The organism is Herbaspirillum robiniae (genome assembly GCF_002213415.1).
Classification (GTDB): domain Bacteria; phylum Pseudomonadota; class Gammaproteobacteria; order Burkholderiales; family Burkholderiaceae_D; genus Herbaspirillum; species Herbaspirillum robiniae.
The window spans coordinates 1-113,145 of sequence record NZ_NJGU01000010.1; the positions used below are offsets into that span (position 1 = coordinate 1).

104 protein-coding genes (1 of these 104 only partly in view) are annotated in these 113,145 nt (G+C 65.1%); 62 read left to right on the forward strand and 42 right to left on the reverse strand.

Annotation, left to right across the window (positions count from 1 at the left end; genetic code table 11):
• Positions 1-779 precede the first annotated feature (779 nt).
• The 12 genes from CEJ42_RS17960 to araD1 all read right to left on the reverse strand — a co-directional run bounded on the left by CEJ42_RS17960 (position 780) and on the right by araD1 (position 13,205).
• Entirely contained in the window at positions 780-1,547 is a 768-nt protein-coding gene (locus tag CEJ42_RS17960) for a hypothetical protein (protein ID WP_088752031.1), read from the reverse strand.
• Between the two features lie 293 nt (positions 1,548-1,840).
• On the reverse strand, positions 1,841-2,395 hold the full coding sequence (locus CEJ42_RS17965) for an acyloxyacyl hydrolase (protein ID WP_079218258.1): 555 nt from the start codon (positions 2,393-2,395) through the stop codon (positions 1,841-1,843).
• 213 nt (positions 2,396-2,608) lie between these two features.
• On the reverse strand, positions 2,609-4,117 hold the full coding sequence (gene glpK, locus CEJ42_RS17970) for a glycerol kinase GlpK (RefSeq protein WP_088752032.1): 1,509 nt from the start codon (positions 4,115-4,117) through the stop codon (positions 2,609-2,611).
• 45 nt (positions 4,118-4,162) lie between these two features.
• On the reverse strand, positions 4,163-5,071 hold the full coding sequence (locus CEJ42_RS17975; RefSeq protein WP_207760457.1) for an SMP-30/gluconolactonase/LRE family protein: 909 nt from the start codon (positions 5,069-5,071) through the stop codon (positions 4,163-4,165).
• Positions 5,072-5,215: 144 nt separating this feature from the next.
• Positions 5,216-5,980 carry an SDR family oxidoreductase gene (locus tag CEJ42_RS17980; RefSeq protein WP_079218261.1) on the reverse strand — a complete coding sequence of 255 codons (765 nt, stop codon included), beginning with the start codon at positions 5,978-5,980 and terminating at the stop codon, positions 5,216-5,218.
• Between the two features lie 16 nt (positions 5,981-5,996).
• Positions 5,997-7,172 carry a fumarylacetoacetate hydrolase family protein gene (locus tag CEJ42_RS17985; protein ID WP_088752034.1) on the reverse strand — a complete coding sequence of 392 codons (1,176 nt, stop codon included), beginning with the start codon at positions 7,170-7,172 and terminating at the stop codon, positions 5,997-5,999.
• A 210-nt stretch (positions 7,173-7,382) separates the two neighbouring features.
• Entirely contained in the window at positions 7,383-8,918 is a 1,536-nt protein-coding gene (locus CEJ42_RS17990; protein WP_079218263.1) for a UxaA family hydrolase, read from the reverse strand.
• Between the two features lie 98 nt (positions 8,919-9,016).
• The gene (locus CEJ42_RS17995) at positions 9,017-9,823 is read right to left on the reverse strand and encodes a transporter substrate-binding domain-containing protein (RefSeq protein WP_079218264.1); all 807 of its coding nucleotides are present in this window, start codon (positions 9,821-9,823) and stop codon (positions 9,017-9,019) included.
• Between the two features lie 64 nt (positions 9,824-9,887).
• On the reverse strand, positions 9,888-10,622 hold the full coding sequence (locus tag CEJ42_RS18000; RefSeq protein ID WP_079218265.1) for an amino acid ABC transporter ATP-binding protein: 735 nt from the start codon (positions 10,620-10,622) through the stop codon (positions 9,888-9,890).
• Positions 10,606-11,256 (reverse strand): amino acid ABC transporter permease, encoded by a 651-nt coding sequence (locus CEJ42_RS18005; RefSeq protein WP_088752035.1) that lies wholly within the window; start codon positions 11,254-11,256, stop codon positions 10,606-10,608. The genes CEJ42_RS18000 and CEJ42_RS18005 overlap by 17 nt, the downstream gene beginning before the upstream one ends.
• A 9-nt stretch (positions 11,257-11,265) precedes the next feature.
• Positions 11,266-11,949, reverse strand: coding sequence for an amino acid ABC transporter permease (locus tag CEJ42_RS18010; protein WP_079218267.1), 684 nt, complete (start codon positions 11,947-11,949; stop codon positions 11,266-11,268).
• Between the two features lie 260 nt (positions 11,950-12,209).
• Positions 12,210-13,205, reverse strand: coding sequence for an AraD1 family protein (araD1, locus tag CEJ42_RS18015; protein WP_088752036.1), 996 nt, complete (start codon positions 13,203-13,205; stop codon positions 12,210-12,212).
• Between the two features lie 298 nt (positions 13,206-13,503).
• On the opposite strand from araD1, the gene CEJ42_RS18020 reads away from it, so the two are divergent.
• Together CEJ42_RS18020 and CEJ42_RS18025 are read left to right on the forward strand one after the other, a co-directional pair.
• On the forward strand, positions 13,504-14,490 hold the full coding sequence (locus CEJ42_RS18020) for a LysR family transcriptional regulator (protein ID WP_079218269.1): 987 nt from the start codon (positions 13,504-13,506) through the stop codon (positions 14,488-14,490).
• 166 nt (positions 14,491-14,656) lie between these two features.
• Entirely contained in the window at positions 14,657-15,475 is an 819-nt protein-coding gene (locus tag CEJ42_RS18025) for a DUF3047 domain-containing protein (RefSeq protein ID WP_088752171.1), read from the forward strand.
• 82 nt (positions 15,476-15,557) lie between these two features.
• Here the strand turns inward: CEJ42_RS18025 and CEJ42_RS18030 are convergent, their stop codons facing one another.
• The 3 genes from CEJ42_RS18030 to CEJ42_RS18040 form a co-directional block, all read right to left on the reverse strand.
• Positions 15,558-16,277, reverse strand: a complete 720-nt coding sequence (locus tag CEJ42_RS18030) for a DUF4088 family protein (RefSeq protein WP_079218270.1) — start codon at positions 16,275-16,277, stop codon at positions 15,558-15,560.
• Between the two features lie 211 nt (positions 16,278-16,488).
• Positions 16,489-17,025 (reverse strand): DUF695 domain-containing protein, encoded by a 537-nt coding sequence (locus CEJ42_RS18035; RefSeq protein WP_088752037.1) that lies wholly within the window; start codon positions 17,023-17,025, stop codon positions 16,489-16,491.
• Positions 17,026-17,036: 11 nt separating this feature from the next.
• A complete protein-coding gene (locus tag CEJ42_RS18040) occupies positions 17,037-17,390 on the reverse strand; it encodes a DUF1304 domain-containing protein (RefSeq protein WP_079218272.1) in 354 nt (117 codons plus the stop codon).
• A gap of 297 nt (positions 17,391-17,687) precedes the next feature.
• Between CEJ42_RS18040 and CEJ42_RS18045 the strand changes: the two genes are divergently transcribed.
• Positions 17,688-18,155, forward strand: coding sequence for a hypothetical protein (locus CEJ42_RS18045; RefSeq protein ID WP_165774461.1), 468 nt, complete (start codon positions 17,688-17,690; stop codon positions 18,153-18,155).
• Between the two features lie 94 nt (positions 18,156-18,249).
• Here CEJ42_RS18045 and CEJ42_RS18050 read toward each other — a convergent pair whose 3' ends face one another.
• Both CEJ42_RS18050 and CEJ42_RS18055 read right to left on the reverse strand, forming a co-directional pair.
• On the reverse strand, positions 18,250-19,443 hold the full coding sequence (locus CEJ42_RS18050) for a M20 aminoacylase family protein (RefSeq protein ID WP_088752038.1): 1,194 nt from the start codon (positions 19,441-19,443) through the stop codon (positions 18,250-18,252).
• A gap of 116 nt (positions 19,444-19,559) precedes the next feature.
• Positions 19,560-21,014, reverse strand: coding sequence for a M20/M25/M40 family metallo-hydrolase (locus CEJ42_RS18055; RefSeq protein ID WP_088752039.1), 1,455 nt, complete (start codon positions 21,012-21,014; stop codon positions 19,560-19,562).
• Between the two features lie 191 nt (positions 21,015-21,205).
• Here CEJ42_RS18055 and CEJ42_RS18060 point away from each other — a divergent pair, with 191 nt between their 5' ends.
• Positions 21,206-21,835, forward strand: coding sequence for a LysE family translocator (locus CEJ42_RS18060; RefSeq protein ID WP_088752040.1), 630 nt, complete (start codon positions 21,206-21,208; stop codon positions 21,833-21,835).
• 6 nt (positions 21,836-21,841) lie between these two features.
• Here the strand turns inward: CEJ42_RS18060 and CEJ42_RS18065 are convergent, their stop codons facing one another.
• A complete protein-coding gene (locus CEJ42_RS18065) occupies positions 21,842-22,663 on the reverse strand; it encodes an AraC family transcriptional regulator (RefSeq protein WP_088752041.1) in 822 nt (273 codons plus the stop codon).
• A gap of 121 nt (positions 22,664-22,784) precedes the next feature.
• On the opposite strand from CEJ42_RS18065, the gene CEJ42_RS18070 reads away from it, so the two are divergent.
• From CEJ42_RS18070 to CEJ42_RS18080, 4 genes are all read left to right on the forward strand, one after another.
• Positions 22,785-24,923: a molybdopterin-containing oxidoreductase family protein gene (locus tag CEJ42_RS18070; protein WP_088752042.1), complete on the forward strand. Its 2,139-nt coding sequence runs from the start codon at positions 22,785-22,787 to the stop codon at positions 24,921-24,923.
• 77 nt (positions 24,924-25,000) lie between these two features.
• Positions 25,001-26,140: an aminopeptidase gene (locus CEJ42_RS18075; RefSeq protein ID WP_088752043.1), complete on the forward strand. Its 1,140-nt coding sequence runs from the start codon at positions 25,001-25,003 to the stop codon at positions 26,138-26,140.
• The gene (locus CEJ42_RS24735; protein WP_129587773.1) at positions 26,137-26,340 is read left to right on the forward strand and encodes a hypothetical protein; all 204 of its coding nucleotides are present in this window, start codon (positions 26,137-26,139) and stop codon (positions 26,338-26,340) included. Before CEJ42_RS18075 ends, CEJ42_RS24735 begins: the two co-directional genes overlap by 4 nt.
• Before the next feature lie 115 nt (positions 26,341-26,455).
• On the forward strand, positions 26,456-28,159 hold the full coding sequence (locus CEJ42_RS18080; RefSeq protein ID WP_079218280.1) for a long-chain fatty acid--CoA ligase: 1,704 nt from the start codon (positions 26,456-26,458) through the stop codon (positions 28,157-28,159).
• Between the two features lie 80 nt (positions 28,160-28,239).
• Here CEJ42_RS18080 and CEJ42_RS18085 read toward each other — a convergent pair whose 3' ends face one another.
• From CEJ42_RS18085 to CEJ42_RS18100, 4 genes are all read right to left on the reverse strand, one after another.
• Positions 28,240-28,875: a 2-dehydro-3-deoxy-6-phosphogalactonate aldolase gene (locus CEJ42_RS18085; RefSeq protein ID WP_079218281.1), complete on the reverse strand. Its 636-nt coding sequence runs from the start codon at positions 28,873-28,875 to the stop codon at positions 28,240-28,242.
• A gap of 18 nt (positions 28,876-28,893) precedes the next feature.
• Positions 28,894-29,859, reverse strand: coding sequence for a 2-dehydro-3-deoxygalactonokinase (locus tag CEJ42_RS18090; RefSeq protein WP_088752044.1), 966 nt, complete (start codon positions 29,857-29,859; stop codon positions 28,894-28,896).
• A gap of 12 nt (positions 29,860-29,871) precedes the next feature.
• The gene (locus tag CEJ42_RS18095) at positions 29,872-30,819 is read right to left on the reverse strand and encodes a 2-hydroxyacid dehydrogenase (protein ID WP_088752045.1); all 948 of its coding nucleotides are present in this window, start codon (positions 30,817-30,819) and stop codon (positions 29,872-29,874) included.
• A 113-nt stretch (positions 30,820-30,932) separates the two neighbouring features.
• Positions 30,933-31,400 carry an acyl-CoA thioesterase gene (locus CEJ42_RS18100; protein ID WP_079218284.1) on the reverse strand — a complete coding sequence of 156 codons (468 nt, stop codon included), beginning with the start codon at positions 31,398-31,400 and terminating at the stop codon, positions 30,933-30,935.
• 263 nt (positions 31,401-31,663) lie between these two features.
• On the opposite strand from CEJ42_RS18100, the gene CEJ42_RS18105 reads away from it, so the two are divergent.
• From CEJ42_RS18105 to coq7, 10 genes are all read left to right on the forward strand, one after another.
• The gene (locus tag CEJ42_RS18105) at positions 31,664-33,568 is read left to right on the forward strand and encodes an ABCB family ABC transporter ATP-binding protein/permease (RefSeq protein ID WP_088752046.1); all 1,905 of its coding nucleotides are present in this window, start codon (positions 31,664-31,666) and stop codon (positions 33,566-33,568) included.
• A gap of 108 nt (positions 33,569-33,676) precedes the next feature.
• The gene (locus CEJ42_RS18110; protein ID WP_079218286.1) at positions 33,677-34,678 is read left to right on the forward strand and encodes a LysR family transcriptional regulator; all 1,002 of its coding nucleotides are present in this window, start codon (positions 33,677-33,679) and stop codon (positions 34,676-34,678) included.
• 318 nt (positions 34,679-34,996) lie between these two features.
• Positions 34,997-36,289, forward strand: a complete 1,293-nt coding sequence (locus tag CEJ42_RS18115) for a Glu/Leu/Phe/Val family dehydrogenase (RefSeq protein WP_079218287.1) — start codon at positions 34,997-34,999, stop codon at positions 36,287-36,289.
• A gap of 91 nt (positions 36,290-36,380) precedes the next feature.
• Entirely contained in the window at positions 36,381-37,301 is a 921-nt protein-coding gene (locus CEJ42_RS18120) for an amino acid ABC transporter substrate-binding protein (protein WP_129587774.1), read from the forward strand.
• A gap of 469 nt (positions 37,302-37,770) precedes the next feature.
• Complete coding sequence (locus CEJ42_RS18125) at positions 37,771-38,718, forward strand: amino acid ABC transporter substrate-binding protein (RefSeq protein ID WP_079218289.1); 948 nt, start codon at positions 37,771-37,773, stop codon at positions 38,716-38,718.
• A gap of 194 nt (positions 38,719-38,912) precedes the next feature.
• Entirely contained in the window at positions 38,913-39,662 is a 750-nt protein-coding gene (locus CEJ42_RS18130) for an amino acid ABC transporter permease (protein WP_079218290.1), read from the forward strand.
• Between the two features lie 3 nt (positions 39,663-39,665).
• Positions 39,666-40,361: an amino acid ABC transporter permease gene (locus tag CEJ42_RS18135; protein WP_079218291.1), complete on the forward strand. Its 696-nt coding sequence runs from the start codon at positions 39,666-39,668 to the stop codon at positions 40,359-40,361.
• Positions 40,362-40,428: 67 nt separating this feature from the next.
• On the forward strand, positions 40,429-41,157 hold the full coding sequence (locus CEJ42_RS18140; protein WP_008331909.1) for an amino acid ABC transporter ATP-binding protein: 729 nt from the start codon (positions 40,429-40,431) through the stop codon (positions 41,155-41,157).
• Positions 41,158-41,376: 219 nt separating this feature from the next.
• Positions 41,377-42,411: a dihydroorotase gene (gene pyrC, locus CEJ42_RS18145; protein WP_088752047.1), complete on the forward strand. Its 1,035-nt coding sequence runs from the start codon at positions 41,377-41,379 to the stop codon at positions 42,409-42,411.
• Positions 42,412-42,483: 72 nt separating this feature from the next.
• Positions 42,484-43,110, forward strand: a complete 627-nt coding sequence (gene coq7 / locus CEJ42_RS18150) for a 2-polyprenyl-3-methyl-6-methoxy-1,4-benzoquinone monooxygenase (RefSeq protein ID WP_079218293.1) — start codon at positions 42,484-42,486, stop codon at positions 43,108-43,110.
• A 97-nt stretch (positions 43,111-43,207) separates the two neighbouring features.
• Here the strand turns inward: coq7 and CEJ42_RS18155 are convergent, their stop codons facing one another.
• Entirely contained in the window at positions 43,208-43,675 is a 468-nt protein-coding gene (locus CEJ42_RS18155) for an OsmC family protein (protein WP_088752173.1), read from the reverse strand.
• A 633-nt stretch (positions 43,676-44,308) separates the two neighbouring features.
• On the opposite strand from CEJ42_RS18155, the gene rplM reads away from it, so the two are divergent.
• From rplM to erpA, 6 genes are all read left to right on the forward strand, one after another.
• On the forward strand, positions 44,309-44,737 hold the full coding sequence (rplM, locus tag CEJ42_RS18160; protein WP_006461967.1) for a 50S ribosomal protein L13: 429 nt from the start codon (positions 44,309-44,311) through the stop codon (positions 44,735-44,737).
• Between the two features lie 9 nt (positions 44,738-44,746).
• Entirely contained in the window at positions 44,747-45,139 is a 393-nt protein-coding gene (rpsI, locus tag CEJ42_RS18165) for a 30S ribosomal protein S9 (protein WP_079218294.1), read from the forward strand.
• Between the two features lie 311 nt (positions 45,140-45,450).
• The gene (gene argC / locus CEJ42_RS18170) at positions 45,451-46,488 is read left to right on the forward strand and encodes an N-acetyl-gamma-glutamyl-phosphate reductase (protein ID WP_088752048.1); all 1,038 of its coding nucleotides are present in this window, start codon (positions 45,451-45,453) and stop codon (positions 46,486-46,488) included.
• 23 nt (positions 46,489-46,511) lie between these two features.
• Complete coding sequence (locus CEJ42_RS18175; protein WP_079218296.1) at positions 46,512-47,216, forward strand: DUF6776 family protein; 705 nt, start codon at positions 46,512-46,514, stop codon at positions 47,214-47,216.
• Between the two features lie 9 nt (positions 47,217-47,225).
• A complete protein-coding gene (locus CEJ42_RS18180) occupies positions 47,226-47,624 on the forward strand; it encodes a bactofilin family protein (protein WP_088752049.1) in 399 nt (132 codons plus the stop codon).
• 73 nt (positions 47,625-47,697) lie between these two features.
• Positions 47,698-48,063, forward strand: a complete 366-nt coding sequence (gene erpA / locus CEJ42_RS18185) for an iron-sulfur cluster insertion protein ErpA (RefSeq protein ID WP_079218298.1) — start codon at positions 47,698-47,700, stop codon at positions 48,061-48,063.
• Between the two features lie 102 nt (positions 48,064-48,165).
• On the opposite strand, the gene hemL is transcribed toward erpA, so the two are convergent.
• Both hemL and thiD read right to left on the reverse strand, forming a co-directional pair.
• Positions 48,166-49,449, reverse strand: a complete 1,284-nt coding sequence (gene hemL / locus CEJ42_RS18190) for a glutamate-1-semialdehyde 2,1-aminomutase (protein WP_088752174.1) — start codon at positions 49,447-49,449, stop codon at positions 48,166-48,168.
• Between the two features lie 20 nt (positions 49,450-49,469).
• Positions 49,470-50,309 (reverse strand): bifunctional hydroxymethylpyrimidine kinase/phosphomethylpyrimidine kinase, encoded by an 840-nt coding sequence (thiD, locus tag CEJ42_RS18195; RefSeq protein WP_079218299.1) that lies wholly within the window; start codon positions 50,307-50,309, stop codon positions 49,470-49,472.
• A 125-nt stretch (positions 50,310-50,434) separates the two neighbouring features.
• Here thiD and CEJ42_RS18200 point away from each other — a divergent pair, with 125 nt between their 5' ends.
• From CEJ42_RS18200 to CEJ42_RS18240, 8 genes are all read left to right on the forward strand, one after another.
• On the forward strand, positions 50,435-50,587 hold the full coding sequence (locus tag CEJ42_RS18200; protein WP_006461975.1) for a rubredoxin: 153 nt from the start codon (positions 50,435-50,437) through the stop codon (positions 50,585-50,587).
• Positions 50,588-50,943: 356 nt separating this feature from the next.
• Complete coding sequence (locus CEJ42_RS18205) at positions 50,944-51,342, forward strand: response regulator (protein WP_088752050.1); 399 nt, start codon at positions 50,944-50,946, stop codon at positions 51,340-51,342.
• A gap of 30 nt (positions 51,343-51,372) precedes the next feature.
• Positions 51,373-51,738 carry a response regulator transcription factor gene (locus tag CEJ42_RS18210; RefSeq protein ID WP_079218301.1) on the forward strand — a complete coding sequence of 122 codons (366 nt, stop codon included), beginning with the start codon at positions 51,373-51,375 and terminating at the stop codon, positions 51,736-51,738.
• Positions 51,739-51,766: 28 nt separating this feature from the next.
• Positions 51,767-52,369 carry a chemotaxis protein CheW gene (locus CEJ42_RS18215; protein WP_243397898.1) on the forward strand — a complete coding sequence of 201 codons (603 nt, stop codon included), beginning with the start codon at positions 51,767-51,769 and terminating at the stop codon, positions 52,367-52,369.
• Between the two features lie 84 nt (positions 52,370-52,453).
• Complete coding sequence (locus CEJ42_RS18220) at positions 52,454-54,631, forward strand: methyl-accepting chemotaxis protein (RefSeq protein WP_088752051.1); 2,178 nt, start codon at positions 52,454-52,456, stop codon at positions 54,629-54,631.
• 67 nt (positions 54,632-54,698) lie between these two features.
• Positions 54,699-59,744 carry a hybrid sensor histidine kinase/response regulator gene (locus CEJ42_RS18225; protein WP_129587775.1) on the forward strand — a complete coding sequence of 1,682 codons (5,046 nt, stop codon included), beginning with the start codon at positions 54,699-54,701 and terminating at the stop codon, positions 59,742-59,744.
• Between the two features lie 134 nt (positions 59,745-59,878).
• Positions 59,879-60,637 carry a ZIP family metal transporter gene (locus CEJ42_RS18230; protein WP_088752176.1) on the forward strand — a complete coding sequence of 253 codons (759 nt, stop codon included), beginning with the start codon at positions 59,879-59,881 and terminating at the stop codon, positions 60,635-60,637.
• A 249-nt stretch (positions 60,638-60,886) separates the two neighbouring features.
• Positions 60,887-61,810 carry a LysR family transcriptional regulator gene (locus tag CEJ42_RS18240; protein ID WP_079218305.1) on the forward strand — a complete coding sequence of 308 codons (924 nt, stop codon included), beginning with the start codon at positions 60,887-60,889 and terminating at the stop codon, positions 61,808-61,810.
• A gap of 26 nt (positions 61,811-61,836) precedes the next feature.
• On the opposite strand, the gene CEJ42_RS18245 is transcribed toward CEJ42_RS18240, so the two are convergent.
• The 3 genes from CEJ42_RS18245 to CEJ42_RS18255 form a co-directional block, all read right to left on the reverse strand.
• Entirely contained in the window at positions 61,837-62,694 is an 858-nt protein-coding gene (locus tag CEJ42_RS18245; RefSeq protein WP_088752054.1) for a sulfurtransferase, read from the reverse strand.
• A gap of 36 nt (positions 62,695-62,730) precedes the next feature.
• Positions 62,731-63,648, reverse strand: coding sequence for a DMT family transporter (locus CEJ42_RS18250; RefSeq protein ID WP_079218307.1), 918 nt, complete (start codon positions 63,646-63,648; stop codon positions 62,731-62,733).
• A 253-nt stretch (positions 63,649-63,901) separates the two neighbouring features.
• Positions 63,902-65,020, reverse strand: a complete 1,119-nt coding sequence (locus CEJ42_RS18255) for an aromatic ring-hydroxylating oxygenase subunit alpha (protein ID WP_079218308.1) — start codon at positions 65,018-65,020, stop codon at positions 63,902-63,904.
• Positions 65,021-65,286: 266 nt separating this feature from the next.
• Here CEJ42_RS18255 and CEJ42_RS18260 point away from each other — a divergent pair, with 266 nt between their 5' ends.
• Genes CEJ42_RS18260 through dxs form a run of 3 tightly spaced genes read left to right on the forward strand, consistent with a single transcriptional unit; the run spans position 65,287 to position 68,385 of the window.
• Positions 65,287-65,547, forward strand: coding sequence for an exodeoxyribonuclease VII small subunit (locus CEJ42_RS18260; RefSeq protein WP_079218309.1), 261 nt, complete (start codon positions 65,287-65,289; stop codon positions 65,545-65,547).
• Positions 65,547-66,479 carry a polyprenyl synthetase family protein gene (locus CEJ42_RS18265; RefSeq protein ID WP_079218310.1) on the forward strand — a complete coding sequence of 311 codons (933 nt, stop codon included), beginning with the start codon at positions 65,547-65,549 and terminating at the stop codon, positions 66,477-66,479. Before CEJ42_RS18260 ends, CEJ42_RS18265 begins: the two co-directional genes overlap by 1 nt.
• Before the next feature lie 40 nt (positions 66,480-66,519).
• A complete protein-coding gene (gene dxs, locus CEJ42_RS18270; protein WP_088752055.1) occupies positions 66,520-68,385 on the forward strand; it encodes a 1-deoxy-D-xylulose-5-phosphate synthase in 1,866 nt (621 codons plus the stop codon).
• A gap of 85 nt (positions 68,386-68,470) precedes the next feature.
• On the opposite strand, the gene CEJ42_RS18275 is transcribed toward dxs, so the two are convergent.
• Positions 68,471-69,028 (reverse strand): cob(I)yrinic acid a,c-diamide adenosyltransferase, encoded by a 558-nt coding sequence (locus CEJ42_RS18275; protein ID WP_088752056.1) that lies wholly within the window; start codon positions 69,026-69,028, stop codon positions 68,471-68,473.
• Between the two features lie 295 nt (positions 69,029-69,323).
• On the opposite strand from CEJ42_RS18275, the gene CEJ42_RS18280 reads away from it, so the two are divergent.
• The 7 genes from CEJ42_RS18280 (at position 69,324) to CEJ42_RS18310 (ending at position 79,525) form a co-directional block, all read left to right on the forward strand.
• Positions 69,324-70,739, forward strand: coding sequence for an FAD-binding oxidoreductase (locus CEJ42_RS18280; protein WP_079218313.1), 1,416 nt, complete (start codon positions 69,324-69,326; stop codon positions 70,737-70,739).
• A gap of 162 nt (positions 70,740-70,901) precedes the next feature.
• Positions 70,902-71,792 carry a LysR substrate-binding domain-containing protein gene (locus tag CEJ42_RS18285; protein ID WP_088752057.1) on the forward strand — a complete coding sequence of 297 codons (891 nt, stop codon included), beginning with the start codon at positions 70,902-70,904 and terminating at the stop codon, positions 71,790-71,792.
• An 813-nt stretch (positions 71,793-72,605) separates the two neighbouring features.
• On the forward strand, positions 72,606-74,093 hold the full coding sequence (locus CEJ42_RS18290; protein WP_088752058.1) for an FAD-linked oxidase C-terminal domain-containing protein: 1,488 nt from the start codon (positions 72,606-72,608) through the stop codon (positions 74,091-74,093).
• Position 74,094: 1 nt separating this feature from the next.
• A complete protein-coding gene (gene glcE / locus CEJ42_RS18295) occupies positions 74,095-75,180 on the forward strand; it encodes a glycolate oxidase subunit GlcE (RefSeq protein WP_079218316.1) in 1,086 nt (361 codons plus the stop codon).
• A gap of 17 nt (positions 75,181-75,197) precedes the next feature.
• Positions 75,198-76,448: a glycolate oxidase subunit GlcF gene (gene glcF / locus CEJ42_RS18300; protein WP_079218317.1), complete on the forward strand. Its 1,251-nt coding sequence runs from the start codon at positions 75,198-75,200 to the stop codon at positions 76,446-76,448.
• A 321-nt stretch (positions 76,449-76,769) separates the two neighbouring features.
• Positions 76,770-78,059: a dicarboxylate/amino acid:cation symporter gene (locus tag CEJ42_RS18305; protein WP_088752059.1), complete on the forward strand. Its 1,290-nt coding sequence runs from the start codon at positions 76,770-76,772 to the stop codon at positions 78,057-78,059.
• Positions 78,060-78,232: 173 nt separating this feature from the next.
• A complete protein-coding gene (locus CEJ42_RS18310) occupies positions 78,233-79,525 on the forward strand; it encodes a dicarboxylate/amino acid:cation symporter (RefSeq protein WP_088752060.1) in 1,293 nt (430 codons plus the stop codon).
• An 84-nt stretch (positions 79,526-79,609) separates the two neighbouring features.
• Here CEJ42_RS18310 and CEJ42_RS18315 read toward each other — a convergent pair whose 3' ends face one another.
• From CEJ42_RS18315 to CEJ42_RS18330, 4 genes are all read right to left on the reverse strand, one after another.
• A complete protein-coding gene (locus CEJ42_RS18315) occupies positions 79,610-79,984 on the reverse strand; it encodes a PPC domain-containing DNA-binding protein (protein ID WP_088752177.1) in 375 nt (124 codons plus the stop codon).
• Positions 79,985-80,061: 77 nt separating this feature from the next.
• Positions 80,062-80,628 carry a PPC domain-containing DNA-binding protein gene (locus CEJ42_RS18320; protein WP_079218320.1) on the reverse strand — a complete coding sequence of 189 codons (567 nt, stop codon included), beginning with the start codon at positions 80,626-80,628 and terminating at the stop codon, positions 80,062-80,064.
• The gene (locus tag CEJ42_RS18325; RefSeq protein WP_088752061.1) at positions 80,625-82,265 is read right to left on the reverse strand and encodes an acyl-CoA synthetase; all 1,641 of its coding nucleotides are present in this window, start codon (positions 82,263-82,265) and stop codon (positions 80,625-80,627) included. The genes CEJ42_RS18320 and CEJ42_RS18325 overlap by 4 nt, the downstream gene beginning before the upstream one ends.
• Positions 82,266-82,345: 80 nt before the next feature.
• A complete protein-coding gene (locus tag CEJ42_RS18330; protein WP_088752178.1) occupies positions 82,346-83,527 on the reverse strand; it encodes an acetyl-CoA acetyltransferase in 1,182 nt (393 codons plus the stop codon).
• Positions 83,528-84,237: 710 nt separating this feature from the next.
• Here CEJ42_RS18330 and CEJ42_RS18335 point away from each other — a divergent pair.
• The 4 genes from CEJ42_RS18335 (at position 84,238) to CEJ42_RS18350 (ending at position 88,882) form a co-directional block, all read left to right on the forward strand.
• Positions 84,238-85,272: a TRAP transporter substrate-binding protein gene (locus tag CEJ42_RS18335; protein WP_079218321.1), complete on the forward strand. Its 1,035-nt coding sequence runs from the start codon at positions 84,238-84,240 to the stop codon at positions 85,270-85,272.
• A gap of 18 nt (positions 85,273-85,290) precedes the next feature.
• A complete protein-coding gene (locus tag CEJ42_RS18340; RefSeq protein ID WP_079218322.1) occupies positions 85,291-87,174 on the forward strand; it encodes a TRAP transporter large permease in 1,884 nt (627 codons plus the stop codon).
• Between the two features lie 113 nt (positions 87,175-87,287).
• Positions 87,288-88,058, forward strand: coding sequence for an SDR family NAD(P)-dependent oxidoreductase (locus tag CEJ42_RS18345; protein ID WP_088752062.1), 771 nt, complete (start codon positions 87,288-87,290; stop codon positions 88,056-88,058).
• 26 nt (positions 88,059-88,084) lie between these two features.
• Complete coding sequence (locus CEJ42_RS18350; RefSeq protein WP_088752063.1) at positions 88,085-88,882, forward strand: SDR family NAD(P)-dependent oxidoreductase; 798 nt, start codon at positions 88,085-88,087, stop codon at positions 88,880-88,882.
• A 653-nt stretch (positions 88,883-89,535) separates the two neighbouring features.
• Here CEJ42_RS18350 and CEJ42_RS18355 read toward each other — a convergent pair.
• A complete protein-coding gene (locus CEJ42_RS18355; protein ID WP_088752064.1) occupies positions 89,536-90,438 on the reverse strand; it encodes a LysR family transcriptional regulator in 903 nt (300 codons plus the stop codon).
• A gap of 172 nt (positions 90,439-90,610) precedes the next feature.
• Between CEJ42_RS18355 and CEJ42_RS18360 the strand changes: the two genes are divergently transcribed.
• From CEJ42_RS18360 to CEJ42_RS25075, 6 genes are all read left to right on the forward strand, one after another.
• On the forward strand, positions 90,611-91,738 hold the full coding sequence (locus CEJ42_RS18360; protein WP_088752065.1) for a sigma-54-dependent Fis family transcriptional regulator: 1,128 nt from the start codon (positions 90,611-90,613) through the stop codon (positions 91,736-91,738).
• 85 nt (positions 91,739-91,823) lie between these two features.
• Positions 91,824-92,897, forward strand: a complete 1,074-nt coding sequence (ilvC, locus tag CEJ42_RS18365) for a ketol-acid reductoisomerase (RefSeq protein ID WP_338064263.1) — start codon at positions 91,824-91,826, stop codon at positions 92,895-92,897.
• Positions 92,898-93,272: 375 nt separating this feature from the next.
• A complete protein-coding gene (locus CEJ42_RS18370; RefSeq protein ID WP_420840783.1) occupies positions 93,273-95,570 on the forward strand; it encodes a bifunctional diguanylate cyclase/phosphodiesterase in 2,298 nt (765 codons plus the stop codon).
• On the forward strand, positions 95,567-96,454 hold the full coding sequence (locus CEJ42_RS18375; RefSeq protein WP_088752067.1) for a phosphate/phosphite/phosphonate ABC transporter substrate-binding protein: 888 nt from the start codon (positions 95,567-95,569) through the stop codon (positions 96,452-96,454). Before CEJ42_RS18370 ends, CEJ42_RS18375 begins: the two co-directional genes overlap by 4 nt.
• Positions 96,455-96,534: 80 nt before the next feature.
• Entirely contained in the window at positions 96,535-97,179 is a 645-nt protein-coding gene (locus tag CEJ42_RS18380; RefSeq protein WP_088752068.1) for a glutathione S-transferase, read from the forward strand.
• A 22-nt stretch (positions 97,180-97,201) separates the two neighbouring features.
• A complete protein-coding gene (locus CEJ42_RS25075; RefSeq protein ID WP_243397903.1) occupies positions 97,202-97,582 on the forward strand; it encodes a gamma-glutamylcyclotransferase family protein in 381 nt (126 codons plus the stop codon).
• 26 nt (positions 97,583-97,608) lie between these two features.
• Here CEJ42_RS25075 and CEJ42_RS18390 read toward each other — a convergent pair whose 3' ends face one another.
• Positions 97,609-98,094, reverse strand: a complete 486-nt coding sequence (locus CEJ42_RS18390; protein WP_079218329.1) for a glutathione peroxidase — start codon at positions 98,092-98,094, stop codon at positions 97,609-97,611.
• A gap of 75 nt (positions 98,095-98,169) precedes the next feature.
• Positions 98,170-99,213 carry a type IV pilus twitching motility protein PilT gene (locus CEJ42_RS18395; RefSeq protein WP_079218330.1) on the reverse strand — a complete coding sequence of 348 codons (1,044 nt, stop codon included), beginning with the start codon at positions 99,211-99,213 and terminating at the stop codon, positions 98,170-98,172.
• A gap of 72 nt (positions 99,214-99,285) precedes the next feature.
• On the opposite strand from CEJ42_RS18395, the gene CEJ42_RS18400 reads away from it, so the two are divergent.
• The 4 genes from CEJ42_RS18400 (at position 99,286) to CEJ42_RS18415 (ending at position 101,898) form a co-directional block, all read left to right on the forward strand.
• Positions 99,286-99,987 carry a YggS family pyridoxal phosphate-dependent enzyme gene (locus CEJ42_RS18400; RefSeq protein ID WP_088752069.1) on the forward strand — a complete coding sequence of 234 codons (702 nt, stop codon included), beginning with the start codon at positions 99,286-99,288 and terminating at the stop codon, positions 99,985-99,987.
• Between the two features lie 107 nt (positions 99,988-100,094).
• Positions 100,095-100,907 (forward strand): pyrroline-5-carboxylate reductase, encoded by an 813-nt coding sequence (gene proC, locus CEJ42_RS18405; RefSeq protein ID WP_079218332.1) that lies wholly within the window; start codon positions 100,095-100,097, stop codon positions 100,905-100,907.
• Positions 100,907-101,656: a peptidoglycan DD-metalloendopeptidase family protein gene (locus tag CEJ42_RS18410; RefSeq protein ID WP_088752070.1), complete on the forward strand. Its 750-nt coding sequence runs from the start codon at positions 100,907-100,909 to the stop codon at positions 101,654-101,656. The genes proC and CEJ42_RS18410 overlap by 1 nt, the downstream gene beginning before the upstream one ends.
• Before the next feature lie 14 nt (positions 101,657-101,670).
• Positions 101,671-101,898 (forward strand): hypothetical protein, encoded by a 228-nt coding sequence (locus CEJ42_RS18415; RefSeq protein WP_088752071.1) that lies wholly within the window; start codon positions 101,671-101,673, stop codon positions 101,896-101,898.
• Between the two features lie 367 nt (positions 101,899-102,265).
• On the opposite strand, the gene CEJ42_RS18425 is transcribed toward CEJ42_RS18415, so the two are convergent.
• Both CEJ42_RS18425 and ubiA read right to left on the reverse strand, forming a co-directional pair.
• Positions 102,266-102,937, reverse strand: coding sequence for a thiopurine S-methyltransferase (locus CEJ42_RS18425; protein ID WP_088752072.1), 672 nt, complete (start codon positions 102,935-102,937; stop codon positions 102,266-102,268).
• Between the two features lie 40 nt (positions 102,938-102,977).
• Positions 102,978-103,832: a 4-hydroxybenzoate octaprenyltransferase gene (gene ubiA, locus CEJ42_RS18430; RefSeq protein ID WP_088752073.1), complete on the reverse strand. Its 855-nt coding sequence runs from the start codon at positions 103,830-103,832 to the stop codon at positions 102,978-102,980.
• 246 nt (positions 103,833-104,078) lie between these two features.
• Between ubiA and ugpB the strand changes: the two genes are divergently transcribed.
• From ugpB to CEJ42_RS18450, 4 genes are all read left to right on the forward strand, one after another.
• Entirely contained in the window at positions 104,079-105,389 is a 1,311-nt protein-coding gene (gene ugpB, locus CEJ42_RS18435) for a sn-glycerol-3-phosphate ABC transporter substrate-binding protein UgpB (RefSeq protein ID WP_079218338.1), read from the forward strand.
• A gap of 132 nt (positions 105,390-105,521) precedes the next feature.
• Positions 105,522-106,406: a sn-glycerol-3-phosphate ABC transporter permease UgpA gene (gene ugpA / locus CEJ42_RS18440; protein WP_079218339.1), complete on the forward strand. Its 885-nt coding sequence runs from the start codon at positions 105,522-105,524 to the stop codon at positions 106,404-106,406.
• Positions 106,403-107,254 carry a sn-glycerol-3-phosphate ABC transporter permease UgpE gene (ugpE, locus tag CEJ42_RS18445; protein WP_088752074.1) on the forward strand — a complete coding sequence of 284 codons (852 nt, stop codon included), beginning with the start codon at positions 106,403-106,405 and terminating at the stop codon, positions 107,252-107,254. Before ugpA ends, ugpE begins: the two co-directional genes overlap by 4 nt.
• Before the next feature lie 18 nt (positions 107,255-107,272).
• Positions 107,273-108,364 (forward strand): sn-glycerol-3-phosphate import ATP-binding protein UgpC, encoded by a 1,092-nt coding sequence (locus tag CEJ42_RS18450; RefSeq protein WP_088752075.1) that lies wholly within the window; start codon positions 107,273-107,275, stop codon positions 108,362-108,364.
• Positions 108,365-108,435: 71 nt separating this feature from the next.
• Here the strand turns inward: CEJ42_RS18450 and CEJ42_RS18455 are convergent, their stop codons facing one another.
• On the reverse strand, positions 108,436-109,383 hold the full coding sequence (locus tag CEJ42_RS18455; RefSeq protein WP_079218342.1) for a LysR substrate-binding domain-containing protein: 948 nt from the start codon (positions 109,381-109,383) through the stop codon (positions 108,436-108,438).
• Positions 109,384-109,574: 191 nt separating this feature from the next.
• Between CEJ42_RS18455 and ppk2 the strand changes: the two genes are divergently transcribed.
• Entirely contained in the window at positions 109,575-110,486 is a 912-nt protein-coding gene (gene ppk2, locus CEJ42_RS18460; RefSeq protein ID WP_079218343.1) for a polyphosphate kinase 2, read from the forward strand.
• 135 nt (positions 110,487-110,621) lie between these two features.
• Here ppk2 and CEJ42_RS18465 read toward each other — a convergent pair whose 3' ends face one another.
• Positions 110,622-111,173, reverse strand: coding sequence for a hypothetical protein (locus tag CEJ42_RS18465; RefSeq protein WP_165774464.1), 552 nt, complete (start codon positions 111,171-111,173; stop codon positions 110,622-110,624).
• Positions 111,174-111,266: 93 nt separating this feature from the next.
• A complete protein-coding gene (locus CEJ42_RS24745; RefSeq protein ID WP_129587778.1) occupies positions 111,267-111,515 on the reverse strand; it encodes a hypothetical protein in 249 nt (82 codons plus the stop codon).
• Between the two features lie 24 nt (positions 111,516-111,539).
• On the opposite strand from CEJ42_RS24745, the gene CEJ42_RS18470 reads away from it, so the two are divergent.
• On the forward strand, positions 111,540-112,697 hold the full coding sequence (locus CEJ42_RS18470) for a metallophosphoesterase (protein WP_088752076.1): 1,158 nt from the start codon (positions 111,540-111,542) through the stop codon (positions 112,695-112,697).
• 8 nt (positions 112,698-112,705) lie between these two features.
• Here CEJ42_RS18470 and CEJ42_RS18475 read toward each other — a convergent pair whose 3' ends face one another.
• A protein-coding gene (locus CEJ42_RS18475; RefSeq protein WP_088752077.1) for a GlxA family transcriptional regulator crosses the window boundary here: on the reverse strand, positions 112,706-113,145 show its 3' portion. Its footprint extends 562 nt past the window's final position; 440 of the gene's 1,002 nt are visible here — the last part of the coding sequence; its start codon lies beyond the right edge, outside the window — the gene reads right to left on this strand; the stop codon is at positions 112,706-112,708.

The following is a 113,145-nucleotide window of genomic DNA, read 5'->3' on the forward strand; positions in this document are numbered from 1 at the left end:
GTTATACGCAATAGCCCTCGTTACTCAGTAACGAGGGCTTTTTGCTTTGCGCGATCACTTCCAACAAACCTGCCCATACGCCTCGCTGCGCGGTTGGGGGGCCTCGCCGGATTCTCGGCTTCGTTCCGGGGCCCTAGTTTCCAGGCCAGAAGGATGCTCGCTACTGTGCGTTAAGCCGATCCATTCTGATCACGCTGCTCCTGTTTCCAGGAATTTGCGTCGGCAAGTTGGCCAATAAATCAAAGCGACCTGATACCTGGGCATCCCCATTCGAGGAAAAGAAAACTTATTCACCGGTTTTCAGCAACACGTGGGCGTTCCTGCATCAAATTTGCCTGTGGATAAAACTTGCCTCGGCTATTCAAACGCCTACAAGACGTCAGATGATCTTGTGCACATGAGATTGCAAGAGTCTTCGGGACCAAAGACTGGCTTATGCACAGCATGAGCCAATCTCCCTGCGAGTGTTCTCTTATGCACAAGCAGAATTGAACGTCGGCCGAAACCGCGTTATGCACAGCGCAACAGCAACATCTGAAAAGTTGTTTTATGCACAGGCGTTTATCGTCAGTTTAGTGGCAATAAGACGCGGCTGCATACGGCCTATTTACGGTACGGCGCCAAAACAAAATCTCCAGGCAAACGCTGCAAAGCAAGACAAAAGCAAAAGCAAAACCAAAAACAAAAACAAAAACAAAAAATCGAAACCCCAAAAGCCAAACCAAAAAGCAAAGCAAAAGAGCCGGCGCAAGCACCGGCTCTTTTCACTCCAGATCTACTCAGAAGCGATACGACAAGCGAACCCCAAACTCATGCGTCTGGTTCTCCGGTTCCATGATGCCGGCCGCGGAGTTCATCTTGCTGTCGGCAATCTTCCAGTAGCGATAGAACGGGGTGATGCTGACGCTGCCCGTGCCCACAGCTCGGGACAAGGCGGTCGACAGTTCCAGTCCGTATCCCTTGGCCTGGACATTGACGTCATCGCCCGAATGCTGGAAGCCGCGCAGCAGGTGTTGATAGGAGGCCTTGGGGGAGAACGTCCAGCTGCCGTCGCCGACCTTGATGCTGGAGCCGATGCCCACCGTGGCGTAGAAGTACTCGGACTCGCGGCGATAGCCGCCTTCACCGGTCTGGTCCAGGCGATCCACCAGGTTGCGGTAGCCCAGACCTGCCGATGTGGTCAGCGGATAGCGCATGGCGAACGATGTCCATTCATAGGTGGTGCGGATGTCGTACGCGCGACGGGTCTGGCCGGAGTCGGTCAGCGAGCCGTAATCCATGCCCTGGGAGCCGCCGGTGTAGTCGCTGGTGCCCCAGGCGTAGCGGCCGGCGATGCGCATCGCGTTCTCGCGGTCGAAGGCCAGGTGCAGGTCGCCGGTAACGGCCTTCATCGATGCGCGCTCCTTCATGAAACGCTTTCCGCCTACCCACTCGCGATAGGTCTCTTCGTACACCTCGGTGCCAAGCGTGAAGGTCGGCGTCACCTCGGCCAGGGCCTGGCCGCTGATGGCGACCAATGCGGCGGCGGCGAATGTCTTTGCAATCATGATCCTCTCCTGTCTGTCGTGGGCTTTGGGCCTGGTGACGGGATGCGGCGGGAGCGCATCCTGCGCATCTCCTGTTCACCTTTGGCTTGAGGAACATCTTGCCCGGCAAGGGTTGCAGGCCTGTTGCGAAAACCGGGAAGCTTGTTTCAACTGAAACAGTCGAGGGGAAGGAGAGGAAGAGAAGACACGGGCGGGCGCCGACGACACGGCCGATGAAATGCGCCAACCACGGCATTGCAGCCGCAAACAAAAAAGCCGGCAGATGCCGGCTTTTCAGAGGGTGCGAAGCAGCTTCAGAACTTGTAAGCCACGCGCGCCACGGCGAAGTTCACGCCGCCGTTAGGCTGCTTGATACCACCGTTGGAGAAGTGCTGCAAGCGAACGCCCAGGTCCAGGCCATTGCTGAACACATAGCCGGCGCCGATGTGGTCGCCGAACTGGAAGGCGGTCGACAGCACCTTGTCGTTGTTGCGATAGAGCTTGGAGAACAGGTGCACGCCGATGCCGGCTTCACCGTAGAAGCCACGGCCGTCGTCGCGCTGGAAGCGCAGCACCGGGGTCAGGCCCAGGTCGATCAGGTTGCCGCTGTCATTGGTGTTGTTGTAGTGGTTCATGCGCCAGTTGGCCAGCGACAGATCCCAGTAGCCACCGATGTGGGTGCCGTTGGACTGCCAGAAGTTCCAGTTCGGACCCCAGTTGAACTGGGCGCCGATACGCGCCAGCTGGGTGTTGTTGCCCGTGCCGTATTCCAGCGACATGCCGTCGATGGCGTAGCTGGGGGCTTGGACGGCGATGGCGGCGACGCCGGCGAATGCGATTTTGGCGACCAGGCTCTTCAGTTTAGTCATAGCTTCTCTTTCAACGCGTAAATATTATTGATGGATATCTCTGCTGTGGAATCCGGCGCGAACAAGTCTGCTCGCGATGACGCGGTATTTTCTCACAATCATCACAAATGCATACTCGCGTGTCTGTTTTTGGCCTCGTTCCCCGGATTTGCCACGGATCCGGGGCCTGGCATGCAGTGAAGAACGGCTTGCCCGACCGCAATTGTCGCGGTCTCAGCCTGCCAGCATCCAGCCCTGGGAACACGACACCGCCCGACGCCATCTGTCGAGCAGTTCCTGGCGCTGGTCCGGCGCCATCGCCGGATCGAACTCGCGCTCGACCTGCCACATCGACGCAATCTCTTCCTGCGAATCCCAGAAACCGGTCGCCAGGCCGGCCAGGTAGGCGGCGCCCAGCGCGGTCGTCTCGGTCACCTGCGGACGCACCACCTGCACCCCCAGCATGTCGGCCTGGAACTGCATCAACAGGTCGTTGCGCGCCGCGCCGCCGTCCACTCGCAACTGCGCCAGCGCAATGGCGGCATCCTTCTGCATCGCCTCCAGCACATCGGCCGTCTGGTACGCGATGCTCTCCAGCGCGGCGCGCGCGATATGTGCCTTGGTCGATCCGCGGGTGAGGCCGCTCATGCTGCCGCGTGCATACGGATCCCAATAGGGCGTGCCCAGCCCGGTGAACGCAGGCACGAAATAGACGCCGCCGTTGTCCGGCGCCTGGGCCGCCAGCGCCTCGATATCGGAAGATTTTTCGATGATGCCCAGGCCGTCGCGCAGCCATTGCACCACCGCGCCGGCGACGAAGATGCTGCCCTCCAGCATGTAGGAAGTGTCGCGCGGCTTGCCATCGTCGCCGGCAAAACTCCAGCCCACGGTCGTGAGCAGCTTGTTCTTCGAGGCCGCCGCCTGGGCACCGGTATGCATCAGCATGAAGCAGCCGGTGCCATAGGTGTTCTTCACCATGCCCTGGCGCAGGCAGGCCTGCCCGAACGTGGCGGCCTGCTGGTCACCGGCAATCCCCGCAATGGGGAGGGCGGCGCCGAACCACTGCTCGTCGGCCTGCGCCGCCACGCCGCTGCTGGCCACCACGCGCGGCAGCATGGCGCGCGGCACATCGAGCACCGCCAGCAATTCGTCATCCCATTCACCGCGATGGATATCGAACAGCAGGCTGCGCGATGCGTTGCTGCTGTCGACCAGGTGTTCGCCGGACAATTTGTAGATCAGCCAGGAATCCACGGTGCCGAACGCCAGTTCGCCGCGCTCGGCACGCTCGCGGGCGCCGGCCACGTTCTCCAGTATCCAGTTCAGCTTGGTGCCGGCGAAGTAGGCGTCCAGCACCAGCCCGGTCCTGGCGGCGAACAGCGCCTCGCGTCCTTCGGCGCGCAGGCGGTCGCACAGGCCGGCCGTGCGGCGATCCTGCCAGACGATGGCGGGGCAGACCGGTTCACCGGTCTTCCTGTCCCAGACCACGGTGGTTTCGCGCTGGTTGGTGATGCCGATGGCGGCGATGTCGGCGGCGCTGACCTGATGCTTCTTCAATACGGCCTGTGCGACCTCCAGCTGCGACCGCCAGATGTCGTTGGCATCATGCTCGACCCAGCCGGACTGCGGATAGTGCTGCGGGAATTCTTTCTGCTCCATCGCCGCGATATTGCCCCTGCGGTCGAACAGGATGGCGCGCGAGCTGGTGGTGCCCTGGTCGAGCGCGAGTATGTAGCGGCTCATGGCCTGGTCTCCTGGATATTGTTCTGATGGCGGAGCCGAGAAGGCTCAGGGGCGATAGCTGTATTCCAGACGGCCGGGGACTTCCACCCGCACCGAGAGCACGCAGCCGGACAAGGGGTAGCGGCTCAGCTCGTCGTCGCTGCGACCGTTGCGGCCGGTGGTGATGTAGAGCGTCCTGAGGTCGGCGCCGCCGAACGCCACCATGGTCGGGCAGCGCGCCGGCAGGCGGATCTCCTGCAGGATTTCGCCGTGCGGCGACAGGCGCAGCACGCGCGCTCCTTCGAACATCGCGCACCAGTAGGCGCCCTCGCTGTCCACCGCCGCGCCGTCGGGGCGGCCGCCGTAGTCGGGCGAAGATTTGTCGGCGTCGAACTGGCGCAGCAGGCGGCAATTGCTGGTGGCCCCGGTGGCCAGGTCATAGTCGTAGACGTTGATGCGGTGCGCCGGCGTATTGGCGTGGTACATCAGGCGCTGGTCGGGGCTGAAGGCCACGCCGTTGGAGGTGGTGACCGGGTGGTGCGCGTCGCGCAGCCGGTTGCGCTCGAAGCAGTACAGCGTGCCGGCCTCGCGGTCGCGCGGTTCATAGATGGTGCCGCACCAGAAGCGGCCCGAGGCGTCGCAGCGGCCATCGTTGAAGCGGATGCGCGTGGTGTCGTAGGGAGCGTCCAGCATCGGCGTGAGCGCGCCGGTTTGCGTGTTGAGGTGCGACATGCCCGAACGCAGCGCCACCACCAGGCCGCCTTGCGCGTGCTTGACGATGCTGCCCGGTTCCTGCGGCATGTCCCAGCACTGGTGCTGCCGGCTGTCGGGATGCAGGCGGTGCACCGCCTTGCCGGGAATGTCGATCCAGTAGAGGGCGCCTTCCTCCGCATGCCACAGCGGGGACTCGCCCAGCAGCATGGGCTGGTCGAAGGCGGTGTCGATGGTCTCGAAGGGCGAGGAGTTGTCGGTCATGGGCAGCGTGGAGATGACGGAAAAACACATTATGCGCCGAGGCCGCCGATTCACAAACTCACAACCCGGGCGGCTCCACGGATGAGCCCGGAAAGAAAAACGGCATGCGCAAGGCATGCCGTCTTCATGGGAACGAACTGGCGCTCAGTTCGACCAGCCGCCGTCGATCATGTGGATAGCACCAGTGGTGAAGTTCGACTCATCCGAAGCCAGGTACAGCGCCAGCGCAGCGACTTCTTCCGCCTTGCCGATGCGGCCCATGGGCTGGCGGCCGACGAAGGCGGCGCGCACGTCGGCTTCGCTCTTGCCGGTTTCCTTGGCCTGGGTGGCGATGCGCTGCTCCAGCGACGGCGACTCGATGGTGCCCGGGCAGATCGCGTTGCAGCGCACGCCCTGCGCCACGAAGTCCGCCGCCACCGACTTGGTCAGGCCGACCACGGCCGCCTTGGAGGCGCCGTAGGCGAAGCGGTTGGCCACGCCCTTCACGCTGGAAGCGGCCGAGGCGATGTTGACGATGGAGCCGGCCTTCTTGGCCAGCATGCCCGGCAGCACCGCGCGGATGGTGTGGAACATCGCCTTGGCGTTGAGGTTGAAGGAGAAGTCCCAGGCCTTGTCGTCGCAGTCGAGGATGTTGCCCGCGGCGACATAGCCGGCGCAGTTGAACAGCACGTCGACGGTGCCGATCTCGGCCACCAGCGCCTTGATGGCGGCGTCGTCGGTCACGTCCAGCAGGCGGGTTTCCACGCCGGCGGTGCCGGCCAGCTCGTCCAGGTGCTGCTTGCTGATGTCGGTGGCGATGACGCGCGCGCCTTCCTTGGCGAACATCAGGGTCGATGCGCGCCCGATGCCTTGCGCGGCGGCGGTGATCAGTACGGTCTTGCCGGCGAGGCGTCCAGTGGATGCAGACATGTGTGTTCCTTTGTTATCAGATGAGTTTGCGTTGCGCCAGGTTCTTGAACAAGGCGGTCAGGCCGAAGGTCCACGGCGCCGTCTTGTCGCTGAAGTTCACCGTGTTGACCAGCGCGCCCAGCTTGGGCGTGGCGATCGTCACGACGTCGGCGACCTGGTGGGTAAAGCCCTGGCCGGGGCCGAAGCGGTCCTGGGTCGGGGCGAACATGGTGCCCAGGAACAGCACCAGGCCATCCGGATACTGGTGGTTGGGGCCGATCGCGTGTTCCACCAGTTGCAGCGGATCGCGGCTGATCATGGACATCGAGCTGCTGCCCTTGAGCGTGAAGCCTTCGGTACCGTCGACCCGCATTGTAAGTTCGGCGCGGCGCACATCGTCAATTGAAAAGTTTGCGTCGAACAGACGAATAAAAGGCCCGACCGAGCAGGAGGCGTTGTTGTCCTTGGCCTTGCCCAGCAGCAGGGCGCTGCGGCCTTCGAAGTCGCGCAGGTTGACGTCGTTGCCCAGCGTGGAGCCGACCACCTTGCCGCGGCTGTTGATGGCCAGGACGATTTCCGGTTCCGGGTTGTTCCACACCGATTTGGGATGGATGCCCACCTCGTCGCCCAGGCCCACCGACGACATCGGCTGCGCCTTGGTGAAGATCTCGGCGTCCGGGCCGATGCCCACTTCCAGGTACTGCGACCACACGCCCTGTTGCAGCAGCACTTCCTTGAGGCGGGCCGCATTGTCCGAACCCGGCACCACGCTGGAGAGGTTGTCGCCGATCACGGCGGTGATCGCCTTGCGCACCGATTCCGCACGGCCGGCGTCGCCGCGCGCCTGCTCTTCGATCACGCGTTCCAGCATGCTGGCCACGAAGGTCACGCCGCTGGCCTTGACCGCCTGCAGGTCGATCGGCGCCAGCAGCCAGGGCTTGCCGGTGTCGCGCCCGGCGGCGTCGGCGTTGTCCAGCAGCTCCTGCAGCGAAGCCAGGCGCGGCAACGCGCCGGCGGCCTTGACGGCGGCGGCCGGATCGTCCAGTTCCAGCAGCTGGCTGGAGGTGACAGCGACCTGGGTCAGGTCATAGACGCCGTCGGCGTCGACCTTGACCAGCACCGGGCCTGTGCCCGGCTGCCAGATGCGGCCGATCAGCGTGGCCTGGGCGTGGTCTTCGGGCAGGTGCGCCTGGATCGTATAGGTGTGGGCCATGTTCTTAACTCCTTGGTTGTTGTGGCGAAGCGGGCCGCCGGATCGTCCGGCCGCGGCCCGGGTAAAGCGGGTCAAACTGGCTGTTGGCGTAACCGCTGGCAAAGCGCCCTCGAGGGGGATGAAGGGCGCTTTGCCGGATGCTGCGCCGGCACGGCAAAAACAAAACTGCCGTTGGCTCGGTAACGCCAACGGCAGCAGGGGCAACGACGCTCAGGTGTACACGCCGATGTGCCAGGGCACGAACTCGTCCTGGCCGTATCCGTGCAGTTCGCTCTTGCTCTTCTTGCCGGACGCCGTATCGAGGATCATCTGGAAGAAGCGCGCCCCGATCTCCTGGGGCGTCGCGGTGCCGTCCGCGATCTCGCCGCAGTTGATGTCCATGTCTTCTTCCTGGCGCTGCCACAGGGCGGTGTTGGTGGCGAGCTTGAGCGACGGCGACGGCGCGCAGCCATAGGCCGAACCGCGGCCGGTGGTGAAGCAGATCATGTTGGCGCCGCCGGCGACCTGGCCGGTGGCCGAGATCGGGTCGTAGCCCGGGGTGTCCATGAACACGAAGCCGTGCGCGGTGACGGTCTCGGCGTACTTGTAGACGTCCACCAGGTTGGTGGTGCCGCCCTTGGCCACCGCGCCCAGCGACTTCTCCAGGATGGTGGTCAGGCCGCCCGCCTTGTTGCCGGCCGAAGGGTTGTTGTTCATTTCGGCGTCGTTCTTGCGGCAGTACTCTTCCCACCAGTCGATGCGGGCCAGCAGCTTCTCGCCGACTTCGGGCGAGACCGCGCGGCGCGTGAGCAGGTGTTCGGCGCCGTAGATTTCCGGCGTTTCCGACAGGATCGCGGTGCCGCCGTGCTTGACCAGCAGGTCGACCGCCACGCCCAGCGCCGGGTTGGCGGTGATGCCGGAGTAGCCGTCGGAGCCGCCGCACTGCAGGCCCAGCGTCAGGTGCTTGGCCGGCACCGGTTCGCGCTTGATGTCGTTGGCCTTGGGCAGCATCTTCTTGATCTTCTCGATGCCCAGCGCCACGGTCTTGGCGGTGCCGCCGGTGCTCTGGATCGTGAAGGTGTGGAAGTATTCGCCTTCCTTCAGGTCGTGGCTTTCCATCAGGCCCGAGATCTGGTTGGTCTCGCAGCCCAGGCCCACCACCAGCACGGCGGCGAAGTTGGGATGCTTGGCGTAGCCGGCCAGCGTGCGGCGCAGGATCTGCAGCGGCTCGCCGGCGGAGTCCACCGCGCAGCCCAGGCCGTGGGTCAGCGCGACCACGCCGTCGATGTTGGGATAGTCGGCCAGCGCTTCCGGATGGATGTCGCGGCGGAAGTGGTCGGCGATGGCGCGCGCGGCGGTGGCCGAGCAGTTCACCGAGGTCAGCACGCCGATGTAGTTGCGGGTGGCCACGCGGCCGTCCGGGCGCACGATGCCCATGAAGGTGGCCGGCGTGTCGACGAAGTCGACCGGTTTGACGTCGGCGCCGAAGTGGTGCTCGCGCGAGAATTCAGCCATCGCCAGATTGTGCGTATGCACGTGCTGGCCGGCCTCGATGGCCTGGCTGGCGGTGCCGATGATCTGGCCATAGCGCTTGACGGGTTCGCCCACGGCGATGGCGCGGGTCGCCATCTTGTGGCCGGCGGGGATGAGGCCCTGAACCTTCAGGCCGCCTTCCTCTTCCAGAACCGTGCCGGACATGAGCTGCCGGCGCGCAATGACGACATCATCGACAGGATTCAATCGAATGATGGGAGAGATAGCTTTCATGATGATCTCGGTGAGAACGTTAGGCTGTCCGCCGCGCGGAAGCCCGCGCATGCCGCAGATGGTGCGCGCGGCATGCGCTCAGGTTACAACTTGCGGGATTACTTTGCAGCGAACTGCGACAGGTCAGGCATCGGGCTGCCAACGTTGCGTTGGTAGATGTCGGCCAGCTTGCCGTTCTTCACGTTCACGGCGATCCAGTCGTTGAGCCACTTTTCCAGTGCCGGCTCGTTCTTGCGGATGCCGATGGCGTAGGGGATGTCCTTGATGGCGAACTTGGTTTCCAGGTTCTTGGACGGGTTCTGCTTGGCCACGGCCGAGGCCAGCGAGTTCGGCGTGCAGAAGGCATCCACCTGGCCCGAGACGATGGCCGCGGTCACGGTGGCGTCGTCGTCAAAGCGGACGATGTTGGTGCCCTTGGGCGCCAGCGGGGTCAGCAGCGAGTCCTGCATGTTGCCGCGCACCACCGCCACGCGCTTGCCGGTCAGGTCGTTGAGGCTCTTGATGCTTTCGCTCTTGGGAGCGGCCACGACGAACTGCGAAGCGCCGTACGGCTGGGTGAAGGCAACCACCTTCTGGCGCTCGGGCGTGATCGAGAAGGATGCAATCACCATATCGGCCTTGCCGGTCATCAGGAAGGGAATACGGTTGGGGCCGGTCACCTGCACGATCTCCAGTTCCACGCCCATGTCCTTGGCCAGGACCTTGGCCGTTTCCACGTCGGAACCTTCCGGCTCCAGCTTGGCGTTGGTGCGGCCAAACGGCGGCGCGCCCAGGTCGATGGCGATCAGCACTTTCTTGCGGGCCTTGATGTCGGCCAGCGCGTCGGCGTGCGCCACCTGTGCGAAGCAGGCGACGCCGAGCACGACGGCGGCGGCTTTTTTGGTGAAGTTCAACAAGTTTTTCATTTATGTCTCCTGAGATGAAAAGGTACTGCTTGGGTACGTCGTCTTGATGAGTCCGGGTAATGCGTTACAGGTCGCTGGAAACGAACTTCTGCAGCTCGGCAGTCTTGGGGTTGGAGAACAGCTCGTCCGGCGGGCCCACTTCCCACACCTGGCCCTGGTGCATGAACACCAGCACGTCGGCCAGCTTGCGGGCAAAGGCCATTTCGTGCGTCACCAGCACCATGGTCATGCCGTCGCGCGCCAGGTCTTCCATGACCTTCAGCACTTCGGAGGTCAGTTCCGGATCCAGCGCCGAGGTCACTTCGTCGAACAGCATCAGCTCGGGCGCCATCGCCAGCGAGCGGGCGATCGCCACGCGCTGCGCCTGGCCGCCGGAGAGCTGCTCGGGATAGGCCTCCTTCTTGTTCTCCAGGCCGACCAGGGTGAGCACCTTGTTGGCGATCTTCCTGGCCTCGTCGGTGGACATCTTCTTGATGGTGGTCAGCGCCAGCGTGATGTTGCGCTCCACCGTCAGGTGCGGGAACAGGTTGTAGCTCTGGAACACGATGCCGACCTGCTTGCGCAGCTCGCGCAGGTTGAGCTTGTCCGGATGGTGGATGTCGTGGCCGCAGACGTTGATGTCGCCCGAGTCCACCTTCTCCAGCCCGTTCAGGCAGCGCAGCAGGGTGCTCTTGCCCGAGCCGCTGCGGCCGATGATGGCCACCATCTGGCCCTTCTGCACATCCAGCGAGACGCCGTTCAACACTTTGTTGGTGCCGAAGCTCTTGTGCAGGTCCTTGATCTTAACGATTGCTGACATTCAATTTCCTTTCGAAATGCTTGGAGAGCGCCGACAGCGGATAGCAGAGGCAGAAGTAGATCAGCGCCACGCAGCCGAACACGGTGAACGGCTGGAAGGTCGAGTTGTTGATGATCTGGCCGGCGCGCGAGAGGTCGACGAAACCGATCACCGAGGCCAGCGAGGTGTTTTTCACGATCTGCACCATGAAGCCCACCGTGGGCGGGGTGGCGATCTTGACCGCTTGCGGCAGGATCACCTTGGTCAGTTGCTCGAAACGGTTGAAGCCCAGGCATTCGGAGGCTTCCCACTGGGTCTTGGGCACCGCCTGGATGCAGCCGCGCCAGATTTCGCCCAGGAAGGCCGCGCAGTAGATCGCAAACGAGATGCCGGCGGCCACCAGCGGCGTCAGCTTGAAGCCGGCGATGGCCAGGCCGAAGTAGGCCACGAACAGGATCACCAGCAGCGGGATGCCCTGAACCACCTGGATGTACCAGCTGGCGACGGTGCGCAGCGTCTTGTTGGGCGATACGCGCCATAGCGCGATCACGAAGCCGGCCACGCCGCCGAACACGAAGGCCACCAGCGACAGCACCACGGTCCAGACCGCCGCCTGCAGCAGGTATTGAACGTGCAATATCGAAAATGAATTCACGATCTCTCCTTACAGATTGGTGCCGAGCTTGCGCTTGCGGACGAAGGCGATCTGGCTCACCAGCCAGAAGGCGGCACGGAACAGGAAGGACAGCACGAGATACGCCACCGCGATCACCGCATACACCTCGAAGCTGCGGAAGGTTTCCGACTGCACCAGGTTGGCGGTGGCGGTCAGCTCTTCGGCGGAGATCTGCGACGTGATGCTCGAGGCCAGCATCAGCAGGATGAACTGGCTGGTCAGCGAGGGGTAGACGCGCTCCACCGCCGGCAGCAGCACCACGTGCCAGTACACGTGGAAGCGCGACATGCCCAGGCACTCGGCCGCCTCGATCTGGCCGGGATGGATGGAGTTGATGCCGGCGCGCATGATCTCGGTGGTGTAGGCGCCGACGTTGACGGTCAGCGCGATCACGGCGGCGGTTTCGGCGCTCAGTTTCCAGCCGATGCTGGCCAGGCCGAAGAACACCAGGAACACCTGCACCAGCAGCGGGGTGTTGCGGATGATCTCGACATAGGCCTTCACCAGGCCGTGCACCAGCCAGTTCTTGCTCTTGTAGGCGATCGCGCACAGCGTGCCGACCACGAAGCCGAGCACGATCGACAGGGCGGAGAGCTGTACCGTCAGCCAGGCGCCGTAAAGCAGGCGATCCCAGTTGGCGAACACGCTCATGAAATCGAATGTGTAGTTCATTGATACTCCGGTATGGCGGGAAGGGGACTACGCGTTGCGATGGCGCGCTCGCGCCGTTCCTGGCCGGGTGGGAGTGGTGGGTTGCATGAAGTGGTCTCCTTTCTTGTTTGCCTGAGGTCTTGGACCCGGCGTGCCGGCGGTAGCGGGAAAAGGATCCGGCTACCGTCGGCGGGCCTCTTGCGTTCGGGCCCTGCGCCGGGTGGCTTGCTGCTTCGGTACTGCGGTGCTGCGCGCCTTGCGGCGCAATGTTCTTGTCGTCCTTACAGCGGCTTGACGCCGCCGGCAGCGAAGGCGCCGGGCGCCGCCGCGATGCCGTTGACCAGCGGTTCGCCGAAATCGGGGATGCTGATCTCGAAACTGTCGCCGGCCTGGGTGCGCACGCTGTAGGCGAACGACAGGTTGGCCGCGCCCATGTAGTGCACATGCACGTCGCCGGGGCGGCGGAACTGGCTGTACTTGAAGTGGTGGTACTCCAGGTTCTCGATGGAGTGGCACATGTTGTCCTGGCCGGTCAGGAATTCCTGTTCCCAGATCACCCGGCCGTTGCGGCGGATGCGGGTCATGCCCACCAGGTGCGAGGGCGGCGCGCCCACCAGCAGCTCGGGGCCGAAGGAGCAGTAGCGCAGCTTCGAGTGGCCCTGGTAGAGGTAGTTGCGGCGCTCCATGACGTGGTCGGAGAATTCGTTGCCGATGGCGAAACCCAGGCGGCGCGGGCAACCCTGGTCGTCGATCACGTACAGGCCGACCAGCTCGGGCTCCTCGCCGCCGTCCAGCGCGAAATCGGGGCAGGGGAAGGGCTGGCCGGGCGCGACCACGATGCCGCCGTCGCCCTTGTAGAACCATTCCGACTGCACGCCGGGACGGCCGGCCTCGGGGCGGCCGCCTTCGATGCCCCACTCGATCATCAGCAGCGTGTCGGTCTTGTCCATCTCCTCGCCTTCCAGGCGGCGGTGCATCTTGTCGCGGGTGGAGGCGCTGCCCAGGTGCGTGACGCCGGCGCCGGACACCATGCAATGGGCCGGATCCTCATGATCCAGCGGCGCCAGGATGCGATGCTCGCGCAGGATGTCGGCGTAGTCTTCGGACTGGTCGGTGTTGAGCAGCTGCGCCTGGCGTTCCAGGTCGCCGCCGGCGGCGATGGCCAGCAGCGCCAGTTCGCGCATGGTGGCGACCTGCGACAACGCCTGGATCCTCGTCCCGTTGACGATCCCCACGCGGCGCGCGCCTTCGCGATCCTTGAATTGAATCAGCCTCACCTGGTCTCCGATGCTCGTTCTTGTTGCCCTCAACAGGCTTTTGACACAGCGCGATACCCGTCTTGTGGGCGGCTGTTGCGAAATCGGGCTGGATTTGCGGGATGGGACGCCGGCGCTGCATTGCGCAATGGCGCATCCCTCATTCGCCGGAGGCAGGAATTTGCTGCACTGCCAGATCGCGTTACCAGATCAATTTCGCAAAAGTCTCCTGCTTTTCTTACGCATCGTTTTGGCTGGCCGATAGATGCGCTAGCATTGTGGTTTTTCGCAGGACCGAATATAAGAGGCTTACAAAACGATGTCTAATGAGCTTAATTCATCGGGTGATAACCAACCCGGCAACCAGCTTCCGGCCGCCGCCGGCGAGCTGCCGTCGGTCGGTTCCATCGTCAGCCGCCTGCGTTTTCGCCAGGTGGCGCTGCTGACGGCGCTCGACGAGCAGGGCTCGCTGCACAAGGCGGCCGAGGTCATGCACATGACCCAGCCGGCCGCCACCAAGGCCCTGCATGAGATGGAAGACGCCCTGGGCGTGACGCTGTTCGACCGCTCGCCGCGCGGCATCGAGGCCACCGAGCTGGGCCGCTGCGTGATCCGCTACGCCCGCCTGATCCAGAGCGACGTCTCCAACCTGCGCGACGAGCTGCAGAACATGATCAGCGGCCGCGGCGGCCGCATTGCCATCGGCACCATCATGGGCGCCGCGCCTTTCGTCACGCGCGCGCTGTCGCGCCTGCGCGAGATCCAGCCGGATGTCTCCATCGAGATCGTCGAGGACACCAGCGCGCGCCAGCTGCTGCTGCTGGACCAGGGGCGCATCGACCTGATGATCGGGCGCTCCTCGGTCAGCTCTCAGCCCAACCTGTACAACTACGAGATGCTGCGCGGCGAGCCCATGTGCATCGTCAGCGGCGTCGACCATCCGCTGGCCACGGCGCAGAAGGTGCGCCTGCAGGAGCTGTCGGACGCTTCCTGGATCCTGTACTCCAGCAACATGCCCATGCGCATCTGGATCGAGCACGAGTTCAAGCTCGAAGGCCTGAAGGTGCCCGGCAACGTCATCGAGACCGCCTCGCCCTTCGTCACCGTGACGCTGCTGGCGCAGTCCAGCATGGTCGCCGTGATGCCGCTGGATATCGCCCACTTCTTCGCCGCCAAGCAGATGCTGGGCATCCTGCCGGCCAGCCTCAAGACCCGCATCGAGCACTACGGCATCGTCACCCGCAAGAACACCACCCTGTCCTCGCTGGCCAAGATGTTCATCCAGATCCTGCGCCAGCAGAACTGAGCTGTCACCGAGCCGGACGCGGCGCCTGGCCCGTCCTGTTGCATGGGAACGCCGGACAGCTGGCGTGGCTGGATGGCGACGCCGGGTTTTTCCTGATTTCCCCCGGATGTTTTTTCCTGTTAGCCTTCGTTCGCGGCCGGGGTGGCCGCTCTTCCGGTTGGCCTTCATGACATTGCGTTTTTCGCGTTCCACCGTAGTCCGCTTCAAGGCGTTCTCCACCACTTTCGCCGTTTCCGCCGCGCTGCTGCTGGCCGGCTGCGCGGGGCAGAAGTCCGCGCCGTCGCCCGAAGCCGCGGCCAAGCAGGCCAAGCTCGACCAGGCGCTGGCGCTGTTCTCCGCCAACGCGCCGGGCGGCTTGCCGGCCCAGTGGGAGCCGCTGCTGTTCACCCGCAAGAAAAAGAGCACCGAATACCAGCTGATCGAAGACGCCGGCCGCACCGTGCTGCGCGCCTACGCCGACCAGGCCTCGTCGGGCCTGCGCCATGCCGTCAACATCGACGTCAGCAAGAAGCCCTGGCTCTCCTGGAGCTGGAAGACTTCCGCGCTGATTCCCACCGCCGACAACACCCAGCGCGAGACCGAGGATTCGCCGGTGCGCATCGTGCTGGCCTTCGACGGCGACCACGACAATCTGTCGCTGATGGACACCATCCTGTTCGACACCGCCAAGCTGCTGACCGGGCACGAGCTGCCCTACGCCACGCTGATGTACATCTGGGAAAACAAGGCGCCGGTCGGCACCGTCATCGCCAACACCCGCACCGGGCGCATCCAGATGATGGTGGCCGAGAGCGGTCCGGCCAAGGTCGGCCAGTGGGTGCAGTACAAGCGCAATGTGGCCGAGGACTATGAAAAGATCTTCGGCGAGAAGCCGGGACGCCTGATCGGCGTGGGCGTGCTGACCGACACCGACAACACCGGCCAGAAGGTCGAGGCCTGGTATGGCGATATCCGGATGATGCGCGACGCCGACGGCGGCGAGTGAAGCCGCAGGCCGCGCCCGCCTGAAATGAAAAGGCCCGCCGGAACACATCCGGCGGGCCTTTTCGTTGATGCCTGCAATCGCCTCACACGCCGCGCCACCACGCGGCGACATGGCCCCAGAAGCCCTTGGGGCCTTCGGTGAACAGCCAGGGTTTTTGCGTCTTCAGGCGCTCGATCATCTCCTGCTCCGCCTTTTCCGATACGTTGCCGTAGGCGCGGCCCAGTCGCAGCAGGCTGCGCAGCGCGCCCAGCTTTTCGCGCGCCACCGCGCCCGTGGCGTGCTCGATGGCGATGTGCGTCTCGCGCAGCTCCTGGACCAGCGCGTGCGCCAGTTGCGAGGCCGGCGACTTCAGTTTTTCCTGCACTACGGCGATGCTGGTGGAGGCCGACTTGATCTGGCCCGCCAGCACGTCGATCTGCGTCTCGTCGCCCTTGGCCTGCTTGATGATGGCGGTGGCCCATGCGCGCGAGGCGGCGACCAGGTCGTCCGTGCCCCAGTCGTGGCGCACCGCGATATGGAAGCCGTAGCTCGAGGCCTGCTCGATCAGGATCGCCACCACGTCCGGGAATTCCTTGTCCATCGCGCGCTTGGCCCAGGCGTACTGGCCCGAGATCATCATGTGGTGGACCGCCTCTTCGGTCAGGAAGTGCGGGTTCTCCGAGACCTTGGCCAGCAGGAAGGCGTCGAAGGACGGCGCCACGAAACCGGAGTCGACCTTGGTCGACAGGCGTACGAAGTTCTTGTAGTCGCGGTCGAGCGACTCGAACACGTCGTCCTTGAGATTGAGTTTGATCTGTTTCATGGCCTTCCCCGGGCTAGGCTGGTGTTGTCGATCCGGCATCCCTCATCCGGACCAGGCTTGTCATTTATTCATGCTTCGTGCGCGGCACGGCGTGAATCATCGTTATCGGCATCTTCGGGCCGAAACTTTACCATGGGAAACACGGCGGCAAGCTGCGCCGCGCAAGGCAGAGCTTACTACCGGAATGCGCCGTCGGGGACGCGTCAACGCGTCAGTACGCGCGCAGGCCGTAGCGCTGCCGGGTAGGCTCGTCGGGAAACAGGTAATCGCGATAGGCCGACCACGCGGCGTCGGCGCGGATCTCGGTCGATACCTGGCAGCCGCGGCAGAGTTTGGCGTAGACGCCGGCAATGACGTCTTCGACCCCATTGGGATCGCTGACGTAGAAGTAATTGCGCTGCTGCCCCTCGCGCACGGCGCTGCCGGCATAGATGCTGCGGGTCTTGTAGGCCACGGCAGCGGCCAGCGCCTCGGACAGGGCATCGAGCCGGGACAGGTCGTTGAGCTCGGGCAGGCCGTCGCCGCGGGCCGACGCGTAGGCGACGCCGGTGACGATCACGTACGGAAAGCCGGACAGCGGAAAGACCCGGCGCAGCCCCATGTCGACCTTGACCGCGTAGGCATGGCCGTCGCGCGTGCTCTCGTAGTTCCACCAGTCGGGCGGCTCCTGCGCGCGCGCTGCCTGGGCGCCCAGCAGCAGCGTGCAGACCAGGCCGAGGACGAGGACGAGGCGCGCGGCGCGCAGCATGGGACGGCCCTTCAGCCCGCCGCCAGCAGCGCGGCCAGCGCCAGCAGGGCCGGCAGCCCTTGCACGTAGAGGATGGAGCGCTTGGCCGTCAGGCCGCCGTAGATGCCGGCCACCAGCACGCAGATCACGAAGAAGAACTGCACCGGACGGTCGCCCGTGGTCACGCTCCAGAACAGGCCGGCGGCCAGGAAACCGTTGTACAGGCCCTGGTTGGCGGCCAGCACGCGCGAGGCTTCAGCGGCTTCTTTGGACTGGCGGAAGGTCTTCAGCCCGATCGGTTTGGTCCACAGGAACATTTCCAGCACCAGGATCCACACGTGTTCGACGGCGATCAGGATGAGCAGGGCGGTGGCGAGCTGTTGCAAGGTTTTCTCCTTTTGTCGTTATCGGTGGCGCCGGCCGCGGCCGGCGCTTTCGCGATCATGCCCGAAAGCGCCGCGCCCGCCAACGGTGGGGCCGATGCGGTGCGACTGTGGCATCGCCGCCACCGTCCCGCTTGGCAAGGCGGCGGCGCTGCGGATAGAATGCGGCCTCGGGCGCGGCAGGGCGCCCCATCCCGCGAAAGCCGATGCACCTGCCGTCTGCAGTGCCTTCCATCCGGAACACAGACGTTGAACCTTGAGAGTCGTGGCGGGAAACGACGCATGAAAGGAACAACCGTAATGTGGTCTACCCAATTCCCCTGTGCCGTCAACATTGCCGAACCCGGTTTCGGCGGTGCGCTTTCCAACAGCGATTTCCTGCGCCGCTACGCCAAGCGCCTGCTGCGCGCGGCGCGTTCCGAACGCAGCAGCGAGGCCTTGCCGGTCCTGCGGCGCATCGTGGCCATGCAGGTGACACCCGAGATCTCGGTGGCCGAGCTGTTTCCCCTGCGCGCCAGCCTGCAGCTCAAGCATGTGCTGCACACGCTGGCGCGCGAACTGGCATTCCCGAGCTGGGAAACCTGCTCGCGCCAGGTCGACGCCCGACCGTCGTCGCTGCTGGATCGATACCGCTTCGAGCTGGGCATGTTCCGCGATTTCCAGACCAACTGGTTCCCCGACATGGGCGCGGCGCGGGGCTGGCAGCGCGAGCACGGCGGCTACCTGATCGCCTACGGCGGGCAGGCGGTGGCGATCCTGGCGCACTGATCTTGGCCAGCTGACTTTTTGCGCGCTGATGGCGTGCAACGAAAAACGGCGCCGGTGAATCCGGCGCCGTTCTCGTTTTGCCCGGCAGGCGCGCTTACTTCGCCTGCAGGAATTTCTCCGCCAGCCGCACCCAGTAGGTCGCGCCGATCGGCAGCAGGTCGTCGTTGAAGTCGTAGCTGGGATTGTGCAGGTTGCACGGGCCCAGGCCGTGGCCATGGTCGCGGTGACCGCCGTCGCCGTTGCCCAGGAAGACGTAGCAGCCCGGCTTGTGCTGCAGCATGAAGGCGAAGTCTTCCGCGCCCATGGTGGGTTCGGTGCGGGCGTCGACGTGATCGGCGCCGAACTGCTCGGTCAGCACCTCCACGGCGAAGGCGGTCTCCTTCTCGTGGTTGATCAGCGGCGGATAGTTGCGCTTGAAGCTGAATGCCACCGTGGCGTCGAAGGCCGCGGCGGTGTGCTCGGCGATCTCCTGCATGCGGCGCTCGATCATGTCCAGCACGCCGGTGCTGAAGGTGCGCACCGTGCCGATCATCACCGCTTCGTCGGGGATCACGTTGGTGGCGCTGCCGGTGTGGATCTGGGTGATCGAGACCACCGCCGGGTCGTTCGGATTGGCATTGCGCGAGACGATGGTCTGCCAGCCCTGGGCGATCTGCACGGCCGTCATCACCGGGTCGATGGCCTTGTGCGGCTGGGCCGCGTGCGAACCCTTGCCCTTGACGGTCACGTGGAATTCGTTGCTGGAGGCCATCTGCGGGCCCGGTGTCACGCCGAAGTGGCCGGCCGCAATGCCGGGCCAGTTGTGCATGCCGAACACCGCCTCCATCGGGTACTTCTCGAACAGGCCGTCCTGGATCATGCGTTCGGCGCCGCGACCGCCTTCTTCGGCGGGCTGGAAGATCACGTAGACGGTGCCGTCGAAGTTGCGGTGCTGCGCCAGGTAGTGTGCCGCGCCCAGCAGCATGGCGGTATGGCCGTCGTGGCCGCAGGCGTGCATCTTGCCCTCGTGCTTGGAGGCGTGCGCGAAGGTGTTGAGCTCGGGCATGGGCAGCGCATCCATGTCGGCGCGCAGGCCAATGGCGCGCGGGCTGTCGCCGTTCTTGATGATGCCGACCACGCCGGTCACGCCCAGCCCGCGCACCACCGGGATGCCCCATTCGGCGAGCTTTTGCGCGACCACTTCGGAGGTGCGCTCTTCCTCGTATCCAAGCTCGGGATGGGCGTGGATGTCGCGGCGGATCTTTTGCAATTCGGCGTGGAACTGGACGATGGGATCGATGAGTTTCATGGTGAGGGGAGGGCCGTCGGGCGGCGCCGTGCGCTGGCGTAAAGCGATCATCTTACCCCGGCTGCGCCGGAACGGCAGTGTCGTACACCACCGTCCCGGCTCCCGGGAATGCCGGATCAGGACGCCAGGCGCTTCACCAGGCGGTACATGAACTCGCGGCCCTCATACAGGCGCGGGATCTCGATGCGCTCGTCCAGTCCATGCGTGCGCAGGTCGGCCGGATCGGTGAACAGGCCGGAAACGCCATACATCGGCACGCCCGCGTTGCGGGCGAAGCGGCTGTCGGTGGCGCCGGTGCTCATGAAGGGAATCACCGGCACACCCGGCCACATCTCTTGCGTCAGGCCTTCCACCACCGAGGAGATCTCGGGCGTCATCGGCGACACCGGGCTGCGCGTGGGCGGCGCGATCTGGTGCAGGGCGATCTTGTCGTTGCCCAGCACCTGCTTCAACTGGCGCTCGACCTCGGCCGGATCGTCGAAGGGCAGCATGCGGCAATTCACCGTGGCCTTGGCCGATTGCGGCAGCGCGTTCTCGGCATGGCCGCCGTTGAACATGGTGGCGGTGCAGGTGGTGCGCAGCTGGGCGTTATACAGCGGCACGGTCGAGAGGCGGTCGGTCACGGCCTGGTCCATGCTGCCGTTGCCGACCGCGCGCATGTCCTCGGCCTGCTGGCCGCTGGCGAACTGGGCGCTGCGGGCGAAGTAGGTCTTGTTCACATCGGCCAGCTTGACCGGGAAGCGATACGCGCCCAGGCGCGCCAGTGCGCCGGCCATCGCGTAGATCGGATTGTTGGGCGTGGGCAGCGAGCTGTGGCCGCCGACGTCGCGCAGCTCCAGCTGGTAGGAGGTGTAGAGCTTCTCGGCTACCTGCACGCGGTGCAGCTTGGGCTTGCTGCCTTTGCCGCCGTACAGCTCGCCGCCGCCGCCCTCGTTGATGCCCAGCGCGGCCTTGAGCAGTTCGGGCTTGTTCTTGAACAGCCACCAGGCGCCGTTGCTCTCGACGTCGCCGCGCTCTTCATCGGCGGTCAGCGCCAGGATGACGTCCCGTTTGGGCGCGAAGCCCTCGCGCTTGAGCTGGGAGAGGATGGAGACGAAGGCCGAGGCCATGGCCTTGTCGTCGATGGAGCCGCGGGCGGTGAAGTAGCCGTCGTCTTCCTTGAGCTTGAAGGGATCGGTCTTCCAGTCTTCGCGCTTGGCCTCGACCACGTCGATGTGCGCGATCAGCAGCAGCGGCTCCTTGCTGCCGTCGCCCTTCCAGCGCAGCACCAGGTTGCCCTTCCTGGGGAAGGGCTCGATGATCTGGATGTCGTCCTGCTTGAATCCCGCCTTCACCAGCTCGGCCTGCATCGCCTGCGCGGCCACGGTGGTGCTGCCGGCGGAGTGGGTGGTGTTGATCTCCACCAGTTCCTTGTAGATGTCGTGGAAGCGCTGCTGCTCCGGCGTGAGCTGCTGGGCCGAGGCCGCGGCGCTGACGGCCAGGGCGCTCAGCACGGCCAGGGCGCTCAGCACGGCCAGGCGCGTGAGGCTGCTGAGGCGAGAGGGAATGGATGGGCGCGAGGGGAAGCGCATGAAGGTCTCCTGATGGTGATGTTATGGATGAGCTTGCCGCGGCGTCATGCGGGCCGCGCCGTTCATTTTCCACAAGGAAACGCAATGTGCAACCTGAATCAATTCATCGGTCGCGCAATTTCGTTCAATACAGCCAGCAGCGCCCCGCCTAGCATGCGCCTCTTTGCCATAGCCGCGAACGAGGCGCATCCATGTTTCCATCCGAATTTTTTCTGCTGGCCGGCGCGCATCTGCTGGCGCTGGCCAGTCCCGGTCCTGATTTCCTGCTGCTGGTGCGCAGCGCGCTGCGCCACGGCAGGCGCCATGGCATCGGCGCCGCCGCCGGCATCGCGCTGGCCAACGGCATGTACATCGCGCTGGCGCTGGGCGGCTTCAGCCTGCTGCAGCAAAGCCCGGCGCTGCTGACCGCGATGAAATGGCTGGCCAGTATTTACCTGGCGTGGCTGGGCTGGCTGTTCATGCAATCGAGCCTGAAACCGGCGCCGTTGCCCGCCGCCGGGCACCAACAGGCCGGCGCGCCCGCCGGGTTTGCGGCCGGCCTGGGGGCGGGCTTTCTGTCGGCGGCGCTCAATCCCAAGAACGGCGTGTTCTACCTGGGCCTGTTCACGCTGATGGTGGGCGCGCAGACCGGCGCCGGGCGCAAGCTGGCGTACGGCCTGTGGATGTTCTTCGCGGTGTTTGCCTGGGATGCGGCGCTGGTGCTGGCGATGTCGCAGCGACGCGTCATCGCGCTGCTGGGACGCGGCTTGCCGATGGTCGAGCGCGGCGCCGGGCTGCTGCTGATGCTGGCGGCGGCCGCGCTGGCGCTGGCGCGCGTGTGACGCGGCTCAGGCCTTGCGGTATTGCAGCGGCGTGGCCGCCACGCGCGACTTGAAGACGCGATGGAAGTGGCTCTGGTCGGCGAAGCCGGTGTCGTAGGCGGCATCGGTGGCGCTGGCGCCTTGCTGCAGCAGTGCGCGCGCCTGGTTGATCTTCATGTCCAGTTGCAGCGCGTGGGGCGTCAGGCCGTAGCGGCGGCGGAACTGGCGGATCAGCTGGTAGCGTCCGGTGCCGGCCACCTGGGCCAGCGTGTCGATGGCAACGGTTTGGCGGCAATGCGCCTGCAGATAATCGTAGGCGCGGCGCAGGCCTGCGTCGCCGGGCTGATCCTCCTGCGGGTGCGCCTGGGCAACGCTGCCGGCGGCTTCGGCGCACAGGAGCATCAGCTCGTGCAGGCAGGTGATGACTTCGGCTTCCTTGTCGCCCGCCCGGCCATCGAGTGCGACGCTCATGCGGTCCAGCAGGCGCACCGCCTGTTCCGAGCGGATCACCTGCGAGCGCATCGAGCGCGCCAGGCCGGCGGTGGCGGGCGACTCCGACAGCAGCGCCTCCAGCCACGGCAGGTCGAGATGGAACATCCGATAGCTCCAGCTTTGCAGGTCTTCCGGGTTGCAGCAGTGCACGTCGCCCGCGCGCACCAGCACCACGTCGCCCGGCGCGATGGGCATGCTGCTGGCAGCCAGCGTGAACACGCTGCGGCCGGCGTCGACGATGCCGATGGAAAAGGTCGGATGCGTGTGCGGCGCATAGCAGGACAAGCTGCCGGTGGCGCGCCGGCCTTCAAGAAAGGGCAGGGCGGGGTCGCGCCAGAAATGCATGGACGAGGGCATGTTCGCGGGCCTGGGGAAGATCGTGGAAGGGCATTTTAAGATAAAGTATCCGCTTTGCCGCAAGCCTTTTCCAACTTGGGTTTGCGGGTGTCTTCCCGTTCTTGAAACTTGCCGATTTGCCATGACCACCACGATCGTTCGCGCTGCCTGCCCCCATGATTGCCCCGATACCTGCGCCCTGCTGGTGACGGTAAAGGATGGCGTGGCCACCGAGGTGCGCGGCGACCCGGAGCATCCGCCGACCTCCGGCGTGCTGTGCACCAAGGTGTCGCGCTACACCGAGCGCACCTACCACAAGGACCGCCTGCTGCACCCGCTGCGCCGTACCGGCAAGAAGGGTGAAGGCAAGTTCGAACGCATCAGCTGGGAAGAGGCGATCGCCGAGATCGCGCAGCGCCTGTCGTCGATCGCGCTGCGCGACCCGCAGGCGATCCTGCCCTACAGCTATGCCGGCACCATGGGCATGGTGCAGGGCGAGTCGATGGCCGGGCGTTTCTTCAACCGCCTGGGCGCCTCGCAACTGGAACGCACCATCTGCTCCTCGGCCGGCAGCGCCGGCTATCGCTACACCGTGGGTGCGCGCATCGGCACCGACCTGGAGCAGGTCAACGGCGCCAAGCTGATCCTGATCTGGGGCGGCAATCCGATCGCCTCCAACCTGCATTTCTGGACCCGCGTGCAGGCCGCCAAGCGCAACGGCGCCAGGCTGATCGCCATCGATCCCTACCGTTCGCTGACCGCCGAAAAATGCCACCAGCACATCGCGCTCTTGCCCGGCACCGACGCCGCGCTGGCGCTGGGCATGATGCATGTGCTGGTGGCCGAGGACCTGCTGGACCACGACTACATCGCACGCCATACGCTGGGCTTCGAGCAGCTGAAGCAACGCGTGGCCGAATGGACCCCGCAGCGCACCGCCGAGGTCTGCGGCATCAGCGCCGCCGAGGTGCTGGAGCTGGCGCGCGAATACGGCCGCACGGCGCTGGCCGGCGAGGGCGCGATGATCCGCGCCAACTACGGGTTGCAGCGCGTGCGCGGCGGCGGCATGGCCTCGCGCAACGTGGCCTGCCTGCCGGCGCTGGTGGGCGCCTGGCGCCATGCCTCGGGCGGCATCCAGATGTCGACCTCGGACACCTTCCCCAAGGACAACGCCGCCCTCGGCCGCCCGGATCTCGCCGTGCGCCACGGCGCGCCGGCGCGCATCATCAACATGAGCACCATCGGCGACGACCTGCTCAAGCCCGCATCCGCAGCGTTCGGTCCGAAGGTGGAGGCCGTGATCGTCTACAACGCCAACCCGGTCGCGGTGGCGCCGGAGTCGGCCAAGGTGGTCGAGGGCTTCGCGCGCGAGGACCTGTTCACCGTGGTGCTGGAGCATTTCCAGACCGACACCGCCGACTACGCCGACATCGTGCTGCCGGCCACCACCCAGCTGGAGCACGTGGACGTGCATGCCACCTACGGCCACATCTACATGATGGCCAACAACGCCGCCATCGCGCCGCTGGGCGAGTCCAAACCGAACACCGAGATCTTCCGCCTGCTGGCCGCGGCCATGGGTTTCGACGAGGACTGTTTCAAGGACAGCGACGACGACATCGCCGCCGTCGCCTTCCGCCGCGACCATCCGCGCAGCGCGGGCTACGACTGGGATGCGCTGAAAGAGAAGGGCTGGCAACGGCTGAACATGCCGGCGGCGCCCTTTGCCGACGGCGGTTTTGCCACGCCTTCCGGCAAGTGCGAGTTCTATTCGGCGCAGATGAAAGCGGCCGGACTGGATCCGCTGCCGGACTACATCGCGCCGTACGAGTCGGTGGCCAGCAATCCGCAGCTGGGCGCGAAGTATCCGCTGGCGATGATCTCGCCGCCGGCGCGCAATTTCCTCAACTCGTCCTTCGTCAACGTGCAGAGCCTGCGCGACACCGAGGGCGAGCCGCACCTGGACATGCATCCGCTGGACGCCGCCGCGCGCGGCATCGGCGCCGAGGACATGGTGCGCATCTTCAACGACCGCGGCAGCATGCAGGCGCGCGTGCGCGTGACCGACAAGGCGCGTCCGGGCCTGGTGGTCGGGCTGTCGATCTGGTGGAAGAAGTTCGCCGCCGACGGCAAGAACGCCAACGAAGTCACCAGCCAGCGCCTGACCGACATGGGCAACGCGCCGACCTTCTACGACGTGCTGGTGCAGGTCGAGAAGCTGGCCGCGGATGAGCCTGCCGATGCGAGCCGGGCCGCCGCCGCGGCCGCTGCTGCAGCCTGACCGGCGTCGCCGGAAACGCGCGGCCGGCGGCGTGGTCTGAACTTGCATGTTTGCTTACACGCCATCCAGGTGTCGCGATGAATGAACCTCGATTTCCGGCCCGCAGCTCAGCATGGCGGCCGCTGCTGCTGGGCCTGGCCTGCGTCGCCGCGGCCGTTGCCGCGGGCGGCTGCACTTCCATTTCTTATTACGCCCAGGCCGCGCACGGCCAGTTCTCGCTGCTGGCCCAGGCCAGGCCCTTCGACGACTGGATCAACGACCCCGACGCCAAGGCCTCGCTGAAGACCAAGCTGGAGACGGTGCGCGAGATCCGTCGCTTCGCCGTGGCCGAGCTGGGTTTGCCGGACAACGGCAGCTACAAGACCTATGCCCAGCTCGACCGTCCCTTCGTCCTCTGGAACGTGGTGGCGGCGCCGGAGCTCTCGCTCAAGGCCCACCAGTGGTGTTTCCCGGTCGCCGGCTGCGTCGACTATCGCGGCTACTACAGCCAGCAGGCCGCGCAGGCGTATGGCGACCAGCTGCAACAGCAGGGCTATGACGTGCAGGTGGTCGGCGTGCCGGCCTATTCCACGCTGGGCTGGTTCAACGATCCGGTGATCTCGACCTTCATCAACTATCCCGACGGCGAACTGGCGCGGCTGATCTTCCACGAACTGGCGCACCAGACCGTCTACGCGCGCGACGACACGCCGTTCAACGAAGGCTTTGCCGTGGCGGTGGAAGAGATTGGCGTCGAGCGTTGGCTGGCGGCGCGGCATGACGACAAGATGATCGAAGCCTATCGCCGCTTCGATGCGCGCAAGCAGGAGTTCCTGGCGCTGCTGGACAAGTACCGCGACAAGCTGGCCGACAACTACGACAGCGACGCCAGCGATGCCGACAAGCGCCGGCGCAAGCAGCAGATCTTCGACGAGCTGCGCGCCGAGTATGCGCAGGTCAAGGCGCAGCGCTGGAACGGCTACGCCGGCTACGACCGCTGGTTCGCCATGCCGCTGTCCAATGCCCACCTGGCGCTGGTGGGGGCGTATCACGACATGGTGCCGGCGTTCAAGGAGCTGTTTGCGCGCAGCAGCGGCTTCCCGGACTTCTATGCCCGGGTCCGGCAGCTGGCCGCGATGGACAAGCCGGCGCGCCACGCCGCCCTGGGCGACCCCTTGCCCGATCCCGCGCCGGCCGGGCGCAGGAAGGACCGCAAGGCCGAACGTACGCCGCTTTGAAGATCGTCGATTTGTTGCCCTGCGGCATGCTGCGGATGCCCACATGGGGCCGCACGCGGTATGATGCGCAACACTTGTCTGATTTGCAGGAAATGGCAGGCAGCAGCAAATCTGCGCCAAATACGAGCCGCATCGAGGGTGTCGAATTTTTACGAAAAACCCGTTCAAAAAAGCTTGCCCAAGCGGCCAATGCTGGATAGCATCTGCACTAAATAAAAAAACACTCGTGCTTTTTTTTGCTGTGCGCGCCAAAGCAATGAATCCAATCAACGCTCAGCCCAGCGCAAGTTCTGACCGGAGACAGAGGTAAACAACATGGAAAAATTCTGGCTTGCTTCGTATCCCGCAGGCGTTCCCGCCGAGATCGACCCGAACCGCTACGACTCGCTGGTGCAGATGATCGACGAGGCCTTCGCCAAGTACGCGGATCGCAACGCCTACGTCTGCATGGGCAAGTACCTGAGCTATGCCGACCTGGACCGCATGTCGCGCAACATGGGCGCCTGGCTGCAAAGCCTGGGCCTGAAGCAGGGCGCGCGCGTGGCGATCATGATGCCCAACGTGCTGCAGTATCCGATCGCGATCGCCGCGATCCTGCGCGCCGGCTATACCGTGGTCAACGTCAACCCGCTGTACACCGCCCGCGAGCTTGAGCACCAGCTCAAGGATTCGGGCGCCGAGGCCATCTTCGTGCTGGAGAACTTCGCCTGCACGCTGCAGAAGGTGGTGGCGCGCACCCAGGTCAAGCACATCGTGGTGGCGAGCATGGGCGAGCTGCTGGGCACCCTGAAGGGCGCCATCGTCAACATGGTGGTGCGCCATATCAAGAAGATGGTGCCGGAATGGTCGCTGCCCAACGCCGTCACCTTCAGCCGCGCGTTGTCGCAGGCCGAGGGCAAGCAGCTGCAGCCGGTCAAGCTGGGCCATGACGACATCGCCTTCCTGCAATACACCGGCGGCACCACGGGCGTGGCCAAGGGCGCCGTGCTGACCCATCGCAACCTGGTGGCCAATGTGCTGCAGGCCGAGGAATGGCTCAATCCGGCCCTGACGTCGGGCGGCCATGTCGACCAGCTGGTGTTCGTCTGCGCGCTGCCGCTGTATCACATCTTCGCGCTGACGGTGTGCAACATGCTGGGCACGCGCGAGGGCGCGCTGAACCTGCTGATCCCCAATCCGCGCGACATTCCCGGCTTCGTCAAGGAGCTGGCCAAGTACAAGGTCAACACCTTCCCCGCCGTCAATACGCTGTACAACGCGCTGCTCAACAACGCCGAGTTCGCCAAGCTGGACTTCTCCGGCTACCGCTGCTGCGTGGGCGGCGGCATGGCGGTGCAAAAGGGCGTGGCCGACAAGTGGAAGAAGCTGACCGGCTGCCCCATCATCGAAGGCTACGGCCTGTCGGAAACCTCGCCGATCGCCAGCGCCAATCCCTGCACCATCGAGGATTACACCGGCACCATCGGCCTGCCGTTCCCGTCGACCGACTTCGCCATCCTGGATGACGACGGCAAGCCCGTGCCGTTGGGCCAGCCCGGCGAGATCGCCATCCGCGGTCCGCAGGTGATGGCCGGCTACTGGCAGCGCCCGGACGAGACCGCCAAGGTCATGACGCCGGACGGTTTCTTCAAGACCGGCGACATTGGCGTGATGGACGAGCGCGGCTACACCAAGATCGTCGACCGCAAGAAGGACATGATCCTGGTCTCCGGCTTCAACGTCTATCCGAACGAGGTCGAAGGCGTGGTGGCGCAGCATCCGGCGGTGCTGGAATGCGCCTGCGTGGGCGTGCCCGACGAGCACACCGGCGAGGCCGTGAAACTGTTCGTGGTGCGCAAGGACAAGTCGCTCACCGCCGAGCAGCTGATGGCCTACTGCAAGGAACAGTTCACCGGCTACAAGAAGCCCAAGTACATCGAGTTCCGCGACGAGCTGCCCAAGACCAATGTGGGCAAGATCCTGCGCCGCGAGTTGCGCGATGAGCAGAAAAAGCCGGAGGAGCAGAAGAAGGCTGCCTGACCGGGTTGGGATTCAAAGAAAAACGCCGCCGTGGGGATCCACGGCGGCGTTTTTCATTCCTGGCCAAAGGCGTTGCGCCCTCACGCAGCTTGGGCCGCCTCGCAAGCCCGCAACGCATCGATGAAGGCGCGCGCATTGCCGCCTGCCTCTGCAGCGCTCATTCCTGGTTTGTACAGCGCCGAACCCAGTCCGAACGCGGTGGCGCCGGCCTGCATGAAGGGCTTCAGGTTGTCGGGCGTGATTCCGCCCACCGGCGCCAGCACCACGCCGGCCGGGACCACCGCGCGCCAGGCCTTGACCACGGCCGGTCCCAGCTGTTCGGCCGGGAACATCTTGAGGATGTCGGCGCCCGCGGCCAGCGCGGCGAAGGCTTCGGTCACGGTCGCCACGCCGGGCGCGCTGGCCAGTCCGGCGTCGGTGGCCGCGCGGATCACCGCCGGGTCGCTGTGCGGCATGACGATCAGCTGTCCGCCGGCATCGGCCACCTGCTGCACCTGGGCCGCCGACATCACGGTGCCGGCGCCGACCACGCAGTCGGCCGGCAACGCGCCGCGCAGGATGCGAATGCTCTCCAGCGGCTCGGGCGAATTGAGCGGCACTTCGATGATGCGAAAGCCCGCATCGTAGATGGCGCGGCCGATCGCCTCTACCTCGTCGGGGCGTACCCCGCGCAGGATGGCGATGAGCCGGCATTTCTTCATGGCTTCTTTGAACATGGTGGTTTTCCGTTCCTTTTATGCGATGAGCCCGGCCTGCACGGCGATTTTCCACAGGCCGTGCTCGGTGGCCTGGGCGGCGACGTCCACGCGGGTGTAGCCGTACAACGCCAGCGCCTCGCGATAGCGCTCGCACAGCTTGCCCTCGCCGATCAGCACGATGGCCGGATCGGCCGCCAGCTGCGCGGCCGCGCGGCCGGCGCGCAGCGCCGCGATTTCATGGCCGATCAGCAGGCCCGAGAGATAGTTGGCCTGGCCCTCGCCGTTGAGCGCGCCGGTCAGCCCCAGCGTGCGCGTGCTGAAGATGGTCGAGAGCACGCCGTTGATGCCGCCCGCGCCCAGCGCGACCCTGGCGCCGCGCGCGAAGGCGGCGGCATCGAAAGGCGCGCCGCGCTCCATGGTGCGGCCCAGGATGGTGTGGCCGGACAACGCCGCGTAGGCTTCTCCGGTCATGAAGGTGTCGAAGTGGGTGAAGCGCTCACCATCGATACGCACCCATTTCGAATGCGTGCCCGGCAGCCCGATCAGCAGCTCGCCGGCCGCGCCGTCCCGCAGCGCGCCGACCACCTGCGTCTCTTCGCCGCGCATGACGTTGGGCAGCTCGCCGCGCTCGATCAGGCCCGGCACGATGTGCAGCACGGCGCCGTTGCGGGTGGGCAGCGCGGTCAGTCCTGCGCCGATGTCGGCCACGCGCAGCGGCACATCGAGATACGGCGCCTCGCGCCAGCCTTGGGCGCTGCCGACCATGCCGGCGGCTATCACCGGCGTGCCGGGCGCTGCGCGCAGCCAGTCGCCGCAGGCTTCTTCGAAGGCCTGCTCGAAGCCGGCCTTGGCGCCGATGGCGGAGGCTTCCACCACCGGCAGGTTCATGATGCCCCAGGGCAGCGCGCGGCGGTCCAGCACCGCGCCGCCTTCGCCGAGGCGATAGGCGCGCAGCGAGGAGGTGCCCCAGTCCAGCGCGATCAGTTTGCTAGTGCCGGCCATGGAGGCGCCCGCTCAGTTGGGAACCGGCGAGACGACCGGCTTGCCGGAGAAGTGCGCCTGCAGGTTGTTGAAGGCGAGGTCGGCCATCGCGGTGCGCGTGACCAGCGTGCCGCTGGCCATGTGCGGCGTGAGCACGACGTTCTCCAGCGCGGCCAGTTCGGCCGGGATGTTGGGTTCGTTCTCGAACACGTCCAGGCCGGCGCCGGCGATCTTGCCGGCCTTGAGCGCCGCGATCAGCGCCGCTTCGTCGACCACCGAGCCGCGCGCCACGTTGATCAGGAAACCCTTGGGCCCGAGCGCCTCGAGCACCTCGGCGTTGACCAGCGCGCGGGTGCCGGCGCCGCCCGGGGTGATCATCACCAGGAAGTCGACCGCCGCGGCCAGCGACTTGATGTCGCCGTAGTAGGTGTAGGCGACGTCCTTCCGGGAGCGGTTGTGGTAGGCGATGTCCATGTCGAAACCGGCCGCGCGCCTGGCAATCGCCTCGCCGATGCGGCCCAGGCCGACGATGCCCAGCCGGGTACCGCTGACCTTGGTGGTGAAGGGGAAGGGACCGTTCTTCCATTCGCCGCTGCGGGCGAAGCGGTCGGCGCGCACCACGTTGCGTGCCGTGGCCAGCATCAGCGCGATGGCCATGTCGGCGACGTCGTCGGTGAGCACGTCGGGCGTGTGGGTGACATGGATGCCGCGCTCGCGGGCGGCCGGCACGTCCACGCCGTCATAGCCGACGCCGAACACCGAGACGATCTCCAGCGCCGGGAAGCGCGCCATGAACTCACGCGGCACCTTGGCTTCGCCGTTGGCGGCGATGCCGCGCACGCTGGGCGCGATTGCCTGGAGCTGTTCTTCGGACAGGCCGTCCAGCAGGTTGTGGCAGTTGAAGTTGTCGTGCAGCAGCTGCATCAGGTGCTGCGGCAGGCGGGCGACGATCAGGACGGTGGGGCGGGCGGCTTGGTTCATGGTCGGTGCGTCGGTAACGGTAGGGCGGGATCGTAACGATACGGACTAAGCGCGGCGCGCGGGCTGAATTCTTTTCAACATTGGCGCGTGCCGAAAGGCGCGGGGCCGCGCCCTCAGACCGACTGCCAGCCGCCGCCCAGGTCCTGCATGCTGTTGAGTTCGGCGACGTTGTCTTCCGGCGCCAGCGGCGGCAACGCGCGCGGCTTGCGGTTCTCGTCGGTGGCGACGTAGGTCAGCGTGGCTTCGGTCACCTTGACGATCTCGGTCTGCAGGCGGTTGCGTTCGGCGAAGACTTCGACGTTCACGGTGATGGACGTGTTGCCGACCTTGACGATGTCGGCGTAGAAGGACAGCAGGTCGCCCACGAACACCGGATTCTTGAACAGGAAGGAGTTGACCGCGATGGTGGCCACGCGACCGTTGGCGCGGCGGGTGGCCGGCAGCGAGCCGGCGATGTCGACCTGGGCCATGATCCAGCCGCCGAAGACGTCGCCGTAGACGTTGGCGTCGGACGGCATGGGCATGACGCGCAACTGGGGCGCCTTGCCTGCCGGAAGTTGGGTGCGGGGCGTGGTGGTCATGTGAGCTTCTCCCTTGAAAGCGTGAAGTCCTGCGGACTCTTATAATTCCTGCTGTGTGTACCCGGCATCGCCGGGCATGCATTGTCAAACAGGCACGTATTGCCGCCTCTCGCGAAGCGGCGGCTTGCTGCGCCTTGCGCGCCTTGGGTCGTCGCGCAATGGCCTGAAGCGGGTAGTTTATCCGTGTTGCCTCGCCGCAGCCAGCTTGCCGCTGCGCCTTTTCAGTCGTCTTTTCGCTTTCACCGCCAATTTCCAGCCATTCGATGCGCCGTTACCCGAACACCCAGTCTTCCCAGTCCCCCGCCGCGCCCCGCCACCAAAGCGACTGGACGGTGGTCAAGACCCTGCTGCCCTACCTGTGGACCTACAAATGGCGCGTGATGCTGGCGCTGGCCTTCCTGGTCGGCGCCAAGCTGGCCAACGTCGGCGTGCCGCTGGTGCTCAAGAAGCTGGTGGACGAGATGACCGTGACCGCCGGCCATCCGATGGCGCTGCTGGTGCTGCCGCTGGGGCTGTTGGCCGCCTACGGCGCGCTGCGGCTGGCCACGTCGGTGTTTACCGAACTGCGCGAGCTGATGTTTGCGCGGGTGACGCAGCGGGCGGTGCGCACCATCGCGCTGCAGGTGTTCCGTCACCTGCATGCGCTGTCGCTGCGCTTCCACCTGAACCGGCAGACCGGCGGCATGACGCGCGACATCGAGCGCGGCACGCGCGGGGTGTCGACGCTGGTGTCGTACACGCTGTTTTCCATCCTGCCGACCATCATCGAGATCCTGCTGGTGCTGGTCTACCTGCTGCTGCATTACGACATCTGGTTCTCCGCCATCACCGGCGGCGCGCTGGCGCTGTACATCCTGTTCACCATCACCGTGACCGAGTGGCGCACCCACTTCCGGCGCACGATGAACGATCTCGATTCGCGCGCCAACACGCGCGCCATCGACTCGCTGCTCAACTACGAGACGGTCAAGTATTTCAGCAACGAGGACTTCGAGGCGCGCCGTTATGACGAGGGCCTGCAGCGCTACGAAAAGGCCGCGGTCAAATCGCAGAGCTCGCTGTCGCTGCTCAACACCGGGCAGTCGGCCATCATCGCCATCGCGGTCACGCTGATCCTGTGGCGCGCTACCGTGGGCGTGATGGACGGCAGCATGACGCTGGGCGACATGGTGCTGGTGAATGCCTTCATGATCCAGCTCTACATTCCGCTGAACTTCCTCGGCGTGCTGTACCGCGAGATCAAGCAGAGCCTGGCCGACATGGAGCGCCTGTTCTCGCTGCTGGAAGAGAACCGCGAAGTGGCCGACCGCGAAGGCGCGCTGCCGCTGCAGACGCAGGGCGCGGAGCTGCGGTTCGAGCATGTCGATTTCAGCTACGAGGCCAAGCGCCAGATCCTGTTCGACGTCGACTTCACGGTCGCCGCCGGCACCACCACCGCGGTGGTGGGGCACAGCGGTTCGGGCAAGTCGACGCTGTCGCGCCTGCTGTACCGCTTCTATGACGTCGACCGCGGCGCCATCCGCATCGACGGCCAGGACCTGCGCAACGTCACGCAATCCTCGCTGCGCCAGGCCATCGGCATCGTGCCGCAGGACACCGTGCTGTTCAACGACACCATCGAGTACAACATCGCCTACGGCAAGCCCGGCAGCAGCCATGAGCAGATCGTGGCGGCGGCGCGCGCGGCCTACATCCATGACTTCATCGAGTCGCTGCCGGACGGCTATGCCACCATGGTCGGCGAGCGCGGCCTGAAGCTGTCCGGCGGCGAGAAGCAGCGCGTGGCGATCGCGCGCACGCTGTTGAAGGATCCGGCCGTGCTGATCTTCGACGAGGCCACGTCGGCGCTGGATTCGCGCGCCGAGCAGGCGATCCAGCAGCAGCTCGCCGAGATCGCCAGGGAGCGCACCACGCTGGTCATCGCGCATCGCCTCTCCACCATCGTCGACGCCCACCAGATCCTGGTGCTGGACCACGGCCGCATCGTCGAGCGCGGCACCCACGCGGGCTTGCTGATGGCCGGCGGCCTTTACGCGCAGATGTGGCTGCGCCAGCAGGCCGGCGCCGACGACGAGGGCGGCTCGCCCCTGCCGCAGCCGGCCGAAGGAGACGCCGCGCCGCAGCAGGGCGCCGAGCCCACCGTGATGATGCCGGCCGACAGCCGCTAAGGGTTTGCCGCAGCCCGGGCGGCTTGCGCGGGGGCGGTGGCGGCGGCACAATTCGGCCATCGGCATGCAATTGCATGGCCTCATACAAGAACGAGAAGTGGGCGGGCAATGGAAAGCAAATGGCTTGAAGATTTCATCTCCCTGGCGGAAACGCGCAGTTTCAGTCGTTCCGCCGAGCTGCGGCATGTCACGCAGCCGGCCTTTTCGCGCCGCATCCAGTCGCTGGAGGCCTGGCTGGGATCGGACCTGATCGATCGCACCTCCTATCCGACCCGCCTGACCGCCGCCGGCGAAGTGTTCTACGAGCAGGCGGTGGCCATGCTGGGCCAGATCAACAACACGCGCGCGCTGCTGCGCGGCAAGCGGCCGACGGCCCAGACCACCATCGATTTTGCGGTGCCGCATACGCTGTCGCTGACCTACATGCCGAAGTGGCTGAGCTCGCTCGAATCCGGCTTCGGCTCGATCAACACCCGGCTGATCGCGCTCAACGTGCACGACGCCGTGATGACCATCGTCGAAGGCGGCTGCGACCTGCTGCTGTGCTACCACCATCCGCGCCAGCCGGTGCAGCTCGATGCCAGCCGCTACGACATGCTGACCATGGGCACCGAGACGCTGCGCCCGTATTCGCGCTGCGACCGCAACGGCAAGCCGGACTACGTGTTCCCCGGCACCTCCAAGGCGCCGGTGCCGTTCCTGTCCTACACCAGCAACGCCTACCTGGGGCGCATGGTGGAGCTGATGATGTCGGACGTGAAGCGTCCGCTGCACCTGGTCAAGCATTACGAGACCGACATGTCGGAGAGCCTGAAGATGATGGCGCTGGAGGGGCACGGCGTGGCCTTCCTGCCGGAGTCCTCGGTGGTGCGCGAGGTGCGCAACCGCCAGCTGGCGCGCACCGACGGTCCGGCCGGCGAATGGGAGGTCGAGATGGAGATCCGCCTGTACCGCGAGCGGCCCACCGCGCAGCGCGTGGGCAAGGCGCTGGTGGCGCGCCTGTGGGAGTACCTGGCGGAGTTGGACGAGGCGCGCAACGAGCGTCAGAAAGGCGCCTCGGCGAAGGGCGGGAGCAAGGCCGCGCGCGGCGCCGAAAAGCGCGAATCCTGAGGGTTGTAATGCCCGCAATCGCCTTTGTACAAAGCGATTCGGATGGTTATGCATCGCATGCATAGTTGCATGCTCACAAAGCATTAGCCTTGTATTGTCCGGCTGGCTACGATGGCGGCGCTGATTCGGGTGGGGGATATTCCACACTCTTCCGCACTGCAAGATCGCAGGCGCAGCACGCCCGCGCGGCCGCCATGGCAGCGCCAGGAGCGGCGCGCCTTGAAGCGTGGCGAAGACGGAGTACCATGCTCGGCGAAGATCGTTTTTTTGCAGCGTATTGTCCCGAACAGCACGGCAAACAAAAGGAGCGATTGCATCATGTCGAACGTACCTAACCACGAAGTGCCTTCCTACCTCGTCCCGCACGGCATCGGTCCGTGGGGCGTCTATCTCGAACAAATCGACCGCGTCACCCCCTACCTGGGTTCGCTGGCGCGCTGGGTGGAAACCCTGAAGCGCCCCAAGCGCATCCTGGTGGTCGACGTCCCCATCGAGCGCGACGACGGCACCATCGCCCACTTCGAGGGTTATCGCGTGCAGCACAACACCTCGCGCGGCCCCGGCAAGGGCGGCGTGCGTTTCCACCAGGATGTGACGCTGTCGGAAGTGATGGCGCTGTCGGCCTGGATGACGGTCAAGAACGCAGCGGTGAACGTGCCCTACGGCGGCGCCAAGGGCGGCATCCGCGTCGATCCCAAGACCCTGTCCCGCGGTGAGCTGCAGCGCGTCACGCGCCGCTACACCAGCGAGATCGGCATCATCATCGGCCCCAACAAGGACATCCCGGCGCCGGACGTGAACACCGATTCGCAGATCATGGCCTGGATGATGGACACCTATTCCATGAACCAGGGCAGCACCTCCTCGGGCGTGGTGACCGGCAAGCCGATCTCGCTGGGCGGCAGCCTGGGCCGCCATGAGGCGACCGGCCGCGGCGTGTTCGTGGTGGGCTGCGAAGCGGCTGCCAAGCGCAACCTGGACCTGAAGGATGCCAAGGTTGCCGTGCAGGGCTTCGGCAACGTCGGCGGCATCGCCGCGCGCCTGTTCGCGGAAGCCGGCTCGAAGGTGGTTGCAGTGCAAGACCACGTCACGACCGTGTTCAACGCCGGCGGCCTGGACGTCGCCGCGCTGCAGACCTACGTCGCGCAGAACGGCAGCGTGAAGGGCTTTGCCGGCGCCGACGAGATCACCGACCGCGCCCAATTCTGGTCGGTCGACTGCGACATTCTGGTGCCTGCTGCACTGGAACAGCAAATCACCGAAGCCAACGCCAACAACATCAAGGCCAAGATCATCCTGGAAGGCGCCAACGGCCCGACCACGCCGGCGGCTGACGACATCCTGCGCGACAAGGGCGTGCTGATCGTGCCCGACGTGATCGCCAACGCCGGCGGCGTGACCGTCAGCTACTTCGAGTGGGTGCAGGATTTCTCCAGCTTCTTCTGGACCGAAGACGAGATCAACCTGCGCCTGACCCGCATCATGCGCGAAGCCTTCACCGCCGTATGGCAACTGGCCGACGAGAAGAAGGTGTCGCTGCGCACCGCGGCCTTCATCGTGGCGTGTACTCGTGTTCTGCAAGCGCGTGAAATGCGAGGTTTGTACCCGTAATAGGGCTTTGTTCGGAGAATAGGCAGCCAAGGCGACGGCATAAGATCGTCGGCTGCGTTACAGAGGAAGTCAGGGAGGAGACGTGGTTCGTGTGCGTGAGCGCACCGCCGGGCTTGCAGCCTGGTGGCGCGCGTTATCGTTGATGGCGGTGCCGGCATGGATGTGCCTGGCGCCGGTGTCGGCGCACGCCGAAAATACGCTGGACAAGATCCGCCGCACGAACACGCTGGTGATCGCTTTTCCCGACCACCATTTCCCCTTCGCCGAATCGACCGGCGACGGTGGCGCCGCCGGTTACTCCATCGACATCTGCCGCAAGGTGGCCGACGCGGTGCGCAGCGAACTGAAGCTGCCGCAGATGCAGGTGCGGCTCATGCCCATCGACATCAACTCCCGCTTCGAGGTCATCAGCAGCGGGCAGGCCGACATCGAATGCGGCACCACCACCAACAACGCTTCCCGTCGAAGCCGTTTCTCTTTCACCATTCCTCATTTTTATACGACCACGCGCATGATGGTGCGCAAGGAGTCGGGCATACGCACGTGGCTCGACATGCGCGGAAAACGCGTGGTCACGGTGCGCGGCAGCTCCATCCTGCCCTATGTGAAGGCGCGCGACGCCGCCGGCGTGCTCAGCCTGCGCTGGTCGGAAGTGGCCAGCGACCTGGATGCGGTGGCCATGGTGGCCGACGGCCGCGTCGACGCCTATGCGGAAGACGACGTGCTGCTGTATTCCTATCGCAGCGCGACCGCCAATCCCGATGCGCTCGAGATCGTCGGCGAGGCCTTGTCGGTCGACCCCTATGCGATGATGATGCGCAAGGACGATGCCGCATTCAAGGGAGTGGTCGACCGCGAGATGGTGCGGATGATTTCGGACGGCGAGATCTACGGTATGTATGATCGCTGGTTCATGCGCCCGGCGGGCACGCGCAAGCGCGCGCTGGGACTGGCGATGGGGTATGTGCTGCGCGACTCGTTGCGCTTCCCGTCGGACAAGGTGGCGGAGTAGTTTTTCTGGCATGGATATTGCTGATGGATGTTGGGGTGTGCGGCAGCGCACCAGCGATGGCAGTGCTGCCGACGATGCCGCGAAAGCATGAAGGACGCAATCGCAGGCTCATGTAAGATGACGCGGACTTTCGCGCTGAGGGAACCGGCGCCGCAGCGCGGCCGGCAGCGCGCAACGCGATGAAGCACGGCAAGGATTTCGCACTCTGCGGGGCGGGTTTCGGCATATGGCGTACAATGCCGCCCGCCGCAGGTTGCGCATGAGGAATTCACTGAGGCGCGCAGCGCCGCCGCCCTAGAGGAGGCGGCCGGCGCGTCCGGATGAAACGAAGGCCAGCGAAGATATGGCTTTTACAATAAAAAGAGGCATGGCAACAGGACCGGCAAGCCTTGCCCCATGGACTGCTCAGGCTGTTTTTGGGATAGGGCTTTTGGTACACTACGTAAAAATTTTTCCAGGAGGTCACACAATGAAGTTATTGAAGCTAGCAGGGGTTTTGGTCGGCGCGAGCGTGCTGATGGGTTCCGTTCACGCAGAGGAATTCAGCGGCCGTCTGAAAAAGATCAAGGACAGCGGCACCCTGACTCTGGGCGTTCGCGACTCTTCGATTCCTTTCTCGTATCTGGACGATAAGCAGTCCTATCAAGGCTACTCGATCGACCTGTGCCTGAAGGCCGCTACCGCGATCCAGAAGAAGCTGGGCCTGACGTCGCTGAACATCAAGATGGTTCCGGTGACCTCGGCCACCCGTATCCCCCTGATCGCCAACGGCACCACCGACATCTCCTGCGACTCCGCGACCAACAACAAGGAACGCTGGAACCAGGTGGCTTTCTCGATGACCGAATTCGTGACCGCCAACAAGTTCCTGTCGAAGAAGGCTGCCAACCTGAAGACCCTGGACGACCTGAAGGGCAAGACCGTCGTGTCGACCTCGGGTACCTCCAACCTGAAGCAGATCACCCAGCTCAACACCGACCGCAACCTGGGCATGAACATCCTGGCTGCCAAGGACCACGCTGAAGCCTTCCTGATGGTGGAAACCGGCCGCGCCGCCGCCTTCGTGATGGACGACATCCTGCTGTCCTCGCTGGCTGCCAACTCCAAGGCTCCCGGCGACTACCAGGTTTCCTCGGAAGCCCTGTCGGTTGAACCGTACGGCCTGATCCTGCCGAAGGGCGACGACGCCTTCAAGAAGGTGGTCGACGATGCGCTGACCGTGGTCTACAAGGGCGACGACATCAAGAAGATCTACGGCAAGTGGTTCCAGGCTCCGATTCCCCCGAAGGGCGTCAACCTGAACGTTCCGATGAGCCCGCAGCTGCAAGCCGTGATGGCCAAGCCGACCGATTCCCCGGATCCGGCCGCCTACGCTGCTGTGCCTGAAGCTCAAAAGAACATGGGCAAGAAGAAGTAATCGGTTCATTGCCTAGCGCAATCTGACGAAACGGGGGCCTGTCCCCCGTTTTGTTTAACCGGCCGTCAAAGTCGCTTGCCCAGGGGCAACGGCTTTTCTCCACGGCGATCGGTTGAGACCGGAACAAACGCGGCGCGGCATTTGCCTGGTGAGCGCGCCCGACAGACTGACTCGAAACAGAGACGAGGCCATTTATGCATTACAACTGGAACTGGGGAATCTTCTGGGAGATGTCTCCCGACGGCATTCCCTATATCGATACCCTGCTGGCGGGCCTGAAATGGACCCTGGCCACCGCGGTATGCGCCTGGATCATGGCACTGGTCCTTGGCACCATCTTCGGCACCCTCCGTACAACAACAAAACCATGGGTCGTGCGCATCGCCAACGGCTACGTGGAACTGTTCCGCAACATTCCCCTGCTGGTGCAGATGTTCCTCTGGTATTTCGTGATGCCGGAACTGATGCCCGGTTCGATCGGCGACTGGCTCAAGAGCCTGCCGGACGCGTCCTTCATCACCGCCACCCTGGCGCTGGGCTTCTTCACCTCCTCCCGCGTGGCGGTGCAGGTGACCACCGGCATCCAGGCATTGCCGCGCGGCCAGCGCATGGCAGGCGCCGCGCTCGGCCTGACGCCGACGCAGACCTATCGCTACGTGCTGCTGCCGATGGCTTTCCGCATCATCATCCCGGCGCTGACCAACGAGTTCGCCGCGATCATCAAGAACAGCTCGGTGGCGCTGACCATCGGCCTGGTCGAACTGACCGCCGCCACCTACTCGATGCGCGAATTCACCTTCCAGACCTTCGAGGCGCTGACGGGTGCGACCATCATCTACATCGTCATTTCCGTCATCGCGCTGTTCCTGGCGCGCCTGCTGGAAAAAGTCACCGCTGTCCCTGGTTATATCTCCAGCGGTAGCACCAGCGCAGGAGGGCATTGATCCATGTTCAGCAATTTCGACTTCGACGTCATCCAGCGCTCGTGGGTCTACCTGTTCACCACAGGCCTGAAGTTCACGCTGGTTCTGACTTTCTCGGCCATGCTGGGCGGCATCATCCTGGGCACGCTGCTGGCCATGATGCGGCTGTCCTCCAACAAGCCGCTGTCGTTCATCGCCACGACCTACGTCAACCTGATCCGCTCGATCCCGCTGGTGCTGGTGATCTTCTGGTTCTACTTCCTGGTGCCGTTCATCGGGGCGTGGATCATCGGCGCTTCCGAGCCGATCCAGGTGGGCGCATTCCAGTCGGCGCTGATCACCTTCATCCTGTTCGAGGCGGCCTACTACTGCGAAATCATGCGTTCGGGCATCCAGTCGATCCCGCGCGGCCAGGTGTTCGCCGGCTACGCGATCGGCATGAACTACTGGCAGATGATGGGCAACGTGGTGCTGCCGCAGGCTTTCCGCAACATGACGCCGATCCTGCTGACCCAGACCATCGTGCTGTTCCAGGACGTGTCGCTGGTGTACGTGCTGGGCTCGGTGCCGGACTTCGTGACCAGCGCATCCAAGATCGCGCAGCGCGACGGTCGCCTGGTGGAAATGTACCTGTTCGTGGCGGTGGTGTACTTCGTGCTGAGCTTCGGCCTGTCGCAACTGGTCAAGCGCTTCCAGAAGAAGATCGCCATCATCCGCTAAGCCTATTGACGGCGGCCGGCCGATGACGGCGGGCCGCCCAACGAATCCAGAAATCCAGGAGAAACAAATGATTGAACTCAACAACGTCAGCAAGTGGTACGGCAGCTTCCAGGTCCTGACCGATTGCTCGACTTCGGTGAAAAAGGGCGACGTGGTGGTGGTGTGCGGCCCGTCCGGTTCGGGCAAGTCGACGCTGATCAAGACCGTCAACGGCCTGGAGCCGTTCCAGAAGGGCACCATCACCGTGGACGGCGTGTCCGTGGGCGACCCGAAGACCAACCTGTCCAAGCTGCGCGCGCGCATCGGCATGGTGTTCCAGAACTTCGAACTGTTCCCGCACCTGTCGATCCGTGAAAACCTGACCATCGGCCAGATCAAGGTGCTGGGCCGCTCCAAGGAAGAAGCGACCGAGAAGGGCCTGAAGTACCTGGACCGCGTGGGCCTGCTGGCGCACAAGGACAAGTTCCCCGGCCAACTGTCGGGCGGCCAGCAGCAGCGTGTGGCGATCGCCCGCGCGCTGTCGATGGACCCGATCGCCATGCTGTTCGACGAGCCGACCTCGGCGCTCGACCCGGAAATGATCAATGAAGTGCTGGACGTCATGGTCGGCCTGGCGCAGGAAGGCATGACCATGATGGTCGTGACCCACGAAATGGGCTTCGCCCGCAAGGTGGCCAACCGCGTGGTCTTCATGGACAAGGGCCTGGTCGTGGAAGATTGCGCCAAGGACGAGTTCTTCGCCTCGCCGCGTTCGGAACGCGCGCGCGACTTCCTGGCCAAGATCATCACGCACTGATCCCGGTTCCGGATGGACGAAGGCAGGAAGGCCGCACCGGCGACGGTGCGGCCTTTTTCGTTTGTCCGACATCAAACCGGCGTGCGCCGGGCCGGAATCGGGACTTGACGGCTACGGTAGAATATCGAGCTTGAAGGACATCGCGGCCATGAACTCCACCAGCCAGCATCCGCCGGGATGCCTTGCCAGACCACACTCCACACCCGAAAGATCATCGCAATGAGCAACGTACTGACCATCACCCGCCCGGACGACTGGCACCTGCACCTGCGCGACGGCGCCACCATGGCCGATGTGCTGCCGCACACCGCGCGCCAGTTCGCGCGCGCCATCGTCATGCCCAACCTGAAGCCGCCGGTCACCACCACCGAGCAGGCCGCGGCCTATCGCGAGCGCATCCTGGCCGCGCTGCCGGCCGGCATGCAGTTCGAGCCGCTGATGGTGCTGTACCTGACCGACAATACTCCGCCGGATGAAATCCGCCGCGCCCACGCCAGCGGCTTCGTCAAGGCCGTCAAGCTCTACCCGGCCGGCGCCACCACCAACTCCGACGCCGGCGTGACCGATCTCTCCAAGTGCTACAAGACGCTGGAAGTGCTGCAGGAAACCGGCATGCCCTTCCTGGTCCACGGCGAAGTGACCGACCCGGCGATCGACCTGTTCGACCGCGAGGCAGTGTTCATCGACCGCATCATGAAGCCGCTGCGCCAGGCCATGCCGGAGCTGAAGGTGGTGTTCGAACACATCACCACCAAGGAAGCGGCCGACTACGTGCTGGCCGGCGAAGGCCCGACCGCGGCCACCATCACCGCGCACCACCTGCTGTTCAACCGCAACGAGATCTTCAAGGGCGGCATCCGTCCGCACTACTACTGCCTGCCGGTCTTGAAGCGTGAAACCCACCGCCAGGCGCTGGTGGCGGCCGCGACTTCGGGCAACGACAAATTCTTCCTCGGCACCGATTCGGCGCCGCACGCCAAGGGCCTGAAGGAACATGCCTGCGGTTGCGCCGGTTGCTACACCGCGCTGCACGCGCTGGAGCTGTATGCGCAAGCCTTCGACCAGGCCGGCGCGCTGGACAAGTTCGAAGCCTTCGCCAGCTTCAACGGCCCGGCCTTCTACGGCCTGCCGCGCAACGAAGGCAGCGTGACCCTGAAGCGCGAGAGCTGGACCATTCCGGCCGAGCTGCCGATGGGCGATACCACCGTCGTGCCGCTGTCGGCCGGCGAGCAGATCAACTGGAAGATGGCCTGATCGTCAGGCGCCGATTCCTTCGTCCCCGGCTGCGGCCGGGATTTCATCGATAGCGACAACAAGGCAGGGTGCATGCAATTCGTCGATCAACTGATTTCCGATTTCGATAAGGCGCTGCGCGTGATCAACGGCGTGGTGTTCGAGAGCCGTCCCAATCCCGGGCGCGGCCTGCCTGACGGCGTCATGAGCGACGCCGAGAAGCGGCATGCCGCCGGGCTGATGCGGGTCAACAATGTCGGCGAGGTTTGCGCCCAGGCGCTGTATGACGCGCAAGGCCGTTTCGCGCAGAAGCGCGAGATCAAGCACGCCTTCGAGCGCGCCGGCATCGAGGAAGAGGATCACCTGGCCTGGACCGCCGAGCGCCTGCGTGAACTCGGTTCGCACACCAGCCTGTTGAATCCGCTGTGGTACGGCGGCTCCTATGTGCTGGGCACGATCGCCGCGCGCGTGGGCGATGCGCGCAATCTCGGCTTCGTGGCCGAGACCGAGCGCCAGGTCGAGCTGCATCTGCTCGGCCACCTGGAAAAGCTGCCGCCGCAGGACAACCGCTCGCGCGCCATCGTCGACCAGATGCGCATCGACGAGATCGAGCACGGCCAGGCCGCCCGCGACCTGGGCGCAGCCGAGATGCCGGCGCCCATCAAGGGGCTGATGAAGGCCATGTCCAAGGTGATGACCACGGTGGCGTACCGGATCTGAGCCGGCTTGCGGCCAGGGCAATCTGAGTCCCGGAAATGAAAAGCGGCCCCCGAGGGCCGCTTTTTCTTGGTCCGCCGCCAGGGCGGGGCAGGGCGCCTTACTGCTGGGCGGCGGCCTGGGCCTGGACCTGGACCGTGTCGGTGAGGTCGTCGATGATCTCGAAGGAGTGGGTCATTTCGGCGGTCTTCTCCAGCATGATCGAGGCCGAGCAATACTTGTCGTGGGACAGCTTGATGGCGCGTTCCACCACGTTGGCCTTGAGGTTGCGGCCGCGCACGGTGAAGTGGAAGTGGATCTTGGTGAACACCTTGGGATCGGTGTCGGCGCGCTCGGACTTGAGCGTCACGTCGCAGCCGCGCACGTCCTGGCCGCTCTTGCGCAGGATCACCACCACGTCGTAGGCGGTGCAGCCGCCGGTGCCGGCCAGCACCACTTCCATCGGACGCGGCGCCAGGTTGCGGCCGCCGCCGTCGGGCGCGCCATCCATGGTCAGCAGGTGGCCAGAGCCGGTTTCAGCGGTAAAGGTCATGCCGGACAAGCCGGTCCAGCGCACTGTGCATTCCATCTGAGTCATCCAAATTGGTTGGGGAGGGCGATATTGTAGCTTTTGGCGAGCGATGACGCTGCGGCATCGATGGCGGGGCGGATAGCCGAAAAGGGGAATCGGTGATTTTTGCGATGCGGAAAAATATCGTTCCGGTTATCGAGTGATAACCAGTTTTTGCTTACGGTTGAGTAGCGTGTAACCAACAGTGGTGGGCTTTTCATCGAGGTTCGAAAAAATATTCAAATAGATATTGCGATGCACAAACCGCTTTGCTATATTGAATTCAACGGAAGTTTTTGCAGCACGTAACGATGTCTCCTCCACCCTCCTCATTGGTGTGGATTAAACCCGGAACCACTGTTTCCGGGTTTTTTTTGTCCGTTTCCAGGGCGAAGCAGCCAGATGCTTCTTCAAAAAGTTTCCTTGGAAGCATCGAAATACCTCCAAAGCCGCAGTCCGTGGCATCCCACGCCACAAAGAGCCTGAAACCTTTTGACGCTAAGTCTTTGAAAAGGCTATAATTCTCGGCTTTCCCATGCGCTCGGGAAGATAAAAGGATGAGTCCGTGAAGCGCGGCGGCAAGTTGCAGCGTCGTCCGAATGACCGGAACCGCCACTTTGAGCGTTTATTTATTGATAGAGAAAGTCAAACATGAAGACCTTTTCCGCTAAAGCCCATGAGGTTCAGCGCGAGTGGTTCGTGATTGACGCGACGGACTTGGTCCTCGGACGTGTTGCCAGCGAAGTGGCACTCCGACTGCGCGGCAAGCACAAACCCGAATTCACTCCGCACGTCGACACCGGTGACTTCATCGTCGTCGTCAACGCAGGCAAGCTGCGCGTGACCGGCACCAAGGCCACTGAAAAGACCTATTTCCGCCACAGCGGTTATCCGGGCGGCATCTACGAAACCAACTTCCTGAAGATGCAACAGCGTTTCCCCGGCCGTGCGCTGGAGAAGGCCGTCAAGGGCATGCTGCCCAAGGGTCCGCTGGGCTACGCCATGATCAAGAAGCTGAAGGTTTATGCAGATGGCAACCATCCGCACTCCGCTCAGCAACCGAAACCCCTCGCCCTCTAAGGAACAGACATGATCGGTAACTACAATTACGGAACCGGCCGTCGCAAGAGTGCAGTGGCTCGCGTTTTCATCAAGGCAGGTTCGGGCCAGATCGTCGTCAACGGCAAGCCCGCCGCCGAGTACTTCTCCCGTGAAACCGGCCTGATGGTGATCCGTCAGCCGCTGGAACTGACCGGCAACGTCGAACGTTTCGACATCAAGGTGAACGTCCACGGTGGCGGCGAGTCCGGCCAGGCCGGCGCTGTGCGCCACGGCATCACCCGCGCCCTGATCGACTACGACGCCGGCCTGAAGTCGGCCCTGTCGAACGCAGGCTACGTCACCCGTGACGCGCGTGAAGTCGAACGTAAGAAGGTTGGTCTGCGCAAGGCACGTCGCGCAAAGCAATTCTCGAAGCGTTAATCGCCTCTTGCATTGCGGAAAGCCGTCGGCAGTCATGCCGGCGGCTTTTTGCTTTTCTGCACGGCCCGGCCGTGCCGGTATTCTCCCGGAGGGTCTCCTTTTCGCGCCTGGCTGCTTTTCGCAGCGTCGAAGCCGTGTTCCCGCAACGCAGGATTGACGGCGCAGGCAGGCGAAATAACTTCCTGAAGGGAAATCAGCGGGAAATATTCTCCTGCTAGAATGAAAAACTTTCGAGCGTGCCGCGATGGCACGTACGAGAACTTCGCCTCGGCGGAGTTTTTCGTTCGCCTTTTTATTCGCAAGGACAAGACATGATCAAGGTAGGTATCGTTGGCGGAACCGGTTACACCGGCGTCGAATTGCTGCGTATTTTCGCGACGCACCCGGAAGTCAAAGTGCAGGCCGTCACTTCGCGCAAGGAAGACGGCATGCCGGTGGCAGAGATGTATCCGTCGCTGCGCGGCCGCGTCGATGTCGCCTTCTCCTCGCCGGACAAGGCCAAGCTGACCGATTGTGACGTCGTGTTCTTCGCCACCCCGCACGGCGTGGCGATGGCGCAGGCGCCGGAACTGGTCGCCGCCGGCGTCAAGGTGATCGACCTGGCCGCCGACTTCCGCCTGCAGGACGTGGCCGCCTTCGAGAAATGGTACAAGCTGCCGCACAGCTGCACCGACCTGCTCAAGGAAGCCGTCTACGGCTTGCCCGAGCTGAACCGCGAAGCGATCCGCAAGGCGCGCGTGGTCGGCAATCCGGGCTGCTATCCGACCACGATGCAGCTGGGCTTCGCACCGCTGCTCAAGGCCGGCGTGATCGATGCGTCGCACCTGATCGCCGATTGCAAGTCGGGCGTTTCCGGCGCCGGCCGCAAGGCTGAGCTGAACCTGCTGTTCTCGGAAGCCTCGGACAACTTCAAGGCCTACGGCGTGTCCGGCCACCGTCACTCGCCGGAAACTGTCGAGCGCCTGTCCACGCTGACCAAGGACAAGGTCGGCCTGCTGTTCACCCCGCACCTGGTGCCGATGATCCGCGGCATGCATTCCACGCTCTACGCGCGCCTGACCAAGGACATCGACAACGCCGCGCTGCAGGCGCTGTTCGAAGACGCTTACAAGAACGAGCCCTTCGTCGACGTGCTGCCGTTCGGTTCGCATCCCGAGACCCGCACCACGCGCGCCTCCAACATGCTGCGCCTGGCCGTGCATCGTCCCGACGACGGCGACACCGTGGTGGTGCTGGTGGTGCAGGACAACCTGGTCAAGGGTGCCTCCGGCCAGGCGGTACAGTGCATGAACCTGATGTTCGGCCTGGAAGAAACCACCGGCCTGCTGCAAGTCCCGGTCCTGCCGTGAAGTATCGGCTTTGGCACCGGCGCATGACGATTTCTGCGCCGAAGATGACCATCAAGCGCCATCTGCCGTGGCCGGCGCTGGCGCTGCTGTGGGCTGTGGCGATCGGGCTGGCCATCGCCGTGGCGGTGTGGACCTACGAGCTGGGCCGCAACAACCTGCCCGGCTTGCAGGGCGATGCCGGCGAGCAGGTGGAAACTTTGTCGGAGCAGGTCAAGAAGCTCAGCGCCGAGAACGAGCGCCTGCAGTCGGCCTCGAATGCGTCGCAAAACGAGCTGAAGATCGCCCAGACCGCCCAATCGCAGCTGGCGGCGCAGGTGAAGAACCTGGAAGCGGAGAACAACCGCCAGAAGGAAGACCTGGCCTTCTTCGACAGCCTGCTGCCGACCAACCTTGGCGCGCCGGGGATCACGATCCAGCGCTTCAAGGCCGAGGTGGCGGCGCCCAGCCAGGTGCGCTATCGCGTTCTGGTGATGCAGGGAGGCGCGGCCACCCAGCAATTTACGGGGAATTTACAGCTCAGTATCACGGTTTGGCAGGCGGGCAAGAGTGCTATTATAAACTTTCCGGAAACCAATTCTTCCGACCTTGCACGTTACCGGCTCGCATTCAAGTATTACCAGCGCGTCGAAGGTCTGCTGAACGTCCCGGAGGGAGCGACCATCAAGGCGGTTGCAGTTCGTGTTCTCGACCGCGGCCAGGTGCGCGCCCAGCAGTCGGTAGACCTGTGAGGTGATTCCATGTTCACACGCAAGACCAAAAGCACTATCGACAGCCTCATCGGCATGTCGACCAGCATCAAGGGCGACGTAGGCTTCAAGGGCGGCCTGCGCATCGACGGCCAGATCAACGGCAACATCAACGCGGAAGCGGGCCAGCCCAGCGTGCTGGTCATTTCCGAGCATGCCAAGGTGGTCGGCGAGGTGCGCGCGGCGCACCTGATCGTCAACGGCGAGATCACCGGCGACGTCCATTCCACGGAACTGCTTGAATTGCAGCCCAAAGCCCGCATAACTGGCAATGTCTATTACAAGGCGCTGGAGATGCACGGCGGTGCGCTGGTATCCGGCAAGCTCAGTCACGATCAGGCAACGGAAGAAACCCCGGTTCTGAAGCTGGCTGCGTCATCGGAAGCATGAAAATCCGCAAGCGCTTATAATTGATCCATCGATCTGACGTATTGATCCGCCTCAAGCCAAGCAGGAGCCAGAAATGAATGCCGTAGCCGAACTTCAACAAACCGAAATGCCCGCCCCGATCAACTTCAGCGACAGCGCAGCCGCCAAGGTGGCCCAGCTGATCGAAGAGGAGGGCAATCCCGACCTGAAACTGCGCGTGTTCGTCCAGGGTGGCGGATGCTCGGGCTTCCAGTATGGTTTCACCTTCGATGAAATCGTCAACGAAGACGACACCACCATGTCCAAGAACGGCGTGCAGCTGCTGATCGACTCGATGAGCTACCAGTACCTGGTCGGCGCCGAGATCGACTACAAGGACGACCTGGAAGGCGCGCAGTTCGTGATCAAGAACCCGAACGCCAGCACCACCTGCGGTTGCGGTTCGTCGTTCTCGGTCTGATCCGGGCGACAGCAGGACAACAAAAAAGGACGCCTCGGCGTCCTTTTTGTTTTTCCGAAGCAACTTCATGCGGCCGGATCCGCTCCGGCCGTCTGATGAATATCAGCCCAGTTCGGCGAACGCCTTGGCCGCCGCCTCGATGGTCTGCGCGATGATGTCGTCGCCGTGCTGCGCCGACACGAAACCGGCTTCGAAGGCCGAGGGCGCGAAATACACGCCCGCATCCAGCATCTTGTGGAAGAAGCGGTTGAAGCGCTCCTTGTCGCCCTGCATCACCTCGGCGTAGCTGCCCGGCACCGCATCGGCGAAATACAGGCCGAACATGCCGCCGATCGCGTCGGCCGAGAACGCCACGCCGGCCGCCTTGGCGGCGTTGGCCAGGCCATCGGCCAGTTTCCTGGTCTGCGCGCCCAGTTGCTCGTAGAAGCCCGGCTGCTGGATGATCTTCAGCGTGGCCATGCCGGCCGCGACCGTGACCGGATTGCCCGACAGCGTACCGGCCTGGTAGACGCCGCCCAGCGGCGCCAGGTGCTTCATGATGTCGGCGCGGCCGCCGAAGGCCGCCACCGGCAGGCCGCCGCCGATCACCTTGCCCAGCGCGGTCAGGTCGGGCGTGATGCCGTTGAGTTGCTGCGCGCCGCCCAGGGCCACGCGGAAGCCCGACATCACTTCGTCGAAGATCAGGATGGCGCCGTATTCGGTGCACAGGCGGCGCATGGTCTGCAGGAATTCGTCGCTGGCGCGCACCAGGTTCATGTTGCCGGCGACCGGTTCGACGATCACGCAGGCGATCTCGTTGCCGGCCTTCTTGAACGCCTCTTCCAGCTGGGCGCTGTCGTTGTAGTCCAGCACCAGCGTGTGCTTGGCGAAATCTTCAGGCACGCCGGCCGAGGTCGGGTTGCCGAAGGTCAAGAGGCCGCTGCCGGCCTTCACCAGCAGCGAGTCGCCGTGGCCGTGGTAGCAGCCCTCGAACTTGATGATCTTGTCGCGCTTGGTGGCGCCGCGCGCCAGGCGCAGCGCGCTCATGGTGGCTTCTGTGCCGGACGAGACCAGGCGGATCTGTTCGATCGACGGCACCAGCTTGATGATCTCCTCGGCCATCATGATCTCGGCCTCGGTCGGCGCGCCGAAGGACAGGCCGCGCGTGACCGCTTCCTGCACCGCCTTCACCACGTCCGGATGGGCGTGGCCGACGATGGCCGGGCCCCAGGAACCGATGTAGTCGATGTAGCGCTTGCCCTCGGCATCCCAGAAATAGGGGCCGTCGGCGCGTTCGATGAAGCGCGGCGTGCCGCCCACCGAACGGAAGGCGCGCACCGGGGAATTGACACCGCCCGGGGTGCTTTGCTGGGCGCGGGCGAACAGGGATTCGTTGGTCTTGGTCATGTCGTATTGCGGATTCAATATCAGTTGAGGGGGCCGGAATTGGCCGGGTCTTCGGATTCGCGCGCCCAGAAGTAGCGGTCGGGGACCAGCTTGCCCATGCCCAGGCGCTGGGCGTTGGCCAGCGAGGCCAGCGTGAATTCCTGGGCTTCGGAGACGGCTTCGGGGATTTCCAGGCCGTTGGCCAGCATGGCCGCGATCGCCGCCGACAGCGTGGTGCCGGCCCCGGAGAAGGAGCCGGGCAGGCGCTGCCAGGCGTCCTGGCGCACCAGGCCGGATTCGTCGAAGAGGGAGTTGGAGACTTCCTGCAGGTCGGTCTGGGTATTGGTGACGAACAGGTATTCGCATCCCATCTCGATGATGCGCATGGCGTCCAGCATCAGCGCCTCGCCGGGCACCGGCTCGCGCCAGGTCTCGGCCAGCCGCGCCAGTTCGACCGCGGACACCACCATCAGCGTGGTCTGCGGCACCAGCAGCTCGCGAATGGCGATCAGGCGGTCTTCCTCTTCCTCCTGGTTGGACAGCGCGGTGGTGAAGGGGTCCAGGATCAGCGGCACGTCCGGGTAATCGGAAACGATCTCGGCGATGGCCGAGATGTTCTCGATGCTGCCGACGGCGCCGACCTTGAAGGCGGATACGGCCATGTCTTCCAGGATCACGCGCGCCTGGTCCGCTACCCAGTCGACGTCGATGACCTGCGAATCCTCCACGCGCGCGGTGTCGCCGATGAGCAGGGAAGTCACCACGGACAGGCCATGGCAGCCCATGGCGGCGAAGGTCGCCAGGTCGGCCTGGATGCCCGTGGCGCCGACCGGATCAGCCGCGCCGAAAGTCAGGATGAGGGGAGAAGTTTGGTTTTGCACGTCGAGTAGATTAAGATAGCGCGCTTGGCGTCGCGTCGGATGTTGCGGATGTCCAAGCATTTTACTTGAATTGATTTGAGGGATAGTCAGCCGTGAGCAATAGCCAAACCGAATTCAAAACCTGGATGTGCCTGATCTGTGGATGGATCTACGACGAAGAAGCAGGCCTGCCGGAAGAAGGCATCGCGCCCGGCACCCGCTGGGACGACGTGCCCATCAACTGGACCTGCCCGGAATGCGGCGCCCGCAAGGAAGACTTCGAAATGGTGGCAATCTGAGCGCAAGCCGCTGATTGCCGTACCAGGCGGCGGTTCGCACGTGTTGAACCGCCGCGTTGCTCCCCCGTTTTTCTCCATGTCGCGGATTTGATCTGCATCAAATCGCGCCCGCATTTACCTTCCGCTCTCCCGCACCCGTCGCCGGCCGTCCGCCTCAGGAAAATTTCTTGATGGCAATCTCAATTCGCCCACAGTCGCGTCAAACTTGTTTGCCTGGCAATTTGATTTGCTGGAAGGCTTTGATCCAGCGTTTTCAATAAAGCCATGAAGTTGCTGCTGTTCCTGCTCTAGAGCCGGGCTCCTTTTGCTAAAGTGAGGCGAATATGCTCAAGCGATCGCATACCCCGGGGGAGGGCATGGACATCCAATCGCAAGCGGTGAAGACCATCCTGGTTGCCGACGACAGCAGCGCGGTGCGCCGCGCCGCGGCCGAAGCGCTGGATGCGGCCGGCTATCAGGTCTTGCCGGCGGTGGACGGCGTCGAGATGCTGGCCTTGCTGGCCGAGCATGCGCCCGACATGGTGGTGTGCGACGTCTCGCTGCCGCACCTGCCGGGACGCGACGCCTGCCGCCTGATTCGCCGCAATGAGCGGTACGTGAATCTGCCCATCGTCATGCTGTCCTCCGCCAACGGTCTGTTCGACCGGGCGCGCAGCGCCATGGCTGGGGCCGACGACTACTTGGTCAAGCCGTTTTCCGCCGAGGGGCTGCTGCAGATCGTGAGGGCATACGTCGATGGCGTGGATGCCGGTTGATACTTTTCATTGAGCGCCGGGGGCAAGAGCATGGGAATAAAAAAGGTACTGGTGGTCGATGATTCGCCGACCGATCGCTACGTACTGACCAATATCCTCGAGCAGCACGGTTTTTCCGTATCCACCGCAGAGAGCGGTGACGACGCGCTGCAGAAAATCCGCGAAGACCGGCCGCAGCTGGTTCTGCTGGATGTGGTCATGCCCGGCAAGAACGGCTACCAGGTCACGCGCCAGATCGCGCGCGATCCCAGTCTCAAGGATCTTCCCGTGATGATGTGCAGCGTCAAGGCGCAGGAGACCGACCGCATCTGGGCGCTGTGCCAGGGCGCCTGCGATTACATCGTCAAACCTGTCGATCCGGACGAGCTGCTGGCCAAGATCAGCGCCATCGAATGAAGCGGCGCGCCCAGGGGACGCTGGTCGAATGTTGAAAGGCGGCATGCAGGAATCACACGAACAAGACGGCGCCGAGCCGGATGGCCGGCCCACCGGCCGAGGCCGGCGGCGCGAGGCCCTGCAGGCGCTGCAGGCCTCGCTGTTCGCGCGCATGGAGGCGGCGAGCAACGAGGAGCTGCTGGCCCGCCGGTTGGCGGTGGCGATCGGCGAGGTCCGCTGCCTGATCAACCTGGCCGAGGCGGGCGAGATCATCCCGATGTCCAGTATCGCCGCCCCCACCCGGGTTCCGCTCACGCGGCCGTGGTATCTCGGCCTGGTCAATATCCGCGGCAGCCTGGTCGGCATCGTCGACCTGGCGGCGTTGGCCGGCGGCGAACCGCAGACGGTGGTGCGGGACGCGCGCGTGCTGGTGTTCGCGCCCAGCCTGGCGCCCAATTGCGGCCTGTTGCTGTCGTCTGTGATGGGACTGCGCCACCTGTCGGAAATGCAAAAGATATCGATAGATGACGATAAGAAAGCCGAACTAATTGGAGTTATTGGGCGTTATAAAGACCGCGACGGAACAGAGTGGGAAGAAATCGGTCTGGCAACGCTGCTGCAGGACACGGCTTTCCTGAACGTCGGGCGCTAGCGCGGGCGGCCGACGCCATGGGGCAGGCCGAATACGCCGGCGAGAGGGCCGCCGAACTCACATTACAACAAAGGAGCAACAGTCATGGCACTGAGCCTGCCGCGTCTGGCCAAGAAGGGCAAGCCTGACGGCGCTGCGCAGGACGCGCCCGCGCCGTCGCGGCGCGGCATCCGTCTGCCCTTCATCAGCCGCCTGCCGCTGCGCGTCCAGACCCGCATCCTGCTGGGGATCCTCGCGCTGTCGCTGGTGAGCACCTTCTTCTTCATGTGGCTGGGGTCGCGCAACTACATCCACGCCACCCTGCAGACCCACATCACCTCCGATCTCGTGATGCACTCGCAGCGCATCGGCAAGGCCGTACCGAACGCCATCCAGGGTAACCGGGAGGCGTTCTCCCAACTGGGCGAAAGCCGCAACGAGTTCAACCACGGCCTGGGGCTGCTCACCGCCGGCGGCGCCTACCAGGGCTACACCATCGGTCCGCCGGACGCGGCGATGAAGCCGGTGCTGGAAGATGTGCGGAAGATCTGGGAACACACCGACAGCGCCGCCGACACCATCCTCAAGCTGGAGAAGGAACTGACCGGCTTTGGCGTCACGCTCAAGCGCCTCAACCTGCTCCTGCCGACCCTGCTGGACCTGAGCGAGCAGATTTCGATGCTCCAGTCGCAGGGCAGCGCCACGCCGCGCGAAGTGACCGCCGCCAGCCAGCTGGTCTTGCTGACCCTGCGGCTGGGGCGCAGCGCCAACGAATTCCTCACCTCCGAGGGCGTCAATCCCGAGACGGCGTTCCTGCTGGGCAAGGACGTCAACACCTTCCACGACATCATCGACGGGTTCCTCAACGGCAGCGAGCTGCTGCGCCTGAAGCCGGTGACCGACAAGGACACCCGTGACAAGCTGGTGGAGTTGGAGAAGGTGTTCGGCGAATACCAGCCGCAGGTGGCCGGCATCCTCGGCAACCTGCAGAATTTCATCGCGGCCAAGCAGTCCGAGCAGTTGGTGTTCCTCGAGAATGAAACGCTCAAGAAGCACCTGACCGTGTTGCAGACCGACTACCGCATCGTGCAGGAGTCGCGCTCATGGACGTTCTGGCTGATGCTGGCCTCGATGGTGGGCGCGCTGATCAGCGGTATCGGTATCGCCCTGGTGCAACTGCAGAGCAGCCGCAACAACGCGGCCGATGCCGAGATGCGCCGCCAGGAGGCGGAGGCGCAGCGCCTGCTGGCGCAGCAGCAGGAAGAGAAGGCGATGCGCACCAATGTCGCCAACCAGGCCGCCATCCTGCGGCTGATGAACGAGCTCCAGAAAGTCGCCGATGGCGACCTGACGGTCCACACCACGGTGTCGGAAGACATCACCGGCGCCATCGCCGACTCGGTCAACTACACGGTGGAAGCCCTGCGCGGGCTGGTCGGGCAGGTGACGCAGATGGCGTCGAAGGTGTCGGCCACATCGGGGCATGTGCGCAGCACCACCTCGGAGCTGGCCGGGGCGGCCCGCACCCAGGCGCGTCGCATCCAGGACACCGGGCGCTCCATGCTGCAGATGTCGATGCAGATCACCGACATCTCGGTCTCGGCCAATGAGTCGGCTGACGTCGCGCGCCATTCCGTGGTGGTGGCCGAGCGCGGCGCCAAGGCGGTGGAGGATGCGGTCAAGGGCATGAACGAGATCCGCGAGCAGATCCAGGAAACCTCCAAGCGCATCAAGCGCCTGGGCGAATCGTCGCAGGTGATCGGCGAGATCACCGAGCTGATCTCCGACATCACCGAGCAGACCAACGTGCTGGCGCTCAACGCCGCGATCCAGGCCGCCTCGGCCGGCGAGGCCGGGCGCGGCTTCTCGGTCGTGGCCGAGGAAGTGCAGCGCCTGGCCGAGCGCTCCAGCGCCGCCACGCGCGAGATCGGCGCCCTGGTGCGCATGATCCAGACCGACACCCACGACGCCGTGGCCGCGATGGAAAAATCCACCGCCGGTGTGGTCGAAGGCGCGGTGCTGTCGGACGCCGCCGGCGCGGCGCTCTCCGATATCCGCAGCGTCTCCAACCAGCTGGCCGAGCTGATCCAGGGCATGTCGCTGTCGACCGGGCAGCAAGCCGTCTCGGCCAACGGCGTGGCGCAGAACATCCAGAGCATCCTGACCGAGAACGAGATCATCGAGCAGAGCCGCGAACAGGTCACCACGCTCTACAACGAGTTGTGGGATGCCGCCAAACAGCTCGAGAGCTCGGTGTCGCGCTTCCGCGTGACGGTGTCCTGAAATCCTGCCGCCGGCCATGCACACGCAAGCTCATCCAGCTTCCAGCGACGATGTCCGGCGCGCCGGGATGGCGCCCCAGCCGCGCGCCCAGGTATCGGACAACCTGCGCATGCTGGAGTCCGCGCTGCACGCCGGACTGGACCACCTGCTGGCACTGGCCGCAAAAGCCGCCGGCGACGGCGCGCAGCGCCCGGACGCAGGCGCCGAAGCCACCGCGCGGCTGTCGACGCTGATCAACGTGCTTGACCTGGCCGGCGCCGCCGCCGCCGCTAGCACGCTGACGATGGTGCGCGATGCCTGGCGTGCAGACGGTGCGACAGCGCAGGCCTTATGGAGCCTGCACGACTACCTCGATGCCCTGCGCGACAAGAGCGGCGACAGCGACATCTGCGACCTGCTCCTGTTCACCGCCTGCCGGCGCCTGCAACCGGGCGCAAGCGGGGACGGGGAGAGCGAACCTGTTCCTTCCGCAATCCTGGTCCCGGTCAATATATCGTCCGACGCACGCGCGCGTTCGGCCGTCTTTGGCCGCGCGCTCGCGGATCTGCACGCCGACCTCGGATTCGCCCCTACGCTGGCCGCGTTGCGGACCATGGCGGCGGCGACCGACGGCTTCCCCGACCTGCAATTCGCGCACGCCTTCCTGCGCCGCCTCTGCGACGGCGTGCAGCCGCTGGAGCTGCAGGCGATATCGGTGCTGGATTCCTTGGGCGTGCTGCTGGCCGCCGTCACGGCCGATCCGGCCAGCGTGCCGGTGCGCGCGGCGCTGGCGCGCAGGCGCATCGAGTTCCTGCAGACGCTGGTCGACGATGAGGCGCGCCTGCCGGCGCGGCCGGGTGAACAGTCGCAGCATATGCTCAGGTTGATGCTGCTGGCCGACGAGTTGCAGGTTGCCTGGGACCGCTGCGTCAGCGCCGGCGCGACCGCCGGCCGCATCGGCGCGGCCTGGCAATGGTGCGAGAGCGTGCTGCGCGCCGCCGCGGTGAGCCGGCGCATCTGGCCGCGCCAGCGCGGCGCGGGCATGACCGGTTTCCTGGGCGCGCTGGGGCGGCTGGCTTTCGACATGGCGATGTCGCCGCGCGCCGAGAGTCGCGACCGCGAGGTCAGCAGCTGCCTGATCTTCTTCGACGAATGCCTGCGCCGGCGCATCTATCTCGAGGACGAGTTCATCGGCCAGGTCGACTGCATCATCGACCATCTCGCGCGGCTGACCTATGGCGACGACACGGAGCCGGAATCCTTCCCCTGGTTCGCGCGCGAGCTGCGGGTGGACATGGCAAGCCGAATGGAAGGCGTGATCGAGCGCGAGGCGGCTGGCCAACTGGTGCAGATCGAGCTTGCGCTGGAGACCCTGTGGTCGCCGTCATACATCGAAGCAGCGCATTCGGCGCAGTCCCTCGCGGACGACGGCGAGGGCGCCGGCGAATTCGTCGCCAGCCCGGCCGCGCTGATTTCCGACATCAACGCCGAACTGGCCCGGATCGAGGACCTGGCCTCGCAGTTCAGGTCGGAAGAAATGCGCGAGCTGGCCACCGCGCTGCGACGCCAGATCGCCGCGCAGCTGCCCGCCACCCTGCATCTTCCAGAGCACCTGCAGGATGCGCGCACGCACCGCCGCGCCGACACCGTGCGCGCGGGCATGGTGCGCGACCTGGTGCGCCTGGGCGAGCTGCTCGACCAGGCGTGTCGCTCGCCCTACAACAAGTGGCGCAGGCATCCGGACGCGCAGCAGGAAATCGCGGCCGGCGCGCAGCTTGCCGCGGCCCTGCGGCGAGCCCTGGACAGCGCAGAGGATACGCCGCCGGGGGCGCCGCAGACGCCCAGCGATGGCGCCGTCCTTGGGGACGATGAGCCGGGGGCATGGCAGCCCGAGGGCAACGATCCGGAGATGATGGAGGTGTTCCTGCTGGAGGCGCGCCAGTTGCTCGACAGCTTGCGCACCGACCTGCCCCGGCTTGGCGATGCCGGGGCCGAGGCGGATATCGAGCTGCTGAGCGCGGTGCGCCGCTGTTTTCATACGTTCAAGGGCAGCGGCCGCATGGTGGGCCTGGCGGCGTTTTCCGATGCCGCCCAGGCGGTGGAGATGCTGCTCAACGTCTGCCTGTCCGCCGCCCGCGACAGCGGGCATGTCGCGCTTCCCGCGCCGGTGGCGGCGCTGGTCGAACGCGCGCGCCTGACGTTCGGCGCCTGGGTGGAAGAGCTTGCAGGGGAAGGGCGTTCGCGCCGCCAGGCGCCTTCGCTCATCAGCGCGGCGCTGGCGCTGCGCAACGACGTGGCGCAACAACCGCCCGGACACGAGGCCGCTGCAGCGGCGGCGCATCAAGCGCATCAGCCACCCCAGCCGCATCATCCGCATCAGCCATCGCAGCCGAAGCAGGTCGTTCCTGCGAGCGACGCCGCCTCGTCGCCGTCCGTCGGGGAAGTCCCTGCCGACGCCGACGGCGATCCCCGCTTGCGCGAGATTTTCCTGAAGGAGGCGCGGCAGATCTTCAAGCTGCTGCGCCAGCACGGCAGCAGCTGGCGCGCCAAGGCCGACAGCGGCCTGCTGGCGGGAGCGCCGCCGCTGTACCAGCGCGCCGTGCATACCCTGCGCGGCACCAGCGCCGCGGCCGGCTTCCCCGGCATGCAGCAGATGGCGGCGCTGCTGGACGACGTGCTGGAGCAGATCAAGGCCTCCTCCGGCGGGCTGGACGGGCAAGGGCTGGGCGTGGTCGAGCGCGCGGTCGCCGCCATGACCGCGCTGCTGGAGCAATACGCCGCCGGCGCCTTGCCGCAAGCGCCGCCGCAGGCGCTGGCCGAGCTGGCCGGCCTGCTTGGCGAGTTGCGCGGCGAGGGGCATGCCGGCGCCGCGGCCCAGGCGCCCGTGGCCGCGTCGGCGCCGGCAACCGAATCCAGGGCCGCCGTCACCTTGCAGGACGAGATCGATCATGAACTGCTGCCGGTCTTCCTGGAGGAAGGGCACGACCTGATGGCGGCGGTGGGCGAGGGTTTGCAGCGCTTCCAGCAGGATCCGGCCGATCGGGCGGCGCTCACCGAGCTGCGCCGGCCGCTGCACACCGTCAAGGGCAGCGCCCGCATGGCCGGGGCGTTGAGCCTGGGCCAGCGCATGCACGAACTGGAAAGCGGCATCCAGCGCCTGCTCGCCGGCGAAGGCGGCGCGGCCGAGATACGGGCCTTGCTGTCGCTGTACGACCATGCGCTGACACAGTTCGAGTCCCTGGAGCAGCTCGGCGCGCAGCAGCGCGGCGAGGGCGGGCTCGCCGCCGCCCAGCCCTTGTCTTCGCCGCTGGTGCGCATCAGGGCCAGCATGCTCGACAAGCTGCTCAATCAGGTCGGCGAGGTATCGATCGCGCGCTCCCAGCTGGAGAACGAGGTGGCGGCGCTGCACCGCGCCTCGCGCGAGCTGGCCGACAGCATCGCCAAGCTGGCCGGGCAGTTGCGCGGCGTCGAGATCCAGGCCGAGATCCGGATCGCCGCCTCGCACCAGGCCGACGGCGAGAGCGCGCAATTCGATCCGCTGGAGCTGGACCGCTACACGCACCTGCAGGAACTCACGCGCATGATGGCCGAAAGCGTGAACGACGCCGCATCGCTGCAAAAGCAGCTGCTCGATTCCGCCGCCAAGACCCAGGACGGCTTGCAGACGCAAGGACGGCTCACGCGCGAGTTGCAGCAGGAGCTGATGTACGCCCGCATGGTGAAGTTCAAGAGCATAGAGCAGCGCCTGCAGCATCTGGTGCGCCAGCTGGCCGGCGAGACCGGCAAGCAGCTCGACCTGGACGTCGCCGGCGGCGCGACCGAAATCGACCGCGGCATCCTGGAGCGCCTGGCCGGGCCGCTGGAGCATCTGTTGCGCAACGCCGCCGTGCACGGCATCGAGGACGCCGGCGCGCGCGCTGCGTCCGGCAAGGCGGCGTCCGGCCGTCTGTCGGTACAGGCGGCGCAGGAGGGTAACGAGGCGGTGATTCGCATCGCCGACGACGGCGCCGGGCTGGATCTGGCCGCAATCCGCCGCAAGGCGGTCGAGCAGGGGCTGGTGGCGGAGGATGCGATCGAAGGGGCGCGCCTGTCGGAGCTGATCTTCGAGCCCGGGTTCACCACCACTTCGCAGGTGTCGGCGCTGGCCGGGCGCGGCGTCGGCATGGACGTGGTGCGTTCCGAAGTCACCGCCTTGGGCGGGCGCATCACGGTGCAGTCCCGTCCCGGCGAGGGCGTGTGCTTCACCATGCACCTGCCGCTGTCGCTGGCGGTCAAGCAGGTCTGCCTGCTCAGGCATGGCGGCCAGAGCTACGCCATTCCGTCGATGCTGGTCGACAAGGTGGTGCAGCTGCGCGGCGAGGAGATGCGCCGGGCGCTGGCCGAACAGGTGGTGCAGGCCAACGGCCGCATGGTGGTGCTGCATTCCCTGCATGGCTTGCTCGACGAGCCGCTGGAAGAGAGCCGCTTGCCGCCGGCGTCGATCTACGTGCTGTTCGTCAAGAGCGGCGAAGACCTGGTGGCGATCATGGTCGATCACGTCAACGGCAACCGAGAAGTGGTCGCCAAGCCGCTGGGGCCGCAGCTCGACACCCTGGTCGGCGTGGTGGGCGCCACGGTGCTGGGCAACGGCGAGATCGCGCTGATCATCAATCCGTTGCTGCTGGCGCGCCGCATCGGCAGCCGCCGGCTGGGCATGCGGCGCGAGGCCGCCGCCGCGCGGGTCCAGCAAAAGGTGGTGATGGTGGTGGACGATTCGCTGACCGTGCGCAAGGTGATGCAGCGCCTGCTGGAGCGCGAACGCTACGCGGTCGCTACCGCGACCGACGGTTACGACGCCATCCGCCAGCTGCACGACGTGACGCCGGACGTGTTCCTGGTCGACATCGAGATGCCGCGCATGGATGGCTTCACGCTGGTGCGCCACCTGCGCGACAACGCGTCCACGCACGACCGGCCGATCATCATGATCACCTCCCGCACCGGCGCCAAGCACCGCGAGCGCGCCATGGAGGTGGGGGTCAACCACTACCTCGGCAAGCCTTACCAGGACGAACAACTGCTGGAGCTGTTGCGGCACTACACGGGCGACCGCAGCCAGCGGCCGGCGGACGATTTCAGCGACGTGCTGTACTGAACCGCCAATGCCGTGCGATGGCATGGCGGCCGCGCCAGGCGTACAATAGCGCGCTTTGGGCGCTCCCCCCTGCCGGCGGCGGCGCCGCGCATTCCGACCGAGGCCAGAAAATCAACTCCACGCTCGTTTCCATCCTGCTCGCGACCACCCTGGCCGGCGTGGTCAGCATTACCGCCGCCGCGGTGTTCTCGTTCGCGCTGCTGTCGAAGATGGTCGAGCGCCTGGTCAGCCTGTCGGTGGGCATCATGCTCTCGACCTCGCTGCTGCATGCGCTGCCGGAGGCCTTCGAGTCGCAGGCCGAGCCGCACACGCTGTTTGCGGTGCTGCTGGGCGGTTTGCTGGCGTTCTTCCTGCTGGAAAAGACGGCCATCCTGCGCCATTCGCACCACCACGAGGACGATGGCCACGGCCATCACCACGGGCATGACAAAAAAGAAGCCGGCAAGGCCGGCTGGATGATCCTGGTGGGCGACGGCCTGCACAACTTCACCGACGGCATCCTGATCGCCGCGGCCTTCCTGGCCGACCCGCACCTGGGGCTGGTGACGGGCCTGGCCATCATCGCGCACGAGATCCCGCAGGAGATCGGCGACTTCATCGTGCTGCTCAACGCCGGTTTCTCGCGCACCCGCGCCTACGTCTACAACCTGATCTGCAGCCTGATGGCGGTGGCCGGCGGCGTGCTGGGCTATTTCATGCTGGAGCGCGGCATGGAGTGGATTCCCTACGTGCTGGTATTCGCTTCCTCAGGCTTCATCTACATCGCCGTCTCGGACCTGATGCCGCAGATGCAGCGCCGCGCCACCCTGCGCGAAACCATTCCGCAAGTCATCCTCATCGCCGCCGGCGTGCTGATCGTGCTGGCGCTGACGCACCAGGCGCACGCCCACTGAGGCGCTGTTCGGGTTCGCGGCGATCCCGCGGCGCCGGCTGGCGCATGCTCAGGCGCATGCCGATACTGCAGACGAAGCCGAGCAGGCCGAGGAACAGGGAGAGGTCTTCGAGCACGATGCATCCTTTCGGGAAGAGCCGGCGCCGGACGGCGCGGCAGACGTCTTCACTGTAGGCTTGCGGAGCTTGCCGCGCCAATATCAAATCGGCCGGCGCACCATCTCAAAACGATATGGGGACCAGGGAGACACATGATTTCAATCCGGCAACTCAGGTATTTCGTCGGGATCGTCGAGGCCCGCGGCTATACGCGCGCGGCCGAGCGGCTGTATGTCGCGCAGTCGGCGCTGAGCCGGCAGATCAAGGAGCTGGAGGCCGATCTCGACGTGGTGCTGCTGCGCCGCGAAGCCAAGCAGTTCGAGCTCACCGACGCCGGCCAGGACTTCTACGAGCGCAGCCGCAAGATCCTGCTCGACCTCGATCGCGCGGTCTCCCAGGCGCGCACCATCGGCCGCGGCGAGCACGGCGCGCTGCGCCTGCTGCATTCCAGTTCGGTGCCGCTGTCGGCGCCGCTGGGACCGACCCTGAACGCGGTGCTGGCGGCCTTTCCCGGCATCTCGCTGGAGATTTCGCAGGCGCCGTCCGAATACCAGGCGCGCGAGATCGAGGAGGGCAGCGCCGACATCGGCCTGGCGCGCCTGCCCATCCTGCGCGCCAATCCCAATCTTGAAAGCACGCTGCTGTATCGCGAGCGCCTGGTCGCGGCGGTGCCGGCGTCGCATCGGCTGGCGCAGCGCGCGGAGGTGGAGATCGCCGAGCTGCGAGATGAATTCTTCGTCACCGTGCCGCACCGCGATCGCGGCGGCTTGAGCTACCTGGTCGCGGAGCGCTGCATCGCCCATGGCTTCTATCCGCGCGTGGCGCGCGCCACCTCGCGCAAGAATTCCTTGCTGAGCCTGGTCAACGCCGGTTTCGGCATCGCCGTGGTGCCGCAGAGCATGGCCAGCATTTCGCTGTCGGCGGGGGTGAGTTTTCCGGCGGTGAAGGACGCCGATTTCCATTCGGAAGTGGCGCTGCTGCGGCGGCGCGATGCGCCGGCGATGGTGAGCCAGTTTGTCGAGGCCTTCATCGAAGGCCTGAGGGCGGCGGGTTTGCCCGCGCCGGACGGGGACTGAGTCCGGCGCGCGTCATGACGCCGGGATCAGGCCCCGGTCGCAACAGGCCGGGCCGCGTCGGAGCTCCACTCGCTCCACGATCCCGGATACAGGCTGGCGCCCGCCAGCCCGGCCACTTCCAGCGCCAGCAGGTTGTGGCAGGCGGTGACGCCGGAGCCGCATTGCATCACCGCGGCCTGCGGGTCGCCGATCACCGACAGCCATTCCTCGCGCAGCTGGGCTGCGCCCTTGAAGCTGCCGTCGGCCTGCAGGTTGTCCTTGAAGAAGCGGTTCCTGGCGCCCGGGATATGGCCGCCGACGGCGTCCAGCGTCTCGTTCTCGCCGCGGAAACGATCCGGCGCGCGGGCGTCGACCACCTGCAGTTTCTGTGACGCCAGGTTCTCCACCAGCGCATGCGCATCCACCGTCTTGACGATCGAGGTGAGGTCCTGGATGTTGCCGTGCGCGGCCGGCGGCGGCGTCTCGGTGGTCAGTTGTTCGCCGATGGCCTGCCAGGCGGCCATGCCGCCGTCCAGCACCGCCACGTCGCTGTGGCCGATCCAGCGCAGCAGCCACCACAGGCGCGCGGCGAACATGCCGCCGTGCGCGTCATACGCCACCACCTGCGTGTCGTTGTTGATGCCCAGCGCGCGCATGGCGTCGACGAAGCGCTGGCGGTCGGGCAGCGGATGGCGTCCGTGGAAGCGGCCCGCGGCGTCGGTCTTGGCGCCGGAGAGGATCTCGTCCAGATGGGCGAAGCGCGCCTGCGGCAGGTGGGAGGCGGCGTAGGCGTCGCGCCCCGCGTTCGGATTGGCCAGGTCGTGGCGGCAATCGACGATCACCAGGTTCAGGTATTGCGCGCGCGACTTCAGGTCGGCGGCGCTGATCAGGGTGCTGTAGGTCATGCGGTCTCTCCTTGTTCTCTGATGCGGTAATCGGTTTTACACTTCGGTCGCGATCGGGTCGACCTTGGGCACGTTCTTGGCGGCGCTCTGGCTGGTGCGCTGGTTGTGGTAGGTCGCCAGGATGCCGCTGGCCAGGATGATGGCGATGCCGGTCCAGCCGAGCCAGCCCGGCGCGTCGTTCCAGATCACCACGCCGAACAGGCTGGAGAACACGATGCCGGTGTATTGCAGGTTGGCCGTCACCAGCGTGTTGCCGAGCCGGTAGGCGCGCGTCATGGCGATCTGCGCCAGCGTGGCGGTCAAGCCTATCATGATCACCAGGAAGGCCCCGGTGGGCGTATGCGCATGCAGCAGCGGCATCTTGCCGACGAAGACGTTTCCCACCAGTCCCGCCACCACGCCGGTCAGCGAGAAGTAGAACACCACGCGGTATTCAGGTTCCCCCAGCAGGCCCAGCTTGCGCACCTGCAGGTACACCATCGCCGAGAGCACGCCGGAGAACAGCGCGATGGCGCCGCCCACCAGCTGTTCGGCGTTCAGCGAGGGGCGCATCAGCAGGGCCACGCCGATGAAGCTCAGCAGCACGGTGCCGGCCAGGCCCCATTCGAACTTCTTGTTGCCTTTCCACCAGCCGGCCGCAAACAGCATGGCGGCGATCCAGATCGAGGACATGTAGTTCAGCGTGGTGGCGGTGGCCACCGGCAGCAGGCTGAAGGAATAGAACCACATCCACAGCGAGATCACGCCGATGCCGCCGCGGATCAGGTGGTCGCGCGGGAAGGGCGTGCGGAAGGTGCCGCCGCGCAGCAGCACGATGGCGGTGATGACGGTGACGCCGACCAGGCCGCGGCACAGGACGATCTCGGCGGTGGTGTAGTACTCGCCCGCCATCTTGACGCAGACCCCCATGATGGAGAACAGGAACGAGGCGACGAGCATCCAGAGCGATTGCATGGCGGTGATGTTGTAGTGGGGTGGAGTCGGAGGGACGGGCGCGCGCCTGCGCGTGGCGCCGGCGGATGGGGCGCGCGGCCGCCGGAAAATGAAATCGGCAGCGCCGGACGGTGCCGGTGCTGCCGATCATGTGTTGCGGGTCGGGTTGTGAGGATGGCAAGTTCAGGGTGGAGGCAGTGGCGGCGCATTCGCGTTGCGTCGTCGTTCTGCCGCTCCCCTTGCATGCAATCTCCTCGCGCGGCCTGTGGCCGGATTATTCTTTGGCGCCCGGCGGCACGTCGAGCTGGCTGCGGTACCACTCGTGGAAGTGCTGCATGCCGTCTTCCATCGGCGACTGGTACGGACCGACTTCGCTGGTGCCGCGATCCATCAGTATACGACGGCCGGCGTCCATGCGCAGGGCGATCTCGTCATCCTCGACGCAGGTCTCCATGTAGGCGGCGCGTTCGGCCTCGACCAGTTCGCGCTCGAACAGGGCGATCTCCTCCGGATAGTAGAACTCCACCACGTTGGTGGTCTTCTGCGGGCCGGTCGGCCACAGCGTCGACACCACCAGCACGTGCGGATACCACTCGACCATGATGTTGGGATAGAGCGTGAGCCAGATCGCGCCGAACTTCGGCGGTGTGCCGTTGGAAAACTTCAGCAGCTTTTCCTGCCACTTGGCGTAGGTGGGCGAGCCGGACCTGGCCAGGCCGTGGTTCACGCCCACGGTCTGCACGCTGTAGTCGCGGCCGAACTCCCACTTCAGGTCGTCGCAGGAGACGAAGTTGCCCAGGCCCGGATGGAAGGGTTCGACGTGGTAGTCCTCCAGGTAGACCTCGATGAAGGTCTTCCAGTTGTAGTCGCACTCGTGGACTTCGGTGTGGTCGTACAGATAGCCGGAGAAATCCAGGTCGCGCGCCACGCCGAGGTTCTTCAGCTTGGCCGCGACGTCGGCGCCGTGGCCTTCGAACAGCAGGCCGTTCCAGTTCTGCAGCGGCGTCTTCGACAGGTTCAGGCAAGGCGTTTCGCCGAAATGCGGCGCGCCGATCAGTTCGCCCTTGAGGTCGTAGGTCCAGCGATGCAGCGGGCACACGATGTTCTTGGCGTTGCCGCGGCCGTCCAGCATCTTGGCCTGGCGATGGCGGCATACGTTGGAGACCAGCTCGATGCCTTGCGCGTTGCGCACCAGCATGCGGCCTTCGTTTTCCCAGGGCAGGGTCGCGTAGTCGCCCGCCTCTGGCACCATCAGTTCATGGCCGGCGTAGCGTGGGCCCTGCTGGAAGAGTTGTCGGAGTTCCCGCTGGTAGAGCGGTTCGTCGAAATAGACGTTGACCGGGAGTTGCGCGTTTGATCGCGCCAATTTGGCAAAAGTAGCAAGATCGGACATTTCCGCCCCCAAATTAATTTGCACCAACCTAAGGAAGAAAATCCGCAAAAACCTGTGTTCAAATAATATGAAGAGGAAATTTTGGACAGAACCGGGGATTATACTGCAAATAGCCCCTAAAGGGGCGGGTTTTGAGAGCAAAATGTCAGCATTTTGGCCGAACTTACGTTTTCGTCTCCAGCCCTTTCTGCAAATCCCGTCCCGAATTGATTTTGGAATCAGAGGATTGTTCTAAAATAGCGGGTTAGTTTTTTTAATGGGTCGATATGCCGAGAACCTCAGCCACTGCCGCCACCGCCGCGCCCCCGGCCTCCTTCGAGCAAGCCATGCAGGAGCTGGAACAGCTCGTGGCGCAGATGGAAGCCGGCGAGCTGCCGCTGGAAGCCTCCGTGGCCGCCTACAAGCGCGGCTCGGAACTGGTGAAATTCTGCGCTGCCCAACTGGACAAGGTCGACAGCCAGGTCAAGGTGCTCGAGGGCGACATGCTCAAGCCCTTCAGCGCCGACAACGCCGGCGGGGACGACTGATGAACGCCCGCATCCCGACATCGCTGCCGTTCGCCGACTGGGCAAAGCAGGTGCAATCCGGCATGGAAGACGTGCTGGACCGCTTCCTGGCGCCGGTCTCCGTGGTGCCCGCGCGGCTGCACGAGGCGATGCGCTACACCGCCATGGACGGCGGCAAGCGCGTGCGCCCGCTGCTGGTGTATGCCGCCGGCGACGTGTTCGACACGCCGCTGCCGCTCCTGGAGCGCGCCGCCGCCGCGGTGGAGATGATCCACGTGTATTCGCTGGTGCATGACGACATGCCCTGCATGGACGACGATGCGCTGCGCCGCGGCAAGCCCACGGTGCACGTGAAGTACGACGAAGCCACCGCGCTGCTGGTGGGCGACGCGCTGCAGGCGCAGGCGTTCGCCACGCTGTCGGCGCCGCTGGAAGCGGAGCTGGCGACGGCCGATGCCGGCATGCCGGCACGCCAGTTGCGCATGCTTAACCTGCTGGCGCAGGCTTCCGGCTCGGTGGGCATGTGCGGCGGTCAGGCGATCGATTTGGCCAGCGTCGGCATGACGTTGTCGCTGTCGGAACTGGAACAGATGCATCGCCTGAAGACCGGCGCATTGCTGCGCGCGGCGGTGCTGCTGGGCGCGCTGGGCGGCAAGGCGCTGACGGCCGACGAGAGCGCCGCGCTGGACGACTACGCGCGCGCCATCGGGCTGGCCTTCCAGGTGGTCGACGACATCCTCGACGCCACCGCCGACTCGGCCACGCTGGGCAAGACCGCCGGCAAGGACGCGGCGGACAACAAGCCGACCTATGTATCGATACTCGGTCTGGGCGAATCGCAGGCGCTGGCTGAAAAGCTGCGCGGCAACGCGCACCAGGCCCTGGCGCCGTTCGGCGACAAGGCGCGCCGCCTGCGCGAACTTGCCGACCTGATCGTGCAACGCAAGGCATGAAGCCCAACCGCTTCAGACCCAACAAACGGTAACAACAGTTATGCTGCTCAACTCGATAAACGACCCGGCCGACCTGCGCCGCCTGCCCCGCCACCAACTCAAGCCGCTGGCCGACGAGTTGCGCGGCTTCGTGCTGGACTCGGTGTCCAAGACCGGTGGCCACCTGTCGTCCAACCTGGGCACGGTGGAACTGACCATCGCGCTGCACTACGTCTTCAACACGCCTGACGACCGCATCGTCTGGGACGTGGGCCACCAGACCTATCCGCACAAGATCCTGACCGGCCGCCGCGACCGCATGTCGACGCTGCGCCAGCAGGACGGCATCTCCGGCTTTCCGCGCCGCGTGGAAAGCGAATACGACACCTTCGGCACCGCGCACTCGTCGACCTCGATCTCGGCGGCGCTGGGCATGGCGCTGGGCGCCAAGAGCCAGGGCTCGGACCGCCACGCCATCGCCGTCATCGGCGACGGCGCGATGACCGCCGGCATGGCCTTCGAGGCCCTGAACAACGCCGGCGTCTACGACGACGTCAACCTGCTGGTGATCCTGAACGACAACGACATGTCGATCTCGCCGCCGGTGGGCGCGCTGAACCGCTACCTGGCGCGCCTGATGTCGGGCAAGTTCTACGCCAAGGCGCGCGACGTCGGCAAGTCGGTGCTGCCGGGCCCGGTGCTGGAACTGGCCAAGCGCCTGGAAGAGCATGCCAAGGGCATGATCGTGCCGGCCACCATGTTCGAGGAATTCGGCTTCAACTACATCGGCCCCATCGACGGTCACGACCTCGACTCGCTGATCCCCACGCTGCAGAACCTGAAGAACCTCAAGGGCCCGCAGTTCCTGCACGTGGTCACCAAGAAGGGCCAGGGCTACAAGCTGGCCGAGGCCGACCCGGTGCTGTACCACGGCCCCGGCAAGTTCAATCCCAGCGAAGGCATCAAGCCCAGCAGCGGCGGCAAGCTGACCTACACCCAGGTGTTCGGCGAATGGCTGTGCGACATGGCCGCCGCCGACAGCCGCCTGGCCGGCATCACCCCCGCCATGCGCGAGGGGTCGGGCATGGTCGGCTTCGAGAAGAAATTCCCCGACCGCTACTACGACGTCGGCATCGCCGAGCAGCACGCGGTGACCTTCGCCGGCGGCCTGGCCTGCGAGGGCATGAAGCCGGTGGTGGCGATCTACTCGACCTTCCTGCAGCGCGCCTACGACCAGCTGATCCACGACGTGGCGCTGCAAAACCTGGACGTGACCTTCGCGCTGGACCGCGCAGGCCTGGTCGGCGCCGACGGCGCCACGCACGCCGGCAACTATGACCTGGCCTTCCTGCGCTGCATCCCGAACATGGCCGTGCTGGCCGCCTCCGACGAGGACGAGTGCCGCAAGATGCTGTCCACCGCCTATCAGTACGAAGGCCCGGCGGCGGTGCGTTACCCGCGCGGCGCCGGCATCGGCGCCACGGTGGAAAAGACCCTGGACGTGCTGCCCTGGGGCCGCGGCGAGATCCGTCGCCAGGGCCGCGGCATCGCGATCCTGGCCTTCGGCACCATGGTGGCCCCGGCGCTGGGCGCGGGCGAGAAGCTCAACGCCACGGTCGCCAACATGCGCTTCATCAAGCCGCTGGACGTCGAGCTGGTCAGGCAACTGGCCGAGTCGCACGACGCGCTGGTGACGGTGGAAGAGGGCTGCATCATGGGCGGCGCCGGCGCGGCGGTATCGGAGGCGCTGGCCGCGGCCGGCATCGCCAAGCCTATCCTGCACCTGGGCCTGCCCGACCGCTTCATCGACCATGGCGACGCCGGCCAACTGCTGGCGCAATGCGGACTGGACGCGGCGGGCATCGCCGAGTCCATCGTGCAGCGCTTCGGCAAGGACGAGCCGCGCCTGGTGGTCAACAACGGCTGACCTGTCTCAGGCCGAAAAACAAACGCCCCGCGAGCGCAAGCCGCGGGGCGTTTGTTTTGGGCCGATGGCGCGCGATGACCGGCGTTCAGCGCGCGCGGCCTTTTTCCCACAAGACATCCTGCCCGCCGGCCTCGCGGTTGAGCACCCGCGCCAGCACGAAGCACAGGTCGGACAGCCGGTTCAGGTAGCGCCGCGCCGGTGCGTTCACGCCGCCGGGCTCGGTCTTCTCCAGCATCACCACGCTGCGCTCGGCGCGACGGCATACGGTGCGGCATACGTGCGCCAGCGCCGCCGTGCGCGAGCCGCCGGGCAGGATGAATTCCTTCAGCGGCGGCAGGGTGGCGTTGTATTTTTCCAGCAGCGCATCCAGCCGCGCCAGGTGGGCGTCGGACAGCACCGCGTAGCCGGGGATGCACAGCTCGCCGCCGAGGTCGAACAGGTCGTGCTGGACCGAGACCAGCTCCTCGCGCAGCGTCGCCGGCAGCGGCTCGCACAGCAGCAGGCCGAGCTGCGAGTTCAGTTCGTCGACCTCGCCCAGCGACTGGATGCGCAGGCTGTCCTTGCCCACGCGGCTGCCGTCGCCCAGGCCGGTGCTGCCGTCGTCGCCGGTGCGGGTAGCGATCTTTGAGAGGCGGTTGCCCATGGCTTTCTCCTTGGTGAAGTGCGCGAGCTTAAGCTGCGCGAGCAGAGGGCGCAAGCCTGCGCGATTGTCATTCCGGCAAGCAAAAATCCGTAAAAAATTCACTTGATCTGGCAAGCGAGCCGAAAAGGCATCGGATATTTGCCGAATCACTTCGCCGCAAGAGAGTAAAATTCATCAGTTGAATCAGTGGTCAGTCCACTGGAGGAGCAGGGGATGTTCCTCCTCCGGCATGGCGCCGCCACGCATCGCGCAACATATAACAAGACAGACAACAGAGACACACCGAGAGAGACACATGAACCACATTGTTGATGCACAGAAACTGAAACGCCCGGTGCCGCAGGCACTGCTGGATGAACTCAAGGCCCTGTTCGGCGATCGCCTGTCGACGTCCATGGCCATGCGTGAGCACCATGGCCGCGACGAATCCTCGTATGACCCGATGTTGCCCGACGCCGTGGTGTTCGCGCACACAACCGAGGAGGTCGCCGCTTTCGTCAAGCTGTGCAGCCGCTTCGAGACTCCGATCATTCCCTACGGCACCGGCACCTCGCTGGAAGGCCATGTGCTGGCGCTGCAGGGCGGCATCACGGTCGACCTGTCGCAGATGAACCGCGTGCTGGCCGTGAACCCCGAAGACCTGACCGCCACCGTGCAGGCCGGCGTCACCCGCAAGCAGTTGAACCAGGAGATCAAGGACACCGGCCTGTTCTTCCCCATCGATCCCGGCGCCGATGCCTCCCTGGGCGGCATGGCCTCGACCCGCGCCTCCGGCACCAACGCCGTGCGCTACGGCACGATGAAGGAAAATACCCTGACCCTGACGGTGGTGACCGCCGACGGCAACATCATCAAGACCGGCACCCGCGCCAAGAAATCCTCGGCCGGCTACGACCTGACCCGCGTCTACGTGGGCAGCGAAGGCACGCTGGGCATCATCACCGAAGTCACCGTGCGCCTGTATCCGCAGCCTGAGGCGATCTCGGCGGCGATCTGCTCCTTCCCCAGCGTGGCCGACGCGGTCAACACCGTGATCCAGACCATCCAGGTCGGCGTGCCGCTGGCGCGCGTGGAGCTGCTCGACGAGAACGGCGTGAAGGCCCTGAACGCGCACGACAAACTGACCCTGCCGGTCAATCCGCTGCTGCTGTTCGAATTCCACGGCAGCGAAAACGGCGTGAAGGAACAGGCCGAAGTCGTGCAGGAAATCGCCAACGACAACAACGCCACCGGTTTCGAATGGGCCACCCGCCCCGAAGACCGCACCCGCCTGTGGACCGCGCGTCATAACGCCTACTTCGCGCTCTTGCAGTTGCGCCCGGGCGCGCGCGCGATCTCCACCGACTGCTGCGTGCCGATCTCGCGCCTGGCCGAATGCGTGCTGGAAACCAAGGCCGACTGCGAGGCGCAGGGCCTGATCCACGCCATCATCGGTCACGTCGGCGACGGCAATTTCCACGTGCAGATGATGGTCGATCCTAACGATCCGGCCGACGTGGCCAAGGCCGAAGGCGTCAACGAGCGCATGGTCGCGCGCGCCATTTCCATGGACGGCACCTGCACCGGCGAGCACGGCGTGGGCCTGCACAAGATGGACTTCCTGGTGCAGGAGCACGGCGACGGCGCCATCGCCGTCATGCGCGCCATCAAGCATGCGCTGGATCCGAAGAACATCATGAATCCCGGCAAGATCCTGCGCTGGGAGCAATAAGGCATTGATGTCGCCGGCGGCCGTCGTGCCGCCGGCGATGTAACCGGTTCCAGAGGCGTTTGCACAGAGACGCCTATCCTCGATACCGCACTGCAATCCGTTTTCAGTTCGTTGTCAGTCCGTTTTGCAATTCGTTTTCGCACGCGCAGCAAGAAAGAATCCATGGCCACCCGCCTTCCACCCGTCCACGCGCTGTCCGCCTTCGAGGCGGCGGCAAGGCACAATTCCTTCGCCATCGCGGCCGAAGAACTCTGCATCACTCCTTCGGCGCTGTCGCACCGCATCCGCCTGCTGGAGGACTTCGTCGGCGAGCGCCTGTTCTACCGCGATGGCCGCTCCATCGGCCTGTCCGAATTCGGCCGCCGCTACCTGGACGTGGTGCGCTCGGCGCTGCGTACGCTGACCGACTTCCCGATGCCGCACCGTAACGCCGCGGTGCAGCCCAAGATCAAGGTGATGCTGCCGCCCACCTTCGCGCGCCACCTGCTGATGCCGCGCATCGCCGACTTCACCCAGCGCCATCCCGAGATCGTGGTGGAGCTCTACCTGTCGGTGCCGCTGTACGACCTGTCGCTGTCGGAGAGCGACGTCGAGATCCGCTTCGGCGCCGGCAACTATCCCAACATCGTCACCGAGAAGCTGTTCGAGGAACCCGCCTTCGCGGTGGCCAGCCCCGCCTATCTCAAGACCCTGCCGCCGATGAAGAGCCCGGCCGACCTGCAGCACGCCAGCCTGCTGCGTTCGGCGCTGGAACCCTGGCAGCCGTGGTTCGAGGCGGCCTGCCTGAAGGACTGGACCGAGCCGTCGGCCGGCCTGCGGGTGGACGACCTGGGGCTGCTGCTGGAGGCGGTGCGCCACGGCTACGGCGTCGGCCTGACCCGTCAGCACTTCGCCGAGGAGCTGCTGGCGCGCGGCGAGATCGTCGAGCTGTTCGATGTGCGCCTGCGTACGCCGCCGCATGCCTATTACGTGGTCTACGAGCGTTCGGTGCGCGAGCGGCCTGAGGTCGATACCTTCATCAGCTGGATTCAGAACGCGTTCAAGAACATCTGACGGGCTTGTCTTTTCTGGCATCTGACTGGGTGCTGCTCCCGTGTGTCCGTTCGGAGCGAGTGGCCGCTTGTGGCCTGTCTAGGTTGGCGTACATGCCGTTGTTCGTTGCCTTGGGTAGTCTGGTCTTGCTGCATGCCGATGTACTGGCTCTGGTTCTATCTTTCTCCGGTCGGAACGGAGCGCCGGGGGCGGCCCGGCAGCCGCTCACTTTTCTTGCTCCGCCAAGAAAAGTAAGCAAAAGAAGGCGGCCCCTAAGATCCAGCCCCTTCGGGGTTCCCGCCGGAGCGCGCTGAAAAATGGGCAAGACAGAGTCGCTTCGCTCGACTGTCTTGCTGATCCATTTTTCAGCACGCTCCGGCGGCTGGCTCCCAAGGGGAAAGCCTGTCCGGCTCGCCTGCGGCATCGCCCTGGATCCGGCTCGCCTTCGGCTTCGCGCTGCTTGCTTCTCGCCTTCGGCTTCGATCTACTGGCTCGCTATCTGATGCAATCCGTCATCCCGGCGCAGGCCGGGATCCAGTGTCGTTTCGCCGCCCATCGGGCGGCTTCCCGCGCCTCCCCGGCATCGAAAGGTCAGACCTTCTTTCCCCGCTGAAAATAATTCATTCCCGTCAAAAATTCTTTTCAGTGCGCCGCAGTACAACAGGCGGGCATTGCACCCCCTAAAATTAGTTACACTGCAAGCTTGAAAAGCGTCCGCACAAAGCGGGCCGAGAACCAGCGAGACAAGTACGAAAGAAGGCGGACGCGATCCGCCCCTCATCAGCCTCCGGGCCGCTTTCCTATTGCCCGCATAGCCCAAAGCCGAGGTCCAGCATGAATGCTCCCGCTAACCAATCCTTCGCGCCGGCACGCCAGCGCGAGGTCGTCGAGGCCTTGCGCCGCGCAGTGCCCGGGCACTGCGTGCTGTTCGATGAAGAAGATACCCGTCCCTATGAATGCGACGGCCTGGCCGCCTACCGGCAACTGCCGATGGTGGTGGTGCTGCCCGAGAACGAGCAGCAGGTGGTCGCGGTCATGAAGGCCTGCCACGATCTGAAGGTGCAGATCGTGCCGCGCGGTGCCGGCACCGGCCTGTCCGGCGGCGCCATGCCGATCGCCGACGGCGTGGTGCTGTCGACCGCCAAATTCAACAAGATCCTGAAGATGGACAAGTACTCGCGCACCGCCGTGGTCCAGCCCGGCGTGCGCAACCTGGCCATTTCCGAAGCGGCCGCGCCGCACGGGCTGTATTACGCGCCCGACCCGTCTTCGCAGATCGCCTGCACCATCGGCGGCAACGTCGCCGAGAACTCCGGCGGCGTGCATTGCCTGAAGTACGGCCTGACGGTGCACAACGTGCTGCGCGTGCGCATGGTGACCATCGAAGGCGATGTGGTGGAACTGGGCAGCGGTGCGCTGGACGCGCCCGGCCTGGACCTGCTGGCGGTGTTCATCGGCTCCGAAGGCATGCTGGGCGTGGTCACCGAGGTGACGGTGAAGCTCGTGCCCAAGCCGCAGGCCGCGCGCGTGATCATGGCTTCGTTCGACGACGTGGTGAAGGGCGGCAACGCCGTGGCCAACGTGATCGCCGTCGGCATCATTCCGGCCGGCCTGGAGATGATGGACAAGACCAGCTCGCGCATGGTCGAGCCCTTCGTGAAGGCGGGCTACGACGTCGACGCCGAGGCCATCCTGCTGTGCGAGTCCGACGGCACGGCCGAAGAGGTGGAAGAAGAGATCGGCCGCATGACCGAGGTGTTGAACGCCAGCGGCGCCACCGCCATCGCCTGCTCGACCTCGGAGGCCGAGCGCCTGCGCTTCTGGTCCGGCCGCAAGAACGCCTTCCCGGCCGCCGGCCGCATCTCGCCCGACTACTACTGCATGGACGGCACCATCCCGCGCAAGAAGCTGGCGCAGGTGCTGCTGGGCATCGCCGAGATGGAAAAGAAATACGGCCTGCGCTGCGCCAACGTGTTCCACGCCGGCGACGGCAACCTGCATCCGCTGATCCTGTTCGACGCCAACATCGCCGACGAATTCTACCGCGCCGAACTGTTCGGCGCCGAGATCCTCGAGTTGTGCGTGGAAGTGGGCGGCACCATCACCGGCGAGCACGGTGTGGGCATCGAGAAGATCAACTCGATGTGCGTGCAGTTCGCGCCGGCCGAGCGCGAGGCCTTCTTCAAGCTCAAGCGCGCCTTCGACACCGCCTTCCTGCTCAACCCCGACAAGGCCATCCCGACCCTGCACCGCTGCGCCGAGTACGGCAAGATGCACGTGCAGCGCGGCCAGTTGCGCCACCCCGAATTGCCGAGATTCTGAAATGAGCGAGCAGACACACACACATGCGGACATGAGCGCCGTGCTGGACTCCTTCCGCCAGCGCATCGTCCAAGGCCGGCCGCTGCAGATCCGCGGCGGCGGCACCAAGGACTGGTACGGCCAGGCGCCGCAGGGCGAGGTGCTGGACACGCGCGCCTACAGCGGTATCGTCGACTACGAGCCGACCGAGCTGGTGATCACCGCACGCTGCGGCACGCCGCTGTCGGAGATCGACGCCGCGCTGGAGAAGAACAACCAGATGCTGGCCTTCGAGCCGCCGCGCTTCGACGGCGCGGCCACCGTCGGCGGCATGGTCGCCTCCGGCCTGTCGGGCCCGGCGCGGGTATCGGCCGGCGCGGTGCGCGACTTCGTGCTGGGCGCGGTGCTGATGGATGCCAGCGGCGAGCAGCTGCACTTCGGCGGCCAGGTGATGAAGAACGTCGCCGGCTATGACATGTCGCGCCTGCTGACCGGTTCGCTGGGCACGCTGGGGCTGATCCTGCAGGTCTCGCTGAAGGTGCTGCCCAAGCCCTTCGCCTCCAGCACGCGCGTCTTCGAGATGAACCAGGAGGGGGCGCTGCGCCTGCTCAACCAGTGCGGCGGCCAGCCCTTGCCGCTGGTGGCCAGCGCCTGGAGCAACAACGTGCTGACCATCCGCCTGGCCGGTGCGCAGGCTGCGGTCGATTCGGCGGTCAAGAAGCTGGGCGGCAGCGAGCTCTCCAACGGCGACGATTTCTGGCGCGACCTGCGCGAGCAGCAGCATGCCTTCTTCGCCGACGCCGATGCGCCGCTGTGGCGCCTGTCGGTGCCGTCGGTGGCGCCGCCGCTGGAGCTGCACGGCCGCCAACTGATCGAGTGGGGCGGTGCGCAGCGCTGGCTGCGTCCCGACGCCGGCGTCGACGCGGTCGCCATTCGCGCCGCGGCCCTGGCCGCGGGCGGCAGCGCCAGCCTGCATCGCGGCGGCGACAAGGCCATCGGCGTGTTCCATCCGCTGCAGCCGGCGGTGGAAAAGATCCATCGCAACCTCAAAGCGCAATTCGACCCGGCCGGCATCTTCAATCCCGGCCGCATGTACGCGGGCCTGTAAGCCGAAAGCCAACAGTTATGCAAACCAATCTAGCCGACTTCATCCGCGACACCCACGAAGGCCAGGAAGCCGACGCCATCCTGCGCAACTGTGTGCACTGCGGTTTCTGCACCGCCACCTGCCCGACCTACCAGCTGCTGGGCGACGAACTGGACGGCCCGCGCGGCCGCATCTACCTGATCAAGCAGGTGCTCGAAGGCAAGCAGGCCACGGCCGCCACGCAGTCGCACCTGGACCGTTGCCTGACCTGCCGCAACTGCGAGTCGACCTGCCCATCGGGCGTGCAGTACGGTCGCCTGGTCGATATCGGCCGCAAGGTGGTGGAGCAGCAGGTGCCGCGTCCGCTGTCGCAGCGCCTGGCGCGCACGGCGTTGAAGGAGCTGCTGCCGCGCAAATGGCTGTTCCGCCCGGCGATGAAGGCAGGGCAGATGGTGCGCCCGCTGCTGCCCAAGGTGCTGCAGAACAAGGTGCCGCTGCCGCAGCAGGCCGGCGCTTGGCCGACCCGCGCGCATGCGCGCCAGATGCTGCTGCTGGACGGCTGCGTGCAGCCCTCGATGTCGCCCAACATCAACAGCGCCACCGCGCGCGTGCTCGACGCGCTGGGCGTGCAGCTGTTCGTGCCGCCCAAGACCGGTTGCTGCGGCGCCATCCGCTATCACATGAATGACCAGGACGGCGGCCTGGACGACATGCGCCGCAACATCGACGCCTGGTGGCCCTATATCGAAGGCGAAGGCCGCGACGGCATCAAGGCCGAGGCCATCGTGATGAACGCCTCCGGCTGCGGCGCCACCGTCAAGGAGTACGGCCACCTGCTGCAGCACGACCACGCCTACGCCGAGAAGGCCCGCCGCATCTCGCGCATGACGCTGGACATCAGCGAGATCCTGCCCGAGTTCGAGGCCGAGCTGCAGCAGAAGCTGGCCGGCTACGACGGCAAGCGGGTCGCCTACCATCCGCCCTGCACGTTGCAGCACGGCCAGAAGATCCGCGGCAAGGTCGAGTCCATCCTGCGCGCGGCCGGCGTGGACGTGCAGCTGTGCGCCGACAGCCACCTGTGCTGCGGTTCGGCCGGCACCTATTCGGTGCTGCAGCCGGAGCTGTCCTACCAGCTGCGCGACAACAAGCTGAAGAACCTGGCCGCCACCGACCCCGACATGATCGTCACCGGCAACATCGGCTGCGTGACCCATCTGCAATCGGGCACCGACACGCCGGTGCGGCACTGGATCGAGCTGCTGGACGCGGCCCTGCAGGGACGCGCCTGACAGGCTGCTGACATTGCTGTCCGCAAGGCAACAAGCCCCGCTGATGCGGGGCTTTTTTGTGGATGAAATGATCACAAAAGCGGTAATTTGCGGATGTTTGCCGCTTCCCGGCTTGACGAGCAGGGCCATAAATCAATAAGCTTCGAGCTTTTTTTATCGCCCAGCAGGAAAAAGCCGACAATATTTCTCGTCTGCAAGCTTCCGGCCGCTGAACGAAATGCCGCCTCCGGGTCCAACCGAGGTCGGCGACGCAGCAAGCGCATTCCATCCCTCGTCAGACTTTTGGGCCGGCCCCGCCGGTTCCAGGAGCAGGAGACCATCTTGAAAAAACGCATTCCACCAGCCGCCTATATCTTCATCGCCATGCTGCTCGGCATCCTGGTCGGCTACCTGATCTTCTCGCACTACGACAAGGCGCAGGCCAAGGAACTGGCCGGCTATATCTCCATCGCCTCGGACATCTTCCTGCGCCTGATCAAGATGGTGATCGCGCCGCTGGTGTTCTCGACCCTGGTGGTCGGCATCGCCCACATGGGCGACGCCAAGTCGGTGGGCCGCATCTTCGGCAAGTCGCTGGGCTGGTTCTTTGCCGCCTCGCTGGTGTCGCTGGCGCTGGGCATGGTGATGGCCAACCTGCTCAAGCCCGGCATGGGCGTGGCGCTGCCGCCGCCTGACGCGGCCGGCGTGGGCCTGGCCACGGGCAAGTTCACGGTCAAGGAATTCTTCAACCACCTGGTGCCCAAGTCGGTGGCTGAAGCGATGGCGCAAAACGAGATCCTGCAGATCGTGGTGTTCTCCATGTTCTTCGGCATCGCGCTGGCGGCGCTGGGCGAGCGCGGCAAGAACCTGCTGGCCGTGGTCGACGACCTGTCGCACGCCATGCTCAAGATCACCGGCTACGTGATGAAGTTCGCGCCGGTGGCGGTGTTCGCAGCGATGGCCGCCACCGTGGCGGTCAACGGCCTGGAGATCCTGGTCAGCTTCGCGGTGTTCATGCGCGACTTCTACTTCTCGCTAGTGCTGCTGTGGTTGATCCTGATCGCCGCCGGCTTCGTGTTCCTGAAAAAGCGCATCTTCCACCTGCTGGCCCTGATCAAGGAAGCCTTCCTGCTGGCATTTGCCACGGCCAGTTCGGAGGCCGCCTATCCCAAGCTGCTGGACGCGCTGGACCGCTTCGGCGTCAAGCGCAAGATCTCCAGTTTCGTCATGCCGATGGGGTACTCCTTCAACCTCGACGGTTCGATGATCTACTGCACCTTCGCCACGCTGTTCATCGCCCAGGCCTACGGCATGGAGCTGTCGCTGACCACCCAGATCACCATGATGGCGGTGCTGATGCTGACCTCCAAGGGCATCGCCGGCGTGCCGCGCGCCTCGCTGGTGGTGATCGCCGCCACGCTGCACCAGTTCAACATCCCCGAGGCGGGCCTGCTGGTGATCCTGGGCATCGACACCTTCCTCGACATGGGCCGCTCGGCCACCAACGCGGTGGGCAACTCGATCGCCTCGGCCGTGGTCGCCAAGTGGGAAGGCGGCCTGCTGAGCGAGGAAGAAGCGCGCGCCGCCGAGCAGGCCATCGAGAACGAGGCCGAACTCAGGCTGCACGGCTGAATTCGAAAGAAAACGATCTGACACTTCATAAAAAAGCTTCGCTTCGGCGAAGCTTTTTTGTTTTTGAGAGTTGGTGCGTACTATCGTCGCGCTTCGATTGACGTGCTTCGTCCTGGTCTCTAACGTGCCGCATCCTTCGCAGCTCCGCGCAGGAACGACATCCGGAGACATGTATGAAAAAACGAATTCCCGCCGCCGCCTGGATCTTCGGCGCCATGCTGCTCGGCGTGCTGGCCGGCTACCTCATCAACACCTGCGCCGCCGACAAGCAGCAAGCCGCGCAGATCGCCGACTACATTTCAATCGCCTCCGACATCTTCCTGCGCCTGATCAAGATGGTGATCGCACCGCTGGTGTTCTCCACGTTGGTGGTCGGTATCGCCAACATGGGCGATGCACATTCGGTCGGGCGCATCTTCGCCAAGTCGCTGAGCTGGTTCATTACGGCCTCGGTCGTGTCGCTGGGCCTGGGCATGGTGATGGCCAACCTGTTGCAGCCGGGCCTGGGTATCACGCTGCCAGATACGGGCGCCGGCGGCGGGGTCGTTGCGACGGGTTCGCTGGGCATCAAGGAGTTCGTCAGCCACCTGGTGCCGAAGTCTTTCGCCGAAGCCATGGCCAAGAACGAGATCCTGCAGATCGTGGTGTTCTCGATGTTCTTCGGCGTGGCGCTGGCGGCGCTGGGCGAGCGCGGCAAGACCCTGCTGGGATCCATCGACGAGCTCTCGCACGTCATGCTGAAGATCACGGGCTACGTCATGCTCGCCGCGCCGGTCGCGGTTTTCGCAGCCATTGCCGCGACCGTGGCCGTCAACGGGCTGGGTATTCTGCTCAGCTTCGCCATCTTCATGCGCGATTTCTATCTGGCCTTGTTGCTGCTGTGGACGTTGCTGGTGGCAGCCGGCTTCGCCTTCCTGCGCCGGCGCATCTTCCGCCTGCTGGCGCTGATCAAGGAGGCCTTCCTGCTGTCCTTTGCCACCGCCAGTTCCGAGGCTGCCTATCCCAAGCTGCTGGACGCGCTGGACCGCTTCGGCGTCAAGCGCAAGATTTCCAGCTTCGTCATGCCGATGGGGTATTCCTTCAACCTCGACGGTTCGATGATGTACTGCACCTTTGCCACGCTGTTCATCGCCCAGGCTTACGGCATCGAGCTTTCGCTGGGCACCCAGCTGACGATGATGGCGGTGCTGATGCTGACCTCCAAGGGCATGGCAGGCGTGCCGCGCGCGTCGCTGGTGGTGATAGCCGCCACGCTGCAGCAGTTCGGCATTCCGGAAGCGGGGTTGCTGATCATCCTGGGCATCGACACCTTCCTGGACATGGGCCGATCCGCCACCAACGCTGTAGGTAACTCCATCGCCGCGGCGGTGGTGGCGAAGTGGGAAGGCGGACTGCTGTCGGAGCAGGAGGCGCAGGCCGCCGAGCAGGCCATCCAGGCCGAGGCCGAACTCAAGCTGCACGCTTAAGCCTCTTCCCGCCGCAAAGCCAAAAAGGAGCATGCCGGCAACGACGTGCTCCTTTTCTTTTGCGGGCAGGGCAAAGGGCAGTGCTCAGGCCGGAACGGCTTCGCGCACCTTGGCCGGGATCCACTCCTGCAGCGTGATTTCGATGGTGATGAAGGACAGGTTGGCGCCGCGCACGAAACGGCCGGCGAAGATCTTGCCGTCGGTGTCGGCCACCACGCCCTGCAGCGGGTTCGGATTGGACTTGCCGTCCGAGAAGCCGATCTCGCCGAAGACGTTGAGGATTTCAACGCCGGGGCCGTTGATTTCCATCTGGCGCAGGCCGCCGGCGGCGGCGTATTGCAGGTGGGCGTCGATCAGGCTGCCGATGGCGCCGCGCACGATGGCGGTTTTCATCCCGTGCTGGCGGCACAGCGCTTCCACGCTCTCGGTCAGGTCCTGGTTGGGTTTGAGGCGGGCCATGACCAGCTTGCCCAATGTGCCTTCTTCTACCTGGATGTTGTCGTCTGTCTCTGTTGTCGTTGTGATTAGGTTCGTCATCATGATTCCATGGGTGTCGGATGCAATAGACTGAAGTGCGTCTCTTCATCGCTGTTGACGACGAAGGCGCCCTGGGAAAACAAGCACAGGCGGATGATGAGCGGATCGTCGCCCACTTCCACCGTATCAAGCAAAAGATGGCCGCCGTGGATGGCGCCATCGCCATCGATGAAGCCCGAATGGCAATGCAATAATACCTTTCCTTCCTGGTTCTGGCCCACCGTGATGGCGCCGGTCACGAAAGTGATCGCGCCTTCCAGCACATGCGGCGGGCCGTAGTCATACGGGCGGTTCTGGTCCTTGGTGTTTTCGATGCGGTGGTAGTGCAGGCGGCGCGCGGTGCCGCCGCACATGCGGCCGACGCCGCCGCGCTGGCCGTAGCGCGCCAGCACGCGGCGCAGCGCTTCGCCCACCAGGGTGCCCGGGGCCAGCGTGATGCGCAGTTCCTCGGCCGGATTGGCCTCCAGGTCCAGCGTGCGCGGATAGCTCTGCTGGCCTGCGTGCAGGAACTTGCGGACCTCGACAAATCCCGGATGGCCGTCAGCGGGTTTGTTGGAGAGTTTCATAAGCGATAGTCACCTTTCTCCTCAAGCAATGCCTTGATCTGTTTCTTGACGATCTTTCCATAGCCCGACTTGGGCATGGTTTCCCAGAACACGAAGCGGCGTGGCCACTTGTATTTGCCGATGCGCTCTTCCAGATGCGCCAGCAGCGCTTCGCCGTCGGCCGACTGGCCCGACTTGCACACGATCACGGCCAGGCCGCTCTCGCCCCACTTGGGATCGGGCACGCCCAGCACGGCCACTTCCGACACCGCCGGGTGCGTCAGCAGCGCCTCTTCGATCTCGCGCGGATAGACGTTGGAGCCGCCCGAGATATACATGTCGGAAGAGCGGCCGGTGATGTAGAGGAAGCCGTCGCGGTCCACGTGGCCCAGGTCGCCGGTGTGGAACCAGTCGTGCTTGAAGGCCTTGGCGTTGGCGTCCGGGTTGTTGTGGTAGCCCATGAACACGGCCGGCCCGCGCACGCAGATCTCGCCGGTCTCGAAGGCCTTGAGCCTGGCGCCGTTGTCGTCCAGGATGGCGATCTCCATGCCGGTGCGCGGCATGCCGCAGGTGCCCACGCGCGCCTGCGGATGGGCGTCGTCGTCGAAGTGCATGTACGGCGGCAGGAAGGTGATGTTGCCGGTCACTTCGCCCAGGCCGTAGTACTGCACCAGTACGCGGCCCAGTTTCTTCAGCGCAAAGACCTGGTCGGCGCGGTACATCGGCGCGCCGGCGTAGATGACGTGCTTGAGCGAGGAGTGATCGTAACGGTCGACCGATTCGTCTTCCACCAGGATCTTGACGATGGTGGGCACGGTGAACATGTTGTCCACCTTGTATTTCTCGACCAGCTGCCAGGCTTCTTCCACCACCAGGCGTTCGGAAGACAACAGGATGCTGGCCGCGCCGCGCGCGGTGTTGATGACCGCGTGGATGCCGGCGCCGTGCGACAGCGGGGCCACCACCAGCGAGCGCGACTCGTGGTTCAGGCCCGGCATCAGGTCGGCCAGGTGGTTGGTGACGACGAAAGCCATCTGGCCGTGCGCCAGCATGCCCGCCTTGGGATGGCCGGTGGTGCCGGAGGTGTAGAAGAACCACAGCGGATCCTCGTAGTCGACCTCGACTTCATCGAACGCCGCGCCGCCGGCGTCGGCCACCAGGGTGTCGAAATCCAGCTCGCCCGGGCGCGGATCGCCCAGCGCGATCACGTGTTCCAGCGCCGGCGAGGCGGCCTTGACCGCGTCGACGTAGTTGGCGAAGCCGCGGTCGTACAGCATCACGGACGCGCCGCTGGACTGGCCCAGGTAGGCCGCTTCGGGAGGCGTGATGCGGAAGTTGGTCGGAACCCAGACCACGCCCAGCTTGAAGGCCGCCCAGGCGCTTTCGAAGATCTGCTGGTTGTTGCGCGAATGGACCAGCATCTTGTCGCCTTTCTTCACGCCGCGTTGGCTGAGCGCATGCGCGAGGGCGTCGACACGGTCGTTGATCTGCTTCCAGGTGATGATTTTGTCGTCACCGTTGTCGCCGCAGCGGCTCAAGATCAGGCCGGGCTCGTCGGGAAAGCGGCGCGCCACGTCGGATAACAGGCGGCCCAGGTTCATGACTTTCTTTAACATCGTCTCACTCGTTCTAATTGAAATTGGCGTTGCTGTTGTAATGCGTGCTGCGGAGTTGCGGGGATATCGACGCCGCCCGCCGGATGAACGCGGGCGGCGGGTGCTGCCAATGCTGAAAACGATCAGTGGATGCGTTCCAGGATGCTGACGTAGTTGGCGACGGCAGCGCCGCCCATGTTGAACACGCCGGCGTATCTGGCGTTGGCGATCTGCATGTCGCCGGCGTCATGCGCGGCCTGCATCGCCGCCATCACGTGCATCGACACGCCGGTGGCGCCGACCGGGTGGCCCTTGGACTTCAAACCGCCCGAAGGGTTGACCGGCAGCTTGCCGTCCTTGGCGGTAATGCCTTCGGCGATCACGCGCGCGCCCTGGCCGTGCGGCGCCAGGCCCATCGCTTCGTATTCCAGCAGTTCGGCCACGGTGAAGCAGTCGTGGGTTTCCACCAGCGACAGGTCGTACAGGTTCAGCTTGGCCGCGCCCAGCGCCTGCTTCCAGGCCAGTTCGGCCGCTTCGAAGCGGGTGGCGTCGCGCCGCGACAGCGGCAGGTAGTCGTTCACATGGACGGCGGCGCGGAACTGCACCGCGCGCGGCATCGACTTGGCGGCATCGGCCGCGCTGATGACCATGGCGGCGGCGCCGTCGGAGACCAGCGAGCAGTCGGTGCGCTTGAGCGGTCCGGCGACGTAGGGGTTCTTGTCGGACACATTGCGGCAGAAGTCGAAGCCGAAATCGCGGCGCATGTGCGCGTACGGGTTGGACATGCCGTTCTTGTGGTTCTTGGCGGCGATCATCGCCAGCGCGTCAGACTGGTCGCCGAAGCGGTCGAAGTAGCTCTGCGCGATCTTGCCGAACACGCCGGCGAAACCGCCGGGGATGCCGGCTTCTTCCTTGGCGTAGCAGGCCTTGAGCAGCACTTCGCCGACCTGCGGCGTGGCCAGCTCGGTCATCTTTTCGAAGCCGATCACCAGCACGTGCTTCGATTCGCCCGCCTTGATCGATTGCATGCCCGAATGGATCGCCGCCGAGCCGGTGGCGCAGGCGTTCTCGACGCGTACGGCCGGCTTGAAGCGCAGCTGCGGCAGGGTGTTGACCACCAGCGAGGACGGGAAGTCCTGGTACAGGAAGCCGGCATTGAAGGTGCCGACGTGGATGGAGTCGATGTCTTCCGGCTGCAGGCCGGCGTGTTCGATGGCGGCCTTGGCGACCTGCCCGATCAGTACTTCGGGATCGATGCCGTCGAGCTTGCCGAATTGGGAATGATGCCAGCCGGTAATGCAGGGTGCGGATGCAGAAGCAGTCATGTTGTGTCCTTGTAAGACTTGGTCGATGGAACGCATCTCTTGTCGGTAAAGCGATACGCGCTCCGGTTCACGCAAGGGCAATATGCAAAATCGGTGCCACTCTCGCCAAGCGCCTGCGGCGTGCGTTTTCAGCGCGCGTACAGACGCCTCGCGTGGTCCTCGCGGCCCGGCGACGGCGTCGTTGCATCGGTGCGGCAGATGTCGGCGCGGCGCCCGGCCGGCGTATTGCCCGTCTCCTGCGAGGCCGGCGCAAAGCCGCGCCGGTTCTCGCGTTTTCATGGTTTTACTTGTTGTATTGCAGTACTTCGGGATGGTCTTCGGCCGCTGGAATTTCGCCGCCGACTCTCTCAAGATAGCACGACTTTACGTTAACGTAAGTCATTGCGGTGCAGCATGAAAAGCCGCGCTGCGCCCGGCTGTACAACTGTCGTCGCATGCGACAGCGATGCGACACTTGTGCGACAGGTGTCGCATCAATTTCCATCAAATAAATTGTTGCAGCGGGCGCCTGCGCCCTTGTACAGGCCGGCCCTTATCGCAGAGAATACAGGCGCAATGCCGATGACAGGGCGGAGACGCCCGCATCGCCGGCTTCGATCCGGCGGCTTGGCATCCAAATTGCTCTGTCGTTGCATAGGCAGTGTTGACGTTACGGGGAAGACCCCTGAAGTTCAGCAATTTTCATATAACTACAAACAGGAGATAAACAGATGGGAAACCCCACTGGTAAGATCACGCGTCGCTCTTTTCTGAAGACCGCATCGGTGGCCTCGGCCGCCGCCGCCACCGGCCTGTATGGGACTTCCGCGCACGCCGCCGAATTCACCTTCAAGTACGCCAACAACCTGCCGGTGTCGCACCCGATGAACACCCGCGCCAAGGAGATGGCCGCCAAGATCGCCGCCGACTCCAAGGGCCGCATCGAGCTGCAGCTGTATCCGAACAACCAGCTGGGCACCGACACCGACATGCTGTCGCAGGTGCGCGCCGGCGCGATCGACTTCTTCACGCTGTCGCCGCTGATCCTGGGCACCCTGGTGCCGGCCGCGCAGATCTCCGGCATCGGTTTCGCCTTCAAGGACTACGATCAGGTCTGGGCCGCCATGGACGGCGAGCTGGGCGTGCACGTGCGCAAGCAGATCGAAGCCAAGTCGACCCTGTTCGCCTTTGAAAAGATCTGGGACAACGGCTACCGCCAGATCACCAACAGCACCAGGCCGATCAAGACCGCCGACGACCTGAAGGGCATGAAGCTGCGCGTGCCGCCGAGCCCGCTGTGGACCTCGATGTTCCGCGCGGTGGAATCGGCGCCGACCTCGATCAACTTCGCCGAAGTCTATTCCGCGCTGCAGACCAAGATCGTCGAAGGCCAGGAAAACCCGCTGGCGATCATCTCCACGGCCAAGCTGTACGAAGTGCAGAAGTACTGCTCCATCACCAACCACATGTGGGACGGCTTCTGGTTCCTGGGCAACAAGAAGTCCTTCGAGAAGCTGCCCAAGGACCTGCAGGACGTGATGACCCGCGCCATCAACGAAGCCGGCATGAACCAGCGTGGCGACGTGCGCAAGCTCAACGACTCGCTGGTCGGCGAGATGAAGGGCAAGGGCCTGGCCTTCAACGACATCGATGCTGATTCCTTCCGCGCCAAGCTGCGCAGCGCCGGCTTCTATGCCGAGTGGAAGAAGAAGTTCGGCGACGAGCCGTGGGCGTTGCTGGAAAAGTACACCGGCAAGCTGGCCTAATAGTCGTCCAGGAGGTTGATGATGGAAGCTGCAATGACTTACCGCGAACCGGTAAATATGAACCCGGCCGCGCGCGCGCTGGTGGCGTTGAACCGCATGGTGATGCATGTGGTCGGCGCCGTGGCCGCTGCGCTGGTCGTGGCGGAGACGGTGGTGCTGTTGACCGGCGTCATTTACCGCTATGCGCTGCACGACCCGCTGGTGTGGTCCGATGAACTGGCTTCGATCCTGTTCATCTGGCTGTCCATGCTGGGCGCGGTGCTGGCGCTGGACCGCGGCGAGCACATGCGGCTGACCGCCATCATCAACAAGTGCTCCGAAAAGGGCCGCGTCTGGCTGGAAACGGTCGCGGCCCTGGTGGTGTGCATCTTCGTGCTGATGGTGATCCACCCCGCGGTGGATCACTCGGTGGAGCAGATGGCCATCACCACTCCCGCATTGGAAATCCCTGACGGATTGCGCGCCGCGGCCCTGCCGGTGGGCGCGATCCTGATGCTGCTGGCGGCGGTCTCGCGCATGGCCGCGATGACCTCCATGCGCCTGCTGCTCTCGGCGCTGGCCGTGGTGGTGGTGATCGGCGGCGGCCTGTGGCTGGCCAAGCCGGCGCTGCTGGCCATGGGCAACTACAACCTGATCGTGTTCTTCGTGCTGCTGATCGGCGTGTGCGTGGCCGGCGGCATTCCCATCGCCTTCGCCTTCGGCACGGCGACCATGGCCTACCTGGCGCTGGCCACCAGCGCGCCGCTGATGATCGTGGTCAGCCGCATGGACGAGGGCATGTCCAGCCTGATCCTGCTGTCGGTGCCGCTGTTCGTGCTGCTGGGCTCGCTGCTGGAGATGTCGGGCCTGGCCAAGACCCTGATCGATTTCATGGCCTCGCTGCTGGGCCACGTGCGCGGCGGCCTGCAGTACGTGCTGCTGGGCGCGATGTTCCTGGTGTCGGGCATCTCCGGCTCCAAGGCGGCCGACATGGCGGCGATCGCGCCGGCGCTGTTCCCCGAGATGAAAAAGCGCGGCTCCAAGCCGGAAGAGCTGGTGGCGCTGCTGTCGTCCTCGGGCGCGATGACCGAAACCATTCCGCCCAGCCTGGTGCTCATCACCATCGGCGCGGTCTGCAGCGTGTCGATCACGGCGCTGTTCATCGGCGGCCTGATGCCGGCGGCCATCGCCACCATCGCCATCGCCGTCGTCTGCTGGATGCGCGCCCGCCGCGAACCGATGCCGGACGTCAAGCGCGCGCCGATGTCGCTGATCATGAAGACCATGATCGCCGCCATCCCCGCGCTGGCGCTGCCGATGCTGATCCGCGTGGCGGTCATCGAAGGCGTGGCCACCGCCACCGAAGTGGCGACCATCGGCGTGGCCTACACCATCGTGGTCGGCCTGATCATGCACCTGTTCATGAAGCACCTGGACTTCAAGCGCTTGTATCCGATGCTGATCGAGGCCGCCGCGCTGTCGGGCGCGATCCTGCTGATCATCGGCATGGCCACCTCGATGGCCTGGGCGCTGACGCAGTCGGGCTTCTCGGCCAAGCTGGTGTCGCTGATGCAAGGCGTGCCGGGCGGCGGCACAGGCTTTTTGCTGATCACCATCGTCATCTTCATCGTGCTGGGCAGCCTGCTGGAAGGCATCCCCGCGATCGTGCTGTTCGGCCCGCTGCTGTTCCCGGTGGCGCGCTCACTCGGCGTGCACGACGTGCACTACGCCATGGTGGTGATCCTGGCGATGGGCATCGGCCTGTTCGCACCGCCCTTCGGCGTCGGCTTCTACGCCGCCTGCGCGATCGGCAAGGTGTCCCCGGACGGCGTGTTCAACCGCGTGTGGGGCTACCTCGCCGCACTGGTGGTGGCGCTGCTGGTGGTGGCCTTCGTGCCCTGGATTTCGATCGGCTTCCTCTGACCCCATCATCCAAGTCACCCGAGGCAGATCATCGACCACTGACAAGGTAACGACTTAAAACGGCGGCCCCATCCTCCCCCCTTCACGGGGCCGCCATCATCCACGGAGACAACATGAATCAAAGCGATAGCGGCGCCCGCGTGGCGTTCGTGACGGGCGGAGCCATGGGCATCGGCGCCAGCATCTGCGAACAGCTGGCCGGCAAGGGCTACACCGTCCTGGTGGCAGACATTAATCTCGAGGCCGCCACCAAGACCGCCGACGCGCTGGCGGCCAAGGGCCACAAGGCAGCGCCGGTGCAGATCGACCTCGGCAACCCGGAGTCCATCGCCCAGGCCTTCGCCGCGGTGGAGAAGGACTACGGTCGCTGCGACGTGCTGGTCAACAACGCCGGCATCGCCAAGACCTATTCCTTCCTCGATTTCCCCATCGACAACTGGCTGCAGACCATGAACATCAACGTCACCGGCGTGCTGGTGGCGGGCCAGTGCGCCGCGCGCATGATGGTGAAGAACAAGTGGGGCCGCATCGTCAACATCTCGTCGATCTCGGGCATTCGCGCCGGCGCCGGCCGCACCGCCTACGGCACCTCCAAGTCGGCGGTGATCGGCCTGACGCGCCAGATGGCCATCGAGCTGGCGCAGCACGGCATCACCGTCAACAGCGTCGCGCCGGGCCCGGTCGACACCCCCATGACCCAGGCCATCCACTCGGAAGAAACGCGCCAGAGCTACTACCGGCTGGTGCCGATGCGCCGCTACGGCAGCACCGACGAGATCGCCGCCGCAGTGACCTTCCTGGCCTCGGACGACGCATCCTACATCACCGGCCACGTGATCCCGGTCGACGGTGGCTTCGTCGCCGGCGGCGTGCTGGAAATCTGAATTCGACAATCGACAGGAGACAGGCAATGCAGAAACTGATGGAAGGCAAGGTCATCATCGTCACCGGCGCCGGTTCGGTGGGCGAGGGCTGGGGCAACGGCAAGGCCGCGGCGGCGCTGTATGCGCGCGAAGGCGGCAAGATCCTGGCGGTGGACCGCAGCATCGACGCCGCCAGGCAGACCCAGGAAATCATCCGCAGCGAGGGCGGCGTGTGCGAGGTGATCGCCGGCGACGTGTCCAAGACCGCCGATGTGAAAGCGATTGCCGATGCGGCGATGGATCACTTCGGCCGCGTCGACGTGCTGCACAACAACGTCGGCATCGCCGAGACCGGCGGCCCGGTCGAGACCACCGAGGAGAGCTGGAACCGCCTGGTGGCGGTCAACCAGACCAGCCTGTTCCTGACGCACAAGTACGTGCTGCCCATCATGGAAAAGCAGAAGAAGGGCGCCATCGTGAACATTTCCTCGCTGGCGGCCTTGCGCTGGATCGGCTTCCCTTACCTGGGCTACACCACCACCAAGGCGGCGATCCTGGCCTTCACCAAGAACGTGGCGATGCAGTATGCGCCGCTGGGGATTCGCGCCAATTGCATCCTGCCGGGACTGATGGATACGCCGATGATCCGCGAGCCGCTGAAGGCTTCTTACGGCGGGGATATCGAGGAGATGCGGGCCAAGCGGCATGCGCAGTGTCCGATGGGGTTCATGGGGGATGCGTGGGATGTGGCGCATGCTTCCTTGTTCCTGGCTTCGGATAATGCGCGGTATATCACGGGGTTGGATCTGATTGTTGATGGTGGGTTGTCGTTGAAGGTTGCTTGATTTTTTTTGGGGCGGGAGCGGGGATCCGGCGTCGTTGCAGTTTGTTGCGCTTCTTTGAGCGTCGTTCGGGGTGAGTAGCTGCTTATGCGGCGTATCGAAGTCGGCGTGCATACGGTTGTTTGACGCTCGGGTAGTCTGGTATTGCTGCCTGCAGATGTACCGGCTCTATGCTTTTCTTTCTCCGGTCGAAGCGGAGCGCCGGGGGCGGCCCGGCAGCCGCTCACTTTTCTTGCTCCGCCAAGAAAAGTAAGCAAAAGAAGGCGGCGGCTACCGCCCAGCCCCTTCGGGGTACCCGCTGAACCGCACGAAAAAATGGGAAAGGAGGCAAGTCGCTGCGCTCCGGCCTCCTTTCTGATCCATTTTTCCGCACGGTTCAGCGGCTGGGCAGAAGCGGACTTCCGATTCGGCTCGCCTGCGGCTTTGCCTTGTTTTTTTCGTGCTCGCCTTCGGCCTCGCGTGCTTGCCACTCGCCTGCGGCATCGATTTCGTGGCTCGCTATCCTGCTTTCTCCGTCATCCCGGCGAAGGCCGGGATCCAGCGTCGTTCGTCGTGATCCGCGCAAGGGGGCAAGCCAATCCTCATCGTTCCAGTGGCCCGGTCCGTCATCTCATCGACGCCAGCCCGCAGTCGCCGGCAAGAAAACGAAGCCCATCTCAATTTCCCACCGGCCGCACCTTCCGCCAGACCTCCACCGCCGTATCCGCAAAGGTCCTGATGCAGGGATTGGAGTTTTCCTTGTTCCAGATCACCGCCACTTCCACCACCGGCGCATTGATCAGCGGCTTGAACACCGTCGTCTCCAGGTGCATGGCCTGCATGGAGGTCGGCACCAGCGCCACGCCCAGGCCTTCGCCGACCAGGTTGACGATGGTCTGCTGCAGGTTGGCTTCCAGCACGATGCGCGGGCGAAAGCCGTTGGACTGGCAGTGGTTGACGATGATGTCGAACACCACCGGCGCGATGCTGCGCGGGATGCTGACGAAAGAGTCGTCGGCCAGCTCGGCCACCGAGATCGCCGGCTTGGCGGCCAGCCGGTGGTCGCGCGGCAGCACCGCTAGCAGCGGCTCGGCGTAGATGGTGTGGCTGTCCAGGCGGCTGCAGTCTTCGGGGCGGTACATGATGCCCACGTCCACCTTTTCATCTTCGATGTCGGTGGCCAGCAGGTTGGGGACGTGCTCGGTCAGGCGCATGTCGACCTCGGGATAGGCGGCCGAGTAATGGCGGGTGACCGAGGGCAGGATGTTGTAGGCGGTGGACATCATGAAGCCGACCTTCAGCGCGCCGCTCTTGCCGGTGCTGGACGACGATACGTTGCGTTTCGCCCGCTCCAGTGCCTTGAAAATTTCTGTGGTGTCGCGATAAAAATATTTGCCGGCCGGGGTCAGCTGGATGGCCCGTTTGCTGCGGTCGAACAATTGCGCGCCGAGTTCCTTCTCGAGCGCTGCAATCTGCCGTGTGAGCGGGGGTTGTGAGATATGCAACAGCGCCGCGGCACGTCCGAAATGGAGCGTTTCTGCTACGGTGCGGAAATAGCTGAGGTGTCTCAGTTCGATCATTTGATACCTTCAAGGTATTGATTCTGTCTGTACATTGTATTGGAAGTCATCAAATAGTCTCGTTATTCTTCGACGCAGAGGTGGCAAACTTGCGACCGCCTCAAAGGTGGAAGCCGCCAAAAGCGCGCCCGCCGCGAATAAGAAGAAAAGCAGTTCACGACAGGAGACAATCATGCCGACACAAACGGTAGACCTACCTTTGGCAGAAAGCGTCAGAACAGCCGGTTCGAATTCTTCCCGCAATGCGCCGCGCTACCGCGCCATCGAACAGTTGGCCGTTGGCGACGAAGTCATGCGCGACCTGGTCGAGCGCGGCAAGCGCCTGATCGACCGCGGCATTCCCATTCTTATTCTTGGCGAAACCGGCACCGGCAAGGAATACCTGTCGCGCGCCCTGCACGAATACAGCGAGCGCCGTCGCGCCGCCTGGGTGGCGGTGAACTGCGCCTCGATTCCCGAGAGCCTGGCCGAGAGCGAACTGTTCGGCTACTGCAAGGGCGCCTTCTCCGGCGCGCTGCCCGGCGGCATGAAAGGCAAGGTGCAGCAGGCCGACGGCGGCACGCTGTTCCTGGACGAGATCGGCGACATGCCGTTCGCGCTGCAGACGCGCCTGTTGCGCGTGCTCTCCGAGCGCGAGGTGATTCCGCTGGGCGCGATGCGTCCGGTGCCGGTGGACGTGCAGCTGATCTGCGCCACCCATCAGGACTTGAAGACGCTGATCGCCGACGGCCGCTTCCGCGAAGACCTCTACTACCGCATCGCCGGCGGCGTGCTGCGCCTGCCCGCGCTGCGCGACCGCGCCGACCGCCGCCGCGTGATCATGGACATGATCGCCGCCGAGCTGGCGGTGGACGAAGCCGACGAGCGCATGATCGCGCCGGCCGCGCTGCAGCGCATGCTGGCCTATCCGTGGCCGGGCAACCTGCGCCAGATGCATGCGGTGATCCGCTACAGCTGTGCGGTCATGGACGGCGGGCGCATCGAAGTGCGCGACCTGCCCGAAGAACTGATGCAATTCCAGGCGGCGAACCTGGGCCATACCGGCCACGCCGCCAATGTCCGCCCCATCGTGCCACAAGCCGATGCGGCGGCCGCTCTCGCCCATCCTGCCCGCCAATCAGGCGAAGCGCTCCGGGATGAGCGCACGCGCGTTATCGATGCGCTGATCGGCAGTCGCTGGAACATCTCCGCCGCCTCGCGGCAACTGGGGATGTGCCGCGCCTCGCTGTATCGCAAGCTGCGCCAGCTGGATATTCCACACGTGCGCGACCAGGCGATGCCGGCCTATGCCGTCGCCTGAGCCGGCAGGGCGCCCAGCGGCGCGACGACGGCTCCACACACGCTAGAAGGCGGCGCGCCGTTGCCACGGCAACGGCGCGTTTGCCATGACAACCAACACCGCCGGGCGGGGAGCCCGGTACATCGATTCTCTTAGGAAGACCATGAAAGTTTTTTACGACAAAGACGCAGACCTGTCCCTGATCAAGAACAAGAACGTGACCATCATCGGTTACGGTTCGCAAGGTCACGCGCACGCGCTGAACCTGAAGGATTCGGGCTGCAAGGTGACCGTTGGCCTGCGTAAGGGCGGCGCATCGTGGAGCAAGGCCGAGAAGGCCGGGCTGAAGGTTGCCGAAGTCAACGACGCGGTCCGGGGCGCCGACGTCATCATGATCCTGCTGCCGGATGAAAACATCGGCCAGGTGTATGCCGAGAACGTGGCGCCGTACGCCAAGCAGGGCGCCACCGTGGCGTTCGCGCACGGCTTCAACATCCACTATGGCCAGGTGGTGCCGCGCGCCGACCTGGACGTGATCATGATCGCCCCGAAGGCGCCTGGCCACACCGTGCGTTCGACCTACAGCCAGGGCGGCGGCGTGCCGCACCTGATCGCCGTGTACCAGGACAAGTCCGGCAGCGCCCGTGACGTGGCCCTGTCGTACGCCACCGCCAACGGCGGCGGCCGCGCCGGCATCATCGAAACCAACTTCCGCGAAGAAACCGAAACCGACCTGTTCGGCGAGCAGGCCGTGCTGTGCGGCGGTACCGTCGAACTGATCAAGGCCGGTTTCGAAACCCTGGTGGAAGCCGGCTACGCGCCGGAAATGGCCTACTTCGAGTGCCTGCACGAACTGAAGCTGATCGTCGACCTGATCTACGAAGGCGGCATCGCCAACATGAACTACTCGATCTCGAACAACGCCGAATACGGCGAGTACGTGACCGGCCCGCGCATCATCAACGAAGAGAGCAAGGCGGTGATGAAGAAGGTGCTGACCGACATCCAGACCGGCGAATACGCCAAGAGCTTCATCCTGGAAAACAAGGCCGGCGCGCCGACCCTTCTGTCGCGTCGTCGCATCAACGCCGAGCACCAGATCGAAGTCGTGGGTGAGAAGCTGCGCGCCATGATGCCGTGGATCAAGGCAAACAAGCTGGTGGACCAGACCAAGAACTAACACCAGCTCGAATCCAAGAACTAAGATTGTTCTTTGTTCTTTGTTCTTTGTTCTTTGTTCTTGTTGCATTGCTGGTACGGAAAAGGACGCTTCGGCGTCCTTTTTCTTTTGGCGTATGCAGTGCCCGGAAAAACAAGCCGGCAACGCGCCGCCATGCTGCAAGAACGACCCTCCCGACGCCACATGAAAACACCTCACGCAACACCCGCCCGTTTGTCATCAACTTGACACATTGCCGTACTAATCTGCTCCGGCTCAAGGGGAAACAAGCGCGCGCCGGGCTCGCCGGCGCAATGTTCAAGCGGGTGGGGATTGCGTAAGCCTAGATCTTTGGAGCCTAAAAGGCTGCTGACCGAGTTTCTCGCGGGCCGCGGGATGTCGGTCGGCCTGGCATTGCTGTCGGCCTGCGTGCTGGTGATGCTGTGGTACCTGACCATCACCCGCGTGGAAAACGAGAAGGACCTGGCCATCGCCGGCTCCATCGCCGACAGCAAGAACGTCGCCGCCATCGTCTCGGCCAACCTCGATGAAGTGCTCGGCAAGACGCTGCTGTATTCGCGCATCGGCGAAGCCATGCTCAACGGCGAGCACCAGACCGCGCCTTATCTCAACCCGCTGTTCAACGGCGACTCCGCCTACCTGCGCGTGGCCATGTTCGACGCCGCCGGCCGCCTGGTCTATTCGTCGGCGCGGCAGAGGGAAGAACCCGAACTGAGCAAGCTGATCAACGCCGGTTTCATGAGCTCGCTGACCTCGGCGCGCAACCAGAACCAGATGATCATCAACCCGCCCAACAACCGCGACGGCTACAGCTGGCGCGTGCCCTTGCTGATCCCGCTGCAGAACGACAAGGGCGAACTCCGGGGATTCTTCGCCGCCATCCTCGACCTCGGCTACTTCCTCAAGACCTACCAGGAAGTCAGCGTGGCCGGCGCCAGCCGTATCGAGATCATCAACGCCGCCGGCCTGCAGCTGGCCGAGCTGTCGGGCGGCATCCTCTCCGGCGGCTCCAACTACGCCGGCCAGGACTACGCGCTGTTCCTGCTGGCCGGCAAGGGCGACGGCCTGATTCACGCGCTGCGCCCCGGCGACGAGGTGCAGCATGTGGGCGTGCAGCGGCGCCTGCTGCACTATCCGTTGGCGGTGGTGGTCAGTCGCGATCCGCAGCAGCTGCTGGGCAAGCTGTGGCCGGCGCACCGCCAGTACTACGTGCAGGCCATCGCCATTTCGATCGCCATCGTGCTGCTGACCGCTGGCCTGATCAACCTGGCGCATCGCCGCCGCTTCCTCTACGAGAAGCTGCTGTATTCCGAGCGCGAGAAGAGCGGGCTGATCAACCAGCTGGAGCAGGAAAAGTCGCGCGCCTACCAATTGGCCTCGCACGACTACCTGACCGGCATCCCCAACCGCATGCTGTTCTACGAACTGGCTTCGACCGAGCTCTCGCGCGCCAAGCGCAGCCGCAACCTGTATGCGCTGTTCTTCCTCGACCTCGACAAGTTCAAGCTGATCAACGATACCCAGGGGCACGCCGTGGGCGATGCGCTGCTGCAGGAAGTGGCGCGCCGCTTGCGCGCCGCGCTGCGCGAGTACGACCTGGTGGCGCGCCTGGGCGGCGACGAGTTCGTGGTGATGGTGTCCGAGATCCGCAATGAAGAAAGTGTGGCCGAGATCGCCGACAAGCTGGTCGAGAGCATCCGCGCGCCGTATCCCGACCTGCTGGGCAGCTACGTGGAGACCGCGCCCAGCATCGGTATCGCGCTGTATCCGCGCGACGGCCAGACCATCGAGGAACTGATGACCAACGCCGACTCGGCGATGTACACCGCCAAGACCTCCGGCACCGGCCTGTACCGCTTCTACGACGCGTCGCTCAACGCCATCGCGGTACGCGGCCTGGAGCTGCTGGGCCGCTTCCGCCAGGCGCTGAAGGAAAACGAATTCTGCCTGCACTACCAGCCCAAGGTGGAGCTGCAGCAATTCCGGGTGACCGGCATGGAAGCGCTGATCCGCTGGCAGCATCCCGAGCACGGCCTGATCTTTCCCGGCGAATTCATCGGCCTGGCGGAGGCGCATGATCTGGTGGTGCCGCTGGGCCACTGGATCATCGAGGCGGTCTGTCGCCAGCTGGCGCAGTGGCGGGCCCACGGCGCGCCGCTGCTGCCGGTGGCGATCAACGTTTCGGCCAAGCAGCTGCGCGACGAGAGCCTGATCGGCACCGTGCGCGAGTCGCTGCGGCGCCACCAGCTCACGCCCGACCTGCTGGAGATCGAAGTGACCGAGAGCTGCTTCATCGAAGACGTCGAGACCGCGCGCGCCACGCTGGAGAAGCTGCGCGCCGAAGGCCTGAAGATCTATCTGGACGACTACGGCACCGGCTATTCCGGCCTCAGCCACATCAAGACGCTGCCGGTCTATGCGCTCAAGATCGACCGCTCCTTCATCAGCGACATCAGGAACGACAACAGCGACGGCATGATCGTCGCCTCCACCGTCACGCTGGCGCGCAACCTGGGGCTGAAGGTGGTGGCCGAGGGCGTGGAGACCAAGGAGCAGCTGATGCACCTGAAGGTGATGGGGTGCGACCAGGTGCAGGGCTTCTACCTGCAGCGCCCGGTTCCCGCGGACCAGCTGGAGGCCATCTTGCAAAAGGGAAGGTACGAGATCGCATGAGGACTATTGCCGCGCTTGCCGCCCTCCTGGCCGCCGCGCTGGGCCTTGCCGCGCAGCCCGCCGCAGCGCAAAGCGCCGGTGCCTGCGAGCGCCCGGCGCGCCTGCGCTTTTCCTTCATTCCGCAAGGCAGCGACGAAGACCAGCAGAACGCCATGGACCCGCTGCTCGACGAGCTGCGCGAGCAGCTGAAGATTCCGGTCGAGATGGTGGTGCCGTCGTCGTACGGCGCGGTGATCGAAGGCTTGATCGCCGGCGCCGTCGACATCGCGCGGCTGGGGCCGGCATCCTATGTCTCCGCGCACAAGGGCGATCCGCAGGTCACGCCCTTCGCCTCGATGGAGCAGCAGGAGCCCAATTTCGCCCAGGGCGGCGCCTCGGCGGTCTACTACTCGCTATTGATCACGCGCCAGCAGGGGCCCTACGACAGCGTCGCCTCGCTGCGCGGCAAGGTGCTGGCGCTGGCCGACCCGGACAGCACCTCGGGGGCGCTGATCCCGCGCCATGTCTTCGCGCGCCAGAACGGATTCCAGCTGGCGAAGTACTTTTCTCGCATCGGTTATTCGGGCAACCATGAGCAGTCGGTGCTGGCGGTGATGAACCGCAATGCCGACGCCGCCTTCGTGGCCAGCACCAACCTTTCTCACATGATCAGCGAGGGCAAGCTGAAGAAACGCGATGTGCGCGTGCTGTGGCGCTCGGCGCCGATTCCTTTCGATCCCTTCGTCTACCGCGGCCAGCTGTGCGCCGACATCCGCAACAAGATCCGCGCGGTGTTCCTCAACAACAAGTCGCCGCAGGTCCAGGCCACGCTGCGCAGCCTGCACGCCACCCGCTTCGTGGCGGTGCGCGACGCCGATTACCGCATCATCCGCGACCTGCCTTGATCGGGCGCAGTCGGGCGGGCGCACAAGCGGCCCGGACTGCAGTAACATCTTCACTCCCGTTTTCTGCCCTGGAGTGCTCCATGCAACTGATAGGCATGCTCGATTCGCCCTTCGTGCGTCGCGTCGCGATTTCCCTGCAACTGCTGGACTTGCCGTTTGATCATCAATCGGTGTCGGTCTTTCGCACCTTCGACCAGTTCCGCGGCATCAACCCGGTAGTCAAGGCGCCCACGCTGGTCTGCGACGACGGCGAGGTGCTGATGGATTCCAGCCTGATCCTGGAATACGCCGAAGCCCTGTCGGCGGCGGTCTCGGGACGCAGCCTGGTGCCGTCCGACATTCCCGGCCTGCAGCGTTCGCTGCGCCTGACCGGGCTGGCGCTGGCGGCCTGCGAGAAGAGCGTGCAGATCATCTATGAACACGAGCTGCGTCCGGCCGAGAAGCTGCACCAGCCGTGGCTCGCGCGCGTATCGGGCCAGCTGCTGGCAGCCTACGACGCGCTGGAAGCCGCGTTCGAGAAGCAGCCGCCGGTCGTCACCAGCGCCGGCATCGACCAGGCCGCGCTGTCGGCGGCGGTGGCCTGGCGCTTCACGCAGCAGATGGTGCCCGACGCCGTGCCGGCGGCGCGCTATCCGGCGCTGCAGGCCCTGTCGGCGGCCGCCGAGTGCCTGCCTGAATTCGCCGCCGCTCCGCACGGCGACGGTGTCTATCGTCGTGCGGACTGAGGCCGGAGCCGGTTTGCCCTGGGTGTTCGTCTATGGCACGCTCAAGCGCGGCCAGTCCAATGTGCAGGTGATGGCGGGCGCGCGCTTCGCGGCGCCGGCCCTGAGCGTGCAGCCGTGGAGGCTGGTGGCCTTGCGCCATTACCCGGCGCTGGTGCGCGAGGCCGGGCCGGCGCGCATCGCCGGCGAGCTGTGGGAGGTGCCCGAAGCGATGATGGCGATGCTGGATCGCTTCGAGGAAGTGCCCGCGCTCTACACGCGGCACGAGATCGAGGTGGAGTGTCTGGCGGCCGACGAGGCGGGGAGCCTTGCCGCCGGTGCGCGCCTGCCGGCGCACACCTATTTCATGCCCGCCGCGCAGGCCGCGGCCGGGCGCGAGCTCCTGACGGGCGCCTGGCCCGCCTGAGCTCTGGTCGGGCGGTGGTGGCCGATTTATTCGGCCAGCAGCGCCTCGATGTCGGAAATCATTTCCTCCGGCCGCGTCTGCGGCGCGTAGCGCTTGAAGACGCTGCCGTCGCGGCGCACCAGGAACTTGGTGAAATTCCATTTGATCGCCTTGCTGCCCAAGAGGCCCGGCGCTTCCTTTTTCAGGAACCTGAACAGCGGGTCGGCGCCGTCGCCGTTGACGTCGATCTTGGCGAACAGCGGGAAGCTCACGCCGTAGTTCTTTTCGCAGAACGCGCCGATTTCCTCGGCGTTACCCGGCTCCTGCGAACCGAACTGGTTGCAGGGGAAGGCCATTACCTCCAGGCCGCGCGTCTTGAACTGGCGATGGATGTGCTCCAGCCCGTTGTATTGCGGCGTGAAGCCGCATTTGCTGGCGGTATTGGCGATCAGCATCACCTTGCCGCGCAGCTGTTCCATCGGGAATTCGCTGTCGTCGGCCAGCTTGGGCTTGAAATCGTAAACGGTGGTCATGGCGTTCGCCCCTGAATTTTTCCTGGCGCCATTCTAAACCCGGGCGTGCGCCGGTGCCATGCCCGGCGTACGCATTTACATGGGGAAGAAGTCGGGCGAGCGCGCATGGGCGCGCGCGGTCTCCAGCGTGATGCGTTCGGCATGCACCAGCTCGCCCAGGCAGCCCTCCAGCGTCTGCATGCCCAGGCCGGTGGCGGTCTGGATGGCCGAGTAGAGCTGCGCCGTCTTGCCCTCGCGGATCAGGTTGCGGATGGCCGGCGTGCACAGCATGACCTCGTGCGCGGCCACGCGGCTGTGGCCGTCGGGCGCGGGCAGCAGCGTCTGCGAGATCACCGCCTGCAGCGATTCGGCCAGCATGGCGCGCGCGCCGTCCTTTTCGCCGGGCGCAAAGACGTCGACGATGCGGTCCACCGTCTTGGCCGCGGACGCCGTGTGCAGCGTGCCGAACACCAGATGGCCGGTCTCGGCCGCGGTCAGCGCCAGGCGGATGGTCTCGGCGTCGCGCAGTTCGCCCACCAGCAGCACGTCGGGATCTTCGCGCAGCGCGCCGCGCAGGGCGTCGGCGAAGGAGCGCGTGTGCGCGCCCAGTTCACGCTGGCTGACCAGCGAGCGGCGCGGCTCGTGGATGAATTCGATCGGGTCTTCGACGGTGATGATATGCGCCGCGCGATGTTCGTTGATGTGCCCGACCATCGCCGCCAGCGTGGTGCTCTTGCCTGAACCGGTGGCGCCGGTCACCAGCACCAGGCCGCGCGGGCGCAAGGCCAGTTCGGCGCAGACCGCGGGCGCGCCGATCGCCGTCAGCGCCGGGATCTGCTGCGGGATGTGGCGTATGGCCGCGGCCGCGCCGCGTTGCTGGCGATAGGCGTTGACGCGAAAGCGCCCCAGGCCCGGACGGTGGAAGGAGAAGTCGCACTCCATGCGCTCGGCATAGGCGGCGCGCTGCGCCTCGGTCATCACCGACTGCAGCATGCTCTGCAGTTGCTCGTCGGAAAGCGCGGTCAGGTTGATGCGCCGGATGTCGCCATGCACGCGCAGCATGGGTGGAAGTCCGGCTGACAAGTGCAGGTCCGAGGCCTGGTTTCGCACGGCAAATGCCAGTAGTCCGGCAATGTCCATTTATAATCCTTGCAAGGAAAGCACTAAGAATTCTTTTATATTCCCCGCGTCGAGCCCCTCCGGCCCCGGATTATGTCGTCAATCGCCAAAAACTTGCAACACGTGCAACACCAGATCGCCGCCTCTGCCGAACGCGCACGGCGCGCGCCGTCGTCGATACAATTGCTGGCCGTGTCCAAGACCTTCGGCGAAGATGCGGTGCGCGAGGCGGTGCAGGCGGGCCAGTTCGCCTTCGGCGAAAACTATTTGCAGGAAGCGCTGGAAAAGATCGAGGCGCTGAAGTCGCCGGCCCCGGCCGCGCGGCTGGAGTGGCATTTCATCGGCCCGATCCAGAGCAACAAGACGCGGCCCATCGCCGAGCAGTTCGACTGGGTGCATTCGGTGGACCGCGAAAAGATCGCGCGCCGGCTGTCCGAGCAGCGTCCTGCGGAACTGGGTCCGCTCAATGTCTGTCTGCAAGTGAACATCAGCGGCGAGGCCAGCAAGAGCGGCCTGACCCCGCAGGAATTGCCCGAGGTCGCCGCGCAGGTGGCGCAGCTGCCCCACATCCGGCTGCGCGGCCTGATGGCGATCCCGGAGCCGACCGAGGACGCCGCGCGCCAGCACCAGGCCTTCGCCGCCGTGCGCGCGCTGTACGAGTCGCTGCGCGCCGGCGGCCTGGCGCTGGACACGCTGTCCATGGGCATGTCGGCCGACCTGGAAGCGGCGGTCGCCGAGGGCGCGACCATCGTGCGCATCGGCAGCGCCATCTTCGGGGCGCGCAACTATACGTAGCACACTACGTGGAAGCAGGCGGCGGGCGCGGCGCGAAGCGGATGCGCCGGCCGCCTTTTACTGGAACAGAGCTTGAACAGAGCGTGAGAGCGACACAAGGAGCGGAAGTGAAGATAGCGTTTATCGGCGGCGGCAACATGGCCACGGCCTTGATCGGCGGACTGGTCGGCAAGGTGGCCGAGCCGGGCAACATCCACGTGGTCGACGTCAATGCCGACGCGCTGCAGTCGCTCAAGGACAAGTTCGGCGTCACCACCGCCGCCGCCATCGACGGCACGGTGGCTTCCTGCGACGTCGTGGTGCTGGCGGTCAAGCCGCAGCAGCTGCGCGATGTGGTGGCGATCCTCAAGCCTTTCATCGGCGCCCAGCTGGTGCTGACGATCGCCGCCGGCATCCGCATCGCCGACATCTCGCGCTGGCTGGACGGCCACCAGGCCGTCGTGCGCGCCATGCCCAATACGCCGGCGCTGATCGGCCGCGGCATCAGCGGCGTGGCCGCCAATCAGGAAGTCACCACGCTGCAGCGCGCCCAGGCCGATTCGATCCTGAAGGCCGTCGGCGAGACCTTGTGGGTGTCGGCCGAAGACCAGCTGGACGCGGTCACCGCGATCTCCGGCAGCGGCCCGGCCTACGTGTTCTATTTCCTCGAGGCGATGGAGAAGGCGGCCGCCGAACTGGGCCTGTCGCCGGCCGATGGCATGCAGCTGGCCAAGGCCACCTTCGAAGGCGCCACCGAGCTGGCGCGCCGTTCCGAGGAGCCGGTGGGCACGTTGCGCGAGCGCGTGACCTCCAAGGGCGGCACCACCTACGCCGCGCTGGTCAGCATGGAGCAGTCCGGCGTCAAGGATGCCATCGTCACGGCCTTGAAGGCCGCCGCCGCCCGCAGCAAGGAACTGGGCGACGAGTTCGGCAAGGCCTGATGAAACGAAGTCTACGCATCAACGCGGCCCTGCCGCCGGCCGCGCTGGTTGTTGCGCTGCTGCTGGCGGGCTGCGCCTCCACCGCCGACAGCGACGGCTACTACACCGTCAGGCGCGGCGACACGCTCTACAGCATCGGCCGCGACTTCGACCAGAGCCCGACCAATCTGTCGGTGTGGAACAAGCTGCGCAATCCCAACGACCTGGAAGTCGGCCAGCGCATCCTGGTGCGCCCGCCGGTGGGCGTGGTGGCGCGCACCGGCGCCGGCCAGAGCCGTCCTGCCGCGGCGTCGGCGCCGGCGCGCAAGGCCGCGCCCGCCAAGCCTGCCGCCAGGCCCGCGGGCAAGTCCGGCGATGACGACGACGCGCCCAGCGCCGCCGATACCCGGCTGGACTGGATGTGGCCCACCGCCGGCAAGTCTGCGCCCAGCGGCGACAGCTACAAGAAGGGCATCGACATCATCGGCAACGACGGCCAGCCCGTGGTGGCCGCCGCCGCCGGCAAGGTCACCTATGCCGGCCACGGCATCCGCGGCTACGGCAACATGGTGATCATCAAGCACACGCCGACGCTGCTGTCGGTCTACGCCCACAACAAGAGCATCGCGGTCAAGGAAGGGCAGACCGTCACGCGCGGCCAGCAGATCGCCGCCATGGGCAACAGCGACACCAGCAAGGTGAAGCTGTATTTCGAAATCCGCCGCAACGGCAAGCCGGTCAATGTGATGGCGCTGTTGCCGCCGCGCTGAACACGGGAAACACAATGGCCAAACTGGAAGATATCGTCAGAAAACAGAAGACGGGCGCGACCTTCGTCATCAGCGCCCAGATGCTGCAGCTGAGCCCGCGCGAGTTCGACGCGCTGGCGCAGGTATGGGACGACGACGGCGGCCCCGGCTTCAACGTCAGCGGGGTGCCGTTCCGGGTCGTGGTGGAGGGGGAGTTCCTGATCAGCCGGGTGACGGTGGTGAGGACTACGGCGGAGGTTTGAGGCGTTGCTCTTCGGGAGACTCTTGGGTTGTCCGGGCTTGTGATGTCAGCCGACGTTGTCGACCTCGCGGGGGCGGGGGATCATGGGCGTTCAATCGCCAACGGAGCGCGACAAACGACACTGGGTCCTGACTTTCGTCAGGACGACACGTAGAAGAAAGTTTGAACCTTCTCTCGTTCGAGGCGCTCCCTGTTGCCTGTTGCCTGTTGCCTGTTGCCTGTTGCCTGTTGCCTGTTGCCTGTTGCCTGTTGCCTGTTGCCTGTTGCCTGTTGTCCCGAAGAAGGCCGGGACCCGGTGACGTTCCGCTGCCGTCGACACCTGATCAATGTCACCGGATCCCCGCTGCGGCAGGGACGCGCGGCGAATATCAGGCGTTGGCGGAACCGTCGCGCCGCAGGCGATAAGTCACCGAATCCAGCTTTTCCAGCCCGCGCTCCCTGAACTTGGGCTCCTTGTCCAGGATGTCGCGCCGGTCGATCGCATCGGCCTGCGTCAGCGGCGCGTAGATGCGCCGTACTTCATCTTCCCCCACCGAGAACGGCGGGCCAGCCATCCGGTCCTGCGCGTATTCCAGCGTGATCAGGATGCTTTGCGCGCCGGCCGGCAGGCGGCCGTAGACCTGTTCGGCATAACGCGGGCGCATCTCCGGCGGCAGCGCGATCAGCGCCGCGCGGTCGTAGGCGCCGGCGCAGGCGGCCAGGGTCTGGTCGGTCAGCGCGAAGATGTCGCCGCAGATGATCTCGATATTGCCGGCGGCATAGTGGCGGCCCTGGGAGGATTCGCTGACCTGCGGCGTCATGCCGTTCTCGGCGAAGAACTGCTCCACGGCCAGCTGCGAGAGCTCCACGCCCAGCACCTTGTGGCCCTGTTCGGCCAGCCACACCATATCCAGCGACTTGCCGCACAGCGGCACCAGCACCGTGCTGCCGGCCGGCAGCGCCAATGCGGGCCAGAATTTCTGCAGCAGCGGCGTCACGCGCGCCTGGTGGAAATTGGTCCGTCCCTCGCGCCAGCGTTCCAGCCAGAATTCGGCTTCCATCTTGTCTCCTCCTTGTTGGTTGGTGTCGTGTCGTGCCGCCTCAGCGCAACAGGTAATCCAGCGCCACGCCGGCGAAGATCGCCGAGCCCAGCCAGTTGTTGTTGTTGAAGGCGGCGAAGCAGCGCATGCGGTCGCGCTCGCGGATCAGCGTGTAGTGGTAGAGCGCGAAGCCGCAGGCCACCAGCATGCCGGCCGAGAACCACAGGCCCAGCCCGTACTGCAGGCCAACCACCCAGATCAGCCCCAGCGCCGCCGCGTAGCACAGCATGATGGCCAGCACGTCGTGGCGACCGAAGGTGATGGCCGAGGTCTTGATGCCGATCTTGAGGTCGTCGTCGCGGTCGACCATGGCGTACTCGGTGTCGTAGGCCACCGCCCAGAACACGTTGGCGACCAGCAGCGCCCAGGCCGCCAGCGGCACCGCGCCGGTGACGGTGGCGAAGCCCATCGGAATGCCGAAGCCGAAGGCGATGCCGAGATAGGCCTGCGGGATCGCGAAGAAGCGCTTGAAGTAGGGATAGCTGGCCGCGATGATCACCGCCGCCACCGACAGCTGCTTGGTCAGCGCATTGAACGGCAGGATCAGCAGGAAGGACACCAGCGCCAGCACGCCGGCCACCATCAGCGCCTCCCACGACTTGATCTTGCCCGAGGTCAGCGGGCGCTGCTCGGTGCGCTTGACGTGCAGGTCGAAATCGCGGTCGGCGTAATCGTTGATGGCGCAGCCGGCCGAGCGCATCAGCACCGTGCCGATCACGTAGATGGCCACCACGCTCCAGTCGGGGCGGCCGCCCGAGGCCAGCCACAGCGCGATCAGCGTGGGCCACAGCAAGAGGAGGATGCCGATGGGTTTGTGGGCGCGCACCAGAAGCGCGTAGAGCTTGAGCCTGTTCATGCCGGATCCGTGAAACGAAAGCCCGCATTATAAATCGCGCCTGCTGCGCCCGCCCAAGCCTGACAGGGCGCTGACATGCGTTTCCCGTCATAGGGGAAACTACGTAGAAAAATATCTTATTGATAATTTTCTGCTGCGCAGCATCATCTTTTTTCTTTGCGCCGCAACGCGAGTGCGGCTAATGTAACGCGGCTGTCACGGAGCGTTGATAGCATCAAAACCCCTTTTTCCGAGAGGTATCCTCCGATGAAATTCAAAACACTGATCGCGACCGGCGCGCTGGCGACGATCACATCTTCCGCCTTCGCCGCAACCGAGATCTCCTGGTGGCATTCGATGACCGGCGCCCTGGGCGAACGCGTCAACGCCCTGGCCGACGACTTCAACAAGACCCAGTCCGACTACAAGGTCGTGCCGGTCTACAAGGGCACCTATGACGAGTCGATGGCCGCCGCCATCGCCGCCTACCGCGCCGGCAACGCTCCCGACATCCTGCAGGTGTTCGAAGTCGGCACCGCCACCATGATCTACGCCAAGGGCGCGGTCAAGCCGGTGTATGAAGTCATGCACCAGGCAGGCGAGAAGTTCGACCAGAACGCCTACGTTCCGGCCGTCGCGGGTTACTACTCGACCAACAAGGGCATGATGTCCTTCCCGTTCAACAGCTCCACCACCATCATGTTCTACAACAAGGACATGTTCGCCAAGGCCGGCCTGGATCCCGAGAAGCCGCCCGTCACCTGGCAGGAGTTCGTCGGCATGGCCGCCAAGATCAAGGCCAGCGGCGCGTCCTGTGCATACACCACCACCTGGCAATCCTGGGTGCATTTGGAATCGTTTTCAACCTGGCACAACGTCGAGCTGGCTTCCAAGAACAACGGCTTCGGCGGCCTGGATGCGCGCCTGAAACTGAACAGCCCGCTGCACGTGCGTCACATCGAAAACCTGGCCAACTGGGCCAAGCAGGGCTACTTCACCTATGCCGGCCGCAAGGATGAAGCCAACGCCAAGTTCAACGCCGGCGAGTGCGCCATCATCACCGGTTCGTCCTCGGCTTATGCCGATATCCGCAAGAACGCCAAGTTCAAGTTCGGCGTGGCGACGCTGCCGTACTACAACGACGTGCAGGGCGCACCGCAGAACACCGTCATCGGCGGCGCTTCGCTGTGGGTGATGAACGGCAAGAAGGCCGACGAGTACAAGGGCGTGGCCAAGTTCTTCACCTACCTGTCCAAGCCGGAAGTGGCGGCCAAGTGGCACCAGGACACCGGCTACCTGCCGGTCACCAAGGCCGCCTACGAGCTGACCAAGCAGGCCGGCTTCTATGACCGCAACCCGGGCACCGACGTCGCCGTCAAGCAGATGATCGTCAAGACCACCGAGAAGTCGCGCGGCCTGCGCCTGGGCAACTACGCCCAGGTCCGCACCGTGTTCGACGAGGAACTGGAAAACGTCTGGACCGGCAAGAAGACCCCGAAGGACGCACTGGATTCGGCCGTCAAGCGCGGCGACGAACTGCTGGTGCGCTTCGAGAAGGCCAACAAGGGCAACCAGTAACATCCGTAGCGGCCTTGCCGCTGTCCGCTCGCGCGGGCACGCGGCATGCGTTCCCGGCGGCATCGTCCCCAGTCGATGGGACATGCCGCCGGATTTCGTTTTCCTGAACCTCATTTTGTGACCTGAACGAACGTGGAAAAACGCGCGCGATTCAAATCGAAGTGGCTGCCGTATCTGCTGGTCGCACCGCAGATCTTGATCACTTTGCTGTTCTTCTTCTGGCCCGCCATCCAGGCCCTGTACCAGTCCGTGCTGCTGCAGGATGCCTTCGGCGGCTATTCCGAATTCGTCTGGTTCGACAACTTCGCGGCGCTCTTCGGCGACCCGACCTACCTCGAATCCTTCCGCACCACCGCGCTGTTCTCGCTGCTGGTGGCCTTCTTCGGCATGGCGATCTCGCTGTTGCTGGCCGTGTTCGCCGACCGCGTCACCAAGGGCGCGTCGATCTACAAGACCTTCCTGATCTGGCCCTATGCGGTCTCGCCGGTGGTGGTGGGCGTGCTGTGGATGTTCCTGCTGAGCCCCTCGCTGGGCGTGCTGTCGCACGTGCTGTCGTGGCTGGGCATACGCTGGGACTACATGGTCAACGGCAACCACGCGATGATCCTGATCGTGATCGCCGCCATCTGGAAGCAGATCAGCTACAACTTCCTGTTCTTCCTGGCCGGCCTGCAGTCCATCCCCAAGTCGCTGATCGAAGCGGCCGCCATCGACGGCGCCGGTCCGGTCAAGCGCTTCTTCACCATCGTGTTCCCGCTGATCTCGCCGACCACCTTCTTCCTGCTGGTGGTCAACGTGGTCTACGCCTTCTTCGACACCTTCGCCATCGTCGAGGCCACCACCCACGGCGGCCCCGGCAAGGACACCGAGATCCTGGTCTACAAGGTGTTCTCCGACGGCTTCAAGGGCGGCGACCTGGGCAGCGCCGCGGCGCAGTCGGTGGTGCTGATGGCGGTGGTGATCCTGCTGACCGTGGTGCAGTTCAAATACGTTGAGAAAAAGGTGCAATACGCATGATCGAGAGACGTCCCATCCTTGATGCGGTCAGCCACCTGGTGCTGATCCTGGGCGTGCTGGCGGTGATATTCCCGCTGTACGTCGCCTTCGTCGCCAGCACCCAGACCGCGGAGCAGTCGGCCATGTCGCCGATCTCGCTGGTGCCCGGCGGCGAGTTCCTGAACAACTACGGCACGGTGCTGTTCAAGGGCGCCTCCGGCAACGTCAGCGCGCCGCCGGTGTTGAACATGCTGTGGGTCAGCCTGGCCACGGCCTTGATCATCGCCGTGGGCAAGATCTCCATCTCCATGCTGTCGGCGTTCGCCATCGTGTACTTCCGCTTCCCCGGCCGCAACCTGTTCTTCTGGATGATCTTCGTCACCCTGATGCTGCCGGTGGAGGTGCGCATCACGCCGACCTACCAGGTGGTGTCCGACTTCGGCATGTTGAACAGCTATGCCGGCCTGACGGTGCCGCTGATCGCCTCGGCCACCGCCACCTTCCTGTTCCGCCAGTTCTTCCTGACGGTGCCCGATGAACTGGCCGAGGCCGCGCGCATCGATGGCGCCGGCCCCCTGCGCTTCCTCAAGGACGTGCTGTGGCCGCTGTCGCGCACCAACGTGATCGCGCTGTTCGTGATCATGTTCATCTACGGCTGGAACCAGTACCTGTGGCCGTTGATGATCGCCACGCAGCAGGACATGTATCCGATCGGCATCGGCATCAAGACCCTGATCTCGGGCGGCGACTCGGCCGTCGAGTGGAACATGGTCATGGCCACGATGATGCTGGCCATGCTGCCGCCCGGACTGGTCGTGGTGGTGATGCAGAAATGGTTCGTCAAGGGCCTGGTCGATTCCGAAAAATAAACCTACAGAAGATCCGATATGGCAGCAATCCATCTCAAGCAAGTCCGCAAGACCTACGGCCGCGGCGCCAAGGCGGTCGACGTCATCCACGGCATCGATGCCGACATCGCCGACGGCGAATTCATCGTCATGGTCGGCCCTTCCGGCTGCGGCAAGTCCACGCTGCTGCGCATGGTCGCAGGCCTGGAGGAAATCAGCGACGGCCAGATCGTCATCGGCGACCGCGTGGTCAACGAACTGGAGCCCAAGGAGCGCGACATCGCCATGGTGTTCCAGAACTATGCGCTGTATCCGCACATGACGGTCTACGAGAACATGGCCTACGGCCTGAAGATCGCAGGCTTGGCCAAGGCCGAGATCGACGAGCGCGTGCAGCGCGCGGCCGTGATCCTGGAACTGGGCGCGCTGCTGGAGCGCACGCCGCGCCAGCTCTCCGGCGGCCAGCGCCAGCGCGTGGCGATGGGCCGCGCCATCGTGAGGAAGCCCGCGGTGTTCCTGTTCGACGAGCCGCTCTCCAACCTCGACGCCAAGCTGCGCGTGCAGATGCGCCTGGAGATCCAGAAGCTGCATGCCAGCTTGCGCACCACCAGCCTGTACGTCACCCACGACCAGGTCGAGGCGATGACGCTGGGCCAGCGCATGATCGTGATGAACAAGGGAGTGGCCGAGCAGATCGGCACCCCGGCCGAAGTCTATGCGCGACCGGCGACCACCTTCGTGGCCGGCTTCATCGGCTCGCCGCCGATGAACCTGCTGCAGGGCCGGCTGTCGGCCGACGGCGCAGCCTTCGAGGCGGAAAAGAACGGCGAGCGCGCCGCCATCCGCCTGCCGCAGGCGGTGGGCGCGGCGGCCGGCCAGGAGCGCATCCTCGGCGTGCGTCCGGAACACCTGCTGCCGGTGCTGGACGGCTCGGCCTCACAGCTGGAGCTGGAGGTGGAACTGGTCGAGGCGCTGGGCGCCGAGCTGCTGGTGCACGCGCGCTGCGGCGGCCAGTCGCTGGTGCTGCGCTGCCCGGCCAACGTGCAGGTGGCCACCGGCCAGCGCATCGGCGCCTCGTTCGGCGCCGGCGACGTGCACTGGTTCGACGCCAAGACCACGCGCCGCCTCTGAGGCGGGGCGCTCGTCCATGAAAAAGGCCTCGCGATGCGAGGCCTTTTTCCTTGGTGGACGACGGTGCGCGGTCAGCCGGCTTCCGCCTCCGCTTCGCTCAGCATCTGCACGCCGTTCAGGTTGCAGGCCAGCACCGCCTTCTGCACGGCGTCGATCGCCGCCTGGCGGGTGAAGCTCTTGCGCCAGGCGATCACCACGCGGCGCGAAGGCGCCGGGGCGACGAAGGGCACGTAGCGCACCATGCCGTCGCGCGCGCCGGCGTCGGCGATGGACGCCTTGGGCAGCACCGTCACGCCGATGCCGGACGACACCATGTGGCGGATGGTTTCCAGCGACGAGCCTTCGAAGGTGCGGGCGATGCCGTCGCCGCTGGTGGAGAAGCGCGACATCTCCGGGCAGACTTCCAGCACCTGGTCGCGGAAGCAGTGGCCGTTGCCCAGCAGCAGCATGGTCTCGCTCTTGAGTTCGCGGGCGTCGATTTCCTTGCGGTCGGCCCACTTGTGCTGGCGCGGCAGCGCCACCATGAACTCCTCGTCGTACAGCGGCAGCACGTTCAGGCCGTGCTCGGGGAAGGGCAGGGCCATGATGGCCGCGTCCAGTTCGCCCTGGCGCAGCAGCTCGATCAGGCGCGTGGTGAAGTTCTCCTGCAGGATCAGCGGCATCTGCGGCACGGTCTCGATCATGGTCTTGACCAGCGAAGGCAGCAGGTAGGGGCCGATGGTGTAGATGATGCCCAGGCGCAGCGGGCCCGACAGCGGGTCCTTGTTCTGGTTGGCGATTTCCTTGATGGCAGCGGTCTGCTCCAGCACGCGCTCGGCCTGGGCCACGATCTGCGCGCCCAGCGGCGTGACCGAGACCTCGGTGCCGCCGCGTTCGAAGATCACCACGCCCAGCTCGTCCTCCAGTTTCTTGATGGCCACGGAGAGCGTCGGCTGGGCCACGAAACAGGCCTCGGCCGCATGGCCGAAATGTTTTTCGCGGGCGACGGCCACGATGTACTTCAGTTCAGTGAGTGTCATTGCTGGTTTGCCGGGTGACTATCGATATTCGAAGGACTATAGCCTATTTTTGGATCAGGGGTCCGGCGCGTTCGGCCGCCCCGGAGATGCCAGCTGTCACGGCTTCGTCACAATCGGCATGTATGTTGTGTCCCACTTTTCCGGCGAAGGAAGGCCCTTCGCTCGCCGCTCATCTTGCCCAAGAGGAACCAATGAACAACGAAGAAATGGTCAAGCGCATTCATCGCGAACTGGCCGACAGCTATGACGAAGAGATGGAACTGGAGCTGGAAGACCGCACCGTCGACCCGGTGACCGGTGAAATCTCCAGCGCCCACGGCGACGAGGAAAAGGAGTACCGCCGCCTGTACTTCCGCGAGCTGTTCCGCCTGCAGGGCGAGCTGGTCAAGCTGCAGGACTGGGTGGTGCAGACCGGCCACAAGGTGGTGATCGTCTTCGAAGGCCGCGACGCGGCCGGCAAGGGCGGCGTGATCAAGCGCATCACGCAGCGCCTGAACCCGCGCGTGGCCCGGGTGGCCGCACTGCCCGCGCCCAACGACCGCGAGCGCACCCAATGGTATTTCCAGCGCTACGTGTCGCACCTGCCGGCGGCCGGCGAGATCGTGCTGTTCGACCGCAGCTGGTACAACCGCGCCGGCGTGGAGCGCGTGATGGGCTTTTGCAGCGACGAGCAGTACGAGGAATTTTTCCGCTCCGTGCCCGAGTTCGAGCGCATGCTCACGCGCGCCGGCATCCAGGTGATCAAGTACTGGTTCTCGATTACCGACGAGGAGCAGCACATGCGCTTCCTGTCGCGCATCCACGATCCGCTGAAGCAATGGAAGCTCTCGCCGATGGACCTGGAGTCGCGCCGCCGCTGGGAGGAGTACACCAAGGCCAAGGAAGTGATGCTGGAGCGCACCCACATTCCGGAAGCGCCGTGGTGGGTGGTGCAGGCGGTGGACAAGAAGAGGGCGCGCCTGAACTGCATCGCGCACCTGCTGCAGCAGATGCCTTACCAGGAAGTGCCGCATCCGCCGGTGATCCTGCCCGAGCGCGAGCGTCATGAGGATTACTCGCGCAACCCGGTGCCGGACAACATGATCGTGCCCGAGGCCTACTGAGGCGCGGGCGCGTCGGATAGTAAGGACAAAAGAAAAACGGCCGGAGAATTTCTCCGGCCGTTTTTTCTTGGGCTCGCGCCGCGGCATCGCCTGCGCACCCGGTTCGCCAGGCGCATCCGGCGCCCGCGAGGGCGGTCAGCCGAAGTGCTTCTCGATGACTTCGCCGAAAGCCTGCTCTGCGGACAGGCCCTTGAGCATCAGGGCGCTGATCTCGTCGGAGTACTGGTTGATGCCTTCGGGCAGCATTTCGCGGTTGGCCTTGAAGTAGACGTACTTCTCGCTGTCCACCGCTTCGCGGGCGCGTGCCGCCGCGGTGGTCGGGCGCGCCGTGCCGGTGCCGCTGCTGCGGGCCGATGCCGCGCGCGCCGAGCGCGGAATGCTGCTGCGCACGCCGCTGCCGCCGGTGGCGATGATGCGCTTGATCTGTTCCAGCGTGAAGATGGGCGTGACGTTGCCGGGGCCGAACTCGGTCTCTTCGGCGCGGTGCAGGTGATGGTTGCCGTCGAAGGCCATCTTCTTGTCAAAGCTGTTGATGACTTCGTAATGCGGCTTTTGCACCGAGCCGAACATGGAGAAGTGCACGCGGTCGCCATAGGCCGTCATCTGGGTGACGACGCCGTTGAGGAATTCCGCTTTGATCGCTTCGACGTTGCCATGCCAGCGCTTGGTGGTTTTGCTTGAACTCAAAATAACTCTTTCAATGATGCGCACGCGGCCTCTTGTCGATGTCATCGATGCGGCTGTCGGCCGCCAAGGTCGCGCGAATTAAAAAATCGGGGATCAAGGCAATATTATCCTCCTCTGTTCGTCTTCTTGCATGCCCCGCGCCGATTTTTTCTGCGCCACGGTCGGCCCCATATTGCCGATAAGCCAAGCCGGACGCGGGTTTTCGCCTATTTTTCGCCCGTGTGGCGGTTCTGCGGTTGAAAAGCCGGCAACGGGATCCATATCTTCCGTTACCGATGCAAGCTTTTGATCGCATTTCAAGCTCATCCGCCAAGCGCGGGCGGGCCTGGCAAGCTCTTCCATTTTCCGACAACAAGAAAGCCGTTCATGCGCCGCACCTATTTCGGAGTCGTCATCTTCCTCGGCATCCTGGCCGTCCTGCACGCCTGGATAGGCACGCAGCTGCTGCCCGCGCTCACCGGCGAGGCCGTCTGGATCGCCGTCGGCGCGGCCGTGCTGGTGGTGTCGGTGCTGTTGATGCCGGCCGCCATGTTCGCGCCCATTCTCAAGCGGCGGGGCATGGCCGAGGCCCCGGCCGACCGCCTGGCCTGGGCCGGCATGCTGGCCATGGGCGCCTTCTCCTCGGCGCTGCTGCTGACCATCCTGCGCGCCATCGGCCTGGCGGCCGCGCCCCTGTTCTCGCTGTCCGACATCCACCTGCGCGAGCTCGACGAGCTGACCGCCTGGCTGGTGCTGGCGCTGACCGCGGCGGCCACGGTGGTGGGCTTCCTCAATGCGCGCCGCACCGCATCCGTGGTCGAGGTCAGCGTGCCCATCGCCAACCTGCCCAGGCAGCTGGAAGGCTTCACCATCGTGCAGATCAGCGACATCCACGTCGGCCCCACCATCAAGCGGCCCTACCTCCAGGCCATCGTCGACAAGGTCAACGCGCTGCAGCCCGACGTGGTGGCCATCACCGGCGACCTGGTCGACGGCAGCGTGCGCCAGCTGGCGTCGCACACCGCGCCGCTGGCCGAGATCCGCGCGCGCCACGGCGCCTACTTCGTCACCGGCAACCACGAGTACTACTCCAACGCGCATGAATGGATAGACGAGGTGCGCCGGCTGGGCGTGACGGTGCTGATGAACGAGCATGTGGTGCTGCGCCACGAAGGCGCCGGCCTGGTGCTGGCCGGCGTGACCGACTATACCGCCCACCAGTTCGACCCGGCCCACCGCAGCGATCCGCACGCCGCGATCGCCAACGCCCCGGCCGGCAGCCCGCGCATCCTGCTGGCGCACCAGCCGCGCACCGCCATCGCGGCGGCCGAGGCCGGCTTCGACCTGCAGCTGTCCGGCCATACCCATGGCGGGCAATTCTTCCCGTGGAATTTCTTCGTGCCGCTGCAGCAGCCCTATGTCGCCGGCCTGAAGCGCCTGCACAAGCTGTGGATCTACGTCAGCCGCGGCACCGGCTACTGGGGCCCGCCCAAGCGGCTGCTGGCGCCCTCGGAGATCACGCGGGTGAAGCTGGTCTCGGGCTGATGCCCGCGTCAGGCGGCCGCCTGCAGCGCGCCGCCTTCCTGCCGTTCTTCTCCTTGCCGCGCCAGCCGGCGCAAGGCCTGCGGCGGCTGCCCGAAAAGCCGCATGCAGGCGCGCCGCATGCGGTCGGCGTCGCCGAAGCCGGTCACGCGGGCGATGTGCTCCAGCGATTCGTTTGACTCTTCGATGCGGATGCGCGCCGCTTCCGCGCGCATCTGCTCGATCGCCTTGGCCGGCGTCTGGCCGGTCTCGGCGCTGAAGGCGCGGTCGAACTGGCGGCGCGAGAGACAGGCGACTTCGGCCAGGATGTCCACCGTCAGCTCCTGGTGCAGGTTTTCGCGGGCGAAGGTGAGGGCGGTGCGGATGCGATCGCCGCCCTGTCCGCTCATGCCGTCCATCTCCTGCAACGCCGAGAACTGCGACTGCCCGCCCGGGCGTCGGTGGAACACCA

What these genes read in the sequence shown, in the direction of transcription:
- CEJ42_RS17960 (WP_088752031.1), bottom strand. Translation starts at nt 1,547, where the DNA reads ATGATTGCAAAGACATTCGCCGCCGCCGCATTGGTCGCCATCAGCGGC.
- CEJ42_RS17965 (WP_079218258.1), bottom strand. Translation starts at nt 2,395, where the DNA reads ATGACTAAACTGAAGAGCCTGGTCGCCAAAATCGCATTCGCCGGCGTC.
- glpK (WP_088752032.1), bottom strand. Translation starts at nt 4,117, where the DNA reads ATGAGCCGCTACATACTCGCGCTCGACCAGGGCACCACCAGCTCGCGC.
- CEJ42_RS17975 (WP_207760457.1), bottom strand. Translation starts at nt 5,071, where the DNA reads ATGACCGACAACTCCTCGCCCTTCGAGACCATCGACACCGCCTTCGAC.
- CEJ42_RS17980 (WP_079218261.1), bottom strand. Translation starts at nt 5,980, where the DNA reads ATGTCTGCATCCACTGGACGCCTCGCCGGCAAGACCGTACTGATCACC.
- CEJ42_RS17985 (WP_088752034.1), bottom strand. Translation starts at nt 7,172, where the DNA reads ATGGCCCACACCTATACGATCCAGGCGCACCTGCCCGAAGACCACGCC.
- CEJ42_RS17990 (WP_079218263.1), bottom strand. Translation starts at nt 8,918, where the DNA reads ATGAAAGCTATCTCTCCCATCATTCGATTGAATCCTGTCGATGATGTC.
- CEJ42_RS17995 (WP_079218264.1), bottom strand. Translation starts at nt 9,823, where the DNA reads ATGAAAAACTTGTTGAACTTCACCAAAAAAGCCGCCGCCGTCGTGCTC.
- CEJ42_RS18000 (WP_079218265.1), bottom strand. Translation starts at nt 10,622, where the DNA reads ATGTCAGCAATCGTTAAGATCAAGGACCTGCACAAGAGCTTCGGCACC.
- CEJ42_RS18010 (WP_079218267.1), bottom strand. Translation starts at nt 11,949, where the DNA reads ATGAACTACACATTCGATTTCATGAGCGTGTTCGCCAACTGGGATCGC.
- CEJ42_RS18020 (WP_079218269.1), top strand. Translation starts at nt 13,504, where the DNA reads ATGTCTAATGAGCTTAATTCATCGGGTGATAACCAACCCGGCAACCAG.
- CEJ42_RS18025 (WP_088752171.1), top strand. Translation starts at nt 14,657, where the DNA reads ATGACATTGCGTTTTTCGCGTTCCACCGTAGTCCGCTTCAAGGCGTTC.
- CEJ42_RS18030 (WP_079218270.1), bottom strand. Translation starts at nt 16,277, where the DNA reads ATGAAACAGATCAAACTCAATCTCAAGGACGACGTGTTCGAGTCGCTC.
- CEJ42_RS18035 (WP_088752037.1), bottom strand. Translation starts at nt 17,025, where the DNA reads ATGCTGCGCGCCGCGCGCCTCGTCCTCGTCCTCGGCCTGGTCTGCACG.
- CEJ42_RS18045 (WP_165774461.1), top strand. Translation starts at nt 17,688, where the DNA reads ATGTGGTCTACCCAATTCCCCTGTGCCGTCAACATTGCCGAACCCGGT.
- CEJ42_RS18050 (WP_088752038.1), bottom strand. Translation starts at nt 19,443, where the DNA reads ATGAAACTCATCGATCCCATCGTCCAGTTCCACGCCGAATTGCAAAAG.
- CEJ42_RS18055 (WP_088752039.1), bottom strand. Translation starts at nt 21,014, where the DNA reads ATGCGCTTCCCCTCGCGCCCATCCATTCCCTCTCGCCTCAGCAGCCTC.
- CEJ42_RS18060 (WP_088752040.1), top strand. Translation starts at nt 21,206, where the DNA reads ATGTTTCCATCCGAATTTTTTCTGCTGGCCGGCGCGCATCTGCTGGCG.
- CEJ42_RS18065 (WP_088752041.1), bottom strand. Translation starts at nt 22,663, where the DNA reads ATGCCCTCGTCCATGCATTTCTGGCGCGACCCCGCCCTGCCCTTTCTT.
- CEJ42_RS18070 (WP_088752042.1), top strand. Translation starts at nt 22,785, where the DNA reads ATGACCACCACGATCGTTCGCGCTGCCTGCCCCCATGATTGCCCCGAT.
- CEJ42_RS18075 (WP_088752043.1), top strand. Translation starts at nt 25,001, where the DNA reads ATGAATGAACCTCGATTTCCGGCCCGCAGCTCAGCATGGCGGCCGCTG.
- CEJ42_RS18080 (WP_079218280.1), top strand. Translation starts at nt 26,456, where the DNA reads ATGGAAAAATTCTGGCTTGCTTCGTATCCCGCAGGCGTTCCCGCCGAG.
- CEJ42_RS18085 (WP_079218281.1), bottom strand. Translation starts at nt 28,875, where the DNA reads ATGTTCAAAGAAGCCATGAAGAAATGCCGGCTCATCGCCATCCTGCGC.
- CEJ42_RS18090 (WP_088752044.1), bottom strand. Translation starts at nt 29,859, where the DNA reads ATGGCCGGCACTAGCAAACTGATCGCGCTGGACTGGGGCACCTCCTCG.
- CEJ42_RS18095 (WP_088752045.1), bottom strand. Translation starts at nt 30,819, where the DNA reads ATGAACCAAGCCGCCCGCCCCACCGTCCTGATCGTCGCCCGCCTGCCG.
- CEJ42_RS18100 (WP_079218284.1), bottom strand. Translation starts at nt 31,400, where the DNA reads ATGACCACCACGCCCCGCACCCAACTTCCGGCAGGCAAGGCGCCCCAG.
- CEJ42_RS18105 (WP_088752046.1), top strand. Translation starts at nt 31,664, where the DNA reads ATGCGCCGTTACCCGAACACCCAGTCTTCCCAGTCCCCCGCCGCGCCC.
- CEJ42_RS18110 (WP_079218286.1), top strand. Translation starts at nt 33,677, where the DNA reads ATGGAAAGCAAATGGCTTGAAGATTTCATCTCCCTGGCGGAAACGCGC.
- CEJ42_RS18115 (WP_079218287.1), top strand. Translation starts at nt 34,997, where the DNA reads ATGTCGAACGTACCTAACCACGAAGTGCCTTCCTACCTCGTCCCGCAC.
- CEJ42_RS18125 (WP_079218289.1), top strand. Translation starts at nt 37,771, where the DNA reads ATGAAGTTATTGAAGCTAGCAGGGGTTTTGGTCGGCGCGAGCGTGCTG.
- CEJ42_RS18130 (WP_079218290.1), top strand. Translation starts at nt 38,913, where the DNA reads ATGCATTACAACTGGAACTGGGGAATCTTCTGGGAGATGTCTCCCGAC.
- CEJ42_RS18135 (WP_079218291.1), top strand. Translation starts at nt 39,666, where the DNA reads ATGTTCAGCAATTTCGACTTCGACGTCATCCAGCGCTCGTGGGTCTAC.
- CEJ42_RS18140 (WP_008331909.1), top strand. Translation starts at nt 40,429, where the DNA reads ATGATTGAACTCAACAACGTCAGCAAGTGGTACGGCAGCTTCCAGGTC.
- pyrC (WP_088752047.1), top strand. Translation starts at nt 41,377, where the DNA reads ATGAGCAACGTACTGACCATCACCCGCCCGGACGACTGGCACCTGCAC.
- coq7 (WP_079218293.1), top strand. Translation starts at nt 42,484, where the DNA reads ATGCAATTCGTCGATCAACTGATTTCCGATTTCGATAAGGCGCTGCGC.
- CEJ42_RS18155 (WP_088752173.1), bottom strand. Translation starts at nt 43,675, where the DNA reads ATGGAATGCACAGTGCGCTGGACCGGCTTGTCCGGCATGACCTTTACC.
- rplM (WP_006461967.1), top strand. Translation starts at nt 44,309, where the DNA reads ATGAAGACCTTTTCCGCTAAAGCCCATGAGGTTCAGCGCGAGTGGTTC.
- rpsI (WP_079218294.1), top strand. Translation starts at nt 44,747, where the DNA reads ATGATCGGTAACTACAATTACGGAACCGGCCGTCGCAAGAGTGCAGTG.
- argC (WP_088752048.1), top strand. Translation starts at nt 45,451, where the DNA reads ATGATCAAGGTAGGTATCGTTGGCGGAACCGGTTACACCGGCGTCGAA.
- CEJ42_RS18175 (WP_079218296.1), top strand. Translation starts at nt 46,512, where the DNA reads ATGACGATTTCTGCGCCGAAGATGACCATCAAGCGCCATCTGCCGTGG.
- CEJ42_RS18180 (WP_088752049.1), top strand. Translation starts at nt 47,226, where the DNA reads ATGTTCACACGCAAGACCAAAAGCACTATCGACAGCCTCATCGGCATG.
- erpA (WP_079218298.1), top strand. Translation starts at nt 47,698, where the DNA reads ATGAATGCCGTAGCCGAACTTCAACAAACCGAAATGCCCGCCCCGATC.
- hemL (WP_088752174.1), bottom strand. Translation starts at nt 49,449, where the DNA reads ATGACCAAGACCAACGAATCCCTGTTCGCCCGCGCCCAGCAAAGCACC.
- CEJ42_RS18200 (WP_006461975.1), top strand. Translation starts at nt 50,435, where the DNA reads ATGTGCCTGATCTGTGGATGGATCTACGACGAAGAAGCAGGCCTGCCG.
- CEJ42_RS18205 (WP_088752050.1), top strand. Translation starts at nt 50,944, where the DNA reads ATGGACATCCAATCGCAAGCGGTGAAGACCATCCTGGTTGCCGACGAC.
- CEJ42_RS18210 (WP_079218301.1), top strand. Translation starts at nt 51,373, where the DNA reads ATGGGAATAAAAAAGGTACTGGTGGTCGATGATTCGCCGACCGATCGC.
- CEJ42_RS18215 (WP_243397898.1), top strand. Translation starts at nt 51,767, where the DNA reads ATGTTGAAAGGCGGCATGCAGGAATCACACGAACAAGACGGCGCCGAG.
- CEJ42_RS18220 (WP_088752051.1), top strand. Translation starts at nt 52,454, where the DNA reads ATGGCACTGAGCCTGCCGCGTCTGGCCAAGAAGGGCAAGCCTGACGGC.
- CEJ42_RS18225 (WP_129587775.1), top strand. Translation starts at nt 54,699, where the DNA reads ATGGCGCCCCAGCCGCGCGCCCAGGTATCGGACAACCTGCGCATGCTG.
- CEJ42_RS18240 (WP_079218305.1), top strand. Translation starts at nt 60,887, where the DNA reads ATGATTTCAATCCGGCAACTCAGGTATTTCGTCGGGATCGTCGAGGCC.
- CEJ42_RS18245 (WP_088752054.1), bottom strand. Translation starts at nt 62,694, where the DNA reads ATGACCTACAGCACCCTGATCAGCGCCGCCGACCTGAAGTCGCGCGCG.
- CEJ42_RS18250 (WP_079218307.1), bottom strand. Translation starts at nt 63,648, where the DNA reads ATGCAATCGCTCTGGATGCTCGTCGCCTCGTTCCTGTTCTCCATCATG.
- CEJ42_RS18255 (WP_079218308.1), bottom strand. Translation starts at nt 65,020, where the DNA reads ATGTCCGATCTTGCTACTTTTGCCAAATTGGCGCGATCAAACGCGCAA.
- CEJ42_RS18260 (WP_079218309.1), top strand. Translation starts at nt 65,287, where the DNA reads ATGCCGAGAACCTCAGCCACTGCCGCCACCGCCGCGCCCCCGGCCTCC.
- CEJ42_RS18265 (WP_079218310.1), top strand. Translation starts at nt 65,547, where the DNA reads ATGAACGCCCGCATCCCGACATCGCTGCCGTTCGCCGACTGGGCAAAG.
- dxs (WP_088752055.1), top strand. Translation starts at nt 66,520, where the DNA reads ATGCTGCTCAACTCGATAAACGACCCGGCCGACCTGCGCCGCCTGCCC.
- CEJ42_RS18275 (WP_088752056.1), bottom strand. Translation starts at nt 69,028, where the DNA reads ATGGGCAACCGCCTCTCAAAGATCGCTACCCGCACCGGCGACGACGGC.
- CEJ42_RS18280 (WP_079218313.1), top strand. Translation starts at nt 69,324, where the DNA reads ATGAACCACATTGTTGATGCACAGAAACTGAAACGCCCGGTGCCGCAG.
- CEJ42_RS18285 (WP_088752057.1), top strand. Translation starts at nt 70,902, where the DNA reads ATGGCCACCCGCCTTCCACCCGTCCACGCGCTGTCCGCCTTCGAGGCG.
- CEJ42_RS18290 (WP_088752058.1), top strand. Translation starts at nt 72,606, where the DNA reads ATGAATGCTCCCGCTAACCAATCCTTCGCGCCGGCACGCCAGCGCGAG.
- glcE (WP_079218316.1), top strand. Translation starts at nt 74,095, where the DNA reads ATGAGCGAGCAGACACACACACATGCGGACATGAGCGCCGTGCTGGAC.
- glcF (WP_079218317.1), top strand. Translation starts at nt 75,198, where the DNA reads ATGCAAACCAATCTAGCCGACTTCATCCGCGACACCCACGAAGGCCAG.
- CEJ42_RS18310 (WP_088752060.1), top strand. Translation starts at nt 78,233, where the DNA reads ATGAAAAAACGAATTCCCGCCGCCGCCTGGATCTTCGGCGCCATGCTG.
- CEJ42_RS18315 (WP_088752177.1), bottom strand. Translation starts at nt 79,984, where the DNA reads ATGGCCCGCCTCAAACCCAACCAGGACCTGACCGAGAGCGTGGAAGCG.
- CEJ42_RS18320 (WP_079218320.1), bottom strand. Translation starts at nt 80,628, where the DNA reads ATGAAACTCTCCAACAAACCCGCTGACGGCCATCCGGGATTTGTCGAG.
- CEJ42_RS18330 (WP_088752178.1), bottom strand. Translation starts at nt 83,527, where the DNA reads ATGACTGCTTCTGCATCCGCACCCTGCATTACCGGCTGGCATCATTCC.
- CEJ42_RS18335 (WP_079218321.1), top strand. Translation starts at nt 84,238, where the DNA reads ATGGGAAACCCCACTGGTAAGATCACGCGTCGCTCTTTTCTGAAGACC.
- CEJ42_RS18340 (WP_079218322.1), top strand. Translation starts at nt 85,291, where the DNA reads ATGATGGAAGCTGCAATGACTTACCGCGAACCGGTAAATATGAACCCG.
- CEJ42_RS18345 (WP_088752062.1), top strand. Translation starts at nt 87,288, where the DNA reads ATGAATCAAAGCGATAGCGGCGCCCGCGTGGCGTTCGTGACGGGCGGA.
- CEJ42_RS18350 (WP_088752063.1), top strand. Translation starts at nt 88,085, where the DNA reads ATGCAGAAACTGATGGAAGGCAAGGTCATCATCGTCACCGGCGCCGGT.
- CEJ42_RS18355 (WP_088752064.1), bottom strand. Translation starts at nt 90,438, where the DNA reads ATGATCGAACTGAGACACCTCAGCTATTTCCGCACCGTAGCAGAAACG.
- CEJ42_RS18360 (WP_088752065.1), top strand. Translation starts at nt 90,611, where the DNA reads ATGCCGACACAAACGGTAGACCTACCTTTGGCAGAAAGCGTCAGAACA.
- ilvC (WP_338064263.1), top strand. Translation starts at nt 91,824, where the DNA reads ATGACAACCAACACCGCCGGGCGGGGAGCCCGGTACATCGATTCTCTT.
- CEJ42_RS18370 (WP_420840783.1), top strand. Translation starts at nt 93,273, where the DNA reads ATGTCGGTCGGCCTGGCATTGCTGTCGGCCTGCGTGCTGGTGATGCTG.
- CEJ42_RS18375 (WP_088752067.1), top strand. Translation starts at nt 95,567, where the DNA reads ATGAGGACTATTGCCGCGCTTGCCGCCCTCCTGGCCGCCGCGCTGGGC.
- CEJ42_RS18380 (WP_088752068.1), top strand. Translation starts at nt 96,535, where the DNA reads ATGCAACTGATAGGCATGCTCGATTCGCCCTTCGTGCGTCGCGTCGCG.
- CEJ42_RS18390 (WP_079218329.1), bottom strand. Translation starts at nt 98,094, where the DNA reads ATGACCACCGTTTACGATTTCAAGCCCAAGCTGGCCGACGACAGCGAA.
- CEJ42_RS18395 (WP_079218330.1), bottom strand. Translation starts at nt 99,213, where the DNA reads ATGGACATTGCCGGACTACTGGCATTTGCCGTGCGAAACCAGGCCTCG.
- CEJ42_RS18400 (WP_088752069.1), top strand. Translation starts at nt 99,286, where the DNA reads ATGTCGTCAATCGCCAAAAACTTGCAACACGTGCAACACCAGATCGCC.
- CEJ42_RS18410 (WP_088752070.1), top strand. Translation starts at nt 100,907, where the DNA reads ATGAAACGAAGTCTACGCATCAACGCGGCCCTGCCGCCGGCCGCGCTG.
- CEJ42_RS18415 (WP_088752071.1), top strand. Translation starts at nt 101,671, where the DNA reads ATGGCCAAACTGGAAGATATCGTCAGAAAACAGAAGACGGGCGCGACC.
- CEJ42_RS18425 (WP_088752072.1), bottom strand. Translation starts at nt 102,937, where the DNA reads ATGGAAGCCGAATTCTGGCTGGAACGCTGGCGCGAGGGACGGACCAAT.
- ubiA (WP_088752073.1), bottom strand. Translation starts at nt 103,832, where the DNA reads ATGAACAGGCTCAAGCTCTACGCGCTTCTGGTGCGCGCCCACAAACCC.
- ugpB (WP_079218338.1), top strand. Translation starts at nt 104,079, where the DNA reads ATGAAATTCAAAACACTGATCGCGACCGGCGCGCTGGCGACGATCACA.
- ugpE (WP_088752074.1), top strand. Translation starts at nt 106,403, where the DNA reads ATGATCGAGAGACGTCCCATCCTTGATGCGGTCAGCCACCTGGTGCTG.
- CEJ42_RS18450 (WP_088752075.1), top strand. Translation starts at nt 107,273, where the DNA reads ATGGCAGCAATCCATCTCAAGCAAGTCCGCAAGACCTACGGCCGCGGC.
- CEJ42_RS18455 (WP_079218342.1), bottom strand. Translation starts at nt 109,383, where the DNA reads ATGACACTCACTGAACTGAAGTACATCGTGGCCGTCGCCCGCGAAAAA.
- ppk2 (WP_079218343.1), top strand. Translation starts at nt 109,575, where the DNA reads ATGAACAACGAAGAAATGGTCAAGCGCATTCATCGCGAACTGGCCGAC.
- CEJ42_RS24745 (WP_129587778.1), bottom strand. Translation starts at nt 111,515, where the DNA reads ATGGAAGAGCTTGCCAGGCCCGCCCGCGCTTGGCGGATGAGCTTGAAA.
- CEJ42_RS18470 (WP_088752076.1), top strand. Translation starts at nt 111,540, where the DNA reads ATGCGCCGCACCTATTTCGGAGTCGTCATCTTCCTCGGCATCCTGGCC.